The organism is Streptomyces sp. G7(2002) (assembly GCF_028870195.1).
Taxonomy (GTDB): Bacteria; Actinomycetota; Actinomycetes; order Streptomycetales; family Streptomycetaceae; genus Streptomyces; species Streptomyces nigrescens.
The window spans coordinates 1,490,198-1,605,540 of record NZ_CP102609.1 but is presented as its reverse complement, the minus strand read 5'-3'; the positions used below and the strand labels follow the sequence as shown (position 1 = coordinate 1,605,540).

At 71.2% G+C, this 115,343-nt stretch carries 30 protein-coding genes and 1 pseudogene (2 of these 31 running past the window's edge); 18 read left to right on the top strand and 13 right to left on the bottom strand.

Translation table 11 applies throughout. The features are described from left to right. The 3 genes from NUT86_RS06100 to NUT86_RS06090 all read left to right on the top strand — a co-directional run. Positions 1–560, top strand: partial view of an isochorismatase family protein gene (locus NUT86_RS06100; protein ID WP_266441750.1) — the 3' portion only. It extends 88 nt beyond the left edge of the window; only the last 560 of its 648 coding nucleotides appear in the window; its start codon lies off the left edge, out of view; it ends in the stop codon at positions 558–560. Between the two features lie 244 nt (positions 561–804). Continuing rightward, complete coding sequence (locus NUT86_RS06095) at positions 805–1,533, top strand: class I SAM-dependent methyltransferase (RefSeq protein WP_274733968.1); 729 nt, start codon at positions 805–807, stop codon at positions 1,531–1,533. Next, a complete protein-coding gene (locus NUT86_RS06090; RefSeq protein WP_109888021.1) occupies positions 1,530–2,051 on the top strand; it encodes a DedA family protein in 522 nt (173 codons plus the stop codon). Before NUT86_RS06095 ends, NUT86_RS06090 begins: the two co-directional genes overlap by 4 nt. A gap of 134 nt (positions 2,052–2,185) precedes the next feature. Here NUT86_RS06090 and NUT86_RS06085 read toward each other — a convergent pair whose 3' ends face one another. After that, complete coding sequence (locus NUT86_RS06085) at positions 2,186–3,202, bottom strand: ArsR/SmtB family transcription factor (RefSeq protein ID WP_274733965.1); 1,017 nt, start codon at positions 3,200–3,202, stop codon at positions 2,186–2,188. Positions 3,203–3,389: 187 nt separating this feature from the next. On the opposite strand from NUT86_RS06085, the gene NUT86_RS06080 reads away from it, so the two are divergent. Next, positions 3,390–3,644 carry a hypothetical protein gene (locus NUT86_RS06080; protein ID WP_159490753.1) on the top strand — a complete coding sequence of 85 codons (255 nt, stop codon included), beginning with the start codon at positions 3,390–3,392 and terminating at the stop codon, positions 3,642–3,644. 225 nt (positions 3,645–3,869) lie between these two features. Further along, a complete protein-coding gene (locus NUT86_RS06075) occupies positions 3,870–4,142 on the top strand; it encodes a hypothetical protein (RefSeq protein WP_274733961.1) in 273 nt (90 codons plus the stop codon). Positions 4,143–4,239: 97 nt separating this feature from the next. Here the strand turns inward: NUT86_RS06075 and NUT86_RS06070 are convergent, their stop codons facing one another. Continuing rightward, positions 4,240–5,202, bottom strand: a complete 963-nt coding sequence (locus NUT86_RS06070) for a helix-turn-helix transcriptional regulator (RefSeq protein WP_274733959.1) — start codon at positions 5,200–5,202, stop codon at positions 4,240–4,242. A gap of 95 nt (positions 5,203–5,297) precedes the next feature. On the opposite strand from NUT86_RS06070, the gene NUT86_RS06065 reads away from it, so the two are divergent. Further along, positions 5,298–6,050 (top strand): alpha/beta hydrolase, encoded by a 753-nt coding sequence (locus tag NUT86_RS06065; RefSeq protein WP_274733957.1) that lies wholly within the window; start codon positions 5,298–5,300, stop codon positions 6,048–6,050. Between the two features lie 148 nt (positions 6,051–6,198). After that, positions 6,199–6,843 carry a DNA alkylation repair protein gene (locus NUT86_RS06060; protein ID WP_274740388.1) on the top strand — a complete coding sequence of 215 codons (645 nt, stop codon included), beginning with the start codon at positions 6,199–6,201 and terminating at the stop codon, positions 6,841–6,843. Positions 6,844–6,960: 117 nt separating this feature from the next. Here NUT86_RS06060 and NUT86_RS06055 read toward each other — a convergent pair whose 3' ends face one another. From NUT86_RS06055 to NUT86_RS06025, 7 genes are all read right to left on the bottom strand, one after another. After that, positions 6,961–7,881 carry a trypsin-like serine peptidase gene (locus tag NUT86_RS06055; RefSeq protein ID WP_229838675.1) on the bottom strand — a complete coding sequence of 307 codons (921 nt, stop codon included), beginning with the start codon at positions 7,879–7,881 and terminating at the stop codon, positions 6,961–6,963. Positions 7,882–8,040: 159 nt separating this feature from the next. Beyond that, on the bottom strand, positions 8,041–11,190 hold the full coding sequence (locus tag NUT86_RS06050) for a BTAD domain-containing putative transcriptional regulator (protein ID WP_274733954.1): 3,150 nt from the start codon (positions 11,188–11,190) through the stop codon (positions 8,041–8,043). Between the two features lie 145 nt (positions 11,191–11,335). Beyond that, the gene (locus tag NUT86_RS06045; protein WP_148588052.1) at positions 11,336–12,562 is read right to left on the bottom strand and encodes a cytochrome P450; all 1,227 of its coding nucleotides are present in this window, start codon (positions 12,560–12,562) and stop codon (positions 11,336–11,338) included. A gap of 196 nt (positions 12,563–12,758) precedes the next feature. Next, positions 12,759–13,301: a Rieske (2Fe-2S) protein gene (locus NUT86_RS06040; RefSeq protein ID WP_018093239.1), complete on the bottom strand. Its 543-nt coding sequence runs from the start codon at positions 13,299–13,301 to the stop codon at positions 12,759–12,761. A gap of 263 nt (positions 13,302–13,564) precedes the next feature. Then, on the bottom strand, positions 13,565–15,697 hold the full coding sequence (locus NUT86_RS06035) for a S9 family peptidase (protein WP_274733951.1): 2,133 nt from the start codon (positions 15,695–15,697) through the stop codon (positions 13,565–13,567). Positions 15,698–16,081: 384 nt separating this feature from the next. Continuing rightward, entirely contained in the window at positions 16,082–16,876 is a 795-nt protein-coding gene (locus NUT86_RS06030) for a carbon-nitrogen hydrolase family protein (protein ID WP_159490767.1), read from the bottom strand. A 58-nt stretch (positions 16,877–16,934) separates the two neighbouring features. Then, the gene (locus tag NUT86_RS06025; protein WP_018093236.1) at positions 16,935–18,347 is read right to left on the bottom strand and encodes a class I adenylate-forming enzyme family protein; all 1,413 of its coding nucleotides are present in this window, start codon (positions 18,345–18,347) and stop codon (positions 16,935–16,937) included. 1,668 nt (positions 18,348–20,015) lie between these two features. Here NUT86_RS06025 and NUT86_RS06020 point away from each other — a divergent pair. Next, on the top strand, positions 20,016–22,868 hold the full coding sequence (locus tag NUT86_RS06020; protein ID WP_342456227.1) for an AAA family ATPase: 2,853 nt from the start codon (positions 20,016–20,018) through the stop codon (positions 22,866–22,868). Positions 22,869–22,951: 83 nt separating this feature from the next. On the opposite strand, the gene NUT86_RS06015 is transcribed toward NUT86_RS06020, so the two are convergent. Continuing rightward, the gene (locus tag NUT86_RS06015; protein WP_093641122.1) at positions 22,952–23,776 is read right to left on the bottom strand and encodes a hypothetical protein; all 825 of its coding nucleotides are present in this window, start codon (positions 23,774–23,776) and stop codon (positions 22,952–22,954) included. Positions 23,777–24,294: 518 nt separating this feature from the next. Between NUT86_RS06015 and NUT86_RS06010 the strand changes: the two genes are divergently transcribed. The 3 genes from NUT86_RS06010 (at position 24,295) to NUT86_RS06000 (ending at position 27,832) form a co-directional block, all read left to right on the top strand. After that, positions 24,295–26,193: a sensor histidine kinase gene (locus NUT86_RS06010; RefSeq protein ID WP_274733943.1), complete on the top strand. Its 1,899-nt coding sequence runs from the start codon at positions 24,295–24,297 to the stop codon at positions 26,191–26,193. After that, a complete protein-coding gene (locus tag NUT86_RS06005; RefSeq protein ID WP_018093232.1) occupies positions 26,175–26,831 on the top strand; it encodes a response regulator transcription factor in 657 nt (218 codons plus the stop codon). The genes NUT86_RS06010 and NUT86_RS06005 overlap by 19 nt, the downstream gene beginning before the upstream one ends. A 302-nt stretch (positions 26,832–27,133) precedes the next feature. Next, entirely contained in the window at positions 27,134–27,832 is a 699-nt protein-coding gene (locus NUT86_RS06000) for a tectonin domain-containing protein (protein ID WP_159490777.1), read from the top strand. Between the two features lie 20 nt (positions 27,833–27,852). Here the strand turns inward: NUT86_RS06000 and NUT86_RS05995 are convergent. The 3 genes and pseudogenes from NUT86_RS05995 to NUT86_RS05985 all read right to left on the bottom strand — a co-directional run. Then, positions 27,853–27,981, bottom strand: a pseudogene (locus tag NUT86_RS05995) (IS5/IS1182 family transposase); the annotation flags it as partial. 47 nt (positions 27,982–28,028) lie between these two features. Continuing rightward, positions 28,029–29,039: an ACP S-malonyltransferase gene (locus NUT86_RS05990; RefSeq protein ID WP_274733938.1), complete on the bottom strand. Its 1,011-nt coding sequence runs from the start codon at positions 29,037–29,039 to the stop codon at positions 28,029–28,031. 2 nt (positions 29,040–29,041) lie between these two features. Then, entirely contained in the window at positions 29,042–29,413 is a 372-nt protein-coding gene (locus NUT86_RS05985; RefSeq protein ID WP_274733935.1) for a hypothetical protein, read from the bottom strand. A gap of 815 nt (positions 29,414–30,228) precedes the next feature. Here NUT86_RS05985 and NUT86_RS05980 point away from each other — a divergent pair. The 7 genes in view from NUT86_RS05980 to NUT86_RS05945 are tightly spaced (at most 47 nt apart) and all read left to right on the top strand, a layout consistent with a single transcriptional unit that may run on beyond the window. Continuing rightward, entirely contained in the window at positions 30,229–41,028 is a 10,800-nt protein-coding gene (locus tag NUT86_RS05980; protein ID WP_274733933.1) for a type I polyketide synthase, read from the top strand. A gap of 46 nt (positions 41,029–41,074) precedes the next feature. Next, positions 41,075–62,239 (top strand): type I polyketide synthase, encoded by a 21,165-nt coding sequence (locus NUT86_RS05975; protein ID WP_342456226.1) that lies wholly within the window; start codon positions 41,075–41,077, stop codon positions 62,237–62,239. A 43-nt stretch (positions 62,240–62,282) separates the two neighbouring features. Further along, a complete protein-coding gene (locus NUT86_RS05970; protein WP_274733929.1) occupies positions 62,283–72,953 on the top strand; it encodes a type I polyketide synthase in 10,671 nt (3,556 codons plus the stop codon). A 46-nt stretch (positions 72,954–72,999) separates the two neighbouring features. Beyond that, positions 73,000–78,531 carry a type I polyketide synthase gene (locus NUT86_RS05960; RefSeq protein ID WP_446750752.1) on the top strand — a complete coding sequence of 1,844 codons (5,532 nt, stop codon included), beginning with the start codon at positions 73,000–73,002 and terminating at the stop codon, positions 78,529–78,531. Positions 78,532–78,538: 7 nt separating this feature from the next. Then, entirely contained in the window at positions 78,539–95,662 is a 17,124-nt protein-coding gene (locus tag NUT86_RS05955) for a type I polyketide synthase (protein ID WP_274733927.1), read from the top strand. A 47-nt stretch (positions 95,663–95,709) separates the two neighbouring features. Then, positions 95,710–106,677, top strand: a complete 10,968-nt coding sequence (locus NUT86_RS05950; protein WP_274733925.1) for a type I polyketide synthase — start codon at positions 95,710–95,712, stop codon at positions 106,675–106,677. Positions 106,678–106,713: 36 nt separating this feature from the next. Continuing rightward, on the top strand, positions 106,714–115,343 hold the 5' portion of the coding sequence (locus NUT86_RS05945; RefSeq protein WP_274733923.1) for a type I polyketide synthase. Its footprint extends 1,165 nt past the window's final position; 8,630 of the gene's 9,795 nt are visible here — the first part of the coding sequence; the start codon lies at positions 106,714–106,716; its stop codon lies off the right edge, out of view.

The following is a 115,343-nucleotide window of genomic DNA, read 5'->3' as shown; positions in this document are numbered from 1 at the left end:
GCCCGGAGAGCGCACTGCCCGAACTCGCCGACGCGGCCCGCACGTCGGGGGCGCTGGCGAACGTCGCCCGGCTGGTGGCGGCCGCCCATGACACCGGCGTCCAGGTGCTGCACGCGGTCGCCGAACGCCGTCCCGACGGCCGCGGCGCCAGCCACAACGCCCGCCTGTTCAAGGCGGCCGCGCGGCTGCCCGTCCAGCAGTTCACCGGGTCCACCGCGGTCCGTATCGCCGACCCGATACCCGTCTCCGACAACGACCTGGTGGTGCGCAGACTGCACGGTCTCTCGCCGATCGCCGGCACCGAGGTGGACGCGCTGCTGCGCAACTTCGGGTGCCGGACGCTGATCGTCACCGGGGTGTCGGCGAATGTGGCGATCCCCAATGCCGTCTTCGACGCGGTCAACCTCGGCTATACGGCCGTGGTGCCCGCGGACGCCATCGCGGGGGTGCCTGCCGACTACACCCCCGCGATGGTCCGCAACACCCTCGCGCTGGTCGCCACCGTCACCACCACCGATGACGTCCTGACCAGCTGGAAGCGGCCGCGCCGTGGCCGCTGACCCGGGTTGTCGGTACCGACGAAACCCCCTAGGTCCCAGGGCGGGTGGCCGTCCGTCCAGAGAATGACGCCGGGGCCCGTGGTGGCACTTCAGTACAGTCCGACTTTGGGTCCCTGTGGGGGAGGACGGCGCTGACCTGTGCATTCGAGGATGGGGAGAGGACCTGATCCCCTTCCCCTCGAAGTGCGGTCTGACGTGTGACGCACACGGCCGCTTCGCATCCTCCCAGGAATGTCTTTTCTTGATGAATGAGCACACTTCTCACCACCGTGCCCGGGCTCAGCGTACGACTGAAGGATGGACCTTCTTGGTGGAGTCGATACGGAACCATCGCACGGTCGGTTCCATCGCCCCCAGCAGCAAGTCGCTGGCCAACATGCTGGCTGACCCGTTGCTGAAGCGAGCGCCGCGGAATTCGAATGTCCTGGAAGTAGGCGCGGGTACCGGATCGGTCACACGAGTTCTGCTCCCTCAGATACCTCGGGGAAGCCGGCTGGACATCGTAGAAGCGAACCCCCATTTTGCCGCACATCTGCGTCGCCTGGTTCGCGGCAACCCGGACCTGCTGGAAAAGCAGGAGCACGTGCGCGTCCACAACACATTTGTCGAACAGCTCACCACTGACTGCCGCTATGACGTGATCGTCTCCGGCCTGCCGTTCTCCAACTTCGCCCCCCGGCAGGTCGAGGAAATCATGGGCCGCTACTTGGAACTGCTCCGCCCCGGGGGCACTCTCACCTACTTTTCCTATTGCGGCAGCCGCTGGGTCCGCGCCTTGCTGACATCCCGCCCAGAGGCCCGCCGTCAGCGCGACGTCAAAGATCTCCTGAATCAGTACCACAACCAGTACGCGGTCGGCTGTTGGACCGTGTGGGGAAATCTGCCACCCGCACAGGTGTGGCAACTGCGCCGACCCATCGATACGGTCAACGCCTCCGACTTGTTGACCGTCCGGTCGGACATATCGCGATGAGTGACCTCACCACTCTGCTCAGCCAGATTCCCCCTGCCACCGCCTATACGGTGCTGGCCGCGGCAATCATCGCGGAATCCATTTTGCTGGTGGGTGCCGTCGTCCCCACTCTCGCTCTCATGCTCACCGCGGGAGCCTTGGCCCGTGCCGGCAGCATGAACCTGTTGTGGGTCATCGGAGTCGCTGCCGGTGCTGTCGTGATCGGGGACGCTCTTGGCCATCGAACCGGTCACCTGCTGGGAAATCGCCTACGCACCGGGAAGCTTGGCCGCCGCATTCCTGCCTCGGCGTGGCAGCGGGCGGAAACCCTCATGAACAAGCGCGCCGGCCAAACCCTCCTGATCTTCCGCTTTGTGCCGGTCATGCGGACCCTTGCCCCGCACCTGGCCGGCGTCGTTGGCCTGCCGTACCGCCATATCGCCCCGTACAGTGCCCTGGCCTCGGTCACGTGGGCGAGTGTGGAAAGCGGTGCGGGCTACACAGCAGCCTTCTCCGCCCAGCACCTCTCCGCGATCTGAGGGCCGTAGCCGGTCAGAGCCGCATTGCTGGTCTTCCGACACCGCCTGCGCCCGAACTCCGGTGCCGGAGAAGGCAGGCCGCAGCCGTCCCGCGTGTGCAGCGGATAGGGGCCGGGGGGCTCAGGCTGTCGGGGTCAGGGTGTGGTGCTTGTCCCGTCGAGGAGGGCGCGTCCCTGTGGGGTGATGGTGTGGTGCACGGTGTTGCGGTGGCGGGTGGTGGAGACGAGTCCGGCCTGCCGGAGTACGCCGGTGTGCTGGCTTGCGCTGGACGGCGAGATGGACAGACGACGGGCGAGGTCGGTGGTGGTGTAGCTGTCGACGAGTGTGGCCAGGATGGCCGCGCGGGTGGTTCCCAGGAGGGCGGCGAGGGCCTTGTGCGAGGCTGCGGGCCGAGGCGGGGACCAGATGCTGCGGATCGTCGCGGGATCGCGCGGCGCGGGGTAGATGAGCAGGGCTTCGGCATCGGTCGCGGGTGCGAACAGCTGCGGTACGGGGCCGCAGAACAGTGAGGGAGCCAAGACCATGCCCCGGCCGCCCAAGTGGTACCCGTAGTCGTCCGGTCCCTGCCAGGGCCGGTAGTCCGGCAGTTCCAGCACGGGCGGCTTCCAGCGCAGATACGGCGCGAGGCTCTCCAGCGCGGCGCCTACTCCGTGGGCGGCCATCAGCTTGCCCACCAGGTGCGCATGGGCGCTCAGGTGCTGGTGGATGCGGTCCCAGTAGGGGGCCACGGATGCGGCGTGGTAGTCGGCAAGGCCGTTCGCCAGCCGCTCGACCACCACACCGTCGCCCGCACCCGGGTGGGACAGCCAGGACGGGCGGAGGCGATCCAGCCGGGCATCAGGAGACAGCTCGGCACGCAACTGCGCGCGGGGCGCACTCAGCAGGCGCTCGCGCCCTTCCTCGATCGAGGAAACCGGCCCCAGCAGCGTGAAGAGGTCGACCATCCACCCCTGCGGGCTTGCCACGAACGCCGCAAGCTGCCGCGCGTCCGGCGGCACTCGCGGACGCGTGCGTCTGCGCCACCCGTCGAACAGCACCTTCTCCTCGCGCCGCTGCAGCATCCGCAGGCTCAGCTGGGTCTCGGCCAGCGGCCCCAGTAGTGCCACCCGGGTACGGGCGAGATCCTCCAGCGTGAACCGGATACGCAGCACTGAATGCCCCTGACCCGAACAAGTCGAAACCCCCGGACCACGGTTATTCAGCTATGCCTGCACGTCGTTGTCGAGCCGGTTCCTGGCCAGGGATGCTCCTTGAGTCGCCAAACGGCAGTTCGCCGGTGGCGACCCGGTGCACAACGAGCACGCCAACAGACAACGCACTTCGACCGTGAGGGGAATCATGCGTACACGAATCTGGCTCACCAGCGTCGCCATAGGAACCGCTGTGTTGACCGGCGCCACTGCCACCGCCACCGCCCAGGCAGCACCCGCGCACTCCGAGACCGCAACGTCATCCAGCACGGCGCTGGGATGGATCTACGTCGGTACCTACATCAGCAAGTCGTCCTGCCAGGCGGATGGGGAGAACTCCGCCCAAGAGTGGAAGTGTGTGAAGGCGCCAAGCGGTAAGTGGCACCTGTACGTCTGGAGCTGATGAGTCACCGGTCCTCGTGGCGCGTGTCCCTCCAGGGCACGCGCCGCACTCCCAAGGGCGGCTCGCCGACGGGCTGTTCACTGAGGCCCGATCCCCAGCAGCCCGGACAGCGTCTCTGTGCCATCAACCGATGACCGATGACGCTCGCCCTAAGACACGCCAACAGACAGGCACCACAACAGACAGGCACCACAACAGACAGGCACTTCGACCGCGAGGGGAATCATGCGTACACGAATCTGGCTCACCGGTGTCGCCGTAGGAGCCGCCATGCTGACCGGCGCCACTGCCACTGCCGCCACCGCCCAGGCAGCACCCGCGCACTCCGAGACCGCGACGCCATCGACTGCCACGTCCTCCAGCACGGCAACGGGCTGGTACCCCATCCTCTATCCCTCCAAGTCGGCCTGCCAGGCGGCCGGGGAGGAATTCGGCGAACAGTGGACGTGCGTGCTGCTGCAGGGCAGCGGAAAGTGGCGCCTCTACATCTACAGCTGACTGCTTACCGGGTCCCTGACGGCGCGTATCTCTAGCAGCATGCTCGGCGTTCTGATTCTCCGGCCACTGCCAGTGGGTGCCGAGATGGAGCCGATGTCTACTTCGGAGTGTCCCCGAGGGGGCGTTCGGCGGCGGCCGTGAGCTGTCGGGCCAGGTCTTTGAGGGATTGGCGCAGTTGGTCGGGGCTGTGGATGGTGAAGGGCCATTCCAGGGAGGCGAGCAGGCGCGCCACGCTGTCCAGCTGGGCGGCCTGCGCGCGCATCAGTACGCCGGTGGGTGTGGCGGTGAGGGTGACGATCGTGCGGGGCAGCCGGCGCGCGATGTCCTCGATGGGGCCTTCGATCAGTACCTCGACCTGCCACGGCGCGGGTGTCCGGGCCAGGGATGCGGTGAGGTGGGTGACCGGGTCGAAGTCGTCGGGGGCGGTGAACGTTGCTGCGCCGGTCGTGGCGGAGGTGATCCGGTCGATGCGAAAGGTGCGCAGGCCGTCACGGAGGTGGTCGTGACCGACGAGGTACCAGCACCCGGAATGGAAGACCACCCCGTACGGGTCGACATCGCGCTCCGTGTGTTCCCGGTGCCAGGAGCGGTAGCGCAGCCCGACGGTGTGACCGGAGCGGCATGCCTGCGCCAGGGTCAGCAGGACGCCGGCTTCGGGGGCCTGCGCGAGCACCGTGTTGGTGGTGAAGGACAGGGTGTCCCGCATGGCGGCCAGCGGTGCGCGCAGAGGGTCCGGGAGCACTCGTTCGATCTTGGCAAGGGCGCCGGCGCCGGCGGGAGCGGTGGTGCCCATGCCCAGACGCTCCCCGGCGAGCAGGCCCAGCATGACCACGAGGGCTTCTTCGTTGGTGAGCATCAGCGGTGGCATCCGGTAGCCGCGGGCCAGCCGGTAGCCACCGAAGCGGCCCCGGTCTGATTCCACCGGGATGCCCAACTCGCGCAGGCGTGCCGCGTAGCGCCGCACCGTGCGCACATCGGTCCCCAGGCGGTCCGACAGCTGTGCACCGGTCAGCCCTGGGTGTGTCTGGAGGAGTTCCAGCAGGGCCAGTACGCGCGTCAAGGGGTATGACATGGATCACTCGGCATTTCAGGGCGGAAACTGTCCTGTATGGACTCTACTCTCGCCGCAACCCCTGAAATCCAAGGAGAAACCGCATGGCTACCTTCGTGCTCGTCCCCGGCGCCTGGCTCGGAGCCTGGGCATGGGAGGCCACCGCCCAAGCGCTGCGGGAGCGTGGGCACGTGGCGCTGCCGATGACGCTGACCGGCCTGGGCGAACGATCCGGCCTCGCCACCCCGGAGGTGGGCCTGGACACTCACATCGACGACATCACCGCGTTCGTCGTGGAGCGGGACCTGCACGAGGTCACCCTCGTGGCGCACAGCTACGCGGCGGTCCCCGTCACCGGCGCTGCGGGCCGCCTCGGGCCGCGGCTGGAACGTCTGGTCTATGTCGACAGCGCCCCTTTCGCCGAGGGCACATGCCTGCTCGACGTCATGTCGGACGACGTGGTGGACCAACTGCACCAGCAGGTTGCCGAGCACGGAGACGGATGGCGGCTGCCGTTGCCGCCCTTCGAGCTTCTCAGCGCGTTCAGCACCCTCGAAGGGCTCGACGAGGACCAGCTCGACCTCATGCGCACCCGGGCCACGCCCCAGCCCTTTCGCACCTTCGCACAGCGGCTGACCCGCCCTGATGATCTCGGCCCCGATGTCGACCACGTGGTGGTTGCCTGCCACGACGCCAAGGCCCTGCTGGATGCCGGGGTGCCGACGCTGGCCTTCCTCAACCAGCCACCGTGGCGGCGCTTCCATCTGCCCACCGGGCACTGGCCCATGCTGTCCACCCCCGTCGAACTCGCCACGACCCTCGACGCGGTCGCCTCTTCCGGAGGCTCCGGACGCTGACAGCGAGGGCCTGCTCCGCTGCGTGCCGTCTCATGGCCGGCGTGTACGACAGGAGGCCGATTTCCGTCGTAGGCTGAATTTCGCTGGTGAGGGACAGGAGGCTCAGGTGGCCGGGACGACGCCGACCGGGACGACGGTGGCCGAGGTGATGGCCGAGCTGGCCGGGCTCGAGGACCCGAAGACGCGCGCGGTGAACGAGAAGCACGGTGACGATCACGGGGTGAACCTCAGCAAGCTGCGCGCGCTCGCGAGGCGGCTGAAGACGCAGCAGGAACTCGCGTGCCGGCTCTGGGAGACGGGTGACACCGCGGCGAGACTGCTGGCGATCCTGATCTGCCGCCCGAAGGCGTTCGAGCGTGACGAGCTGGACGTCATGTTGCGGGAGGCACGGACACCCAAGGTGCACGACTGGCTCGTGAACTACGTGGTGAAGAAGAGCCCGCACGCCGAAGAGCTGCGTCGGGCCTGGTCCGCCGATCCGGATCCCGTGGTCGCGAGTGCCGGCTGGGCGCTGACGACCGAACGCGTGGCGAAGAAGCCCGAGGGTCTCGACCTCGCAGGGCTGCTCGACGTCATCGAGGCGGAGATGAAAGACGCCCCGGATCGCCTCCAGTGGGCGATGAACCACTGTCTGGCTCAGATCGGGATCGAGCACCCCGAGCACCGCGCCCGTGCCCTCGACATCGGTGAGCGCCTGGAGGTGCTCAAGGACTACCCGACTTCCCCGGGCTGCACTTCTCCGTTCGCGCCCATCTGGATCAGCGAGATGGTGCGCCGACAGCACGATAAGTAGGAGGTGCGCGTTCGGCAGGCGTCGCCTGGTGACGCCTGCCTGTGGTGCGACCGGTGGCCTGGCCTGGCCTGGGTGCCCGCGCCTCTGTGGCCGGGCCTGGGTGCCCGCGCCTCTGTGTCAGCCGTTCTGGGCCCGGTCGTACACCTTCTTGGCTGTGGCTCCCAGCACCTCTCCCTGCATCTCGGTCGGTGTCAGGGAGTCCAGTGCACTGTTGACCGAGACCAGGACGCCCTTGCCGGTGGTGGCGTTGAAGTCGGCCAGCCACGGGCCGCCGCTGGAGCCGCCGCTCATGTCGCAGGGGATGGCCTGCACGCCGCTCTTCTTCTTCGCCGTGCCGACGCAGCGGAGGAGTTCCTCGCCGAGCTGCGGGCGGGTGGCGGAGTAGCCGAAGGCGGAGATGGTGCCGCCAACGGGGCGGTTGAAGGCGATGTCCTGGCCGCCCACGACATCAGTGAGCTTGCGGCCGCTCTTGTCGGCGTCGACGACCAGCGTGGACAGGTCGTCGGTGGAGTCCTGCTCCCAGCTGCGCGGGGTCACGGCGTCGCGGACCGCGAACGCGCCGTAGGGCATCTTGCCCTTGCTGTATCCGGGGACGAACACCATCGCGATGTTGGTGTTGTAGGGAGAGGAGCCCCGGCGCACGCAGTGTGCCGCGGTCATCACGGCGGAGCGGTTGGCGCTCTTGACGGCAGTGGCCGTGCACCAGGTATCGGCACCGTTCGCGTTGACGAAGAAGAGCCGCCCGACGGTCTTCATGGCGGTGCCCTGCCACGGCTTGGCCTTCGGTCCGGTCGGACCGAGGTCCACGGACTTCCCGACAGCCTTGATGCGGGCGGGTGTCCAGTAGTCGAGGGCTTCCTTGCGTTCCTTGGCGGTGTACGTCAGGACGGAGACCGGGTCGGCCGAGGCGGGGCGGGCCTGGCCCGCTAAGGCCGTTGCCGGGGTCGGGGCAGAGAGGACGAGGGCCGTACCGGCCGCGGCGAGTCCCATGGAGCGGCCACGACGACGACGGATGACGGAAGTGGATGTCTTGGACATAGGGGATGTCTCCTTGGTCGGTGCAGGCAGCGGACAGGGGATGTCGGTCCGCTCTGCAAGAGAGGCGGACCCGCCTGTATCGGTTGCGTTTCCGGCGATTTGTGACACAAGCGCGCGGATGCCTGACGTGCGGTGCGACGGGCGGTGCGGGGCGAGCGGCTACCCGCCGGAAGCGAGCGTGACCTCGACCAGCTGGGACCAGCTGGTCCGTGTCCCCTGCCGAGTCGCCTCGGCGAACCGCGCGTCGCCGAGGCGGCGCCGTGCGGTCTGCTCTATCCGCGCCACGTCCGGGTGGGAGCGGTCCGGCAGTCCGCGCACTCCGGCGCTCGCCGCGAGCAGCCGCGCGGCCTGCTCGTGCTCGTCGCGGCGCAGTGCCAGATCCGCGACCCCGACGAGCACCTGCGCGATCAGCGGCGCGTGTCCCGCCTCGGACGCCGCCTCGCAGGCCGCCGCGCGGTGCGCCCGGGCTTCGCCGGGGTCGTCGGCGAGGTAGCCGAGCAGGTCGTGCGTCACCGCGCGGAGGCTCGCCTGCTCCGCCTCGTCGCCCAGTACGGCCGCCGCGACGCCGAGTTGCCTGTGCGCCTCCTCGGCGTCGCCGTCCCACCGGGCGAACTCCGCCTTCGCGAAGGCCAGGAAGGCCAGCGCACCCGGCCAGGTGACCCGCTCCGCGCACCGTTGTGCCTCGGCGATGGCGGCCGCAGCGGCGTCCTTGTCGCCCAGTAGCCAGTGCAGCCGCGCCTGTCGCGACCGCATGCGCATGACGTCCTCGGTGGCACCGATCTCGGTGACGACCGCGATCGCCTCCTCATAGTGTGCGCACGCACCGGCGAAATCTCCGCGCACGGCGATCCGTTCCGCCAGCTCGGTCAGGGCGAACGAGATCCCGAACCGCTCGCCGAGCGCCCGGAATTCGGCGAGCGCCTTCTCCAGGTAGGCGTCCGCGTCCTGTCCGTCATGACCGAGCACGATCCGCATCTTGCCCAGGTGCAGCCGGGCCAGCGCGCGCGCCCAGGGGTCCTCGTCGTCCAGCAGCGGTTCGAACGCGGGCAGGAACGCGTCCGGTGCCTGGAGCATGCGTTCCAGCGGGGCGACGAACCCGATCAGCGGGTGGCCGCCCGGACTGCGCCGGCTGAAGCGGTACGCCTTGTGGATCCACTCCGCGGCCTGGTGTTCGTCGCCCGGTCCGGAGGTCACGAACAGCACGACCAGGCCGTACACCGTGGCCCGGACGTCGTCGGTCACCTCGCCGGGCGTCCTGGTGGCCGCGGTGATCAGCTCCATGCCCTCGGTTTTGTGCCCGCTGAGCCACCAGTACCAGCCGGCGCCCGCCGCGAGCCGCATCGCCGCCTGCGCCTCGCCCGCCGCGAGCGCTCCACGCATCGCGGAAGCGATGTTGTCGTGCTCGGCCCCGAGCGTGGCCAGCCAGTCCAGCTGCTCGGCGCGGCGCAGATGCGGCTCCGCGGTCTCGGTGAGCTCGGTGAAGTAGGCCAGGTGCGCATGGCGCGCCAGGTCCGATTCCCCCGCCTCCGCCAGCCGGTGCCCGGCGTACTCCTTGATCGTGCCCAGCATGCGGTAGCGCGGGGCGCTGTCGCCCTCGGCGAGCAGCAGCGACTTCTCGGCCAGCGCGGTGAGCAGTTCGAGCACCTGCTCCTGCTCGACGGCGTCGCCCGCGCAGACCCGTTCGGCCGCTTCCAGGCTCGCCCCGCCGGAGAACACCGAGAGTCTGCGCAGAACCCTCCGCTCGGCGTCGGTGAGCAGCTCCCAGCTCCAGTCGACCGCGGCGCGCAGCGTCTTGTGCCGCGGCAGCGCGGTCCGGCTGCCGCCGGTCAGCAGGCGGAAGCGGTCGTCGAGCCGGCCCGCGAGCTGGTCGACGGACATGGTGCGCAACCGGGCCGCGGCCAGTTCGATCGCCAGCGGCATCCCGTCCAGCGCGCGGCAGACGCGGACCATCGTCGCCAGCGTGGGGGCGTCCACGGCGAGATCGCGGCGCACCGCCCCGGCCCGGTCCCGCAGCAGTTGGACGGCGGGTGAGGACTCGATCTCGCCCGGTCCCGCGTCCCCCTCCGGCAGGGCCAGCGGCTCGACCGGCCACAGCGCCTCCCCGGTGATACCGAGCGGTTCCCGGCTCGTCGCCAGGATCCGCAGCCCCCGGCACTCCCCGAGCACCCGGTGGGCGAACGACGCCGCGGACTCGATCACATGCTCGCAGTTGTCCAGGATCAGCAGCGCCTCCCGCTCGCGGATCGCGGCGACGATCCGGTCCGTCAGCTCCGCGTTCGGGGCCCCGCCGAGCAGCGCGTCCCGCAGGCCGAGCCCGGCGAGCGCCGCCTGCGCCACGTCGCCGTCCGCGCCGATGGCGGCGAGCTCCACCAGCCAGGCCCCGTCCGGCAGTTCGCCGAGCAGCGTGCGCGCGGTCTCCGTCGCCAGCCTGGTCTTCCCCGAGCCGCCCGGCCCGGTCACGGTGGTGAGCCGGTGCCCGGCGATGAGCTCACGGACCGCGGCGGTATCGGCGCCCCTGCCGACGAAGGTGGTCAGCTCGGCGCGCAGGTTGGTCCTGCGGCTCGTCTCCCGCCGCCCCAGCTCGCCCCGCAGCAGCGCGAGGTGGACAGCGGACAGTTCCGGCGAGGGGTCGGCGCCCAGCGCGTCGGCCAGGGCCTCCCTCGCGCGCTGGTACACCAGCAGCGCATCGCTGTCGCGACCTGCCGCGACCAGGGCGCGCATCAGCGCGGCGACGAACCGTTCCCGCAGCGGGTGCGCGGCCACCAGGTCGGTCAGCTCCGTGACCCTCTCCGCACCGCGTCCGAGGGTGATCTCCGCGTCGAACCGCTCCTCCGTGGCGGTCAGGCGCAACCCCTCGAACCGGCCGACCGCGGCGTCGAACGCGGCGCTGTCCTGCAGACCGACGTCCTGCATGGCCGCACCGCGCCACAGTTCGAGGGCCTCGCGCAGCAGCCGCACCCGCCGGGAAGCGTCCTCGGCGCAGGCCTGGCCCGCGATGACGAGGCGTTCGAACCGCACGGCGTCGACGGCGTCAGGCTCCACCGCCAGCCGGTAGCCGTCCGGCCGGCTCTCGACCACCCCGTCCGGCAGCGCCTTCCGCAGCCGGGAAACCAAGCGCTGCAGGGCGTTCGTCGCCCCGGCGGGCAGGTGCTCCCCCCAGATCCAGTCGACGAGCGACGCCTTCGGGACCACGTGCCCCGGCTTGAGCGCGAGGGCGATCAGCAGTCCGCGCAGCCGCGCGCCCGGCACGTCGGCCCATCCGCCGTCGTCCGTGCGAACCTCGAACGGACCCAGCATCCCGATCTGCACCCGCCGATTTTGCCATGGGCGTTCGGCAGCCAACCAATTTCTGGCGCTCTGCGGGAAGTTGCCGTGGTGAGGGCCCCTGTGCAGGCGGGTCCGCCGCGGCCCTGAAGGCGCGCTCCTGCACGGGTGACGCGCTCGGCCGGCGGTTTTACCGGGCCGTTTCCGTCCAGGTGACCGGCAGCTCGTGGACGCCGTAGATATTCATGTCGCTCTTGAGTTTCACCTCGTCGGCGGGGATGGCGAGCTGGAGGGTCGGGAAGCGGCGTAGCAGCCCCTCGAAACCGGCGCGCATCTCGATGCGGGCGAGTTGCTGGCCCAGGCACTGGTGGATGCCGTGACCGAAGGACAGGTGACCGCGGGCCTTGCGGTGGATGTCCAGGGTGTCGGGGTTGTCGAAGCGCTTCGGATCGCGGTTGGCCGCCAGCAGCGAGATGACGACGGTCGATCCCTCGGGGATGGTTTCACCGCAGAGTTCGATGTCCTCCGTGGCGTAGCGATAGAAGATGTCGGCAATGGACAGGTAGCGCATGAGTTCCTCGACGGCGCCGGGCATCAGGTCCGGGGTGGCGCGCAGTTCGGCCAGCTGCTCGGGGTGCTCCAAGAGCGCGAAGGTGCCCAGTGCCAGCACATTGGCGGTGGTCTCGTGACCCGCGAGCAGCAGCAGGAAGGCGATGCCCGTCAGCTCCTCGATGGTGAGGTCGTCATGGCGGGCCAGGTCGGACAGGATGTCTTCGCCGGGGGTGGCGCGTTTGCGCGTGACCAGTTCGGCCAGGTACGTGGTCAGCGCGGTGTACGCGGCTATCTTCTCGTCGAACGACTGGTCCTTGACCAGGAACTTGGCGGAGTTGACCTGGAAGGTCTCCCGGTCCGCGTAGGGGACACCGAGCAGTTCGCAGATCACCAGCGAGGGCACCGGCAGCGCGAACTCCTTGACCAGGTCGACCGGCGGGGCAAGGCGCGCCACCTCGTCCAGCTGCCGCTCGGCGATATCGATGATGTGCTCTTCGAGCTGCTTCATGCGTTTGACGGTGAAGGCGCCGGTGAGCTTGCGCCGCAGCCGGGTGTGGTCCGGCGGGTCCATGGCGACGAACAGGCCCGGCACCTGAGGGGACGGTTCGGTGGCGGCGGGCATGTTGGGGGTCTCGTACGGCATGTGGAGAATGCCGATGTCCTGACGGGAGCTGAACCGGGTGTCGGCCAGGAGCTGGCGGACCGCGTCGTAGCCGGTGACGATCCAGCCCTCGTGACCGTCGGGGAAGACCATGGGACTGACCGGGCGGGCCTCACGCAGCCGGGTGATTTGGCTGGGCGGGTCGAAGGGGCCCGCGTCGCGCTCCGTGGAAAGGCCGTGCGGGGTGGCGACCGTCTGACTCATCGGATGTCCTTTCGTGGCGGTTGTTGCGGCCACAAAAATCGCCGACGGCCCTGACATACGGCTGACACGGCTCTGACACCGACCATGCCGCCCGGCGCGACGTGGGTGGGTCCTGAACGGTGCCCGTGACACCCGCCCGCCGTGACACCCGCCCGCCGGGGTTGTGGCCCGGCGGGCGGCCGGGTGGCCGGGGGCGTCAGCCGAGGGTGACCGAGCCGCCCTTGACGGTCACCTTGGCGGGTGCCAGCGCCTTGGTGGCGGGGCCGGTCTTCACGCTGCCATCGGTGATGTCGAACTTGCTGCCGTGGCACATGCAGTTGATGGTGCCGCCGGCGACCTCGCCGACAACACAGCCCGCGTGGGTGCAGATCGCGGAGAAGGCCTTGATCTCGCCGTCCTGGGGCTGGGTGACGACGACCTTCTCGCCCTTGAAGATCTTGCCCCCGCCCTTGGGGATCTCCGACGTCTTGGCGAGGGTGGGGCCACCCTCCCCACCGGCGGCACCGTCGCCCCCGCTCCCTCCGGTGCCGCCCGAGCCGCTGTCGCCCCCGCCGCTCGTCCCCGGGGCGGCCTGCTCGTCACCCGCTGCCTTGGAGCTGCCGCTCCCCGCGTCCTCCATGCTGCCGCCGCAGGCCGCGAGCGCGGCCGTGAGCCCGGCCGCGCCGACCGCCGCGACGACGGCCCGCCGTCCCGCTCCGCGCCCCGCCGGCGCCGGGCCGGTCTCCTCCGTCGCCGTCATCGCTTCGGTCTCCGTCCGCTCCGACGCTGCCTGTCGAGCCATGGTGTGCCTCCGGTTCTTGGTGGTGCCTTCGGTGCGCGATGTGCTCCATGGACGTTGCACAAGGTCCATACGGAGCCGCCGCCCGGAGCGTTCAACGCGGCCCTGCGCCATCCGCCGGAGCGGGCTGTGGACGGCGGACGGCGGACAGCGATGGCCGGACGGCGGACGGCGGATGACGGATGGCGGATGGGTGCGACGGAGGCGGGCGCGAGCCGGCCGCGTCAGCCCTGGTCGGCGCGCTCTTCCAGCGCCTTCAGCAGGAAGTCCCGCTGGAAGTGCAGCAGCTGCGCATTGACCGCGTCGTCGGCCGGCAGATGCGTGGCACCGGGCAGCGGCAGCACACTGTGGGGCTTGCCCGCCGCGAGCAGCTCCGCCGAGAAGCGCAGGGTGTGCGCGGCCGCCACATTGTCGTCCGCGAGCCCGTGGACCAGCAGCAGCGGACGGCTCAGCAGATGGCCGTGGCCGGCCAGGGAGGAGCGCACATAGTTCTCCGGCTGTTCCTCGGGGTCGCCCAGGAACCGCTCCTTCCAGTGGGTGTCGTACATCCGCTGGTCGGTGGGCGGGGCGCCGGCGACCGCCGCGTGGAAGATCTCGGGGCGGTGCAGCACGGCGGCCGCGGCCAGGAACCCGCCGAACGACCAGCCGCGGATCGCCACCCGCGTCAGATCCAGGTCGGCGTAGCGCGCCGCGGCCGCCCGCAGCGCGTCCACCTGGTCCTCCAGGGCGGGCGTGAGCTGGTCGCCATGAATGGTCTTCTCCCAGGCCGGGCCCCGGTTCGGGGTCCCGCGCCCGTCGACCACCAGCACCGCGAACCCCTGCTCGGCGAACCACTGCGACACGTAGGTGAACCATCCGCGGGCCCGTCCCACGAGCTGTATGCCCGGTCCCCCGTACGGGTCGAGGAGCACCGGCAGCTTTCCGGTGCCCTCCTCGTGCCACGACGGCAGGTAGAGGGCGCCGCGCAACTCCCGTTCGCCGAGGGTGAGATGGACCGGGCGCGGGGTGACCGACGGCTCCTCGGCGAGCGAGGTGAGGACCTGGTACGGCGGGTCCCCGGCCGTCTCGTCGCCGCGCAGTACGCCCACCTCGCCGCCCCGCAACGTCTCGCCCGCCAGGACGACCGTGCCGCCCCGCGCCACGCCCGTGTACCTGCCGGGCTCCCGGCTCAGCCGGCGGTTGCCGCGGCCGGGCTCATGGCACCACACATGGGTCTCCAGCGGATCCTCGCTCGCCGTGAACAGCACCCGCTCGTCCTCGACCCCGAGGACCGCGCACAGCTGCATCCCCTCCGGGGTGACCCGCCGGCCCCCGACGGTCAGATACCGGGTGTCGCCCTCGTCCTCATGGAGCACCAAGGCGCCCGACGCCGTACGGGCCGGGGTGCCGTCGATGATCTCCACCCACGCCGGATCGGTCCGCTCGTGCAGCACTTCGGTGGCACCGGTCTCCGGATCGACCGCGAGCGTGCGCACCACGCGCTGGTCGCGGCTCTGCACGGTGATGAACGGACCGTGCGCGTCCCAGCCGGCCGCCACGACGTACTCGTACGCCTTACGGTCCCACTCCACCTCGACCCGCTCCCCCTCCAGCGAGAGGAGCTGCAGGGCGACCTCCGCATTGGGGGTGCCGGCCGCCGGATAACGGATCGCCTGCGGCGGCTTCGTCGGGTCGGCCGGATCGCTGACATAACGCCGTTCCACCGGGCCGGTGTCGACCCTGGCCACCAGGACGCGGCGGCTGTCCGGTGCCCACCAGTAGCCGCGCAGCCGGTGCATGGACTCGGCGGCCACGTACTCGGCGAGCCCGTAGGAGATCTCCGGACCCTCCGCACGGGCCAGCTGACGGTCGGCGCCGGCCAGGTCGACGACGTGGAAGCAGCGGCGGCTCACATAGGCGATGTACCGGCCGTCGGGGGAAGGACGGGGGTCGATCACCGGACCGGCCGCGGGGACCGAGAACGGGGTGCCGCCGTCGGTACGCACCGCCCACAGGGCCCCCGACAGCGCGAACGCCACCAGACGGGCGGCCTCGTCCGTCGCGTACGACACCACTCCCACCGTCCGCTCGCGGGCGCGCTCCCGGAGGAGTCTCTCCTCCTCGGGGACCGCGTTGGGACCCGCCTCTACCAGGAGTGCCGGATCGGCCAACAGCCGTTCCGTGCCGTCCTCGTACTGCCACAGCCGGCCCACGGGATCGGTGCCCGAGAGCGTACGGACGAAGAGCACTCGCCGGCCGTCGGGGGAGACGGTGAAATGCCGGGGTACCCCTAGGGAGAAGCGGCGGCTGCGGGCGAACTGCCAGGGAAAATCAGCGGAGTTCGTGGACTGCTCGGATGTCACGGTGCTGCTGGGCAAGATGCTGTCCTCCAGATGCTGAAAGCGTTCCGGTCTGCGGTGGTCCCGGGCACGGCGATCCCTGGAGGCAACCTAGGCACAGTCCGGATTCAGGCGAAAGGCCCGGCAGCTACCTATGGGTGCGCAGCACTGAGCGCCGGTACCTGACCGGGCACAACCGGTACCTGACCGGGCACAAAGGGAATCTCCAGCGACGGGACGAAGCCGTGGCCGATGGGGGAGCGGGCCGTAGCCATGAGCCGTACGGTCACGCCGTGCGTGAGGGCGGGCCGCTCCCGGGAATCGTCGGGAACGACGATCTCGGTACTTCCTATCACGGGGTCCCGCTGAGGATCACCTGGTTTGTGTCGGGCCTTTGGCAGGCCTTTGGCGGGACCGCCGGGGTCAGCTCCCGTACAGCTCCGGGCGGCGGTCCCTGAGGTAGGGCGTGGTCCGGCGCGCCGAGGCCAGCGTGGCGGGGTCGGCCTCGCCGAAGAGGAGCTGGTCGTTGCCGGATGCGGCGGGGCCGAGGCACTCCACCGTGCCGTCCGGGGCGGCGATCGTGGTCCGGCCGCAGAAGCGCAGGCCACCGTGTTCGCCGCTCCAGTTGGCGTAGGCGATGTAGAGCTGACTCTCGAAGGCGCGGGCGGGCACGATCGTTTGGGCGACGAAGTCCCATGGGCTCATCAAGCCCGTCGGCACCAGCAGCAGATCCGTGCCCGCGAGCGCGTGGGCCCGCACGGCCTCGGGGAACTCGACGTCGTAACAGATCAGCATGCCCACGGTCAGGCCGCCCAGGGACGCCTGCACCACGCCGCTCCCGCCGGGGGTGAACAGCTCCTGCTCGGCCCGGCCGTAGAGATGCGCCTTCCGGTAGACGGCCAGCGGCCGCCCGTCGCGGCCGACGAGCCGCACCGCGTTGTAGAGGTGCGTACCGTCCCGCTCGGGCCAGCCGTGCGCCACCGCGATCCCGGCCTCCCGTGCGATCTCGGAGACCGCGGCGCACTGCGGGCCTTCCGCGGGGCCGGCCGACTGCGCGAGGGCCGCGTACTGCAGGGGGTAGCCGCCGACCGTCATCTCCGGAGCGATCAGCAGCTCGGCGCCCTCGGCGGCCGCCTTCCCCGCGGCGTCCCGCAGCCTGTCGAGGGTCTGCTCGACATCCGTCGCGCCACAGGCGGTCTGAAGGCAGGCGATCTTCACTGCGTACGTCCTCCGGGGATGACACCCGCCGGCAGTGCCGAAGCCGCCGGCGGTGAGCTCACCGGCCGTGGGCCCGGGCGAGGTGCTCCAACTGCCGTTTGTCCGGCTTGCCGTTGCGGTTGAGCGGGAAGTGATCGAGCACGACGACTCGGTCGGGGTGCTCGTAGGCCGCCAGCATGCCACAGAGCCGCTCGCGCCAGTACGCGTCCTCCTGGCCCTGGTCGTCCTCGACGAAGAAGACGAGCTGAGCGCCACGCCGCTCGTCGGGCAGGGCGACGATCCTGGCCGAGCAGCCCTGGGCCGCCACGCTGCGTTCGATCAGCTCGGGATAGAGGGTGTAACCCATGCGGTGCACCGCGTACTTGCGGCCGAGGACGAAGAGATTGCCGTCCGCGTCGAGGCGGCCGAGGTCGCCGGTGCGCTGCCAGCCCTGTGGCGAGGGCTGCAGGGTGCCGTCCTCGGCGAGATAGCCCTCCAGCGCGTCGGGGGTGTTCACCTCCACCTCGCCGGGCTCGCCCGCGGGGACCGCCCGGCCCGCATCGTCGACGACGCGCACCTGGATACCGTCCATCGCCTGCCCGCACGCCACCGGGTTGTCCGGTGTCGCGAACGCGATATTGCCCAGCTCCGTGCTGCCGTAGCTGTCCAGCAGCGGCCGGCCGAATTCCGCCGCGTACTGGCCGACCAGCGGATCGTCCAGCGGCGCCGCGCCGACGCAGAACATCCGCGCCCGCTCCAGCCCGGGACGCAGACTCGGCTTCCGCGAGACGAGGTTGAGCATGCTGCGGTAGCTGGACGGCGGGGCGTCGATGACCGTGGCCCCCGACTCCTCCGCCATCAGCAGCGCGCGGTCCAGCCTCTTGTACGGGGCGATCACCAGCGAACACCGCTTCAGCCAGGCGATCAGCACCATGGAGAGGCCGTATTGGTGGGCGAACGGCAGCAGCGGCAGCAGGACATCGTCCTCCCGGTGCCCGACCTGCGCCGCGTTCCGTTCGAGGTTCTTGAGGAACTTGCGACCCGACTTGACCACACCCTTGGGCGTGCCGGTCGAACCGGACGTCCACATGATCAGGCCGTCGGGGAGCTCGCACCAGGCGTCGACGGTCAGCGGCTCGTCCGCGATCTGCCGGCCGGCGGCGGACACCAGCAACTCGTAGAGGTGCACGGCTTCCTGGCTGCTGTCGAGCGGTGAGTCCTCGTCGCTGAGGACGAGTTTCGTACCGGTGCGCAGGATGATCTTCCGGGTCTGCTCCGCATGCTCCTGCTGGTCGATCAGCACGATCGACGCGCCGATGTGCATCAGCCCGAGGAGCGTCGCCACCCAGGCGGCCGAGTTGCCCGCCTTGAGCATGACCCGGTCCCCGGGGCCGACGCCCCGCTCACCGAGCACCTGCGCGATACGGAGTGCGTCGTGCTCGAATTCGGACAGGGTCCGCACCGAGTCAGGGGCAAAGATCTTTGCGTTCACTGGTCGCACGCTTCCTTCCTCGTGGGCAGACCTCACATGCGGCATCACTACGGAAATCGAGCGGGAGCCGCCCAGCCGACAGGGCAGGGCACGTGCCTCACCTACGGCGAGTCTGGAAGCGGCGGCGCGGGGAGGGAACCCTTATCCGCACCCCTAAGGTCCCTTCTCTTGCCGCTCCGGCCTCGTGCCGTCCCCGGCCGGAATTCCGTCACGGGCCAGGTCCACCAGGGGCGTTGTGCCGAGCCGTGTGGCGGGTGCCGGCGCCACCCGGCCAAGGCCGTCGGCGCGGAGGGGATGGGGGTCCACGCGGCGGGGTTCGCACGGTGGTGTTCGCACGGCTGTGTTCGCCACGGACTGACCACCGTGACCGCGACATCCGACGGTGCCCTCGCTGAGGCCGTCACGCTCGATCTTGCTTTCCCGGAGCTATTCCGCCTGCCGGAATTCCGTCGGGTTCGCCTTCCTGCCCGGCGCCCGTGACAGGTCGCGCGGAGCCATGACTTGGTATTTCCGGGAGAGGTGGCCGGCGGCGGCCTCCCGCGGAGAGGTGACGGCAACGGAGGCCGTGGCGCGGCGCGCCTTCTCCGCACAGCGACGCGGTTCGCGATGGGTTACTCGAAAGTCAGCTCACGCACTCACTCTGGGTAGCGATACGTGCACACGAGTCAAGCCCGAGTCAAGGCCGGACATGCCAACTTCCCACCCCTCGCCGCTGATTGCGCGGATCGATGTGGTGGTCACGGTGCGACCGGCGGCGAGAAGTGCCCGCCGGTCACCGGTGTCATCGTCCTGCGGCTCATCGCCGGGACGTTGCGGGAGTTTCGGCCCATGGGCTCCCGTGGCGGTGTGCGATCCCCTATTGGTTGCTCCGGCACACTTTTACGTGACCCTTACTCAGGAGGCCTTGCGGAAGACGCCGAAGGGTGAGAAGCGCGGTCGGTGCGTCATGTGAACATCTGGCGGCGATGTGTGGTCGGCGATCGGTGGAAGCGGTTGTTCCGGTGGGCGAACGGGGCGCTCCGGATGGTGTGGTCGGCTCGTATTTGTGCAGGTAGCGCCAACGAAAACTGCGGAATCATGAATTCCGTGATGGTGCACCCGCTCCCGGAACCTTTAATTCCGCGCCGGTCGGGCCGGGTCCGGAATCCATAATTCGCGAGAATGTAACGTCGGTGGTTGGCGTACACTTAGAGGCCTTGGTGTGACTGCCGTCACACCTGCTCTGCTTGAACCCTAGGGGTGTGATCGTTCATATTATTGGTGGTAGTGCCTTTGCGGCATGAAAACGTGGCCTTTAACGTCTCTTGATCTTCCCTTGTCCGGGCTTCAAGTGTGCGTTCTCGGCCGCTCGGGGGCCGGACTTTCTCGCGGATATCTGTTTTCCCCAGGCGCTTTGAGCCTGAATTTCTGGCTCTGCGGCAACCTGAGGCGGTGTGGAACTGTATCTCCATACGCGATGTTATTGTCTTGCCTTTTGTTGCTTCTGAAATGCAATATTGACTCCTGAGTCAAATTTTATAACTGCGGTTGATTGGTGTTCGCCGAATTGCACTCGGCGGCCGGACTGTATGTGCGGCGGGGAAATGTTGGCGACGATACGCTTTCCGGTGACGGTCATGGTATTCACGTCGTCCGGCGCTGCAGTCGTTCAAGTAAATATTGTGGGGAATGTGCATTACCTCGGGTAGAAGAGGTGTGCCTGAGGTTCTTCTTTCGGGGAGGAAGAGCTGCATGGGGTTAGTGGAACGTGACGCGGTTGTTGCGGAGCTGCGCACAGCATTGAGTGACAGTGCCAAGGGGCGCGGCAAGGTAGCCGTGATACGAGGGGGAATCGCCAGCGGTAAAACTGCCCTGCTCAGAGCGTTCGAGGAACATGCGGTGGCCTCCGGTGCCACGCTGTTGCGGGCCTCGGGCGCGCCCAGCGAGCAATCGCTCCGCTTCGGTGTGATCGAGCAGTTCTTCAGCGGGGCGACCACCCCGCCGGAAGCCTCCGCGATGCTTTCGCACCTGACCGGCCTGGACGCGCCGCAGGTGGGAGGTGAGCTGTCGTCCGCTGCGCGGTCCGGGACCAGGGATGCGCACGACCTGTGCGTCGGCCTGCTCGAACTGAGCAGGAAGGGGCCGCTGGTGATCACCGTGGACGATCATCAGTTCGCCGACAGCGCCTCACTGCAAGTGCTGACCTACCTCCAGCACCGGATCGGGACGGCGCGGGTGATGCTGCTGCTCAGTCAGGGGACCGAACCACCGTCCGAGCTGGTCGCCGAGGCGCTGAGACAGCCGTACTCCCGGCAGTTCACGCTGTACCCGTTGTCCCCGGAAGGGGTCGGGCAGCTTCTCGCCCAGCGGCTGGACTCCTCGGCCGCCCTCCGGCAGGCACCCGGCAGTTACGCACTGACCGGCGGCAACCCCCTACTGACGCGCGCGCTGATCGACGACAGTCTGGCGCCGGGCCCGGAAGCGTCCGCCGGAGCGGCGGACGGACCGGTCACCGGGCAGGCCTTCACCAGGGCCGTGATGGCGTGCCTGCACCGCGGCGGCCCCCAACTGCTGCGGACCGCACGGGCGATCGCGGTGCTCGGCGAGTTCGCCGCCCCCGCGCTGCTGGCCAGATTCCTGGACGTCCGGCCGTCGGTGGTGGGCGGCGCGTTGGAGGCCCTGGAGCTGGCGGGACTGACCATCGACGCCCAGTTCCGTTACGAGGGCACCCGGGCAGCGGTACTGGACGAGCTGACGCCCGAGGAGCGTTCCGCACTGAACCGCCGCGCGGCCGAGCTGCTGCACCACGACGGAGTGGCGCCCTCGGACGTGGTGGGCTACCTCCTGGCCGCCGGTGAGGCCGACGAGCCCTGGGCCGCCCGGGTGTTGCATGCCGCCGCCGATCAGGCCCTGCCGCACGCGGAGCAGGCACTGGCGCTCGGAAAGGTGGCGGAGGCGGTGCAGTACCTGGAGTTCGCCAGTCGCTCCTGCGGCGACGAGCACAAGCGCGCCATGCTCACCGCCCGGCTCGCCTGGGTGCAGTGGACGAGCAGCCCGGCGGCCGCGACCAGACACCACGGACCCTTGCAGACGGCGCTGGAGAAGGAGCTGCTCAGCGGCCGTGAGGTGATGCGGCTGGTCCGTTCGCTGGCATGGCACGGCCGGCCCAAGGAAGCGGTGCGCGCGCTGGAAAGCCTGGGCGCCCCGCCCGAGGGCGACGGCTCCCGGGACCAGGCCGAACGGAAACTGACCCGCCAGTGGCTCTCCCGCTGGCATCCGCAGATCTTCGCCCAGGTCGAACGGCACGCCGCGATGTCCGAACCCCCGGGTTCCCCGGGCCCGGCGCGCAGACCGCAGACAGCCGTTCTTCCTCGTGGCACGGGAAACTCGTCGGCGGTCGAGGGGGCCGAGCAGGTGCTGCAGCGGGCCCGGGTCAGGGAAACGCCGCTGGCATCCGTGATCTCCGCACTGCATGAACTCCTGGCCGCCGAGCGGTTCGAGCGGGCGATGTACTGGTGCAACGAACTGCTCCAGAAGGCCGAGGGGCAGCACGCCGCCGCCTGGCGTGGCGTGCTGCTGGACACCAGGGCCGCGGTCAGCCTCCGGCTCGGTGATCTCGCCGATGCCGAACGGGACGCCTGCAGCGCCCTGACCGCCCTCTCCGCGCGGAGCTGGGGCGTGGCGATCGGTTCGCCGCTGTCCCACGCGGTGCACGCCGCGACGATGCGGGGCCACTTCGACAAGGCCGCGGAACTCCTCAACCAGATGATCCCGCAGGCCATGATGGACACCCGATACGGGCTGCAGTACCGCACAGCTCGTGGGCATTTCCATCTCGCGACGGACCGCCCGCACGCCGCGCTGGAGGATTTCGAGGCCGTGGGCGATCTCGTGGTCAAGTGGAAGCTCGACCATCCGATGACCCTGCCCTGGCGCGGGGACCTGGCCCAGGCCCTCGTCCGGGTCGGCCAGACCGACCGGGCCAGGGAACTCATCAAGGACCAACTACGCATGATCGGGCCGGACTCCACCCGGATGCGGGGTGTCTCGCTCGGAATTCTCGCCTCGGTCAGCGATCTCAAGCAACGGCTGCCCCTGCTCGGCGAGGTGGTCGATCTGCTGCAGGCCGGCGGGGACCGGTACGAACTGGCGCGGGCGTTCGTCGAACTCGGTCAGGTCTGGCAGATCCTCGGCAAACTGGACCGGGCCCAGCTGATCCGGCGCCGGGCGCTGCAACTGGCCAAGAGCTGCCATGCCGAGCAGCTGTACGACCAACTCGTCGCGACCAGGGAGCCGCTGAACAGTGAGGCCACCCCGAGCCAATGGGAGGACGCCGAGGGCATGGCCGTGCTGAGCGAGGCCGAACGCCGGGTCGCCGCGCTCGCCGCGCTGGGGCGGACGAACCGGGAGATCGGCCGGAAGCTGCACATCACCGTGAGCACCGTGGAACAGCATCTGACCAGGGTGTACCGGAAGCTGAACATCAAGCGCCGGGCGGATCTGCCGGTCGGACTTCCGGCGGACATCGCGGATATCGCCTGAGCGCAGGGCCCGTGAATGCCAATTGCCGGTGGTAGCACCGGAGTTGGTGTCCCAAGCCTTTGCGGTCGCGGTGGACGGATTCCTCAGCCGTCCGAGCGCAGACACACCGTGTCCAGCGGAACGTCCAGCGGCTTGAGCGTTCCGCAGGGCGGTGTGTCGGCGCCCCAGGCAGTCAGGCTCGGCATCGTCAGCGTGCCGTCCCCGTGGGGCCGGGCGAAGGTCACCCCGTGCGCGCCGACGGCGTCGGCCAGCTCGACCAGCCACCGGGTCGCCTCGTTCCCCGGCGGGGGCGGGATGACGCGGGTGTACAGCTGGGTGGGCAGCCCGGCGGCGACCGTGGCACGCGTACCGGAGACAAGGGATCTCAGACGCCGCTCCCGCTCGTCGGGTCCTAAGTGATGCCGTCCGGTGACCGCGCTGTCCACGCAGATGCGCAGTGCGTCGACGCAGTCGGCGAGCGCTTCCGCGTGGCGCTCGGCCGGACAGTGTTCGGTGGTGAGGCTGACCGTGCAGCCATCGTCGGTGAGATGGCCGGCGATGTCGGTGAGATCGGGAGTGGGCAGCGGCTCCACCTCGTGCAGGTCCACGGTCAGCAGCCCGGCGCAGGCCAGCGCGCGCGCCGCGCGGCGGTGAACGGAATCCGCGGGCACACACGTGGGCGACGGATCGCGCTGGACCACCGGGGACCAACGGACCCCGAGGGCCCCCGAACCGCCCAGTGCGATCGGGTCGGCCACGGGGTGCGTCGCGACCTCGCTCGCCCGCAGCATGGTGCGTCCCACCGTGATCAGCTGGTTCCGGTAGTGGGTCATACCGGTCAAGGGGTCATGTACGACGAGGCGACCGGCGCAGACGCCGACGCCGTAGACCCGGGGCGGTGTGACGGATGCGCCGCGCGACGACCGCATCGAATTACCTCCTGGCGATGAGGGAGGGGAGTCGGTATGGACCTTTGTCCATCGTGAATCGTCGTATGCAGAAAATATGCCGTGGCGGCACATTCCGTGAATCAAGCTACGGCCACACGACGGGTGGAGCTAGCTCTACCCCGGTTGACGGATATCTCATTCCTTACCCAGGAGGGGGAAGAGTCCGCGGGCGTGGTGCCGGTGACGGCTTCACCGGCCATCCTTGTAGGGGGCAATGCTCTTTTTCCAGCCATGTGCGGGGGCCGCTGGCGGAGAGCGGCGGTGAGCGGGGCGGCCGTGTGGAAGGTGCCGATCCGCTACGGGACGCGTCACTGATATGCGCCGCACCGCACACTCCCCTCAGGCACCGGGAATTGAGGATCGATTCCCGGCCAGCGCCTCCCTATTGAGGCCATGGGTGTCGGCCAAAGAAAACCGAGAACCCCCTACCCCCGGTCGGTATCGTGGCATCCGGCGATCGCTCCCGCCGGGGGCATCGGAAAGTACGGGGAGATTCGATGTTCGGACGGCACCTGTGGGCGCCCCTGCGCGGCCTTGCGCTGTTCGGGCTGGGACTCACCGCCGGCCCGATGCTGGCCGCCGTCGGCCTCGGCACGCTCTTCGGCATCCAGGCGCTCGCCCAGTGGTACCGCGATCCGCTCAATGTGTACCGCACCCTCGCGAGCCGGTGGTGCGGGGTGGACATCCCGGTGCCGTACCAGCCCCCGCCGCCGCCCCCCGAACCCGAACACGACGGCTGGTACCGCTACAAGAACCGGCTCTACCTGACCCCGAAGAAGCTCTCCTACGAACGGCGTTGGGACTGGCTGGTCAAGGACCCGGCCACCTCCCGGGACATCCTGTGGATGCTGATCAACCCCTTCGTCGGCAGCGTCACGGCGCTGCTGCCGCTCACGCTGGTCGTGGTGGGAACCACGTTCCCCTGGTCCTGGCCGGGACTTCCCGGGATCACCGTCCCGATCGCCGTGGCGACGGCACTGGCCGGCTTCGGCTTCGGGCCGGTCCTGCTCCATCTGCACGGCCGCTGGACCTGCCAACTGCTCGCGGCCGCAACCGACTCGGGGATACGCCGTGCGCTGATCTGGATCGGCCGCGGTGGGCTCGCCACCTGGCGGCTGGCCCTCACCGCCGGACTCGCGGTCGCCGAACTGGCCGCCGCACTCATGCATCTGCTGGCCATGGTGCCGATCCTGCTGTGGGCCTGGCCGACCGTGCTGGTCGCCGGCCGGCAGCTCACCTCCTGGCGCCGGCATCAGATCCAGGAGTGGACCGGCATCCGGATCGACCGGCCCTATCTGCCCGAACCGGCCCTGCCACCGCCCCGGCCCGACGGCACCTACCAGATCGGCCGCACGCTCCACCGCACCCCGGAGATGGCGCTGCGGTCCCTGCGGTACCGGCAGAACGCACGGGATCTGGCCACCTGGCGGGACCTGCTGTGGCTCCTGCTCGACCCCGTCGTCGGGGTGCTGCTCGCCGCGCTTCCCGTAGTGGTCACCGGGTACTGCTTCTTCGGCCTGATCTGGTCGTGGGCCTGGGCATCGCTGCTTCAGCCCTTCGTCGACTTCCACACGTTCGAGAGCTGGCCCCTGATCATCCATGTCATCCCGGTCATCGGCGACTACCCGATCGCCACCGCCCCGCTGATCGGCGTGATCGGCACCCTTATCGGGAGCCTGCTCGCCATCCCGCTGCTGCGGCTGCACGGCCTGTGGAGCTGGCTCCTCCTCGGGCCGACCAAGTCGGCCCTGCTCGGCCGCCGGGTGGACCAGCTCACCGAGACCCGGACGGAGGCCCGGGAGACCCTCTCCTCCGAGCTGCGCCGGATCGAACGGGACCTGCACGACGGAGCGCAGGCGCAGTGGGTGGCCATGGGGATGAAACTCGGCGCCATCGAGGCGCTCATCGAACGGGACCCGGCGTCCGCCAAGATGATGGTCGGGACCGCCAGGGAAGCCTCCGCGAAAGCCCTCATCGAGTTACGCCATCTGATCCGTGGCATCAACCCACCGGTGCTCGCCGAACGCGGTATCGCGGACGCCATCCGCGGACTGGCCCTGGACTCGCCGCTCTCGGTCGGTCTGCGGATCGACCTGCCCGGCCGCCCCGAGCGCCCGGTCGAGTCCGCCGCCTATTTCGCGGTGTCCGAACTGCTCACCAATGTTTCCAAACACGCCGACGCGGACCGTGTGCGCATCGACGTGCGCCACACGGCGCAGCATCTGCGGATCGCGATCACCGACAACGGGGCCGGTGGCGCCGATCCGGCGAAGGGCAGCGGGCTGCGCGGCGTCCAGCGGCGGCTCGCTACATTCGACGGAAGTCTCGCCGTGCACAGTCCACTTGGCGGTCCCACCACAGTCACTCTGGAGATTCCGTGCGTGTTGTCCTCGTAGAGGACCTCTACCTGCTGCGCGAAGGTCTGACCCATCTGCTCACCGCGCACGGCTTCGAGGTCGTCTCCGCAGTCGAGACCGGCCCGGAGCTGCTCACGGCGGTGGAGGAACACCGGCCCGATGTCGCGATCGTGGATGTCCGGCTACCGCCCACGTTCACCGATGAGGGGCTGCAGGCGGCGCACGAGGCCCGCCGGCGGATCCCCGGCCTGCCCGTCCTGGTGCTCTCCCAGCACGTCGAGCAGCTCTATGCGCGCGAGCTGCTGGCCGACGGTTCCGGTGCCATCGGATATCTGCTGAAGGACCGGGTGTTCAACGCCACGCAGTTCGTGGACGCGCTGCGCCGGGTCGCCGAGGGCGGTACCGCGATGGACCCGGAGGTCATCTCCAAGCTGGTGGAGAGCAATGCCCATCAGGAGCCGCTGGGCACCCTGACCGCCCGGGAGCGGGAGGTCCTGGAGCTGATGGCCGAGGGCTGTTCCAATGCCGCGGTCTCGCACCGCCTCTACATCAGCGAAGGCGCGGTGAGCAAGCACATCGCCAGCGTCTTCACCAAGCTGAACCTCACCAACTCCAATGACACCAACCGCCGGGTGCTCGCGGTCCTCGCCTACTTGAACAGCGCGAACCTGGACTGAGAAGCCGGTCTCGACGTGGAAGCCGAGTAGCCGCGAGCCACCGGGCCGCAGCACACCGAAGTCCGGTGCCTGACAGGCTTGTTGCCTCCCCCGGCCGTCGTTCTGAGCCTTGTGGGTTACGGGGTTTCCGGCCTCCTGATGGCGTGGCGGGAGGGCCGCTTCCCGGACGCACTGGGGGTGAAGGCAAACAAACAGCGATTTTTGGATGATCTCAGCAGTCAATCCGCATATCTGGTCGTTTGGGTGGACCTTCCGGGCGCCAGATTTCTCCTTGCAACGTTCGCGGCAGAGGGGACACGGACATGGCGGACTGGAAGCAGGTCTCTGGCGGTCTCACGACGATCTCGGTGGGGTCGAGGACGCATGTGTGGGGGGTGAATTCGCTGGGTCAGATGTATCGGTACACGGGGCATGACTCCAACCCGTGGGTCGGTATCCCGGGTAAGGCGGTGGACATCGGTGTGGCTGCCGACGGCACCGTCTGGCATGTGAACTCTGGCGGGGGGATCTATCGCTACACCGGGGATCAGGGTTCTACGGACTGGGTGGGTGTGTCCGGTGGTCTGACGCGTATCTCGGTGGGGTCGAGGACGCATGTGTGGGGGGTGAACTCGCTGGGTCAGATGTATCGGTACACCGGGCATGACTCCAACCCGTGGGTCGGTATCCCGGGTAAGGCGGTGGACATCGGCGTGGCCGCTGACGGCACCGTCTGGCATGTGAACTCCGACGGGGCGATTTACCGCTACACCGGGGATCAGGGTTCTACGGACTGGGTGGGTGTGTCCGGTGGTCTGACGCGTATCTCGGTGGGGTCGAGGACGCATGTGTGGGGGGTGAACTCGCTGGGTCAGATGTATCGGTACACAGGGCACGACTCCAACCCGTGGGTCGGTATCCCGGGTAAGGCGGTGGACATCGGTGTGGCTGCCGACGGCACCGTCTGGCATGTGAACTCCGACGGGGCGATCTACCGCTACACCGGAGACCAGCCGAGCTGACCCTGAGGCGGTGAAGGCGAGCGAGGAGGCATGACGAGTCCGGTGCCGGGACGGTAGCCGTCGGCGATGGTAAAGGTGTTGCCGACGGCGTCCTTGGCGCCGGATTCCTCTCCTGCCACGCAGCCGGCCCGATTGCCTGGGAGTGGCCGGCGGCCCGCCTCCGTCTGCCGTCCTCGCACCGGTTCGCCGCCCGCGTTCAGGCGGCCCGGGCCCGGAGTTTCGGTGGTCCCGGACGGAGGGCGTTCTTCGGGTTGACCGTGATGACGTCGAAATTGCGGACCGTGCAGTTCAGCCGGTGGAACATGTCATCGGCGCCGGTGACATAGAGGGATTCCACGCCGAGTCCGGTCATCGAGGTCACCATGTCCGGCCAGCGGATCGCCCGGTCGAAGGTGTCCAGCAGCATCGTCCGCATCGCCTCGGCGGAGTCCACCACCGTTCCGTCGGCGTCCGAGATCACGGGGAGCCGGGGCGCCCTGATCCGGTACTTGGCGATGACCTCCGCCTCCGCCTTGCGGCGCAGGGCACCGAACGCGCCGGCATGCACCGGCGGGCGCATGGTGTACATGGAGTATCCGCCGAGGTCCCGCACGGCCCGGATGAAATCCTCCAGCCGGGATTCGCGCAGGGACACCATGTAGAACCCGCGCTCCAGCACCCCGGAAATGTCGAACCACTCACCCCGGGCCCGCATGTCGTCCAGCAGGGCATGGAACTCTTCGTCCGGGACGCGGTAAACGGAGTGCGTCACCACGTCCGAGTGCTCGGTGGAGAAGTACTCCTTCTCGCAGCGCGCCAGCTCCGCCGTCATCCGTACGACATCGGAGAAATCGAGCGAACCGGCGTACGCGGCCGCCGCCTTCTGGCCGAAGCTGGCCCCGGCGCAGACGTCCGGCCGCATACCGAAGCGGTCCTCGGCCCGGTCAGCGGCGGCGAGCGAGGCGATCAGAAAGGCCAGCTGGGCGTACTCGGAGTAGTCGGCGCCGGCGTCGTGGAAGCGCTCCAGTACGGAGAAGCCGAGCACCTCGTCGGCGGTCGCGAGCCGGTCGCGTGCATACCGGTCGAGCACCAGGAACCGGCCGGCGCTCGCGAAATCGAACCGGCCCATGCCGGGGAACAGAACGGCGGTCCGCGGCTCCGCACCGGAGGCTCGCCCGACGGCCGGCGCGGTGGGGGAGTCCCACCCCTGCGCTTCAGTCCGACCCATGGTCAGGCACACACCTTTTTCAATGTTTTGATGTTGGTGACGGTCGCCTTGACCCACACCGCCACCCGGCCGAAGTCGCGTGCGGCCTCGACGCGTGCCATGCCATATTGATGGGCCACCTGGCGCATGGCCTTCGAGACCTCACGGTCACGCACGTCCTTCGCCAGGTCGCGTAATTCCTTGCCCTTTTTCTCGTAGTCTTCGGCCTTCTTCGGATCCGGCACCAGATCGACGATCCGGAGTGCCTTCACACAGGCGGAAGCCTTGCTCTTGAGCTCGGACGACTTATTGGAATTCCCCTTGTCCGTGCATCCCGCGGTCAGCAGTACCAGTGCTAACGCGAGGACACGGACACGGGCGGCCCCCCTGGGCATAGGATTCCTCCCCATGTCTTGTGCTGTGGTCGTCAACACCGTTCCGGATGACGGCCGTAGAGGGGTTCAGGGTATCCGGTTCGCTCCTCGCCTGTCACCGATGTGCGGAGCAATCGGGCCGGGCGCCGCATGGCGCAAATTAGGGGGTTCGCCGGTACCGGATAGGGGTAGCCGGCGCGGGATCGCCGCTCTAACCTGGCAGCCGCAAGAGAAGTGGGATTTCGCGCGCCCCGATCGTTTCGCGGGCCCGGGTGCCGGCGGGCTGCCCAGGTATGAATGGCTGCCGTGTGCAGGGGGAACGACCGGGCCGCCACGGACGGACGGGGCGGCCGTGGGGCTGTCGGCGGGCCTGCGGCACGCGAGGCCGCGGCCGGTGATTTCGCCACCCGGCCTTCCCCACGACCCGTATCCCCGTATCCCCGCGCGGAACTGTCCTGCTTCACACCCGTGCACCGGGTAATTCACCGCGACCGTCACCGGGAGCGCCCGCAGTACCCCCTGATCACCCCTCACCGCCCCACCCGTATCCCAGGGTTGCGCGATATCCCTTAGGGGAGGCTAGGGGTTGGAGTACCTGTCGGCGATTCCGTAGCGTGGCCCGCAGTGAGTCGAAGGGGGATCTGTCGGGCTTGGAATTCTTGGGAAGCCGACTGCGCGGACTAATTGCGCGCTCTCATCAGGGCGATTGATACGGCGGCCGGCGCGGCAGGGGATGCCGCTGCCGAGTGCGCCGCCGTACAGGTGTCGTGGCGTTCGGTGTCTTTCGGTGTCATCGACGTAAAGGTCCTCCGACCGATTCAGTGGAGTGGAATACGGTGGCGAACAACGAGGGAAAGCTGCTCGAGTACCTCAAGCGGACAACGGCCGAGCTTCGGGATACCCGTGCCCGGCTGACCGAAACCGAGCGGAAAGAGTCGGAGCCGATCGCCATCGTAGGAATGGCGTGCCGCTATCCCGGTGGGGTGTCCTCGCCGGAGGAACTGTGGGAAGCGGTGTCCGCCGGGACCGACGGTGTTTCGGAGTTCCCCGACGACCGTGGCTGGGACCTGGACTCGCTGTACCACCCGGACCCCGAGCACACCGGCACCTCGTACACCCGGGAGGGCGGATTCCTCCACCAGGCGGCGGAGTTCGACCCGGGGTTCTTCGGCATCTCCCCGCATGAGGCGGTGGCGATGGACCCACAGCAGCGGCTGCTGCTGGAGGTGTCCTGGGAGGCCATCGAACGTGCCGGGATCGACCCGGCCTCGCTGCGGGGCAGCAAGACCGGCGTGTTCACCGGCGTGATGTACCACGACTACGGTGCGGGCGTCTCCGGCGTCGCCGAGGACGTCGCGGCGTTCCAGGGCAACGGGGCCGACTCCAGCGTGGTCTCGGGCCGCGTGGCGTACCTCTTCGGCCTGGAAGGACAGGCCGTGACGGTGGACACCGCCTGTTCCTCCTCCCTGGTGGCGCTGCACTGGGCGATTCAGGCCCTGCGGGCCGGCGAATGCAGCATGGCGCTGGCCGGTGGTGTGACCGTCATGTTCACCCCCGAGACCTTCATCGACTTCTCGCGGCAGCGCGGTCTCGCGGCCGACGGCCGCTGCAAGTCCTTCGCGGCGGCCGCGGACGGCACCGGCTGGGGCGAGGGCGCCGGAGTGCTGCTGGTGGAGCGGCTGTCGGACGCCCAGCGCAACGGGCATCCGATCCTCGCCGTGGTGCGGGGCTCCGCGGTCAACCAGGACGGTGCGAGCAGCGGTCTGACCGCGCCGAACGGTCCGGCGCAGCAGCGGGTGATCCGGCAGGCGCTGGCCAACGCCCGGCTGTCCACGGGTGACGTGGACGCGGTGGAGGCGCACGGCACCGGCACGCGGCTGGGTGACCCGATCGAGGCGCAGGCGCTGCTGGCCACGTACGGGCAGGACCGGCAGCAGGGCCAGCCGCTCTGGCTGGGCTCGATCAAGTCGAACATCGGGCACACCCAGGCCGCCGCGGGCGTGGCCGGTGTGATGAAGATGGTCCTGGCCATGCGGCACGGGACGCTGCCGAAGACCCTGCACGTGGATGAGCCCTCGCCGCAGGTGGACTGGTCGGCCGGCGCGGTGGAGCTGCTCACCCGGGCACGCGAGTGGCCGGACTCCGGCCGCCCCCGCCGGGCGGGCGTGTCCTCCTTCGGGATCAGCGGCACCAACGCGCACGTCGTACTGGAGCAGGCGCCGGTTCCGGGTCCGGACGACGCCCAGCCGCCGGCCCCGGACGACGCACCTGCCGCCGCCCCGTCCGCGCCCGGGATCGTGCCGTGGATGCTGTCCGCACGGTCGCGGGAGGCACTGGCCGCACAGGCCGGGCGCCTGGCGTCCCACGTGGCGTCCCGGCCGGAACTGGACCCGGTCGACATCGGCTTCTCGCTGGTGACCACGCGGGCGGGGCTGGACTACCGCGCGGCGGTGACCGGTACCGACCGCGAAGAACTGCTCGCCGGTATACGGGCACTGGCCGAGGACACCGAGCAGCCGCGTGCCGTGAGCGAGGGCCGGCTCGCGATGCTCTTCACCGGCCAGGGGGCGCAGCGGCCGGGCATGGGCCGCGAACTCTACGAGGCCTACCCGGTGTTCGCACGGGCCTGGGACGAGGTGTGCGCGGAGTTCGACGGTCTGCTGCCGCGGCCGCTGACCGAGGTGGTCTGGGCCGCGTCCGGCGGTGGCGAGCAGGAGCTCCTCCACCAGACGCAGTATGCGCAGGCGGCGTTGTTCGCGCTGGAGGTCGCGCTCTTCCGGCTCGTCGAGTCCTACGGCGTGGTTCCGGACGTCCTGCTGGGCCACTCCATCGGCGAGGTCACGGCGGCCCATCTCGCCGGTGTCTGGTCGCTCGCGGACGCGGCGCAGCTGGTCGCGGCCCGTGGGCGGCTGATGCAGGCCCTGCCCGGTGGCGGCGTGATGGTGTCGGTGGCGGCGTCCGAGGACGAGGTGCGCGCGCTGCTGGAGGGCCGGGAGCAGGTCGGGATCGCGGCGGTGAACGGACCGGCATCGGTGGTGCTCTCCGGTGCCGCCGAGCCCGTGGAACAGGTGGTCGCGGCGCTGGAGTCCCGTGGCCGGAAGGTGAAGGGGCTGCGGGTGAGCCATGCCTTCCACTCGCCGCTCATGGAGCCGATGCTGGCCGAGTTCCGCACGGTCGTGTCCCAACTCACCTACTCCGACGCCCGGTTGCCCGTCGTGTCGAATGTGACCGGCCGGCTCGCCGAGCCCGCCGAACTCCGCGACCCGGAGTACTGGGTACGCCACGTCCGGGAAGCCGTCCGCTTCCACGACGGCATCCAGGCCGCCCACGCCGACGGCGTCACCACCTTCCTCGAACTCGGCCCCGGCGGAGTGCTCTCCGCCATGGGACGCGACTGCCTGCCCGATGACGACACCGTCACCTTCCAGCCCAGCCTGCGGTCACCGTTCGCCGACCCCGAGGCACTGCTGAAGGCGCTGACCGGACTGTGGACCCGGGGCGTCCGCCTGGACCGGGCCGCCCTGCTGCCCGGGGGCCGGCGGGTGGACCTGCCGACCTACGCCTTCCAGCGGCAGCGCTACTGGCTGGAGGGCGCCGCCGGAGGCGCGGACGTGACCTCCGCCGGACTCGGTGCGGGAAACCATCCGCTGCTCGGCGCGGTGCTGCCGCTGCCCGGCTCCGACGGATTCCTGCTGACCGGCCGGCTGTCCCTGGCCACCCACCCCTGGCTTGCCGACCATGTCGTCCTGGGCACCGTGGTGGTGCCGGGCTCCGCCCTCGTCGAGCTGGCCGTCCAAGCCGGTGACCAGGCCGGCTGCGAGCTCATCGAGGAACTGACGCCGCTCGATCCGCTGGTCCTGCCCGCACGGGGCGGGGTGCGGATCCAGATCACCGTGGACGCGCCGGACGAAAACGGCCGACGGGAACTGTCCGTGTTCTCCCAGGCCGAGGACGCCGACGACACCCGGCCCTGGACCCGGCACGCCACCGGTGTGCTTGCCGCCGGCCCCGCGCACGTACCGGCCTTCCCGGAGATCTCCTGGCCCCCGGCCGCCGCCGAACCCCTCACCGTGGACGGGCTCTACGACGAGCTGGCGGCGACCGGCTTCGGCTACGGGCCGGTCTTCCAAGGCGTACGCGCGGCCTGGCGACGCGGCGAGGACCTCTACGCCGAGGTCGCCCTCCCCGACGAACCGGCCGCCCAGGCGGACGGCTACGGGCTGCACCCCGCCCTGCTGGAAGCCGTCGTCCAGACCCTGAGCCGGGCCGAGTCCGGCACCGACGGCCCACGGCTGCCCTCCTCGTGGTCCGGCTTCCGGCTGCACGCCGTGGGCGCCACGACCTTGCGCGTCAAGATTTCCCCGGCCGGTGCGGACGGCTTCTCCGTACTGGCGGCCGACGCGGACAACGCCGTGGTCGCCTCCGTGGACCGGGTCGCCCGCCGCGCCGTGACGGCCGACGAGCTCACCACCGGCTCGCACACCCCGGACTCGCTGTACCGGCTGGACTGGACACCGGTCCCGGCCGCCGAACGGACCGGCGGCACCTGGGCGGTCCTCGGTGACGACCCCGCCCTCGCCGCCGCGCTGGGCGCCTCCGTGCTCGACCCGGAGGACACCGACGCCCCGGTACCGGACACCGTGGTGCTGCCGGTAACCGGGGCCACACCCGGCACCGTGCCCGACGCCGTACGGGAAACCTCTCATCAGCTCCTGGCCCGACTGCAGTGGTGGCTGGCCGAAGAGCGGTTCGCCGGCACCCGGCTGATGGTGCTCACCCGTGGCGCGGTCTCGGTCGCGGAGGAACCGGTCGACCTGGTGACGGCACCGGTCTGGGGCCTGGTGCACTCCACACAGTCGGAGCACCCCGACCGGCTCGTCCTGGTCGACATTGACGACGACACCCGGTCCCTGGACGCGCTGCCCGCGGCGGCCGGCGCAGGGGAACCGGAGCTGGCGATCCGCGGCGGTCGCCTCTCGGCGCCCCGCCTCGCCCAACTGCCCGCGCCCGAACGGGAACCCGACCCGGTGTGGACCGCGGACGGCACCGTACTGGTCACCGGCGGCACCGGCAGCCTCGGCGCGATCACCGCCCGCCACCTCGTGGCCGACCTCGGCGTCCGGCACCTGCTGCTGACCAGCCGCCGCGGTATGGCCGCCGAAGGCGCAGCGGAACTCCGCGACGAGCTGACCGCACTCGGCGCACAGGTGACCATCGCCGCATGCGACGCCGCGGACCGGGAAGCGCTGGCCGCCCTGCTGGCCACCGTCCCGGCGGACACCCCGCTGACCGGGGTTGTCCACACCGCGGGCGTGCTGGACGACGGCGTCCTCGCCTCGCTGAACCCGGAGCGCATGGACAAGGTGCTGCGGCCCAAGGTGGACGCGGCCTGGAACCTGCACGAGCTGACCCGCGACCTCGACCTGTCCGCGTTCATCCTGTTCTCCGCCGCGTGCAGCGTCTTCGACGCACCCGGACAGGCGAACTACGTGGCGGCCAACGCCTTCCTCGACGCGCTGGCCGAACACCGCCACGGCCTCGGTCTGCCGTGTGTCTCGCTGGCCTGGGGCCTGTGGGCGCAGGACGGCGGCGGTATGGCCGGCGGACTCGGCGAGAACGACCTGCGGCGCATGGCCCGCAAGGGCATCGTGGCGCAGGCCCCGGACGAGGGCATGCGCATGTTCGACGGCGCCGTCCGCTCCGGCGCGCCCCTGGTCGTACCGGTGCGCCTGGACATCAACGTCCTGGCCGTCACCGGTGACTTCCCGCCGATGCTGCACGGCCTGGTGCCGTTCCGCCGGCGCACCGCGGCGACGGCCGGTGCCGGAACCGGCGACTCCCTGCGGGAGAAGCTGGCCGGACTGCCACAGGCCGACCAGGACCGGGCTCTGCTCGACGTGGTCACCGCACAGATCGCCCTGGTCCTCGGCTACGCCGGCGGCGGCGCGGTGGAGACCTCCCGCGCGTTCCGGGACCTCGGCTTCGATTCACTGACCGCGGTGGAACTGCGCAACCGCCTGGACACGGTGACCGGCCTGAGCCTGTCCGCGACCCTGGTCTTCGACTACCCCACCCCCGTCGCCCTGGTCCGGCACCTGCGGGAGCAGCTGCTCGGCGAAGCGGCCGCACCCGTCGCCGTGCGGTCCACCGCGCCGGCGGCCGACGACGACGATCCCATCGTCATCGTCGGGATGGCCTGCCGGTTCCCCGGCCAGGTGACCTCCCCCGACGACCTGTGGAACCTGCTGGTCTCCGGCGGCGACGCCATCGGCGACTTCCCGGAGAACCGCGGCTGGGACGTCGAAGGCATCTACGATCCGGACCCCGGCCGCAGCGGAAAGACCTACACCCGCGAAGGCGGATTCCTCCACGACGTCGCCGACTTCGACGCGAGCTTCTTCGAGATCAACCCCCGTGAAGCGCTGGCCACCGATCCCCAGCAGCGGATCCTGCTGGAGACCGTCTGGGAGGCCTTCGAGAACGCGGGCATCGACCCGACCACCTTGCGCGGCAGCAAAACCGGTGTGTTCGCCGGAGTGAGCTACCACGACTACGCCCCGCCGAGCGGCCAGATCCCCGAGGACCTCGAAGGCTATGTCGGGACCGGCAGCGCGGGCAGCGTCCTGTCCGGCCGGGTCTCCTACACCTTCGGCCTCGAAGGCCCCGCGGTGACCGTGGACACGGCCTGCTCCTCCTCCCTGGTCGCCCTGCACTGGGCCATCCAGGCGCTGCGCACCGGGGAGTGCACCCTGGCCCTGGCCGGCGGTGTCTCCGTGATGTCCACCCCGGACACCTTCGTCGACTTCTCCCGGCAGCGCGGCCTGTCCGCGGACGGCCGCTGCAAGGCCTTCGCCGCCGCGGCGGACGGCACCGGCTGGGGCGAGGGCGTCGGCATGGTCCTGGTCGAGCGCCTTTCGGACGCCCGGCGCAACGGCCACACGGTCCTTGCGGTCGTCCGGGGTTCGGCCGTGAACCAGGACGGCGCGTCCAACGGTCTGACCGCCCCCAACGGCCCCTCGCAGCAGCGCGTCATCGAACAGGCCCTGGCCAACGCGGGGGTGACCGCCGATCAGGTCGACGCGGTCGAGGCCCACGGCACCGGTACGCGGCTGGGTGACCCCATCGAGGCCCAGGCGTTGATAGCGACCTACGGCCGGGACCGGACGGCCGACCGGCCCCTGTGGCTGGGCTCGATCAAGTCCAACATCGGGCACACCCAGGCCGCCGCCGGTATGGCCGGCGTGATGAAGATGGTGCTGGCCATGCGGCACGGGCTGTTGCCGAAGACCCTGCATGTCGATGCGCCCACCCCGCACGTGGACTGGTCCGCCGGCAGCGTCGAGCTGCTGACCGATCTCCGGCAGTGGCCGAAGACCGGCGAACCCTGGCGGGCGGGTGTCTCGTCCTTCGGGATCAGCGGGACGAACGCGCATGTGGTGCTGGAGCAGGCGCCTGCCTCCGACCCGGTGGCTGTGGAGCCGGTTCAGGGCGAACCGGCTGAGGCGGTTGCGGCGGCGGCGCGGGCCGGTGTGGTGCCGTGGGTGCTGTCGGCGCGTTCGGAGGAGGCGTTGGCGGCTCAGGCGGAGCGGTTGGTGTCCTTCGTGGAGGGGCGTCCGGAGCTGGGTCTGGCTGATGTCGGGTTCTCTCTGCTGAGCACGCGGGCGGAGCTGGAGCACCGGGCTGTGGTGGTCGGCGCTGAGAAGGATCAGTTGCTGAGTGGTTTGCGTGGTCTCGCCGGCGGCCTGGAGGGGCCGGGTGTGGTGCGCGGCAGTGTGGCGGCTACGGCGGCTTCCGGTGCGGTGCTGGTGTTCCCTGGCCAGGGTTCGCAGTGGCTGGGCATGGCGGATGAACTGCTCGCCAATTCCCCGGTGTTCGCGGGTCGGATGGCTGAGTGTGGTGAGGCGCTGTCGGAGTTTGTGTCCTGGAAGTTGGATGAGGTTCTGTCCGACGAGGACATGCTGGCGCGGGTTGATGTGGTTCAGCCTGTGTTGTGGGCGGTGATGGTGTCGCTGGCTGCGGTCTGGGAGGACTGTGGCGTGGTGCCTGCTGCTGTGGTGGGGCATTCGCAGGGGGAGATTGCCGCGGCCTGTGTGGCGGGGATTTTGTCGCTGCATGATGGTGCCCGGGTGGTGGCGTTGCGCAGTCAGGCCATCGGCAGGGTTCTTGCCGGGCGTGGTGGCATGGTCTCCGTCGCCGGTTCGCGTGAGGCGGTGCAGGACCGCATCGCCAAGTGGGGCGAGCGGCTGTCCGTGGCTGCTATCAACGGCCCGTCGTCGACGGTGGTTTCAGGCGAACCGGAGGCCTTGCAGGAGCTGCTGGCGGAGTGTGCTGAGCAGGAGGTGCGGGCTCGGCAGGTTCCGGTGGATTACGCCTCGCACGGTGCGCAGGTCGAGGAGCTGCGCGAGGAGCTTGCGACGGTCCTGGCCGAGGTGCGCCCTGGCCAGGGTCGGGTTCCGTTCTACTCCGCGGTGAATGCCTCGGTCGTCTCCGGTGAGGAGCTGGGCGCCGGGTACTGGTTCGAGAATCTGCGTAACACGGTGCGGTTCGAGGAAGCCATCCAGGCGCTGCTGGCGGACGGGCACGGCGTTTTCGTCGAATGCAGTGCGCACCCCGTCCTGACGCCGGGAATCGAGGACACCGCGCAGGAGGCGGGCAGCCCCGTCGTGGTGACGGGATCTCTCCGCCGCGACGAGGGCGGCTGGTCCCGTTTCGCGCAGTCGCTCGGCCAGCTCTGGGCGTATGGCGTCCCGCTGGAATGGATTTCCCTGCTCCCGTCCGGGCAGCGGGTCCAGCTTCCGACCTACGCCTTCCAGCGGCAGCGCTACTGGCTGGAGACCTCGTCCGGTGCCGGGGACGTGTCCTCGGTGGGGCTGGGCGCGGCGGATCATCCGCTGCTCGGTGCCGCGGTGGCGTTGCCGGACTCCGACGGCTTCTTGTTCACCGGGCGGCTGTCGCTGGCCACGCACCGTTGGCTGGCCGATCACACCGTGCTGGACACGGTGTTGGTGCCGGGTACCGGGCTGGTCGAGATGGCCATCCGGGCCGGGGACCAGGTGGGTTGTGACCTGCTGGAGGAACTCACGCTGGAGACACCGCTGATCCTCGCGCCGACCGGTGGTGTGCAGCTGCGGGTCACCGTCGGTGAGTCCGATGAGAACGGGCGCCGGAACCTCGCGGTGTTCTCCCGCGACGAGAACGCAGCGGCCGAACAGCGGTGGACCCGGCACGCGACCGGTGTGCTCGCCGTCGGAAGCGGAACTCCGGGCGTGCTCGGCGAGGAGGCCTGGCCGCCTGCCGGTGCCGAAGTCGTTTCGGTGGACGGGTTCTACGGGGAACTCGCCGAGGCGGGCTACGAGTACGGCCCGGTGTTCCAGGGGCTGCGCGCGGCCTGGCGACGCGGTGACGAGGTGTTCGCCGAGGTCGCCCTGCCCGAGGAAGCCGTCGGAGAGGCGGGCCGGTTCGGTCTGCACCCGGCACTCCTCGACGCGGTTCTGCACACGGTGGGTCTTGGCGAGGCCCACGGCGACGAGGGGCCGGGGCTGCCGTTCGCCTGGACCGGGGTCCAGCTGCATGCGGTGGGCGCCACCGCGCTGCGCGCCAGGCTGAGCAAGGCCGGCGAGAACGGTGTGCGGGTCGTGGTGAGCGATGCCGACGGTGCCCCTGTGGCGACCGTCGAGTCGCTGGTCATGCGTGAGGTCTCGGCCGACCAGATGCGGGTCGCCGGCAGCGGCCAGGACTCGGTCTTCCGGCTCGACTGGACGGAACTGCCCCACTTCTCCGGCCGAGGCAACGGGAAGTCCCTGGCCGTGGTCGGGCCCGAGGCCGACGTGTTCGCGGGTGTCCTGCGGGCCGCCGGTATCGAGGCGGGTACCGCGGCGGATCTGGCGGTGCTCGGCACGCAGGACCCGGTGCCGGAGTATGTGCTGCTGCCGGTGCCCGCGGCCGGTCCCGGCGCTGTGCCGGATGCCGTGCGCTCGGCCGTGTACCAGGTGCTGGGCACGGTGCAGACCTGGCTGGCCGAGAGCCGGTTCGCCGACGCGAAACTGGTGGTCCTCACCCGGGGTGCGGTCGCCGTGAACGGTGAGCAGAGCCCGGATCTCGCGCTGGCTCCCGTCTGGGGCCTGGTGCGGTCGGCCCAGTCCGAGAACCCGGGCCGGATCGTGCTCGCCGACCTCGATGGCGAGGAGTCGTCGCTGCGGGCCCTGCCCGCCCTGCTTGCCGAGGCGGAACCGCAACTGGCGGTGCGCGGCGGGGTCGCCTCCGCGGCCCGGCTGGCCCGTTCCGGGCCGGTGGATCCGGACCGGAAGCCCGTATGGGCCGGTCAAGGAACGGTGCTGATCACCGGTGGCACCGGCATGCTGGCCGGTCTGGTAGCGCGGCACCTGGTCGCCGAGCATGGTGCGAAGCGGCTGATTCTGGCCGGCCGCCGGGGCCTGGCCGCCGACGGGGCCCCGCGGCTCCGGGACGAGCTGACCGAGCTGGGTGCCCACGTGGAGGTGGTCGCCTGTGACGCGGCCGACCGGAACGCGCTGGGTGAACTGCTCGCCGGGATACCGGCGGAGGCGCCGCTGACCGGGGTGGTGCACACCGCCGGGGTGCTGGACGACGGACTGATCGGCGCGCTGACCCCGGAGCGGACCGAGACCGTGCTGCGGCCCAAGGTCGACGCGGCCTGGAATCTGCACGAGCTGACCCAGGACCTGAACCTGTCGGCGTTCGTGCTGTTCTCCTCGGCCTCCGGGGTGCTCGGCGCGCCCGGCCAGGCCAACTACGCGGCGGCGAGCACCTTCCTCGACGCGCTGGCCGAGCACCGGCACGCCCACGGCCTCCCTGCGTTGTCACTGGCCTGGGGGCTCTGGTCGGAGCGCAGCGACCTCACCAGGAAGCTCACGGAGACCGATCTGCGGCGGATGAGCCGGGAGGGGCTGCCGCCGATGTCCTCGGAGGAGGGCGTGGCACTGTTCGACGTGGTGGGCGCCGCCGGAACCCCGGTGGTGATTCCCGTGGCGCTGGACGCCAAGAAGGTCGCGGCAGCCGGGGAGGTGCCCGCGATCCTGCGCGGCATCGTCCGCACTCCCGCGCGCCGTACGGTGAGCGCCGGGCCCGCCGTGGCGAAGTCCCTGCGCGAACGGCTGGCGGGGGTGCCGGCCGCCGAACGCGCCGGTGTGGTCCTGGACTTGGTGCGTACGCACACCGCCATGGTGCTGGGGCACTCCGGTGCCGGCATGGTCAACGCGGATCAGAGCTTCAGTGAGCTGGGCTTCGACTCACTGACCGCGGTGGAGCTGCGCAACGGCCTGCATGCGGAGACCGGGCTGCGGTTGCCGGCCACCTTGGTCTTCGACTACCCGACCTCCGCGGCACTGGCGAACCACATTCTCGCCGGCCTCGTCGATGACGAACCCGATGCCGTCGCCACGGCGCTGGCGACCATCACCAAGCTGGAAAACGCTCTTTTGACGCTGGAAACGGAAAGCCGTGAACGAACGACCATCACGAAACGCCTTGAGCGGGCCTTGAGCAGGTATCGCGACGGCGGCTCGGCAACGGATAAACGCGACACGAACAGCGATATCCGGGATGCCTCCGCCGATGAACTACTCGACTTCTTCGACCAGGAGTTCGGGAAGTCCTGACCGCGATTCTGTCCACATTCTTTCCAGCCTGAGGGGGCCGGTGCAGGTGACGAACAACGAGAAGCTTGTCGAGTATCTGAAGCAGGCGGCGATCGACCTGCGAGAGAGCCGCCGTCGCGTCTGGGAGCTCGAATCCGAGCCGATCGCGATCGTCGGAATGGCCTGCCGGTACCCGGGCGGGGTGTCGTCGCCGGAGGATCTCTGGGACCTGGTCTCCCAGGGCGAGAACGGCATCACCGACTTCCCCGCCGACCGTGGCTGGGATATCGATTCGCTCTACAACCCGGACCCCGGGAACCGCGGTACCTCTTACGTCCGCCAGGGCGGATTCCTGCACGAGGCCGCGGAGTTCGATCCGGCATTCTTCGGAATCTCCCCGCGCGAAGCGCTGGCCATGGACCCGCAGCAGCGGCTGATGCTGGAGGTGTCCTGGGAAGCCATCGAACGCGCCGGGATCGACCCCCTCTCGCTGAAGGGGAGCAAAACCGGGGTCTTCGCCGGAGTCATGTACCACGACTACGGCACCGGGGTTTCCGGCGCGTCGGAGGAAGTGGCTGCCTTTCTCGGTAGCGGTTCCGACGGCAGCATTTTCTCCGGCCGGGTTGCCTATCTGTTCGGACTTGAAGGTCCGGCCGTATCGGTGGACACCGCCTGTTCCTCCTCGCTGGTCGCCCTCCACCTCGCGATCCAGGCGCTGCGGTCCGGCGAATGCTCGATGGCGCTGGCCGGCGGGGTCACCGTGATGTCCACCCCGGTCACCTTCGTCGACTTCAGCCGGCAGCAGAACCTGGCGCGCAGCGGTGAGGTCAGGGCATTCGGAACGGGTGCCGATGGCACGGTGCTCTCCGAAGGCGCCGGCATTCTGCTGGTGGAGCGGCTCTCGGACGCCGAGCGCAACGGTCATCCGATCCTTGCGGTGGTGCGGGGTTCGGCGGTGAACCAGGACGGTGCGTCCAACGGCATGACCGCGCCGAACGGCCCCTCGCAGCAGCGCGTCATCGACCAGGCGCTCGCCAACGCAGGCGTGACCGCCGGCCAGGTGGACGCGGTGGAGGCGCACGGCACCGGTACGACGCTCGGCGACCCCATCGAGGCCCAGGCGCTGCTCGCCACGTATGGCCAGGACCGCCCGGAAGACCGGCCCCTGTGGCTGGGTACGGTCAAGTCCAATATCGGACACAGCCAGGCCGCGGCCGGTGCGGCCGGTGTCATCAAGATGGTCATGGCGCTTCGGAACGGTGTGCTGCCCAAGAGCCTGCACATCGACGAGCCGTCGTCACATGTGGACTGGTCCGCGGGCGCGGTGGAGCTGCTGACGGAGGCCAGGCAATGGCCCGAGAGCGATCAGCCCCGTCGGGCGGGTGTGTCGTCGTTCGGCATCAGTGGGACGAACGCGCATGTGGTGTTGGAGCAGGCGCCTGAGGTGGAGCGGGCGGAGTCGGTTGCTGCGGTGGTGGCGGGGCCGGTGCCGTGGGTGCTGTCTGCTCGTTCTCCGCAGGCGTTGGTGGGTCAGGCGGAGCGTCTTGCGGCGTGGGCGTCGGGGCGTGCGGAGCTGGGGCTTGCTGACGTCGGGTTTTCTCTTGCGACCAGTCGTGCGGGGCTGGAATACCGTGCCGTGGTCTCGGGTGCGGACCGGGAGTCGCTGCTTGCGGCTCTGGGGAATCTGTCTGCGGTGACTGGTCCTGTGGCTGGTCCGGTGGCTGGTGAGGGCCGGGTCGGTGTGTTGTTCACCGGTCAGGGTGCGCAGCGGCTGGGGATGGGCCGGGAGCTGTATGAGACCTATCCGGTGTTTGCGCGGGCCTGGGATGAGGTGTGTGCGGAGCTGGATGGTCTGCTGCCCGTGCCCTTGGCAGAGGTGGTGTGGGGAGAGGGAGACCTGCTCGACCAGACGCAGTACGCCCAGGCGGCACTGTTCGCACTGGAGGTCGCGCTTTACCGTCTCGTCGAGTCCCATGGTGTGACGCCGGATGTGCTGCTGGGTCACTCGATTGGTGAGGTGACGGCTGCCTATCTGGCGGGTGTGTGGTCGCTGGCGGATGCGGCGAAGCTGGTCGCGGCGCGTGGGCGGTTGATGCAGGCGCTGCCGGCCGGCGGTGTGATGGTGTCGGTGCGGGCGTCGGAGGACGAGGTCGCACCGCTGCTGGAGGGCCGGGAGCAGGTCGGGATCGCTGCAGTCAACGGTCCCGAGTCCGTCGTGCTCTCGGGCGCCGAGGTCGAGGTCGAGCAGGTCGTTGCTGCCCTGGAGGCCGAGGGCCGCAAGGTCAAGCGGCTCCGCGTGAGCCACGCCTTCCACTCGCCGCTCATGGAGCCGATGCTGGCGGACTTCCGTGCGGTCGTGGAGCAACTCACCTTCGCCGACGCCCACTTGCCGGTGGTGTCGAATGTGTCCGGCCGTCTAGCCGAGCCCGCTGAGCTCCGCGACCCGGAGTACTGGGTGCGGCATGTCCGCGAGGCCGTCCGTTTCCATGACGGTATCCAGGCCGCGTACGCCGACGGCGTGACCACCTTCCTCGAACTGGGCCCGGACGGCGTGCTCTCCGCCATGGGACAGGACTGCCTTCGTGAGGTCGAGGGCACCCCCGCGGCCTTCCTTCCCGGTCTGCGCAAGGACCGGTCCGAGCCGGAGTCCGTCCTCCAGGCGCTGGGCGCTGCCTATGCCCGGGGCGTCGTGGTGGACTGGGCGACGTTCTTCCCCGGCGCGCGGCGGGTGGCGCTGCCGACCTATGCCTTCCAGCGCCAGCGGTACTGGCTGGACCGCAGCGGCGTGGGCACCGGCGATATGACCTCTGCCGGTCTGGGCCCCGCGGATCACCCGCTGCTCAGCGCCGCCGTCGCCCTGCCGGATTCGGACGGCTTCCTCTTCACCGGCCGGCTGTCCCTGGCCACCCACCCCTGGCTGGCCGACCACGCCGTACTCGGCGCCGCCGTGCTGCCGGGCTCGGCCCTGGTCGAACTCGCCATCCGGGCCGGGGACCAGGTCGGCTGCGACCTGCTGGAGGAACTCACCGTACGGGCGCCGCTGATCCTGCCCGAACGCGGCGGAGTGCAGCTCCGGGTCGCGCTCGGCCAGTCCGGAGTGGACGGTCGCCGTGAGGTTGCGGTGTTCGCCCGCGATGAGGAAGCGGTGGACGAGGCCTGGACCCGGCATGCCGACGGAGTGCTGGCCGCCGGTTCACCCGCCGGAAGCTTCGACGCGCCGGTATGGCCACCGGCCGACGCGGAGGCCGTCTCCGTGGAGGGGCTCTACGGGGAGCTGGCGGCGGCCGGCTTCGGGCACGGGCCGGTGTTCGGCGGCGTGCGCGCGATGTGGCGTCGTGGCGATGAAGTCTTCGCCGAGGTTGCGCTTCCCGAAGAAACAGCCGATCAGGCGGGCGAGTTCGGGTTGCATCCGGGATTGCTGGACGCTGCCCTGCAGCCGGTGACCGGCGAGCTGCGGTTGCCGGTTTCCTGGTCCGGGGTGCGGCTGCATGCGGTCGGCGCGGTGTCGTTGCGGGTGCGGCTGACCAAGGCCGGTGCCGGCTATGCGCTGACCGCGACGGACGAGGCCGGCGGCCTGGTGGCCTCGGCGGACGCGGTGGCATGGGAGGCGGTCTCCGCCGAGCAGTTCGCGCACACCGATGTGCGACACCGGGATTCGCTCTTCGGGGTGGAGTGGTCGGTGTTGCCGCTCGGGTCTGGTCCGGTGGCGGGTTCGTGGGCGGTGCTGGGCGATGACGTGGCGTTGGGTGCGTCGACTGCGGACGTGCTGAGTGAGCTGGTGGAGGTGCCGGAGTGTGTGGTGCTTGCGGTGCCTGGCGCGGAGGGTGCGGATGGCTCGGATGGCGCGGAGGGTGCGCTGGACGTGCCGGCGGCGGTGCGTGCCGTGGTGGGCCGGGTGCTGGAGAGCGTCCAGTCCTGGCTGGCCGATGAGCGTTGCACTCGTTCGAAGCTGATAGTGGCGACTCGCGGTGCCGTTTCGGTGGCGGGGGAGCCGCTGGACGCGGTGGGTGCCGCGGTATGGGGTCTGCTGCGCTCCGCACAGACCGAGAACCCGGACCAGTTCGTACTCCTCGACCTTGATGAGCGTCAGACCTCGGTGGAGGCCATTGCCGCGGCGGTTGCTTCGGGTGAGCCGCAGTTGGCGGTCCGGGACGGGGCTGTTTCCGTGCCGCGGCTGGTTCGGGCTGTTCCGTCCGAGGCCGAGCGTGCGCCGGTGTGGGACACCGACGGCACGGTGCTGATCACCGGTGGTACGGGAACGCTGGGTGCGCTGTTCGCCCGGCATCTGATCGCTGAACACGGGGTCCGCAGCCTGGTGTTGACCAGCCGTCGCGGCCTGGAGGCTGACGGCGCCCGTGAGCTGCAGTCCGAGCTGACCGAGCTGGGTGCCCGGGTAGATGTGGTCGCCTGCGACGCCGCTGACCGAGAGGCACTGGCGGCGCTGCTGGCCGGCATCCCGACCGACATGCCGCTGACCGGCGTGGTGCACACGGCCGGTGTCCTGGACGACGGCGTGATCGGGTCGCTGACCCCCGAGCGCCTCGACACCGTTCTGCGGCCGAAGGTCGACGCGGCCTGGAACCTGCATGAGCTGACCCAGGACCTGGACCTGACGGCGTTCGTCCTGTTCTCGTCGGCTGCTGCTGTGCTCGGCAGCGCGGGACAGGGCAACTACGCCGCGGCCAACTCCTTCCTCGACGCGCTCGCTCAGCACCGCCGTGCTGCGGGGCTGCCGGGTACCTCCCTGGCCTGGGGCCTGTGGGCGGACGCCAGCGGCATGACCGGGCAGCTGAGCGACACCGACCTGCGGCGTATGGCGGCCGACGGTGTGCTGCCGGTCTCCACGGCCGACGGCGTGGCCCTGTTCGACGCGGCGGTCGGCGCGGAACCGTCGCTGGCCGTACCGATCCACCTCGACTTCCGGGCGCTTGCCGCCGCGCCCTCGGTGCCGGCGATCCTGCACGGCCTCGTACCGATGAGGCGGCGCACCGCCGCGGCCGGCGGCGGTGCCGGTCACACCTTGCGGGACCGTCTCGCCGGGCTGACGAAGGCAGATCAGGACCGTGCTCTGCTGGACCTCGTCACCGCCCAGGTAGCCCTGGTGCTGGGCTACTCCGGCAGCAGTGGGCTCGACGCGTCCCGGGCGTTCAAGGACCTCGGGTTCGATTCACTCACCGCGGTGGAACTGCGCAACCGGATGGACAACGCCACCGGTCTGCGGCTTCCGGCCACGCTGATCTTCGACTACCCCACCCCGGGCGCGATGGTGCGCCATCTCCGGGAGGAACTGCTCGGAGGGCAGACCGCCCTCCCCGCGGTACGGCCCACGGCGGCCGTGGACGACGAGCCCATCGCCATCGTCGGAATGGCCTGCCGGTTCCCCGGCGGGATCGACAGCCCCGAGGCGCTGTGGGACCTGCTGGCACGTGGCGGCGATGCGATCGGTGACTTCCCTGCCGACCGTGGCTGGGACGTGGAGCGGCTGTATCACCCGGACCCGGAGCACAAGGGCACCTCGTATGTGCGCGAGGGCGGCTTCCTCGGCAGCGCCGGGGAATTCGACGCCGGCTTCTTCGGGGTCTCGCCGCGTGAGGCGACCGCGATGGATCCGCAGCAGCGGCTCCTGCTGGAGACCTCCTGGGAGACCCTGGAGAACGCGGGCATCGACCCGACCACCCTGCGCGGCAGCGACGCCGGAGTCTTTGTCGGCACCAACGGCCAGGACTACGGCACGGTCCTCGCCAAGGGTGCGGACAACGCGGACGGCTACCTGATCACCGGAACCTCGGCCAGTGTGGTGTCGGGCCGGGTCTCGTACGTGTTCGGCTTCGAGGGTCCCGCGGTCACCGTGGACACGGCGTGCTCGGCCTCGCTGGTGGCATTGCACTGGGCGATGCAGGCGCTGCGGTCCGGGGAGTGCTCGATGGCCCTGGCCGGCGGTGTCTCGGTGATGTCCACTCCCGACACCTTCGTCGACTTCTCCCGGCAGCGCGGTCTCGCGGCGGACGGCCGCTGCAAGCCGTTCGCCGCGGCCGCGGACGGTACCGGCTGGGGCGAGGGCGTCGGCATGCTGCTCGTGGAGCGGCTCTCCGATGCCCGCCGTAACGGCCATACGGTCCTGGCGGTGGTGCGGGGTTCGGCGGTGAACCAGGACGGTGCGTCCAACGGTCTGACCGCGCCGAACGGACCCTCGCAGCAGCGGGTGATCCGACAGGCGCTGGCGGGTGCGGGGCTGTCCCCGTCCGAGGTGGACGCGGTGGAGGCGCACGGCACCGGTACGCGGCTGGGCGACCCGATCGAGGCCCAGGCGCTGCTCGCCACGTACGGACAGAACCGGCCCGCCGGCCAGCCACTGTGGCTCGGTGCGATCAAGTCCAACCTCGGACACACCCAGGCCGCGGCCGGTGTCGCGGGCGTGATGAAGATGATCCTCGCCATGCGACAGGGGGTCCTGCCCAAGACCCTGCACGTGGACGAGCCCACCCCGCATGTCGACTGGTCCGCGGGCGCTGTCGAGCTGCTCGCGGAAGCACAGGAGTGGCCGGACACCGGCCGTCCCCGTCGGGCGGGTGTGTCGTCGTTCGGCATCAGCGGGACGAATGCGCATGTGGTGTTGGAGCAGGCGCCTGAGGTGGAGCCGGCGGAGTCGGTTGCTGCGGTGGTGGCGGGGCCGGTGCCGTGGGTGCTTTCTGCTCGTTCTCCGCAGGCGTTGGTGGGTCAGGCGGAGCGGCTTGCGGCGTGGGCGTCGGGGCGTGCGGAGCTGGGGCTGGCTGACGTCGGGTTTTCTCTTGCGACGAGTCGTGCGGGGCTGGAATACCGTGCCGTGGTCTCGGGTGCGGACCGGGAGTCGCTGCTTGCGGCTCTGGGGAATCTGTCTGCGGTGACTGGGCCTGTGGCTGGTCCGGTGGCTGGTGAGGGCCGGGTCGGTGTGTTGTTCACGGGTCAGGGTGCGCAGCGGCTGGGGATGGGTCGTGAGTTGTATGAGACCTATCCGGTGTTTGCTCGGGCCTGGGATGAGGTGTGTGCGGAGCTGGATGGTCTGCTGCCGCGGCCGCTGAGTGAGGTGGTCTGGGCGGCAGCCGACGATGGGCAGGAGGGGCTTCTCGACCAGACGCAGTACGCCCAGTCGGCGCTGTTCGCACTGGAGGTCGCCCTCTTCCGTCTCGTCGAGTCCCATGGTGTGACGCCGGATGTGTTGCTGGGGCACTCGATTGGTGAGGTGACGGCTGCCTACGTGGCCGGCGTCTGGTCCCTGGCGGATGCGGCGAAGCTGGTCGCGGCGCGTGGGCGGCTGATGCAGGCGCTGCCGTCCGGTGGCGTCATGGTGTCGGTGCGGGCGTCGGAGGGCGAGGTCGTACCGCTGCTGGAGGGCCGGGAGCGGGTCGGGATCGCTGCTGTCAACGGCCCCGAGTCCGTCGTGCTTTCGGGTGCCGAGGCCGAGGTGGAGACGGTCATCGCCGCTCTGGAGGCCGAGGGCCGCAAGGTCAAGCGGCTCCGCGTGAGCCACGCCTTCCACTCGCCGCTCATGGAGCCGATGCTGGCGGACTTCCGTACGGTCCTGGAGCAACTCACGTACTCCGAGGCTCAGTTGCCGGTGGTCTCCAATGTCACCGGTCGTCTCGCCGAGCCCGCTGAGCTCCGCGACCCGGAGTACTGGGTACGCCACGTCCGCGAGGCCGTCCGTTTCCACGACGGTATTCAGGCCGCGCACGCCGACGGCGTGACCACCTTCCTTGAACTCGGCCCCGACGGCGTGCTGTCCGCTATGGGTCAGGACACTCTGCCGGAGACCGCCACCCTGCAGCCGAGCCTGCGCAAGAACCGGTCCGAGCCGGAAGCAGTTCTCCAGGCGCTGGGCGCCGTCTACGCCCGGGGTGTCGTGGTGGACTGGGCGACGTTCTTCCCCGGCGCCCGTCGGGTGGCGCTGCCCACCTACGCGTTCCAGCGGCAGCGGTACTGGCTGGACCGCGGCGGCGTGGTCGCGGGCGATATGACCTCCGCCGGTCTGGGGGCGGCGGACCACCCGCTGCTGAGTGCCGCGGTGCCGCTGCCCGGGTCCGACGGTTTCCTCTTCACCGGCCGGCTGTCTCTGGCCACCCACCCCTGGCTGGCCGACCACGCCGTCATGGACACCGTCCTGGTGCCCGGAACCGCGCTGGTCGAGCTCGCCATCCGGGCCGGGGACCAGGTCGGTTGCGATCTGCTGGAGGAACTGACCCTTCAGGCGCCCATGATCATCCCGTCGCACGGCGGGATCCAGATCCAGATCACCGTGGGTGGCCCGGACGCTCACGGCCGACGTGAGCTGGCCATGTTCTCCCGTGGCGAGGACAGCGAGGAGCCGTGGACCCAGCACGCGCTGGGGACGCTGACCACTGCGGGTGCCGCCCCGGTTCCTGACCTCGGTGAAGCGTCCTGGCCTCCGGCCGGAGCCGAGACCGTCTCCGTGGACGGCTTCTACGCGGAACTCGTCGCCGCCGGATTCGGCTACGGCCCGGTGTTCCAAGGGGTACGGGCTGCCTGGCGACGCGGCGGGGAGGTGTTCGTCGAGGTCGCGCTGCCTGAGGACGCGGCCGAGGAGGCGGCGGAGTTCGGGCTGCACCCGGCCCTGCTCGATGCCGTACTGCAGACCTTCGGCCTGAGCGAGGAACTCGGCACGGACGGTCCCGGTCTGCCGTTCGCCTGGGCAGGAGTGCGTCTGCACGCCGTTGGCGCGGCCTCCTTGCGCGCCAGGCTGACGCCGACGGGTGACGGTGGGATACGGATCCTGGCGGCCGATGACACCGGCGCCCCGGTGGCCACCATCGACTCCCTGACCACCCGGCCGGTGCCCGCCGCCGGGCAGCTCGTGCGTGCTGGTGGCACACACCAGGATGCGTTGTTCGGCGTGGAGTGGGCGCAGGTCGCCTTGCCCGCGGGGGACGTTGACGGCTCGTGGGCGGTGGCCGACGAGGATGTGGTGCTGGCGGCTGGTCTGGGTGTGGGGGTCCTGGATCCGGCTGCGGAGGTTGTGCCCGGTCATGTGGCTTGGTCCCCGGAAGTGGAGACGGGCGCGAGCGCGGGGGTTCCGGGCTCGGTGCGCGGGGCCACGACCGGGGTGTTGCAGCGGGTGCAGCAGTGGTTGGCGGATGAGCGGTCCGACGGTTCGACGCTGGTGGTGGTGACCCGGGGCGCTGTCTCGGTGGCCGGCGAGCCGGTCGATGTGGCGTCGGCCGCCGTGTGGGGGCTGGTGCGGTCGGCGCAGTCGGAGAATCCGGGCCGGTTCGTTCTGGTCGATGTGGACGGTGCGGCGGGTTCGCTGGAGGCCGTCCGTGCGGGCGTGGCCTCGGGTGAGCCGCAGTTGGCGGTCCGGGACGGGGTTGTCTCCGTGCCGCGGCTGGCGCGGACCGTGTCGTCCGGGGCGGACGGTGCGCCGGTGTGGGACACCGAGGGCACGGTGCTGATCACCGGTGGCACCGGGAACCTGGGTGCCCTGTTCGCCCGGCACCTGGTGGCCGAACACGGCGTTCGCAGCCTGGTGTTGACCAGCCGTCGCGGGCTGGAGGCTGACGGCGCCAGGGAGTTGCAGTCCGAACTGTCCGAGCTGGGTGCCCGGGTCGAGGTCGTGGTGTGTGACGCGGCTGACCGGGAGGCGCTCGGCGAGGTGCTGGCCGGCATCCCGGCGGAGGCGCCGCTGACCGGCGTGGTGCACACGGCAGGTGTCTTGGACGACGGCGTGATCGGGTCGCTGACCCCGGAGCGCGTCCATGCCGTTCTGCGGCCGAAGGTGGATGCGGCCTGGAATCTGCATGAGCTGACCCAGGACCTGGACCTGACGGCGTTCGTCCTGTTCTCGTCCGCTGCCGCTGTGCTCGGCAGCGCCGGACAGGGCAACTACGCCGCGGCCAACTCCTTCCTCGACGCGCTCGCCCAGCACCGCCACGCTGCGGGGCTGACGGCTGTGTCCCTGGCCTGGGGGCCGTGGGCGGACACCAGCGGCATGACCGGCCAGGTCGACGACACCCATCTGCGGCGGATGGCCGCGGACGGGTTCCTGCCGATCGCCGCGGCCGACGGCACCGCGCTGTTCGACGCGGCCGTCGGCGCCGGTGAGGCCGTGGTCGTACCGATCCGACTGGACGCGCGGGCGCTCGCCGCCTCCGGCGCGGTGCCGGCGATCCTGCGCGGAGTGGTGCGGGCTCCCGTACGTCGCACCGCCGCCGAGGCCACCTCGGCCGGTTCGCTGGGCGACCGCCTGCTCGGCCTGCCCGTCGAGGAACGCGAGGAGCTGCTGCTCGACCTGGTGACCACGCAGGTGGCGGCCGTACTGGGCTACGAGAACTCCGGTGCGGTCCGTATCGACCAGGTATTCAAGGACCTCGGATTCGACTCGCTGACCGCGGTCGAACTGCGGAACCGGCTCAACTCGGCCACCGGCCTCCGGCTTCCCGCCACCTTGGTGTTCGACTACCCGACCCCGGCAGCGCTGCTGGACCATCTGCGCGACGAGCTGGTCGGGGACCGGGATCAGCAGGCGGTCACCAGCGTCGCCACCGGCACGACGGTGGACGAACCCATCGCCATCATCGGTATGGCCTGCCACCTCCCCGGGAACGTCCACAGCCCCGAGGATCTCTGGCGCATGCTGGAATCCGGGCAGGACGGCATCTCCGCCTTCCCCGGCGACCGCGGCTGGAACCTCGACGCCCTGTATCACCCGGACCCCGACCACCAGGGCACCTCGTACACACGCGAGGGAGGTTTCCTGGACGGCGCCGCGGACTTCGATCCCACCTTCTTCGGGATCAGCCCGAACGAGGCCCTGGCCATGGACCCGCAGCAGCGCCTCCTGCTGGAAACGTCCTGGGAGGCCCTGGAGAGCGCGGGCATCGACCCGACCACCCTGCGCGGCACCCCGACCGGCGTGTACGCCGGGCTCATGTACCACGACTACGTCCACCAGCTGCAGTCCGTGGGCGAGGGCGTCGAAGGCTTCATGGGCACCGGCAACTCAGGCAGCGTGACGTCCGGCCGGCTGGCCTACTCCTTCGGCTTCGAAGGACCCGCGGTCACCGTGGACACGGCCTGCTCCTCCTCCTTGGTGGCCCTGCACTTCGCGGTGCAGGCGCTGCGGTCCGGGGAGTGCTCGCTGGCTCTGGCCGGCGGGGTGACCGTGATGGCCACCCCGGATACGTTCATCGACTTCTCCCGGCAGCGCGGCCTGTCCGCGGACGGCCGCTGCAAGCCGTTCGCCGCGGCCGCGGACGGTACGGGCTGGGGCGAGGGCGTCGGCATGCTGCTCGTGGAGCGCCTCTCGGACGCCCGGCGCAACGGCCATCGTGTCCTGGCGGTCGTCCGGGGCTCGGCGGTGAACCAGGACGGTGCGTCCAACGGTCTGACCGCCCCCAACGGCCCCTCGCAGCAGCGGGTGATCCGGCAGGCCCTCGCCGGTGCACGGCTGTCCCCGTCCGAGGTGGACGCGGTGGAGGCGCACGGCACCGGTACGCGGCTCGGTGACCCGATCGAGGCCCAGGCGCTGCTGGCCACCTATGGCCAGGACCGCCCGGAGGACCGGCCGCTGTGGCTGGGCTCCATCAAGTCCAACATCGGGCACACCCAGGCCGCGGCCGGCGCCGCCGGCGTGATGAAGATGATCCTTGCGATGCAGCGGGGCGTCCTGCCCAAGTCGCTGCACGTGGACGAGCCCTCCCCGCATGTGGACTGGGCTTCCGGCGCGGTCGAACTGCTCGCCGAGGCGCGCGAGTGGCCGGACACCGGCCGTCCCCGCCGAGCGGGTGTGTCGTCGTTCGGCATCAGCGGGACGAACGCCCACGTGGTGCTGGAGCAGGCACCTGACGAGACGCCGGCGGAGTCGGTTCAGGGTGAGCCTGCTGGGGTCGTGGTTCCGTGGGTGCTGTCGGCGCGTTCGGAGGAGGCGTTGGCGGCTCAGGCGGGCCGGTTGGTGTCCTTTGTGGAAGACCGCCCGGAGCTGGGTCTGGCTGATGTCGGGTTCTCTCTGCTGAGCACGCGGGCGGAGTTGGAGCACCGGGCTGTGGTGGTCGGTGCTGAGAAGGATCAGTTGCTGAGTGGTTTGCGTGGTCTCGCCGGTGGCCTGGAGGGGCCGGGTGTGGTGCGCGGCAGTGTGGCGGCTACGGCGGCTTCTGGTGCGGTGCTGGTGTTCCCTGGTCAGGGTTCGCAGTGGCTGGGCATGGCGGATGAACTGCTCGCCAATTCCCCGGTGTTCGCGGGTCGGATGGCTGAGTGTGGTGAGGCGCTGTCGGAGTTCGCGTCCTGGGATCTGATGGCTGTGCTGTCGGATTCGGATGAGGACATGCTGGCGCGGGTTGATGTGGTTCAGCCTGTGTTGTGGGCGGTGATGGTCTCGCTGGCTGCGGTCTGGGAGGACTGCGGTGTGGTGCCTGCTGCTGTGGTGGGTCACTCTCAGGGTGAGATTGCCGCGGCTTGCGTGGCGGGGATTTTGTCGCTGCGTGATGGTGCCCGGGTGGTGGCACTGCGCAGTCAGGCCATCGGACGGGTTCTCGCCGGGCGCGGTGGCATGGTGTCGGTTGCCGGCTCGCGTGAGGCGGTACAGGATCGCATCGCCAAGTGGGGCGAGCGGCTGTCCGTGGCTGCTATCAACGGCCCGTCGTCGACTGTGGTTTCAGGTGAACCTGAGGCACTTCAGGAGTTGTTGGCGGAGTGCGCTGAGCAGGAGGTACGGGCCCGGCAGATCCCGGTGGATTACGCCTCGCACGGTGACCAGGTCGAGGAGCTGCGTGAGGAGCTCGCCACCGTCCTGGCCGAGGTGAGCCCTGGTGAAGGCCGGATTCCGTTCTACTCTGCAGTGAACGCCGCACTCATCTCTGACGAGGAGCTGGACGCCGGCTACTGGTTCGAGAATCTCCGTAACACGGTGCGGTTCGAGGAAGCGATTCAGGCGCTGCTGGCCGATGGGCACGGCGTATTCGTGGAGTGCAGTGCGCACCCCGTCCTGACGCCGGGAATCGAAGACACCGCGCAAAAGGGAGGCAGCCCCGTCGTGGTGACGGGAACTCTGCGTCGTGAGGAGGGTGGCTGGTCCCGTTTCGCGCAGTCGCTCGGCCAACTCTGGGCGCACGGCGTCCCGGTGGACTGGAGCACCCTGCTGCCGGCCGGACGTCGGGTCGACCTGCCCACCTACGCCTTCCAGCACAAGCGCTACTGGCCCGCCACGGTGGTCGCGGCCGGTGACGCCTCGGGCCTCGGCCAGGCGGACTCTCAGCATCCGCTGCTGGGCGCCGCTGTGGCCCTGCCCGAGTCCGATGGCTACCTGTTCACCGGGCGGCTGTCGCTGGCCACGCACCCCTGGCTTGCCGATCACTCCGTACTCGGCGCCGTGGTGCTGCCGAGTTCGGCGCTGGTCGAGCTGGCCATTCGGGCCGGGGACCAGGTCGGCTGCGACCGTCTGGAAGAACTCACCGTCCTCGTTCCGCCCCTTCTGCCGGAAGGCGGTGGGATCCAGCTCCGTGTCACCGTCGGCGAGTCCGATGCGGGCGGGCGCCGGGAGCTGGCGGTGTTCTCCCGCAATGAGGACGCCGAAGCCGATCTGCCGTGGACCCGGCACGCCACCGGTGTACTGGCAGCGGGAGCTGCACCGGTCGCTTTCGATGAAGCTGCCTGGCCCCCGGCGGGAGCCGACACCCTGACGGTGGATGGGCTCTACGACGATCTCGCCGCCGCAGGTATCACCCATGGCCCAGTATTCGAGAACGTGCGGGCGGCCTGGCGTCGCGGCACGGACCTGTTCGCCGAGGTTGCCCTGACGGAGGAGAACGAGGGCGAGGCGGGCCGATTTGGTCTGCACCCTGCTCTGTTCGACGCCGCGCTGCACCCGGTCACCCACCAGGAAGCCGTGGACGGGACAAAACTCGCCACTCAGTGGACCGGTGTGACGCTGTTCGCCGAGGGCGCGACCTCACTGCGGGTCAAGCTCTCAAGCGTTGGGGACGGTTACGCCCTCGTCGCAGCCGACCACGAGGGCGAGGTGGTCGCCGCGGCCGAATCCATCACCTGGACTGCGGTCTCCGAGGAGGAAGTTGCTGTTGCCGGCCCGAGTCACCGGGATTCGCTCTTCGGGGTGGAGTGGTCGGTGTTGCCGCTCGGGTCCGGGCCGGTGGCGGGTTCGTGGGCGGTGCTGGGCGATGACGTGGCGTTGGCTGCGGCGTTGGGCGCGTCGACTGCGGACGTGCTGGGTGAGCTTGTGGAGGTGCCGGAGTGTGTGGTGCTTGCGGTGCCTGGCGCGGAGGGTGCGGATGGTGCGCTGGAGGTTCCGGCTGCGGTGCGTGCCGTGGTGGGCCGGGTGCTGGAGACGGTTCAGTCCTGGCTGGCCGATGAGCGTTGCACTCGTTGGAAGCTGATAGTGGCGACTCGCGGTGCGGTTTCGGTGGCGGGGGAGCCGTTGGACGCGGTGGGTGCCGCGGTATGGGGCCTGCTGCGTTCCGCGCAGACCGAGAACCCGGACCAGTTCATCCTCCTCGACCTTGATGAGCGTCAGACCTCGGTGGAGGCCATTGCCGCGGCGGTTGCTTCGGGTGAGCCGCAGTTGGCGGTGCGCGACGGGGTTGTTTCCGTGCCGAGGCTGGCGCGGTCGGCGTCGTCGGATGCGGTCAGTGCGCCGGTGTGGGACCCCGAGGGCACGGTATTGATCACCGGTGGTACGGGAACGCTGGGTGCGCTGTTCGCCCGGCATCTGATCGCTGAACACGGCGTCCGCAGCCTGGTGTTGACCAGCCGTCGCGGCCTGGAGGCTGACGGCGCCCGTGAGCTGCAGTCCGAGCTGACGGATCTGGGTGCCCGGGTTGAGATCGCGGCCTGTGACGCCGCTGACCGGGAGGCATTGGCGGCGCTGCTGGCCGGCATCCCCGCCGACATGCCGCTGACCGGTGTGGTGCACACGGCCGGTGTCCTGGACGACGGCGTGATCGGGTCGCTGACCCCTGAACGTGTCGACACCGTTCTGCGGCCGAAGGTCGACGCGGCCTGGAACCTGCACGAGCTGACCCAGGATCTGAACCTGACGGCGTTCGTCCTCTTCTCGTCGGCTGCCGGTGTGCTCGGCAGCGCCGGACAGGGCAGTTATGCGGCGGCGAACACGTTCCTGGATGCGCTTGCTCAGCAGCGTCGCCTCAGTGGACAGCCGGGTACCTCCCTGGCCTGGGGGCTGTGGGCGGACGCCAGCGGCATGACCGGGCAGTTGAGCGACACCGACCTGCGGCGTATGGCCCGGGGCGGGCTCATCCCGCTCGGCCAGGCCGAAGGCACCGCGCTGTTCGACGCGGTCATGGCCACGGGGCAGACGGTTGCGCTGTCCGCACACCTCGACCTGAACACCATCGCCGCCACCGGAGAGGTCCCGTCGCTCCTGCGCAGCCTTGTACGGGTCCGGCGCCGTGCCGTGGCCACCGGCAGCGCAACGGCCGACACCCTCGCCGAGCGACTGCGCCCGATGACCGAGGCGGAGCGCGAGCGGACCTTGGTGGACCTGGTCCGCCGACAGGCCTCCGCCGTACTCGGCTACGACGGCGGCGACGCCGTGGGGACCACCCGGGCCTTCAAGGAACTCGGCTTCGATTCGCTCACCGCGGTCGAACTGCGGAACCGGCTGAACGCGGCCACCGGGCTGACCCTGCCGGCCACGCTGATCTTCGACTACCCGAACCCGGAATCCCTCGCCCGCTATGTGCGCGAGGAACTGCTGGGCACAGTGGCCGCACCGGTCGCCACGGTCCCGGTGGCCCGGCCGGTCGACGACGACCCCGTCGTGATCGTCGGCATGGCCTGCCGCTACCCCGGCGGGGTGGCATCCCCGGACGACCTGTGGCAGCTCGTGACCAGCGGTGGGGACGCCATCTCCGGCTTCCCCGTCAACCGCGGCTGGGACCTGGACAACCTGTTCGGCAGCGATTCCGCCGAAACCGGGAAGAGCATCACCCAGCAGGGCGGATTCCTTTACGACGCGGGCGAGTTCGATGCCGGCTTCTTCGGGATCAGCCCCAGGGAGGCCCTGGCTGCCGACCCGCAGCAGCGGATCCTGCTGGAGGCCGCCTGGGAGACGTTCGAGCACGCGGGCATCGACCCGCTGGCCCTGAGCGGTAGCCAGACAGGGGTGTTCACCGGGATCAACTACCACGACTATGCGCCCGCCGACGGAAACGTACCCGAGGACATCGAGGGCTACCTGACCACCGGTGGCGCGGGCAGCGTGCTCTCCGGCCGCATCTCCTACTCACTTGGCCTCGAAGGGCCCGCGGTGACCGTGGACACGGCCTGCTCCTCGTCACTGGTGGCACTGCACCTGGCGATCCAGGCGCTGCGCTCCGGGGAGTGCTCGATGGCCCTGGCCGGCGGCGTCTGCGTCATGGCCACCCCGGGCAACTTCGTGGAGTTCTCCCGCCAGCGCGGTCTCGCGTCGGACGGCCGTTGCAAGCCGTTCGCCGCCGCCGCGGACGGCACCGGCTGGGCCGAAGGCGCCGGCATGGTGCTGGTGGAGCGGCTGTCGGACGCCCGGCGCAACGGTCATCCGATCCTGGCGGTGGTGCGGGGTTCGGCGGTGAACCAGGACGGTGCGTCCAACGGTCTCACCGCCCCCAACGGGCCCTCGCAGCAGCGGGTGATCCGGAAGGCACTCGCCAACGCCGGACTCGAACCGTCCGAGGTGGACGCGGTGGAGGCCCACGGCACCGGCACGACGCTGGGCGACCCGATCGAAGCCCAGGCGCTGCTCGCCACGTACGGGCAGAACCGGCCCGCCGACCAGCCACTGTTGCTCGGCGCGGTCAAGTCCAACATCGGTCACACCCAGGCCGCCGCCGGTGCGGCCGGCATCATCAAGATGGTCTTCGCGCTGCAGCAGGGGCTGCTGCCCAAGACCCTGCACGTGGACGAGCCCACCCCGCACGTCGACTGGTCCGCGGGCGCGGTGGAGCTGCTCACCGAGACACGGAAGTGGCCGGAGACCGGCCGCCCGCGCCGGACCGGTATCTCCGCGTTCGGGATCAGCGGCACCAACGCCCACGTCATCCTTGAGCAGGCTCCCGTGGACGAACCCGCCAAGACCCAAACCGCCAAGACCGAACCCGCGCCGACCGCCCCGACCGAAACCGTCGAGGCCGAAAACGTCGAGGCCGAATCCCCCGAGACCGGGACGGCCGGTGCGCTGTCCTGGGTGCTCTCCGCACGTACGCAGGACGCCCTGTACGCGCAGGCGGAGCGGCTGGTGGACTTTGCAGCCGACCACCCGGAACTCGCCCCGGCCGACATCGGGTTCTCGCTGGCCACCACCCGAGCGGCTCTGGAGCACCGTGCGGTGATCACCGGACCCGACCGGGATGCCCTGCTGGGCGCGGCCGGACGACTGGCCGCGGGTGAGCACCCCACAGTGCTCGCCGGCGATGGCCGGGTCGGTGTGCTGTTCACGGGTCAGGGTGCGCAGCGGCTGGGGATGGGTCGTGAGTTGTATGAGACCTATCCGGTGTTTGCGCGGGCCTGGGATGAGGTGTGTGCGGAGCTGGATGGTCTGCTGCCGCGGCCGCTGGGCGAGGTGGTCTGGGGCGAGGGAGACCTGCTCGATCAGACGCAGTACGCCCAGGCGGCACTGTTCGCACTGGAGGTCTCCCTCTTCCGTCTCGTCGAGTCCCATGGTGTGACTCCCGCAGTGCTGCTGGGCCACTCCATCGGTGAGGTCACGGCGGCTCATCTCGCGGGTGTCTGGTCCCTGGCGGATGCGGCGAAGCTGGTCGCGGCCCGTGGTCGGCTGATGCAGGCCCTGCCGGCCGGCGGTGTCATGGTGTCGGTGCGCGCCTCCGAGGACGACGTAACACCGCTGCTGGAAGGCCGGGAGCAGGTCGGCATCGCTGCCGTCAACGGCCCCGAGTCCGTCGTCCTCTCGGGCGCCGAGGCCGAAGTGGAAGAGGTCATCACCGCCCTGGAGGCCGAGGGCCGCAAGGTCAAGCGGCTTCGCGTGAGCCACGCCTTCCACTCACCCCTCATGGAGCCGATGCTGGCGGACTTCCGTACGGTCCTGGAGCAACTCACGTACTCCGACGCGCAGTTGCCGGTGGTCTCCAATGTCACCGGTCGTCTCGCCGAGCCCGTCGAGCTCCGCGACCCGGAGTACTGGGTGCGGCATGTCCGTGAGGCCGTCCGTTTCCACGACGGTATTCAGGCCGCGTACGACGACGGCGTGACCACTTTCCTCGAACTGGGCCCGGACGGTGTGCTCTCCGCCATGGGGCAGGACACTCTGCCGGAGACCGTCACCCTCCAGCCGAGCCTGCGCAAGGACCGCCCCGAACCCGGAGCGCTGATCGACGCACTGGGCGGGCTGTGGGCCCGTGGCGCCGCGGTGGACTGGGTCCCGCTGTTCCCGGGCGCGCGTCGGGTGGCGCTGCCCACCTACGCCTTCCAGCGGCAGAACTACTGGCTGCAGGCCACCACGGGGAGCGGAAATGTGTCCTCGATCGGGCTGGGCGCCGCGGACCATCCGCTGCTCGGTGCGGCGGTCACTCTGCCAGATGCCGTGGTCCTCACCGGGCGGCTCTCCCTGACCACGCACCCCTGGCTGGCCGATCACGCCATCATGGACACCGTCCTGCTGCCGGGAACCGCGCTGGTCGAACTCGCCATCCAGGCGGGGGACCAGGTCGGCTGCGATCTCCTGGACGAACTCACCCTGCACGCCCCGCTGATTCTCCCGCCGCACGGCGGAATGCAGCTTCGTGTGACGGTGGGCGAGGAGTCGGCCGAGGACGGCCGCCGCGAACTCGCGGTGCTCTCCCGGAACGAGAACGAGCCCGACCAGGAGTGGACCCGCAACGCCAGCGGCACATTGACCGCTGCCACGGATACACCGGTGCGCTTCGACGAGACCGTCTGGCCGCCTGCGGATGCCGAGAGCATTCCGGTGGACGGGTTCTACGAGGAACTGGTCACCGTCGGCTTCGCGTACGGGCCGGCGTTCCAGGGGCTGCGTGCGGCCTGGCGACGCGGTGACGAGGTGTTCGCCGAGGTGGCCCTCCCTGAGGACACGGCCGCCGAGGCGGCGAAGTTCGCGCTGCACCCGGCCCTGCTCGATGCCGCGCTGCAGACCGTCGGACTGCTCGACGACGCCGCATCGGGGCTGCCGTTCGCCTGGACCGGGGTGCGGCTGCACGCCGTCGGTGCGACCGCACTGCGGGTGCGGCTCTCCCCGGCCGGGGACGGCGGGGTGCGGGTCCTGGTGGCCGACGAGACCGGTGCGCCGGTGGCCACCATCGATTCTCTGGTGACCCGACCGGTGCCGGCCGAACAGCTCGGCACCACCACGCGGCGCGGATCGCTGTACGAACTCGGCTGGAACGTCGTCGAGGAAGCCGCCGAACCCGTATCCGGTAGCTGGACCGTGGTCGGCCCGGACGCCGGGAAGATCGCCGAACCCTTGCGGCGGGCGGGTGTGGACGTCAGCACCTGCCCGGAGCCGGCGAAGGCCGCGGGCCAGGACCCGGCACCGGACGTGGTGGTGCTGCCGGTATCGGTGCCGGTGTCCGGGGCCGACGCGACGCCGGCCGCCGCCCGCGCGGCGGTGCACCGTGTCCTCGGCGCGGTCCAGGCCTGGCTGGCCGAGGAACGCCTCGAAGGCGCCCGGCTGGTCGTCCTCACCCGGGGAGCGGTCTCACCCGACCGGGCACCGGCTGACCTGGCGACCACGCCGGTCTGGGGCCTCATCCGTTCCGCGCAGTCGGAGCATCCGGACCGGATCGTGCTGGCCGACCTCGACGACGAGGACGCCTCGCTGGCGAAGCTGCCCGCGCTGATCGCCGCCGGTGAACCGCAGGCCGCGATCCGCCGGGGAGTCCTCTCGGTGCCCCGCCTCTCGGCGCTCGAACCGGCCGGGCAGGACGGCGCGCCCGTGTGGAACACCGCGGGCACCGTGCTGATCACCGGCGGTACCGGTGTACTGGGCGCCGAGGTCGCGCGGCACCTGGTGACCGCACACGGCGTACGGAACCTGCTGCTGACCAGCCGCAGCGGCCCGACGGCCGCGGGCGCCGGGGAACTGCGGGCCCAACTCACCGAAGCCGGTGCCCGGGTGGAGATCCTCGCCTGCGATGCGGCCGACCGGGACGCCCTCGCCGGAGTGCTGGCCGGTATTCCTGAGGAGGCTCCGCTGACCGCGGTGGTGCACACCGCCGGAGTCACGGACGACGGGGTGATCACCTCGCTGACCCCCGACCGGGTGGACCGTGTGCTGAGCCCCAAGATCGACGCGGCCTGGAACCTGCACGAGCTCACCCGGGAACACGACCTGTCCGCGTTCGTCCTGTTCTCCTCGGTCGCCGGCATCCTCGGCGCCCCGGGACAGGGCAACTACGCCGCCGCCAACACCTTCCTGGACGCGCTCGCCGCGCACCGGAGGGCGGAGGGGCTCCCCGCGGTCTCGTTGCCCTGGGGCCTGTGGGCGCAGAGCAGCGGGATGACCGGAAAGCTCGGCGAGGCCGATCTGCGGCGCATCGGGAGCGGCGGGCTCGTACCGCTGTCCTCCGAAGCGGGCGTGGCACTGCTCGACGCGGCCACCGTGGCCGGTCCGGCCGTGGTGCTCCCGATGGACCTGGACCCGCGGAAACTGGCGGCCTCGGGGGACATCCCCGCGGTGCTGCGCGGTGTGGTGCGGGCACCCGCACGGCGGGCGGCGGCAGCCGGTCCGGCCGTGGCGGAGGTATCGCTGGGCGAGCGGCTGGGGTCGGTACCGCCGGCCGAACGGTCCGGCATGGTGCTCGATCTGGTGCGCACCCATGTCGCCGCGGTCCTCGGACATGCGGAGACCGCGAAGATGAAGGCGGAGCAGCAGTTCACCGAGCTGGGCTTCGACTCGCTGACCGCGGTGGAACTGCGCAACCGGTTGCACACCGCCACCGGTCTGCGGCTGCCGGCCACCCTGATCTTCGACTATCCGACCTCCGCCGCGCTCGCGGGCCACATCCTCGACGAGGTGGTGGCGCATGAACCCGACCCGGTCGCGACGGTGCTGGCCACCATCGAAAAGCTGGAAGCCGGTCTCTCGATGCTGCACACGGAGAGCGGTGACCGAAGGGAAATCACCAAGCGGCTGGAGCGTGCGCTGAGCCAGTACCGCGACGGCGATGCGGCGGAATACGGCGACGACACGGACAGCGATATCCGCGACGCCTCCACCGATGAACTACTGGACGTCTTTGACCGGGAGTTCGGTAACTCATGATCTTCCAGAACATTTTTCGTGCCGGTCGAAGGGGCGGAACCAGGTGACGAACGACAAGAAACTTGTCGAGTATCTCAAGCAGGCCACGATTGATCTCCGGCAGAGTCGCCGCCGGATATGGGAACTCGAATCGGAACCGATCGCGATCGTCGGCATGGCCTGCCGCTATCCCGGCGGGGTCGCCTCACCGGAAGAGCTGTGGACGCTGCTGTCCGAGGGCCGCGACGGAATGTCCGCCTTCCCGGCGGACCGGGGCTGGGATGTGGAAGGGCTGTATCACCCCGACCCCGAAAACCCCGGCACTTCCTATGTCCGTGAGGGCGGATTCCTGCAGAATGCCGCGGAGTTCGACCCGGGGTTCTTCGGGATATCCCCGCACGAGGCACTGGCGATGGACCCGCAGCAGCGGCTGCTCCTGGAAACGGCGTGGGAGACCTTTGAACGCGCCGGTATCGACCCGGGCACCCTGCGGGGAAGCAAGACCGGGGTGTACGCCGGGCTGATGTACCACAACTACGCCGCGCGGGTCGTCGACGTCCCCGACGAAATCGCCAGCTTTATGAGCACCGGCGCGGTGAGCAGTGTGGTCTCCGGCCGGATCTCCTATCTGTTCGGCTTCGAAGGTCCCGCGATCACCGTCGACACCGCCTGTTCCTCCTCGCTGGTGGCGCTGCACCAGGCGGTACTGGCGCTGCGGGCGGGGGAGTGCGACCTCGCGCTGGCCGGCGGGGTGACCGTCATGGCCACCGCGGACACGTTCATCGACTTCTCCTACCAGCGCGGTCTCGCGGCGGACGGCCGCTGCAAGCCGTTCGCCGCCGCCGCGGACGGCACGGGCTGGGGCGAGGGCGTCGGACTGCTGCTGGTGGAGCGGCTGTCGGACGCCCAGCGCAACGGCCACCCGGTGCTCGCGGTGGTGCGGGGTTCGGCGGTGAACCAGGACGGTGCGTCCAACGGTCTGACCGCTCCCAACGGTCCGTCGCAGCAGCGGGTGATCCGGCAGGCGCTCGCCAACGCCCATCTGTCGCCGTCGGATGTGGACGCGGTGGAGGCCCACGGCACCGGTACGACGCTCGGCGACCCCATCGAGGCCCAGGCGCTGCTCGCGACCTACGGGCAGGACCGCCCGGCGGACCGACCGCTCTGGCTGGGCGGCATCAAGTCCAACCTCGGACACACCCAGGCCGCCGCCGGTGTCGCCGGCATCATCAAGATGGTGCTCGCCATGCGGCATGGCGTGCTGCCCAAGACCCTGCACCTGGACTCCCCTTCACCGCATGTGGACTGGTCGGCCGGCGCGGTGGAACTCCTCGCCGAAGCCAGGGACTGGCCGGAGACCGAACGGCCCCGCCGGGCCGGGGTGTCCTCCTTCGGCATCAGCGGCACCAACGCCCACGTGGTCCTCGAACAGGCCCCGGAACCGGCGCCGGAAAAGGCTTCGGGACAGGCCCCCGCCGAGGAGCAGGCCGCCGAGGCCGGTCGAGCCCCCGTGGCCCCCGACCCCTCCGGTCTGGTGCCCTGGGTGCTGTCCGCCCGTTCCCGGCAGGCGCTCACCGCACAGGCCGCCAAGCTCGCCGCCTTCGTGGACGACCAGCCGGCGCCGAACCCCGTGGACACCGGCTTCTCGCTGGTCACCACACGCGCCGGCCTCGACCACCGCGCGGTCGCACTGGCCACCGACCGGGACGGCCTGCGCACCGCGGTGGCCGCCCTGGCCACCGATGACGCCGCGCCCGGCCTCATCACAGGACTGGTCAGCGACGGCAAACTCGGTGCGCTGTTCACGGGCCAGGGCGCGCAGCGGCTGGGAATGGGCCGTGAACTGTACGACGCCTCTCCGGCGTTTGCGCGGGCCTGGGATGAGGTGTGTGCGGAGCTGGATGGTCTGCTGCCCGTGCCCTTGGCGGATGTGGTCTGGGGCGGGGGAGAGCTCCTCGATCAGACGCAGTATGCGCAGGCGGCGTTGTTCGCGTTGGAGGTCGCGCTCTACCGGTGGGTGGAGTCGCGTGGTGTGACGCCCGAGGTGTTGCTGGGTCACTCCATCGGCGAGGTGACGGCTGCCTATCTGGCGGGTGTGTGGTCGCTGGCGGATGCGGCGAAGCTGGTCGCGGCGCGTGGGCGGCTGATGCAGGCGCTGCCGTCCGGTGGCGTCATGGTGTCGGTGCGGGCGCCGGAGGGCGAGGTCGTACCACTGCTGGAGGGCCGGGAGCAGGTCGGGATCGCTGCGGTCAACGGCCCCGAGTCCGTGGTCCTCTCGGGAGCTGAGGCCGAGGTCGAGCAGGTCATCGCCGCTCTGGAGGCCGAGGGCCGCAAGGTCAAGCGGCTGCGGGTGAGCCATGCCTTCCACTCGCCGCTCATGGAGCCGATGCTGGCCGAGTTCCGTGCGGTCGTGGAGCAACTCACCTTCGCCGACGCCCACTTGCCGGTGGTGTCGAATGTGTCCGGCCGTCTCGCCGAACCCGCTGAGCTCCGCGAGCCGGAGTACTGGGTGCGGCATGTCCGTGAGGCCGTCCGCTTCCACGACGGCATTCAGGCCGCGTACGACGACGGCGTGACCACTTTCCTCGAACTGGGCCCGGACGGCGTGCTCTCCGCCATGGGACAGGACTGTCTGGCGGAGGACGCGGGCTTCGTGCCCACGCTGCGCAAGGACCGCCCCGAACCCGAGGTGTCGACCGAGGCGCTCGCCGGGCTGTGGGTCCGTGGGATCCCTGTCGACTGGCACCCGATGCTCACCGGCGGCCGCCGGGTGGAGCTGCCGACGTACGCCTTCCAGCGACAGCACTTCTGGCTGGAAGGTGACACCGGGGTCGGCGATGTGACCGCCGCGGGGCTGGGCGCTGCCGATCATCCGCTGCTCGGTGCCACCGTGACCCTGCCGGATGCCGTGGTCCTGGCCGGGCGGCTGTCCCTGGCCACCCACCCCTGGCTGGCCGACCACTCCGTACTCGGGGCTGCCGTGCTGCCGGGCTCGGCCCTGGTCGAACTCGCCGTCCGGGCCGGGGACCAGGTCGGCTGCGACCTGCTCGAAGAGCTCACCGTGCAGCAGCCACTGGTTCTTCCGGAGCGTGGCGGAGTGCAGCTGCGCGTCGTCGTCGCGGAGCCCGATGAGGACGGCCGTCGCGAACTGGCGGTGTACTCCCGGCTCGAGGAGTCCTCCGAACAGTCCTGGACCGCGCACGCCATGGGTGTGCTGGCGGCGGGCACCGGGACGGCGCCCTTCGACGAACCGGTCTGGCCGCCGGCCGGCGCCGAGGCCCTCTCTGTGGACGGCTGCTACGACGCACTCGGCGCCGCCGGATTCCAGCACGGCCCCCTGTTCCAGGGTGTTCAGGCCATCTGGCGGCGCGGCGACGAGCTCTACGCCGAGGTCACCCTGCCGGACGAAGCGGCCGCCGAGGCGGCGAAGTTCGGACTGCACCCGGCCCTGCTCGATGCCGCGCTGCAACCGGCACTCGACGGGCTGCGGCTCCCCGCGTCCTGGACCGGGGTGCGCCTGTACGCGGTGGGCGCCACCGCGCTCCGGGTGAAGCTCACCACGTCCGGTGACGGGTACGCGCTCCTCGTCGCCGACGAGGCCGGGGGCGTGGTCGCCTCCGTCGATGTGGTGCGCTGGGAGCCCGTGGTTCCCGAGCAGCTGACCATCACGACCGTCCCGGGCGACCGCGACTCGCTGTTCGCGGTGGAGTGGGTGGCCCTTCCGGAGCTGCCCGAGACCTCCGAAGGCGAGGGCGACGAGCTCGTACTCCTGCATCCGTCGGCGGAGGCGGGGACGACCGTTCCGGACGGCGTGCGTGCGGTGACCCACCAGGTTCTGGAGCGGCTGCAGAGCTGGGCCGCCGATGACGGGAACGCCGCTTCGCGGCTTGTGGTGGTGACCCGGGGCGCCGTCTCGGTCAGCGGCGAGCCGGTGGACCTGGCCACGGCGCCGCTCTGGGGGCTGGTGCGCTCGGCGCAGTCGGAGCACCCGGGCCGTTTCGTCCTGGTCGACACCGATGACCACGAGAAGTCCGCCGCCGCGATCCGTTCCGCCGTGGCCACCGGCGAAACCGAACTGGCCCTCCGGGAAGGCGTGTTGTCGGTACCCCGGCTCGCCAGGCTGGAGCCGTCCGGCAAGGACACGGTCTGGAACCCCGAGGGCACGGTACTGATCACCGGTGGCACCGGAACCCTGGGCACCCTGATCGCCCGGCACCTGGTGACCACCCACGGCATCCGCAGCCTCCTGCTGACGAGCCGACGCGGCCCGGACGCCGAAGGCGCGGCCGAACTCCGGGAGGAGCTCACCGCGCTGGGCGCCCAGGTGGAGATCGCCGCCTGTGACGCGGCGGATCGCGACGCCCTCGCCGAGCTGCTGGCGGGGATCCCGACGGACGCCCCGTTGACCGGAGTCGTGCACACCGCAGGGGTCACCTCCGACGGGACCCTCGGCTCCCTCACCGCGGAAAGCCTGGATACCGTTCTGCGGCCCAAGATGGACGCCGCCTGGAATCTGCACGAGCTCACCCGGGACGCCGGTCTCTCCGCGTTCGTGCTGTTCTCCTCGGCCGCGGCGGTCCTCGGCGCGGCTGGACAGGGCAATTACGCCACCGCCAACACCTTCCTGGACACGCTCGCCCGCCACCGCCGGAACAACGGCCTGCCGGGCACCTCCCTGGCCTGGGGGCTCTGGGCCGAGACCAGCGAGATCACCAAGCAGCTCAGCGACACCGATCTGCGACGGATGGCCCGCGGCGGACTCGTCCCGCTCACCGCCGAGGAAGGCGTGGCCCTGTTCGACGCCGCGGTCACCGCGGACACCGCGCTGTCCGTCCCCATACGGCTGGACCTGCGGGCTCTCGCCGCCTCCGGGGAGGTCGCGCCCGTCCTGCGCGGACTGGTGCCGCTGCGCCGGCGTGCCGCCACGTCCGGCGCCGGTGCGGGCAACGCGTTGCGCGACCGTCTGGCCGGCCTCCCGCAGGCCGACCAGGACCGGGCGCTGAGGGAACTGGTCACGGCCCAGGTCGCCCTGGTCCTCGGCTACGCCGGTGGCGGCGCGGTGGAGACCTCCCGCGCGTTCCGGGACCTCGGGTTCGATTCGCTGACCGCGGTGGAGCTGCGCAACCGCCTGGACACCGCGACGGGACTCAGCCTCCCGGCGACCCTGGTCTTCGACCATCCGACCCCGGCCGCTCTCGTGCGGTACCTGCGGGAAGAGCTGCTCGGCGGGCAGACCGCCGCCACCGTGGTGCGGGCCCGAGGGGCCGTGGACGACGAGCCCATCGCCATCGTCGGTATGGCCTGCCGTTTTCCCGGCGGCGTCGCCTCTCCGGCGGAACTCTGGGACCTGCTGGCCCGCGGCGAGGACGCCGTCGGGGACTTCCCCGGGGACCGCGGCTGGGACATCGAACGTCTCTACCACCCGGACCCCGACCACCACGGCACCTCCTACGTCCGCGAGGGCGGCTTCCTGCGGGACGTGGCCGACTTCGACCCCGGGTTCTTCGGCATCTCGCCGCGTGAGGCGACCGCCATGGACCCGCAGCAGCGGCTCCTGCTGGAAACCTCCTGGGAGGCCCTGGAGGACGCGGGGATCGACCCGACTACGCTGCGCGGCGCCGACACCGGTGTCTTCGTCGGCACCAACGGCCAGGACTACGGCTCCTTCCTGGCCCAGAGTTCCGCCGATGTGGACGGCCACCTGGCCACCGGCACCGCGGGCAGCGTGGTCTCCGGCCGGATCTCCTACACCTTCGGCTTCGAGGGCCCCGCGGTCACCGTGGACACCGCGTGCTCGTCCTCCCTGGTGGCCCTGCACTGGGCGAGCCAGGCGCTGCGGTCCGGCGAGTGCTCGCTGGCCCTGGCCGGCGGTGTGACGATCATGTCCACACCGATGGAGTTCATCGAGTTCTCCCGCCAGCGCGCCCTCGCTCCGAACGGCCGCAGCAAGGCCTTCGCGGAGAGCGCGGACGGCGCGGGCTGGGGTGAGGGCGTCGGCCTGCTCCTGGTCGAGCGCCTCTCGGACGCCCGCCGCAACGGCCATCGCGTCCTTGCGGTGGTGCGGGGTTCGGCGGTGAACCAGGACGGTGCCTCGAATGGTCTGACCGCGCCGAACGGTCCCTCGCAGCAGCGGGTGATCCGTCAGGCACTGGCCAACGCGGGAGTGGCCGCTGGTCAGGTCGACGCGGTGGAGGCCCACGGCACCGGCACGACGCTGGGCGACCCCATCGAGGCGCAGGCGCTGCTGGCCACCTACGGGCAAGGGCGGCAGGAGGACCGGCCGCTGTGGCTGGGCTCGGTCAAGTCCAACATCGGGCACGCCCAGGCCGCGGCCGGGGTCGCCGGTGTGATGAAGATGGTGCTGGCCATGCAGCATGGTGTGCTGCCGAAGACGCTGCATGTCGATGAGCCGTCGTCCCATGTGGACTGGTCCGCGGGTGCGGTGGAGTTGCTGACCGAGGCCAGGGACTGGCCGGAGAGTGGTCAGCCGCGTCGTGCGGGTGTGTCGTCGTTCGGCATCAGCGGAACGAACGCGCATGTGGTGCTGGAGCAGGCACCTGACGAGACGCCGGCGGAGCCGGTTGAGGAGGAGACGCGGCCCGGCGTTCTCCCGTGGGTGCTGTCGGCGCGCTCCGAGCGTGCGTTGGTCGCGCAGGCGGAACGGTTGGCGTCCTTCGTGGAGGGGCGTCTGGAAGGCCGTCCGGAGGGCGGTTCGGACGTCCGTCCGGAGCTTGATCCTGCTGATGTGGGGTTCTCGCTGCTGAGTTCGCGGGCGGGGTTGGAGTACCGGTCCGTGGTGCTCGGTGCTGATGGTGCGGAACTCCTTGCCGGGTTGAGGGGTGTGGCTGGGGGTCTGGATCCGGCGGGTGTGGTGCGGGGTTCGACCGGCACCGGAGCCGGGACGCGCGTGGCGCTGGTGTTCCCTGGTCAGGGGTCGCAGTGGCTGGGCATGGCGGATGAACTCCGCGAGTCCTCCCCGGTGTTCGCGCAACGGATGGCTGACTGTGCTGAGGCGCTGTCGGAGTTTGTGTCCTGGAAGTTGGACGAGGTTCTGTCCGACGAGGACATGCTGGCCCGCGTTGATGTGGTGCAGCCTGTCCTGTGGGCGGTGATGGTGTCGCTGGCCGCGGTCTGGGAGGACTGTGGCGTGGTGCCGTCCGCTGTGGTGGGTCACTCTCAGGGTGAGATTGCCGCGGCCTGCGTCGCCGGGATCTTGTCTCTGCGTGATGGTGCCCGGGTGGTGGCGTTGCGCAGTCAGGCCATCGGGCGAGTGCTGGCCGGACGTGGCGGCATGGTCTCCGTCGCCGGTTCGCGTGAGGCGGTGCAGGACCGCATCGCCAAGTGGGGCGAGCGGATATCTATCGCTGCCATCAACGGCCCGACATCGACCGTCGTTTCAGGAGAACCCGAGGCCTTGCAGGAGCTGCTGGCGGAGTGCGCTGGGCAGGAGGTGCGGGCCCGCCAGATCCCGGTGGATTACGCCTCGCACGGCGCTCAGGTCGAGGAGCTGCGCGAGGAGCTCGCCACCGTCCTGGCCGAGGTCCGCCCTGGCCAGGGTCGGATCCCGTTCTACTCCGCGGTGAGTGCTTCGGCCATCTCGGGCGAGGAGTTGGACGCCGGATACTGGTTCGAGAATCTCCGTAACACCGTGCGGTTCGAGGAAGCGATTCAGGCCCTCCTGGCCGACGGGCACGGCGTATTCGTCGAATGCAGTGCGCACCCCGTCCTGACCCCGGGAATCGAGGACACCGCGCAGGAGGCGGACAGCCCTGTCGTGGTGACGGGATCTCTCCGCCGCGACGAGGGCGGCTGGTCCCGGTTCGCGCAATCGCTCGCCCAGCTCTGGGCGCATGGCGTCCCGGTGGACTGGAGCACCCTGCTCCCCACCGGACGACGGATCGGACTGCCCACCTACGCCTTCCAACGGCAGCGCTACTGGCTGTCGGCCTCCGCGGCCACTCAGGACGCCACCGGGCTCGGGCTGCAACCGGTCGAGCATCCGCTCGTCCCGGCCGCCGTTTCGATGGCCGGCAGCGACACGGTCGTCCTCACCGGGCGGATCAGTGCGGCCACCCACCCGTGGATCGCCGACCACACCGTCCGGGGTGTCACCATCCTTCCCGGCACCGGTTTTGTGGACCTCGCCATCAGGGCGGGTGACCAGGTCGGCTGCCCGAGGATCGAGGAACTCGTGCTGGAGGCCCCGCTGATCCTCCCGGATCAGGGCGGGCTACAGCTCCAGGTCACCGTCGGCGACCCCGATGATCAGGGCCGTCGGCCGGTCAATGTGCACTCGCGTGCCGATGACGCGCTCGACGGTGAGCCGTGGACCGGGCACGCCACCGGGCTTCTCGGCCCGGACACCGCCGCCGGCGGCTCCGGCCTAGAGGTCTGGCCCCCTAAGGGAGCCACCCCGGTGGACGTGGACGGCATCTACGAGCAGCTCGCCGCGGCCGGAGTCGACTACGGCCCCGTCTTCCAAGGGCTGAGGGAAGTCTGGCGCCAGGGTGACGACCTCTATGCGGAGGTGACCCTGCCGCAGGACCAGCGGGACGAGGCCGAGCGGTTTGGGCTGCATCCGGCCCTGCTCGACTCCGTACTGCACGCCCTGTCCTGGACTCCGCTCGCGGAGCAGGACGGCGGCCCCTGGATGCCGTTCACCTGGAACGGGGTCTCGCTCTTCGCGACCGGGGCCACCACTCTGCGGGCCCGGCTGACCACCGCGCCCACCGGAGCGGTGACGCTGGACATCGCCGACGGCCTCGGCGATCCCATCGCCTCCGTCGACGCGCTGCGGCTCCGGGCCGTCACCGCCACCGCGCTGAGCGGCTCCGCACCGCGCGACACCCTCTTCCGCCCCGAGTGGACGGTGCTCAACGGGCCGAAGTTCAGCGGTTCCTGGGCCGTGCTCGGTGCGCACCGCGCGGGCCTGACGGCGGAGTTCGCGGGGAACGGCGAAACCTACGCCGATCTCGGCGCGCTCACCGCGGCGATCGAGGCGGGCGCACCCGTCCCCGAGGCCGTGCTGATCGCCGCACCCCGTAGTGATGAGGGCGGATCCCTCCCGTCGGCGGTACACGGCACGGTGCGCGAGGCGCTGGAACTCATCCAGGGCTGGCTGGCCGACGACCGGTTCGCCGCCTCCCGGCTGGTCCTGGTGACCAGCGGCGCCATGGCGGCCGAGGCCACCGACCCGGTGACCGATCTGCCGCACGCGTCGAGCTGGGGGCTGTTCCGGTCCGCCCAGTCCGAGCATCCCGGGCGGTTCGTCCTCGTCGATCTGGACGAGCAGGACTCCTCGGCTTCCGCTCTGCCGGAGGTGATCGGCTCCGGCGAACCCCAGGCCGTGGTCCGGTCCGGCACGCCACGCGCCGTACGGCTCGCCCGGGTCCACCTGACCGGCGAGGCCCCGGCCTTCGATGCGCAGGGCACGGTGCTGATCACCGGCGGCACGGGAATGATCGGCACTCTGGTGGCCCGCCATCTGGTGACCCAGCACGGGATACGTCACCTCGTGCTCACCAGCCGCCGTGGCCCGGCGAGCCCGGGTGCCACGGAACTGCGGGACGAGCTGGCCGCACTCGGGGCGGAGGTCACCCTCGCCGCCTGCGACGCCGCCGACCGGACCGCGTTGGCGGAACTGCTGGCAGCGCTCCCGCAGGCCCATCCGCTGACCGCGGTCGTGCACGCGGCCGGGGTGGTCGAGGACAGTGTGGTCACGTCACTCACCCCGGGACACCTGGACACCGTGCTGCGGCCCAAGGTGGACGCGGCCTGGAACCTGCACGAGCTGACCCGCGACCTCGATCTGTCCGCGTTCATCCTGTTCTCCTCGGCGGCCGCGCACTTCGGCAACGCCGGGCAGGGCAACTACGCCGCGGCCAACGCCTTCTTGGACGCACTGGCGCACCACCGCCGAGCCGAGGGCCTGCCGGCCGTCTCGATGGCGTGGAGCGTCTGGGCCGAGCGGGTCGAGGCCGCGGACCAGAGCGAGGAGATGCGAGCGGAACGGATCTCGGCGGGAGCGATGACCGCGGAACTCGGCATGGTCCTCTTCGACCAGGCCCGCCGGGCCGGTGAACCGGCGCTGGTCCCGATCCCGCTGGACATTCCGGCGATCCGGGCCCTGCCGAAGGACCGGATACCGATCCTGCTGCACGGTCTGATGCCGAGCGGCACCCGGCGGTCGGCGGGCGCCGAGGGACCGGGTGAGAAGGGCTGGGCGGACCGGCTGATCGCCATGCCGCCGGACAAGCAGCGGGAGACCGTGCTGGCCCTGGTGCGTACCCAAGTCGCGTCGGTACTCGCCTACGAGTCCGCCGACCAGGTCGAGGACCACCGGCCGTTCAAGGACCTGGGGTTCGACTCGCTGACCGCCGTGAAACTGCGCAATCAGCTCGCCGCGGTCGGCGGCCTGACCCTGCCCGCCACCCTGGTCTTCGACCATCCGACCCCGGTCGCGCTCGCCGAGTTCCTGCGGGCGGAACTGGTGCCGGCCGAAGAGGAACCCTCGGCCCGGCTGCTCGCCGAACTCGACCGGATCGCCGCCGGACTGCCGGAGATCGCCCCCGACGCCGCCGGTCGCGACAAGATCACCGCCCGGCTGCGCAGCATCTTGTGGCAGTGGGACGAGAGCGGGAACGGCGAGAGTCCGGAGCACTCCGACGAGGACTTCGACTCAGCCACCGACGACGAACTCTTCGATGCTCTCGACAACGAACTCGGAATGTCCTAACGCGTGCGGATCAAGCGCCTGACAGTGTTTTGGGGGAAGGTACCGGATGGAGAATGAAGCCAAACTCCGGGATTATCTCAAGCGAGCAACGGCTGATCTCCGCCGCACGCGCCAGAGGTTGCGCGAGGTCGAGGAGAAACAGCACGAGCCCATCGCCATCATCGGCATGGCCTGCCGGTACCCGGGAGGAGTGAGCTCACCCGAGGAACTCTGGCAGCTGGTGGCCGACGGCCGGGACGCCGTCACCACCTTCCCGGACGACCGGGGCTGGGACCTGGAATCCCTGCACGACCCGGATTCCGGACGCCCCTACACCTCTTATGTCCGCGAGGGCGGATTCCTGCACGACGCCCTCGAATTCGACCCCGAGATGTTCGGCATCTCACCGCATGAGGCCTCCGCCATGGACCCCCAGCAGCGGCTGCTGCTGGAAGCCTCCTGGGAGGCGTTCGAGCACGCGGGAATCGACCCGATGGCCTTGCGCGGCAGCCCCACCGGGGTGTTCGCCGGGCTGATGTACCACGAGTACGCGTCGCGGCTGAACAATGTCGCCCCCGAAGCCGCGGGATTCCTCGGCACCGGGAGCATCGGCAGCGTGCTGTCCGGCCGGATCTCGTACTCCTTCGGCCTGGAGGGCCCGGCGGTGACCGTGGACACCGCCTGCTCCTCCTCCCTGGTGACGCTGCATCTGGCGGTGCAGGCGCTGCGGACCGGGGAGTGCTCGCTGGCCCTGGCCGGCGGCGTGACCGTGATGTCCACCCCCGACACGTTCATCGACTTCTCCCGGCAGCAGAACCTGGCACGCAACGGGCGGTGCAAGGCCTTCGCCTCGGGCGCGGACGGCACCACCCTCGCCGAGGGCGCCGGGATGCTGCTGGTGGAGCGCCTGTCGGACGCCGAGCGCAACGGTCATCCGGTGCTCGCGGTGGTGCGGGGTTCGGCGGTGAACCAGGACGGTGCCTCGAATGGTCTGACCGCGCCGAACGGTCCCTCGCAGCAGCGGGTCGTGGAGCAGGCGCTGGCGAATGCCCGCCTCTCCGCCGATCAGGTCGACGCGGTGGAGGCCCACGGCACCGGCACCGCCCTCGGCGACCCGATCGAGGCGCAGGCGCTGCTGGCCACCTACGGGCAGGGCCGGCAGGAGGACCGGCCGCTGTGGCTGGGGTCGGTGAAGTCCAACCTCGGACATACCCAGGCCGCGGCCGGGGTCGCCGGTGTGATGAAGATGGTCCTGGCCATGCGGCACGGTGTGCTGCCGAAGACGCTGCACGTCGATGAGCCGTCGTCCCATGTGAATTGGTCCGCGGGCGCGGTGGAGCTGCTGACGGAGGCCAGGGACTGGCCCGAGAGCGATCAGCCGCGTCGGGCGGGAGTGTCATCGTTCGGCATCAGCGGGACGAATGCCCATGTGGTGCTGGAGCAGGCGCCTCCCGTGCCTGAGCCGGAGGCCCTGGAAACGGCTGATGACGAGCCGGTTGAGGCGGCTGCGCGGGCCGGGGTGGTTCCGTGGGTGCTGTCGGCGCGTTCGGAGCAGGCGTTGGCGGCTCAGGCGGAGCGGTTGGCGTCGTTCGTGGCGGAGAACCCGGAGCTGGACGCTACTGACCTGGGATTCTCCCTGCTGAGCACACGGGCGGGGTTGGAGTACCGGTCCGTGGTTCTCGGCGCTGACCGGGAGGAGTCGCTCTCCGGAGTACGTGGACTGGCTGGGGGCCTGGACCCGGCGGGTGTGGTGCGGGGTTCGACCGGCACCGGAGCCGGGACGCGTGTGGCGCTGGTGTTCCCTGGTCAGGGGTCGCAGTGGTTGGGGATGGCGGATGAACTCCGCGAGTCCTCCCCGGTGTTCGCGGGTCGGATGGCTGAGTGTGGTGAGGCGCTGTCGGAGTTTGTGTCCTGGAAGTTGGATGAGGTTCTGTCCGACGAGGACATGCTGGCGCGGGTTGATGTGGTTCAGCCTGTCCTGTGGGCGGTGATGGTGTCGCTCGCTGCGGTCTGGGAGGACTGTGGCGTGGTGCCGTCCGCTGTGGTGGGTCACTCTCAGGGTGAGATTGCCGCGGCCTGTGTCGCTGGGATCTTGTCTCTGCGTGATGGTGCCCGGGTGGTGGCGTTGCGCAGTCAGGCCATCGGGCGAGTGCTTGCCGGGCGCGGTGGCATGGTCTCCGTCGCCGGTTCGCGTGAGGCGGTGCAGGACCGCATCGCCAAGTGGGGCGAGCGGATATCTATCGCTGCCATCAACGGCCCGACATCGACCGTCGTTTCAGGAGAACCCGAGGCCTTGCAGGAGCTGCTGGCGGAGTGCGCTGGGCAGGAGGTGCGGGCCCGCCAGATCCCGGTGGATTACGCCTCGCACGGCGCTCAGGTCGAGGAGCTGCGTGAGGAACTCGCCACCGTCCTGGCCGAAGTGCGCCCTGGCCAGGGGCGGATCCCGTTCTACTCCGCGGTGAATGCCGCACTCATCTCCGGCGAGGAGTTGGACGCCGGCTACTGGTTCGAGAATCTCCGTAACACCGTGCGGTTCGAGGAAGCGATTCAGGCGCTCCTTGCCGACGGGCACGGCGTATTCGTCGAATGCAGTGCGCACCCCGTCCTGACTCCGGGAATCGAGGACACCGCGCAGGAGGCGGGCAGCCCCGTCGTGGTGACGGGATCGCTCCGTCGCGACGAGGGCGGCTGGTCCCGGTTCGCGCAATCGCTCGCCCAACTCTGGGCGCACGGCGTCCCGGTGGACTGGAGCACCCTGCTCCCCACCGGACGACGGATCGGCCTGCCCACCTACGCCTTCCAACGGCAGCGCTACTGGCTGGAGGACACCGGCACGGTCGGCGATGTCACCGCCGCCGGGCTGAGCAGTGCCGAACACCCCCTGCTCGGTGCGGCCGTCTCGATGCCCGGTACTCAGGTGCTCACCGGGCGGCTGTCCCTGGCCACCCACCCCTGGCTGGCCGAGCGGATCGTCCTCAACACCACGGTGGTGCCCGAGACGGCGTGGGTCGACCTCGCCCTCCGGGCCGGGGACCAGGTCGGCTGCGACCTCGTACGCGAACTCACTGTGCACACGCCGCTGGTGCTCCCTGACCGTGGTGCCGTGCTGCTGCGGGTGCTGGTCGCGGAGCCCGGCGCGGACGACGCGCGGGAGCTCACCTTCTACTCCCGGTCCGAGGACGCCCCGGACGAGCAGGCCTGGACCCGGCACGCGACCGGTGTCCTCACCCGCGGCGCCGAGCCGGCCGCCTTTGACGCACGGACCTGGCCTCCCGCGGAAGCCGAGCGCGTCGAGCTGGAGGACTTCTACCGCGAACGGGCCGATCTGGGGCTGGGATACGGCCCCGTCTTCCAAGGGCTGCGTGCGGTCTGGCGGCGCGGTGGCGAGCTGTTCGCCGAAGTGGCCCTTCCTGAGGGGGACACGGGCGACATGGCCGGCTTCGGGCTGCACCCCGCACTGCTCGATGCGGCGCTGCAGTTCGCCGGGCCGGCGGGGGCGCATCTGCCGCTCGCCTGGGCCGGGGTGAGCCTGCACGCCGTCGGAGCGACCGCACTGCGGGTGGCCCTGACCCCGGCCGGAGACGGGTACTCCGTACGGCTCGCGGACACCGAGGGTGACCCGGTCGCCTCCATCGCCGCCGTGACCTGGGACGAGGTGCCGGCGGAGCGGCTGGCCGAAGCAGCCGGCCGCCGCGAATCGCTGTACGGGGTGGACTGGGTGGCCGCGTCCACGACCCGGGTGGACCCCGAGGGGAGTGCCCTGGTGGTGCTCGGGGACGACGACGGTCTAGGGGTCGGCGCCGCGCTGGGTGCCGATGTCATGGACCTGGACGCCGTGAAAGCGCTCGACCCGACCCCGGAAGTAGTGGTTCTCCCCGTGCCGGACTCAGGGGTTGTCGGGGTTTCTGGTGGGGTTCGGGAGGTCGCATATGGGGTGTTGGAGACGCTGCGGGCCTGGTTGGCTGAAGAACGGTTCGCCGGGTCACGGTTGGTGGTTCTGACCCGAAGTGCGGTGTCTGTGACGGGGGAGGAAGTAGATCTGGTGACGGCACCGGTATGGGGGTTGGTGCGTTCGGCACAGTCGGAGAACCCGGATCATTTCTTGCTGGTGGACAGCGATGAGCTGCAGGCCTCGCGCAGCGCGCTGTCCGCGGCCGTCGCCCTGGGCGAGCCCCAAGTGGCAATTCGCAACGGGGAGTTGTCGGTGCCGCGGCTCACCACTCTGGAACCGTCGGAGAAGGACGGCGGGCCGGTGTGGAAGCCGGAGGGCACCGTGCTGATCACCGGTGGTACCGGAACCCTGGGCACACTGGTCGCCCGGCATCTGGTCACCGAGCACGGGGTACGGAACCTGCTGCTGACCAGCCGCCGCGGTCCGGACGCCGAGGGCGCCGCCGGACTCCGGGACGAACTCACCGCTCTGGGCGCCCGGGTGACCCTCGCCGGCTGTGACACCGCCGACCGGGACGCGCTGGCCGGACTGCTCGCCGGGATCCCGGCGGAGGCCCCGCTGACCGGTGTCGTCCACACCGCGGGCGTGCTGGACGACGGAGTCCTCGGGTCCCTGACCCCGGACCGTATCGACGCGGTACTGCGGCCGAAGGTGGACGCGGCCTGGAACCTGCACGAGCTCACCAAGGACCTCGACCTGTCCGCCTTCGTGCTGTTCTCCTCGGCCGCCGGTGTGTTCGGCGCACCGGGACAGGGCAACTACGCCACCGCGAACGCGTTCCTGGACGCGCTCGCCGCCTACCGTCGCGCCCACACGCTGCCCGCCGAATCCCTGGCCTGGGGGCTGTGGGAGGAGAGCAGCGGGCTGACCGGCACGCTCAGCGAGGCCGACCGGCAGCGCAAGGCCCGGGACGGGCTGCGTCCGATGTCCTCGGCGGAAGCCCTGGCACTGTTCGACGCCTCGGTCGCGGGGGGACGGGCGCTCACCGTGCCGGTCCGGCTCGATCTCACGGCGCTCGGCGCCGGTCTGCGTACCGACGAGGTCCCGCCGCTCCTGCGCAACCTGGTCCGCGGGACCCGGCGCAGTGCCGCGGCCGGCCAGGGCGGCGCGGACGGACTGCCGGAGCGACTGCGGACCGCCTCCCCGGCACAGCGGGCGCGCCTGCTGCTGAACCTGGTGCGCGGCCATGTGGTCGCCGTACTGGGCTACGCCGATGCGGACGCGGTGGAAGCGGGCCGGGCCTTCAAGGACCTGGGATTCGATTCGCTGACCGCCGTGGAGCTGCGGAACCGGCTCAACCGGGACACCGGGCTGAAACTCCCGGCGACCACGATCTTCGACTACCCCAACTCGCGGGTGCTCGCCGAATACCTCGGCACGCACTTCGCGCCGTACGGGGACACCGGCACCGGTGCCGCCGATGACGAGGAGACCATCCGCCGGATGCTGACCTCGATTCCGCTGAACCGTCTTGCCGAGGCCGGGCTGATGAGCTCCCTGCTGGAACTGGCCGGGATCACCGAGGAAGCGTCCGAGACCACCGAAGACGACGACCGCGAATCACTCGACACGATGGACATGGAAGCCATGATCCAGCTCGCGCTCGACGGTTCCGGCGCCGAAGACGACATGACGCGAGGACTGTGAGTTCACGATGGCCGTGCAGAAAGACCGCGTCGCTGAGGCTCTGCGAGCATCGCTCAAGGAGACCGAACGGTTGCGTGAACAGAACCGCAAGCTCGCGGGCGCGATGCGGGAGCCGATCGCGATCGTCGCGATGGCATGCCGGTTCCCCGGCGCGAACTCTCCCGAGGAACTCTGGCGCATCCTGGCCTCCGGCACCGACGCCATGACAGCCTTCCCGGCCGACCGCGGCTGGGATGTGGAGAGCCTGTACCACCCGGACCCCGACCACCGCGGCACCTCCTACGTCCGCGAGGGCGGCTTCCTGGACGGCGTCGGCGAGTTCGATGCCGGCTTCTTCGGGATCTCGCCGCGTGAGGCGACCGCGATGGACCCGCAACAGCGGCTGCTGCTCGAAGCCTCCTGGGAGACCTTCGAGCGGGCGGGTATCGACGGGCTCTCGCTGCGCGGCAGCCGGACCGGCGTGTTCGTCGGCGTGAACTACCAGGACTACGCCTCGCAGCTGCGGGTGGCGCCCGAGGTCGCCGAGGGCTACGGCGTCACCGGCGCCTCGGCGAGTGTGCTGTCCGGCCGCATCGCCTACACCTTCGGCCTCGAAGGTCCCGCGATCACCGTGGACACCGCCTGTTCCTCCTCGCTGGTGGCGCTGCACTGGGCGATGCAGGCCCTGCGCGCCGGGGAGTGCTCGCTGGCCGTGGCCGGCGGTGTGTCGGTGATGTCGACCCCCGATCTGTTCGTGGAGTTCTCCCGGCAGCGCGGGCTCGCCGAGGACGGCCGGTGCAAGGCCTTCGCCGGTGCCGCGGACGGCACGGGCTGGGGCGAGGGCGCCGGACTGCTGCTGGTGGAGCGGCTGTCGGACGCCCAGCGCAACGGCCACCCGGTGCTCGCGGTGGTGCGGGGTTCGGCGGTGAACCAGGACGGTGCGTCCAACGGTCTCACCGCCCCCAACGGCCCCGCACAGCAGCGCGTGATCCTGCAGGCCCTGGCCAGCAGCCGGCTGGCGGCCGACCAGATCGACGCCGTGGAGGCGCACGGCACCGGCACGACCCTCGGCGACCCCATCGAGGCCCAGGCCCTGCTGGCGACCTACGGGCAGGACCGGCCCGCCGACCAGCCGCTCTGGCTCGGCTCGGTGAAGTCCAACATCGGGCACACCCAGGCCGCCGCGGGAGCTGCCGGGGTCATCAAGATGGTCATGGCCCTGCAACACGGCGTGCTGCCCAAGACGCTGTACGTGGACGAGCCCACCCCGCACGTCGACTGGTCGGCCGGTGAGGTGCGCCTGCTCACCGAGGCACGCGACTGGCCGGAGACCGGCCGCCCCCGCAGGTCGGGGGTGTCGTCCTTCGGGATCAGCGGCACCAACGCCCATGTCATCCTCGAACAGGCCCCGGAGCCGGCCCCGGAACTCGAACCGGCCCCGGAAGAAGGCCCGGTGGTGTCCGCCGCCCCGGTGGCACCCGCGGTGCTGCCCTGGGTACTGTCCGCCCGTTCCCGGCAGGCCCTTGCCGCACAGGCCCGTGCACTGATGTCCTTCGTGGCCGACCGGCCGGACCTGGACCCGGCCGACATCGGGTTCTCCCTGGCGACCGGCCGCGCCGCGCTGGAGCACCGCGCGGTCGTCTTCGGTACCGGACGGGATGAACTCCTCGCCTGTGTCGAGGAGTTGGCCGAGCGTGGTGCCGATGCCGCCGGTGCGCTGTGCGGTGTCGCGGGCGACGGCCGGGTCGGTGTGCTGTTCACCGGCCAGGGATCGCAGCGGCTGGGTATGGGCCGTGAGCTGTACGAGACGTATCCGGTCTTCGCGCTGGCCTGGGACGAGGTGTGCGCGGAACTCGACCCGCACCTGCCCCGGCCCTTGCGGGAGGTCGTCTGGGGAGAAGAGCAGCAACTCCTCCACCAGACCCAGTACGCCCAGGCCGCCCTGTTCACCGTCGAGGTCGCGCTCTACCGGCTCATGCGGTCCTGGGGCCTGACCCCGGACGTCCTGCTGGGCCACTCCATCGGTGAGGTCACGGCGGCCTATCTGGCGGGCGTCTGGTCGCTGGCGGATGCGGCGAAGCTGGTCGCGGCGCGTGGGCGGCTGATGCAGGCCCTGCCGTCCGGTGGCGTCATGGTGTCGGTGCGGGCGTCGGAGGACGAGGTCGCACCGCTGCTGGAGGGCCGGGAGCAGGTCGGGATCGCTGCCGTCAACGGCCCCGAGTCCGTCGTGCTCTCGGGCGCCGAGGCCGAGGTGGAGACGGTCGTCGCCGCTCTGGAGGCCGAGGGCCGTAAGGTCAAGCGGCTGCGGGTGAGCCATGCCTTCCACTCGCCGCTCATGGAGCCGATGCTGGCCGAGTTCCGCTCGGTCGCCGAGCAGCTCACCTACCAGGAACCGCAGCTCGCGGTGGTGTCCAATGTGACCGGACGCCTTGCCGAGCCCGAGGAACTGCGCGATCCGTCGTACTGGGTGCGCCATGTCCGGGAGGCCGTGCGCTTCCACGACGGCATCCGTGCCGCGCACCGCGAAGGCGTGGACCTCTTCGTGGAGCTCGGCCCCGGTGGGGTGCTCTCCGCCATGGGCCAGGACTGTCTGCCGGAGACCGTCGCGTTCCAGCCGAGTCTGCGCGAGGACCGCCCTGAACCCCAGGCCCTGCGCGAAACCCTCGCCGGCGCCCACGTCCGCGGTGCCACCGTGGACTGGACCGCACAGCTCCAGGGCGGCCGGCGGACAGCCCTGCCCACCTACGCCTTCCAGCGCGAGCGGTACTGGCTCGAAGGATCCGCCGGTGCCGGAGATGTGACGGCCGCCGGACTCGGTCCGGCCGGACACCCCCTCCTCGGCGCGGCCGTGGCGCTGCCCGACTCCGACGGATTCCTCTTCACCGGCCGGCTGGCGCTGGCCACCCACCCCTGGCTCGCCGACCACGCGGTCTCCGGCACCGTACTGGTACCGGGCACCGCGCTGGTCGAACTCGCCATCCGCGCCGGGGACCAGGTCGGCTGCGACCTCCTGGAGGAACTCACCCTCCAGACGCCCCTGACCCTCCCCGACCGGGGCGCGGTGCAGACGCGCGTCACCGTCGGTGAGGCCGCCGCGGACGGCCGCCGGGAGATCTCGGTGTTCTCCCGCCACGAGGACGCCGAAAGCGATGAGCCCTGGACCCAGCACGCCACCGGGTTCCTCACCACGGCCGCCGGCACACCCCCCGTATTCGAGGAGTCCTGGCCGCCCGCCGCGGCCGAGCCCGTCGCCGTGGACGGCTTCTACGAGGAGCTGTCCGCCGCCGGGTTCGCGTACGGCCCGGTGTTCCAGGGCGTGCGGGCCGCATGGCGGCGCGGTGACGAGGTGTTCGCCGAGGTCGCCCTGCCCGCGGACGCGGCCGAACAGGCCGGCCGGTTCGGTCTGCATCCGGCCCTGCTCGACGCCGCCGTACAGACCGTGAGCCTCGGCGCGGCCCTCACCAAGGGCGGGCCCGGCCTGCCGTTCTCCTGGACCGGGGTCCGGCTGCACGCCGTCGGCGCGGCCACCCTGCGTGCCCGGCTCTCCCCGTCGCCGGACGGCGGGGTCGCGGTCCTCGTCGCCGACGACACCGGAGCGCCCGTCGCCACCGTCGACTCCCTGGCGATCCGGCCCGTCTCCGGCACTCTCACGGCCCCCGCCCGCGACCGCTGGTCCTCCCTCTTCCACCTCGACTGGATCACACTGCCCGAAGCCGCCGCCCCCGCCCCGGCCACCTGGGCGGCCGTCGGCAGCGGCACCGAGACCCTGGCCGCAACGCTGCGCGCCGGCGGCGCCGAGGTGGTGACGGCCGAGGACTTCGCGGCCCTCGCCGCGCGGGACACCGTGCCGGCCACCGTGCTCTGGGCCCTTCCGGAGACCACCCCCGGCGAACTGCCGGACCAGGTGCGGGAGACCACCACCCGGACCCTGGCCGCCCTGCGCGACTGGCTGGCCGAGGAGCGGTTCGCCGCGTCCCGGCTCGTCATCCTCACCCGGGGCGCGGTCTCCGTCACCGACGAGCGCGGCCCGGACCTCGCACCCGCCCCGGTGTGGGGGCTCGTCCGCTCGGCGCAGACCGAGAACCCGGACCGCTTCCTGCTCATCGACCTCGACGACGAGGACGCGTCCCGCCGCGCCCTGCCCGCCGCCGTCGCCTCCGGCGAACCGCAGCTCGCGCTGCGCGCCGGCACGCCGCACGCCACCCGTCTGGTCAAGGCCGCCTCCACCGCCCCGCTGACCCCGCCGGACGGCCCGGCCTGGCAGCTCGCCAGCACCGCCAAGGGCAACCTGGACGCCCTCGCGCTCGTGGACAGCGACCGGGCCTGTGGGCCACTCGCCGGGCACCACGTCCGGATCGAGGTGCGCGCCGCCGGCCTCAACTTCCGCGATGTCCTCAGCGCCCTGGACATGTACCCCGGCGACGCCGGACCGATGGGCCTGGAAGGGGCCGGCGTGATCGTCGAGGTCGGCTCCGGCGTGACCGGCCTCGCCCCCGGCGACCGTGTGATGGGGACGTTCACCGAGGCCTTTGGGCCCCTCGCCGTCGCCGACCACCGCGCCATCGTCCGCATCCCGGAGGGCTGGTCCTTCGCCGAGGCCGCGGCCACCCCGATCGTCTTCCTCACCGCCTACTACGCCCTGGTCGATCTGGCCGGGGTGCAGCCGGGGGACACCGTGCTGGTGAACTCCGCCGCAGGTGGCGTGGGCATGGCCGCGGTCCAGCTGGCCACCCACCTCGGCGCCGAGGTGTACGGCACCGCCAGCCCCGCGAAGTGGGACGCCCTGCGCCAACTCGGCCTGGACGACGACCACATCGCCTCCTCCCGGACCCTGGACTTCGAGAACGAGTTCCTCGCCGCCACCGGAGGCCGCGGCATGGATGTCGTCCTCGACTCCCTGGTCGGTGAGTACGTGGACGCCTCCCTGCGTCTGCTGCCCTCGGGCGGCCGGTTCATCGAGATGGGCAAGGCCGATGTCCGGGACGCGGACGAGGTCGCCGCCGCCTATCCCGGCGTCCGCTACCGCGCCTTCGACCTCCCCGAGGCCGGGCCGGCACGCACCCGCGAGATGTTCGCCGACCTCCTCTCCCTCTTCGAACGCGGTGTGCTGCGCCCGCTGCCCCTCACCACCTGGGATGTGCGCCGCGCCCCGGAGGCCTTCCGGTACATCAGCCAGGCCCGCCAGGTCGGCAAGGTCGTCCTCACCATCCCGCCGGCGCCGCACCCGGACGGCACGGTGCTGATCACCGGGGCCAGTGGCACCCTCGCCGCGGTCATCGCCCGCCACCTGGTGGCCGAGCACCGTGTGCGCCACCTGCTGCTGGTCAGCCGACGCGGCGCCGAGGCGCCCGGCGCGGCCGGTCTGAGCGCCGAACTCACCGCGCTCGGCGCCGAGGTCACCCTGGCCGCCTGCGACATCGCCGACCGGGACGCCGTGGCCACGCTGCTCGCCGGTATTCCCGCGGAGACCCCGCTGACCGGTGTGGTGCACACCGCCGGGGTGCTCTCCGACGGAGTGATCGACTCGCTCACCCCGGAACGGCTCGACGACGTCCTGCGGCCGAAGGTGGACGGTGCCTGGCACCTCCACGAGCTCACCAAGGACCTCGACCTCTCCGCCTTCGTCCTGTTCTCCTCGGTGTCCGGGGTGTTCGGCGGTCCGGGGCAGGGCAACTACGCCGCCGCGAACACCTTCCTGGACTCCCTGGCCGCACACCGCCGCGCGCTCGGCCTGCCCGCGCTCTCCCTGCCGTGGGGCCTGTGGGCCGAGGCCAGCGCCATGACCGGGAAGCTGGCCGAGCACGATGTGCGGCGCGCCGCCTCCGGTGGTGTCCTGCCGATGACCTCGGAGGAGGGCGTCGCACTGTACGACGCGGCCGCCACCGTCGCCCGCGCGGTGGTCGCGCCCGCCAAGCTGGACCTCAAGGGGCTCGCCGCGGCGGAACTGCCGCCCGTGCTCAGCGGTCTGGTGCGCACCCCGTCCCGGCGCGCCGCCTCGGCCGTCACCGGAACGGAATCCGGCAACACCCTCGTCCAGCGGCTCACCGCACTGTCCACGGCCGACCAGGACCGGGCCCTGCTGGACCTGGTACGTACGCAGGTGGCCGCGGTGCTCGGCTATCCGGGCCCGGAGGCCGTGGAGGCCGAGCGCGCCTTCTCCGAACTCGGCTTCGACTCGCTGACCGCGGTGGAGCTGCGCAACCGGATCAACAGCGGCACCGCACTGCGGCTGCCCGCGACCCTCGTCTTCGACTATCCGAACTCGCTCGCCCTCATGCACCACTTGCGCGGCGAGCTGCTCGGCCGGCAGGACGACACCCTGGCGCCCGTGCGGGCCGCCGGTGCCGCCGACGACGAGCCGATCGCCATCGTCGGCATGGCCTGCCGCTACCCCGGCGGGGTGGAGTCGCCCGAGGACCTCTGGCGGCTGCTCACCGACGGCACCGACGCGCTGTCCGGCTTCCCCGCGGACCGGGGCTGGAACCTCGACGAGCTGTACCACCCGGACCCCGACCACCGTGGCACCTCCTATGCGCGCGCTGGCGGCTTCCTCGCGGATGTCACCGGCTTCGACCCCGCCTTCTTCGGGATCTCACCGCGCGAGGCCCTGGCCATGGACCCGCAGCAGCGACTGTTGCTGGAAACCTCCTGGGAGGCCTTCGAGAGCGCCGGTATCGACCCCCAGTCGGTCCGCGGCACCAAGACCGGAGTGTTCGCCGGCGCGACCTCCGATGACTACTCGACCCAGCTGGCCCCGGTGTTCGACCAGACCGAGGGCTACGCAAGCACCGGCACCGCGGGCAGCGTCGTCTCCGGCCGTATCTCCTACTCCTTCGGCCTCGAAGGCCCGGCGCTGACCGTGGACACGGCCTGCTCGTCCTCCTTGGTGGCCCTGCATCTGGCCATCCAGGCGCTGCGCTCCGGCGAGTGCTCGCTGGCCCTGGCCGGTGGTGTCACGGTGCTGGCCACCCCGGACGTGTTCATCGAGTTCTCCCGCCAGCGCGGCCTCGCCGCGGACGGCCGCTGCAAGCCCTTCGCGGACGCCGCCGACGGCACGGGCTGGGGCGAGGGCGCCGGAATGCTGCTGGTGGAGCGACTGTCCGACGCTCAGCGCAACGGCCACCGCGTCCTTGCGGTGGTGCGGGGCTCGGCGGTGAACCAGGACGGTGCCTCGAATGGTCTGACCGCGCCGAACGGTCCCTCGCAGCAGCGGGTGATCCGTCAGGCCCTCGCCAACGCGGGAGTGGCCGCTGGTCAGGTCGACGCGGTGGAGGCCCACGGCACCGGCACGACGCTGGGCGACCCGATCGAGGCCCAGGCGCTGCTGGCCACCTACGGCCAGGACCGCCCCGAGGACCGGCCGCTGTGGCTCGGGTCCATCAAGTCCAACATCGGACACACCCAGTCCGCGGCCGGTGCGGCCGGTGTCATCAAGATGGTCATGGCGCTGCGGCACGGTGTGCTGCCGAAGACGCTGCATGTCGATGAGCCGTCGTCGCATGTGGACTGGTCCGCGGGCGCGGTGGAACTGCTGACGGAGGCCAGGGACTGGCCCGAGAGCGGTCAGCCGCGTCGGGCCGGAGTGTCGTCGTTCGGCATCAGCGGAACGAACGCCCATGTCGTGCTGGAGCAGGCACCTGCCTCTGAGCCCGTGGCTGTGGAACCGGTGGCTGTGGAGCCGGTTCAGGGCGAGGCGGCTGAGGCTGCTGAGGCGGCGGCGCGGGCCGGGGTGGTGCCGTGGGTGCTGTCGGCGCGTTCGGAGCAGGCGTTGGCGGCTCAGGCGGAGCGGTTGGCGTCGTTCGTGGAGGGCCGTTTGGAAGGCCGTCCGGAGGGCGGTTCGGACGTCCGTCCGGAGCTGGTTCCTGCTGATGTGGGGTTCTCGCTGCTGAGTTCGCGGGCGGGGTTGGAGTACCGGTCCGTGGTGCTCGGTGCTGATGGTGCGGAACTCCTTGCCGGGTTGAGGGGTGTGGCTGGGGGTCTGGATCCGGCGGGTGTGGTGCGGGGTTCGACCGGCACCGGAGCCGGGACGCGTGTGGCGCTGGTGTTCCCTGGTCAGGGGTCGCAGTGGTTGGGCATGGCGGATGAACTCCGCGATTCCTCCCCGGTGTTCGCGCAGCAGATGGCTGAGTGTGGTGAGGCGCTGTCGGAGTTTGTGTCCTGGAAGTTGGATGAGGTTCTGTCCGACGAGGACATGCTGGCGCGGGTTGATGTGGTGCAGCCGGTGTTGTGGGCGGTGATGGTGTCGCTGGCTGCGGTCTGGGAGGACTGCGGTGTGGTGCCGTCCGCTGTGGTGGGGCACTCTCAGGGGGAGATTGCCGCGGCCTGCGTCGCCGGGATCTTGTCGCTGCGTGATGGTGCCCGGGTGGTGGCACTGCGTAGTCAGGCCATTGGGCGAGTGCTTGCCGGGCGCGGTGGCATGGTCTCCGTCGCCGGTTCGCGTGAGGCGGTGCAGGACCGCATCGCCAAGTGGGGTGAGCGGATATCTATCGCCGCGATCAACGGCCCGTCGTCGACGGTGGTTTCAGGAGAACCGGAGGCCTTGCAGGAGTTGCTGGCGGAGTGTGCTGGGCAGGAGGTGCGGGCTCGGCAGATCCCGGTGGATTACGCCTCACACGGCGCTCAGGTCGAGGAGCTGCGCGAGGAGCTTGCGACGGTCCTGGCCGAGGTGAGCCCTGCTGAAGGCCGGATCCCGTTCTACTCCGCGGTGAATGCCACGGTCGTCTCCGGCGAGGAGCTGGACGCCGGGTACTGGTTCGAGAACCTGCGCAATACGGTGCGGTTCGAGGAAGCAATTCAGGCGCTGCTGGCCGATGGGCACGGCGTATTCGTGGAGTGCAGTGCGCACCCCGTCCTGACTCCGGGAATCGAGGACACCGCGCAGGAGGCCAGCAGCCCCGTCGTGGTGACGGGATCTCTCCGCCGCGACGAGGGCGGCTGGTCCCGTTTCGCGCAGTCGCTCGGCCAGCTCTGGGCGCATGGCGTTCCGGTGGACTGGAGCACCCTGCTGCCGGCCGGACGTCGGGTCGACCTGCCCACCTACGCCTTCCAACGGCAGCGCTACTGGCCTTCCGGTGTGTTCTTCGGCGGAGACGCCTCGGGGCTCGGACTCGATGCGGCCGATCATCCGCTGCTCGGTGCTGCGATGGCGCTGCCGGACTCCGACGGCTTCCTGTTCAGTGGCCGGCTGTCGCTGACCACGCACCCCTGGCTGGCCGATCACTCCGTACTGGACACTGTGCTGCTCCCCGGGACCGGGCTGGTGGAACTGGCCATCCGGGCCGGGGACCAGGTCGGCTGCGATCTGCTGGAGGAGCTCACCCTTGAGGCCCCGCTGATCGTCCCGGCGACCGGAGGTCTCCAACTCCGGGTCACCGTCGCCGAGTCCGATGCGGACGGCCGCCGTGAGGTCGGCGTGTTCTCGCGTGTCGAGGAGGCTCCGGCAGACCAACAGTGGACCCGGCACGCCACCGGCATCCTCTCCGTGGGTGCCGAACCGGTGGACTTCGGTGAGGAGAGCTGGCCTCCCCTCGGCGCCGAGCCGGTCTCCGTGACCGGCGTATACGACGAGTTCGCCGCGGTGGGTATGAGTTACGGCCCGGTGTTCCAGGGCCTGGGCGCCGCCTGGCAGCGTGGCGAGGAGATCTTCGCCGAGGTCGCGCTGCCCGAGGACGTGGCGGCGGACGCGGCGAAGTACGGGCTGCATCCGGCCCTGCTCGACTCGGCGCTGCATGCGATCGGCCTCCACCCGGCCACCGCGGCCGGGGGACAGGCCCAGCTGCCGTTCGTCTGGAACACGGTCCGCCTGCACGCCGTAGGAGCGGCCGCACTGCGGGTGAAGCTGACCCCGGCCGGCGGCGGTTTCTCGGTCCTGGTCGCCGATGGCACCGGCACCGTGGTCGCCTCTGTGGACTCCCTGGTGACCAGGCCGGTGACAGCCGGCCAGCTCAGCGAAGGCACGGGCAGCGATGCCCTGTTCACCGTCGAGTGGTCGGTGTTGCCGCTCGGGTCCGGGCCGGTGGCGGGTTCGTGGGCGGTGCTGGGCGATGACGTGGCGTTGGCTGCGGCGTTGGGCGCGTCGACTGCGGACGTGCTGAGTGAGCTTGTGGAGGTGCCGGAGTGTGTCGTGCTTGCGGTGCCTGGCGCGGAGGGTGCGGATGGTGCGCTGGAGGTTCCGGCGGCGGTGCGTGCCACGGTGGGCCGGGTGCTGGAGAGCGTTCAGTCCTGGCTGGCCGATGAGCGTTGCACTCGTTCGAAGCTGATAGTGGCGACTCGCGGTGCCGTTTCGGTGGCGGGAGAGCCGCTGGACGCGGTGGGTGCCGCGGTATGGGGCCTGCTGCGCTCCGCGCAGACCGAGAACCCGGACCAGTTCATCCTCCTCGACCTTGATGAGCGTCAGACCTCGGTGGAGGCCATTGCCGCGGCGGTTGCTTCGGGTGAGCCGCAGTTGGCGGTGCGCGACGGGGTTGTTTCCGTGCCGCGGCTGGTTCGGGCTGTTCCGTCCGAGGCCGAGCGTGCGCCGGTGTGGGATGCCACGGGTACGGTGCTGATCACCGGTGGCACGGGAACGCTGGGTGCGCTGTTCGCCCGGCATCTGATCGCTGAACACGGCGTCCGCAGCCTGGTGTTGACCAGCCGTCGCGGCCTGGAGGCTGACGGCGCCCGTGAGCTGCGGTCCGAGCTGACCGAGCTTGGTGCCCGGGTAGATGTGGTCGCCTGCGACGCCGCTGACCGAGAGGCACTGGCGGCGCTGCTGGCCGGCATCCCGACCGATATGCCGCTGACCGGTGTGGTGCACACGGCCGGTGTCCTGGACGACGGCGTCATCGGGTCGCTGACCCCCGAGCGCCTCGACACCGTGCTCCGGCCGAAGGTCGACGCGGCCTGGAACCTGCACGAGCTGACCCAGGACCTGGACCTGACAGCGTTCGTGGTGTTCTCGTCGGCCGCCGGTGTGCTCGGCAGCGCCGGACAGGGCAACTACGCCGCGGCGAATACGTTCCTCGACGCGCTTGCTCAGCACCGTCGCCTCAGCGGTCAGCCGGGTACCTCCCTGGCCTGGGGATTCTGGGCAGAACGCAGTGCGATGACCCGCGAGGTCGGCTCCGACGATGTCCGGCGAATGGCCCGCGGCGGTGCGCTCGCGCTCGACCAGGCCGAAGGTGTGGCCCTGTTCGACCTCGCCTGTGCCGCGCCTGGCTCCGGTCTGCTCGTACCGATCCGGCTCGACCTGCGGGGGCTGGCCGCCTCCGGTGCGGTGCCGGCGGTGCTGCGGAACGTCGTACGGGTTCCGGTGCGGCGCGCGACAGCAGTGGCCGGGGAGGCCGCGTCCCTGCGGGAGAGGCTGGCCGGACTCCCGGCCGAGGACCGCGAGGAGCTGCTGCTCGGCCTGGTGACCACGCAGGTCGCGGCCGTACTGGGCTACGACAACTCCGGTGCGGTCCGTACCGACCAGGTATTCAAGGACCTCGGATTCGATTCACTCACCGCCGTGGAACTGCGGAACCGGCTGACCGGGGCCACTGGACTGCGGCTGCCCGCCACTTTGGTGTTCGACTACCCGACACCACGCGCGCTCACCGATTACCTGCGTCGCGAGCTGCTGGAGGAAGAGGCAGCGGTCGTCCCCGTCGCGCGGCCCGGCGCCACGGACGAGGAGGCCATCGCGATCGTCGGTATGGCCTGCCGATACCCCGGTGGTGTCACCTCGCCCGAGGAGCTCTGGCAGCTGCTGGCCGCCGGTACCGACGCCATCGGAGAGTTCCCCACCGACCGTGGCTGGGACATGGACCGGCTCTACGATCCCGAGCCCGGTCTGCCCGGCAAGACCTACACCCGTGACGGCGGATTCCTTTACGACGCGGGTGAGTTCGACCCCGCTTTCTTCGGGATCTCCCCGCGCGAGGCGCTGGCGATGGACCCGCAGCAGCGGCTCCTGCTGGAGATCTCCTGGGAGGCCGTCGAGCGGGCCGGGATCGCCCCGGCCTCCCTGCACGGCAGCCGGACCAGTGTCTTCGCCGGCATCATGTACCACGATTACGGCCTGCAGACCGACTCCATACCGGAGGAGGTCGAAGGACACCTCGGCACGGGAACGTCCGGCAGTGTGGCCTCCGGCCGGGTGGCGTACACCTTCGGTCTCGAAGGGGCCGCGGTCACCGTGGACACGGCCTGTTCGTCTTCGCTGGTGGCGCTGCATCAGGCGATGCAGGCGCTGCGGGCGGGGGAGTGCGAGCTCGCACTGGCGGGGGGCGCCTCGGTGATGGCGACCCCGGGCACCTTCGTCGACTTCTCGCGGCAGCGGAACCTCGCGAGCGACGGCCGGGTCAAGGCGTTCGCCTCCTCGGCCGACGGCACCACCCTCGCCGAGGGCGCCGGGATGCTCCTCGTCGAGCGGCTCTCCGACGCGGTACGTAACGGGCATCCGGTCCTTGCGGTGGTGCGGGGTTCGGCGGTGAACCAGGACGGTGCGTCCAACGGTCTGACCGCGCCGAACGGACCCTCGCAGCAGCGGGTGATCCGGCAGGCGCTGGCGGGTGCGGGGCTGTCGCCGTCCGAGGTGGACGCCGTGGAGGCGCACGGCACCGGTACGACGCTCGGTGACCCCATCGAGGCCCAGGCGCTGCTCGCGACCTACGGGCAGGACCGGGAAGAGCCGCTGTGGCTGGGCACGGTCAAGTCGAACATCGGGCACACTCAGGCCGCGGCCGGTGTCGCCGGTGTGATGAAGATGGTCCTTGCCATGCGGCGCGGTGTCCTTCCGCGGACCCTGCATGTCGATGAGCCCTCCTCGCACGTCGACTGGTCGGCCGGCGCGGTCGAACTGCTCACCGAGGCCCGCGACTGGCCGACCACCGGCCGGCCGCGCCGGGCGGGCGTGTCCTCCTTCGGCATCAGCGGCACCAACGCGCATGTCGTGCTGGAAGAGGCGCCCCGACCGGCAGCCGAGGAGCCCACAGCGACCGGCTCCGGCACCGGCTCCGGTGCGGACACCGCCTCCGACACTGACACCGGCACTGACACCGGCACCGGTGTCGTGCCCTGGGTGCTCTCCGCCCGCTCCGCGGAGTCCCTCGCCGCACAGGCCGAACGGCTGGCGTCCTATGTGGAAGCACAACCGGAGCTGAGCCCCGTCGACATCGGGTACTCGCTGGTCACCACCCGCACCCCCTTGGACCACCGCGCCGTTGTGCTGGGCACCGACCGTGAGGAATTCCTCGCCGCCCTCCGGAAGGTGACCCCGGACGCAGACGTCATCGGAGACCCACGACTCGGTGTGCTCTTCACGGGTCAGGGTGCGCAGCGGCTGGGGATGGGTCGTGAGTTGTATGAGACCTATCCGGTGTTTGCGCGGGTCTGGGATGAGGTGTGTGCGGAGCTGGATGGTCTGCTGCCGCGGCCGCTGGGCGAGGTGGTCTGGGGCGAGGGAGACCTGCTCGATCAGACGCAGTACGCCCAGGCGGCACTGTTCGCACTGGAGGTCGCGCTCTACCGTCTCGTCGAATCCCATGGTGTGACCCCCGCAGTGCTGCTGGGCCACTCCATCGGTGAGGTCACGGCTGCCTATCTGGCGGGTGTGTGGTCGCTGGCGGATGCGGCGAAGCTCGTCGCGGCCCGTGGTCGGCTGATGCAGGCCCTCCCGGCCGGCGGTGTCATGGTGTCGGTGCGCGCCTCCGAGGACGACGTAACACCGCTGCTGGAAGGCCGGGAGCAGGTCGGCATCGCTGCCGTCAACGGCCCCGAGTCCGTCGTCCTCTCGGGCGCCGAGGTCGACGTGGAAGAGGTCATCACCGCCCTGGAGGCCGAGGGCCGCAAGGTCAAGCGGCTCCGCGTGAGCCACGCCTTCCACTCACCCCTCATGGAGCCGATGCTGGCGAACTTCCGCACGGTCCTGGAGCAACTCACCTACTCCGAGGCCAAGTTGCCGGTGGTCTCCAATGTCACCGGCCGTCTCGCCGAGCCCGTCGAACTCCGAGACCCGGAGTACTGGGTACGCCACGTCCGCGAAGCAGTCCGCTTCCACGACGGCATCCAGGCCGCCCACGCCGACGGCGTCACCACCTTCCTCGAACTCGGCCCCGACGGTGTGCTCTCCGCCATGGGGCAGGACACTCTGCCGGAGACCGTCACCCTCCAGCCGAGCCTGCGCAAGGACCGCCCCGAACCCGTCAGCCTGCTGCATGGCCTCGGCGTCGTCCACGCCCGGGGCGTCCCGGTGGACTGGACTCCGCTGTTCCGTGGTGCCCGCACCGTGGAGCTGCCGACATACGCCTTCCAGCGTCGGCGTTACTGGTTGGAGGGCGCCACCGGGGCCGGCGATATGACGGCCGCGGGTCTGGGGAATGCCGATCACCCGCTGCTCGGCGCCACCGTGACCCTGCCGGATGCCGTCGTCCTGACGGGGCGGCTCTCCCTGACCACGCACCCCTGGCTGGCCGATCACGCCGTCATGGACACCGTCCTGCTGCCGGGAACCGCCCTTGTCGAACTGGCCCTCCAGGCCGGAGACCAGCTCGACTGTGACCTCATCGAGGAACTGACACTCCAGGAACCGCTGGTTCTGCCGGAGCGGGGCGGAGTGCAGCTGCGCATCGTCGTCGCGGAGCCCGATGAGGACGATCGCCGGCAACTGACTGTGTATTCCCGGCTGGAGGAGCAAGCGGAGGAGGAGAACTGGACCCGGCACGCCGTCGGTGTCCTGGCCGCCGGGAGCGCCGCGACGGTCGGTGACGGTGGGGAGAGCTGGCCGCCGGCCGGCGCCGAGCCCGTCGCCGTGGACGGCTTCTACGACGAACTGGCCGCCGCCGGATTCGGCTACGGCCCCATGTTCCAAGGCGTCCAGGCTGCCTGGCGGCGCGGGGACGAGGTCTACGCCGAGGTCACGCTGCCCGAGGAAGCGACCGCGGAGGCGGCGAAGTTCGCGCTGCACCCGGCCCTGCTCGATGCCGCGCTGCAGACCGTCGGACTGCTCGACGACGCCGTATCGGGGCTGCCGTTCGCCTGGCGCGGGATCCGGCTGCACGCGGTGGGCGCCCGCTCGCTGCGCACCACGCTGACCCGGGCCGGCGACGGAGTACGGGTCATGGTCTCCGACGACGCCGGTGAGCTCGTGGCCACCGTCGACTCGCTGACCGTCCGGCCGGTGCGTACCGAGCAACTGGCCGGTGGCCGCAGTGACTCGATGCTGCAGCTGCGCTGGACCGCGCTGCCGGTGCCGGACATGCCGGTGGTGCCGGACACCACGACGGTCGCGGCCGAGGGCTGGGCCGTGCTGGACGAGAACGAGATCGGTCTGAAGGCCCTCCTCGACGCGGCCGCGCTCGACTGGCCCGCGTTCAACTGCCCCGCGCTCGACTGGCCCTCGCTCGCCGAACAGGACGATGTCCCGGGCGTGGTGCTGTGGTCCGTACCGGAGACCACGCGGGAGGGCCTGGCCGACGGTGCGCATGACCTCGCGCGTCGGGTGCTGGAGCGGCTGCAGAGCTGGCTCGCCGAGGAGCGGTATCAGGACTCGCGGTTGGTGATCCTCACCCGTGGTGCGGTCCTGCTCGACGGCGAAACGGTCTCCCCGGCCGCAGCGGCGGTCTGGGGGCTCGTCCGGTCGGCGCAGTCGGAGCACCCGGAACGGATCGTGCTGATCGACGTCGATGCCCCTGTCGACGCAGACAGCGATGCCGAGGCCGACGGTGGCGACGAGGCCGCCCGTGCGCTGCGTGCCGCTGTCGCCTCCGGTGAACCGCAGGTGGCGCTGCGCGGCGGGAGCGTCTTCGTGCCGAGGCTGGCCCGGTTCGCCGCGTCCGGACAGGAGGGTGCGCCGAGGTGGAATGCCGAGGGCACCGTGCTGATCACCGGGGGCACCGGCGCCCTGGGTGCCCTGGTGGCGCGGCATCTGGCCACCGAACACGGGGTGCGCAAGCTGCTGCTGATCAGCCGTCAGGGACCGGCCGCCGAGGGCGCCGGGGAGCTGCGCGCGGAACTCGCCGGGCTCGGTGCGAGCGCGGAGATCGTCGCCTGCGACGCGGCCGACCGGGACGCCCTGGCCCGGGTCCTCGCCGACCTGCCCACCGAAGCGCCGCTCACCGGAGTGGTGCACACGGCAGGCGTCCTGGACGACGGGGTGATCGGCTCGCTGACCCCGGACCGTCTCGACGCGGTGCTGTCGCCCAAGGTGGACGCCGCGGTGAATCTGCACGAACTCACCGAGGGCCGCGAGCTCTCCGCGTTCGTGCTGTTCTCCTCCGCGGCCGGGGTGCTCGGCGCCCCCGGGCAGGCCAACTACGCGGCGGCCAACAGCTTCCTGGACGCCCTTGCCGGGTACCGGCGTTCACTGGGTCTGCCCGCGGTCTCCCTCGCCTGGGGACGCTGGGCCGACACCAGTGAGATGACCGGCGGTCTCGACGAGGCCGACCTCCGGCGGATGAGCAGCGGCGGCATCGACGCGCTGACCTCCGCCGAGGGGCTCGCCCTGTTCGACACCGCGACCGCGTCGGCGGAGAGCCTGCTGATCCCGGTACGGCTGAACACCGCCGCGCTGCACGCCCGTGCCGCCGAAGGGATGCTGCCGCCGGTCATGCGGGACCTGGTCCGGACGCGCGTCCGCCGCTCCGCCGCCGGCGGGAGGGCCATGGCCGAGGATCTGGGCCGTCGTCTCGCCGGGCTCACCGACGTCGAGCAGCAGCAGCTGCTGCTCACCGTGGTGCGTACGCAGGTGGCCGCGGTCCTGGGCTACGCCGGGCCGGAAGAGGTCCCCGGCGGGCGGCCGTTCAGCGAACTCGGCTTCGATTCGCTGACCGCCGTGGAGCTGCGCAACATCCTGACCACGGTCACCGGGCTGCGGCTGCCGGCCACCCTGGTCTTCGACTATCCGACCTCGGAAGTCCTCGCCGAGAAGCTCCGTGCGGAACTGCTCGGCGAACGGGAAGAACAGTCCGGCCTCCTCTCCGTCTTCGCCGGTCTCGACCGGCTGGAACTCTCGCTGCCCGAGATCGCCACGGACGAGGTCGCCCGGGACCGGCTGGCCGTCCGGCTGCAGAGCATTCTGGCGGGGCTGGGCGGTGCGCAGGACGACGGGGCAGGGACGGTCGCCGCGACCTTGGACGCGGCGAGCGACGACGAGGTCTTCGACTTCATTGAGCGAGAGTTCGGGAGTTCCTGATATGGCACGTGCACACGTCGCGGGCGTCACCTGGAGGGCCGCAGCAGATGGCGAATGAGGAGAAGCTCCGCGAGTACCTCAAGCGGATGACGGCCGATCTCTACGAGACGCGTCAACGCCTGCAGGACGCCCAGGAGAAGAGCCATGAACCGCTCGCCATCGTGGGGATGAGCTGCCGGTACCCGGGCGGGGTGGCCTCGCCCGAGGACCTGTGGCGGCTGCTCGACTCCGGTGGCGAGGGAATCACCGGATTCCCCGTCGACCGCGGCTGGGACACGGAGGGTCTGTACGACCCGACGGGCCGGGCCGAGGGCACGTCCTATGCGAAGGAAGGCGGCTTCCTCCACGAGGCGGCCGACTTCGACCCCGCCTTCTTCGGGATCAGCCCCAAGGACGCGCCCGCGGTGGACCCGCAGCAGCGGCTGCTCCTGGAGACGTCCTGGGAGGTCCTGGAGCGGGCCGGGATCGATCCGGCGAGCCTGCGCGGCAGCCGGACCGGGGTGTTCGCCGGGCTCATGTACCACGACTACTTCGGCAGCACGAGTTCCGGGTCCGCGCTCTCCGGCCGGGTCGCCTACAGCTTCGGCTTCGAGGGCCCCGCGATCACCGTGGACACCGCGTGCTCCTCGTCGCTGGTGGCACTGCACCTGGCCGGGCACGCACTCCGTAAGGGCGATTGCTCGCTGGCCCTGGTCGGCGGGGTGACCGTGATGTCCACCCCGTGGACCTTCATCGAGTTCTCCCGGCAGCGCGGTCTGGCCGCGGACGGCCGGTGCAAGTCCTTCGCGGACGCGGCCGACGGCACCGGCTGGGCCGAGGGCGCCGGTGTGCTGCTGGTGGAGAAGCTCTCCGACGCCCGGCGGAACGGGCACCCCGTCCTGGCCGTGGTGCGCGGTACCGCGGTGAACTCCGACGGCGCCTCGAACGGGCTGAGCGCCCCGAACGGCCCCGCCCAGCAACGGGTCATCGAACAGGCCCTGGTCAACGCGGGACTGGCCCCCGGCCAGATCGACGCGGTCGAGGCACATGGCACCGGCACCACCCTCGGTGACCCCATCGAGGCCCAGGCGCTGCTGGCGTCGTACGGACAGGACCGGGAGCGGCCGCTGTGGCTCGGCTCGGTCAAGTCGAACATCGGGCACACCCAGGCCGCCGCCGGGGTCGCCGGCATCATGAAGATGGTCCTGGCCATGCGCCACGGTGTCCTTCCCAAGACGCTGCACGTGGACCGGCCCTCCACCCATGTGGACTGGACCGAGGGCGCGGTGGAGCTGCTCACCGAGGCGCAGGAGTGGCCGCAGACCGGGCAGCCGCGCCGTGCCGCGGTGTCCTCCTTCGGGTTCAGCGGCACCAACGCGCATGTGGTGCTGGAAGAGGCCGAAGAGGAAGCCGCCGTCGGGACCGGGGCCGCGGTGGAGCCCGTGCCGGCCGCCGGACCGGTGCCGTGGGTGCTGTCAGCCCGTTCCGAAGAGGCGCTCGCCGCCCAGGCCGGCCGGCTCGCGTCCTTCGCCGAGGGCCGGCCGGAGACCGCGCCGGCGGACATCGGCTGGTCGCTGGTGAACACCCGCTCCGCACTGGAACACCGCGCGGTGGTGCTCGGCGCCGGCCGGGACGGTCTGCTGTCCGGTGCCCGGGGGCTGGCCGCCGGACGGCGCCCGGCCGGGGTGGTCGCCGATGTCGTCGCCGACGGCAAGCTCGGCGTGCTGTTCACGGGGCAGGGCTCCCAACGGCCCGGGATGGGCCGGGAACTGTATGCGGCGTACCCGGTGTTCGCCCGCGCCTTCGACGAGGTCTGTGCCGCCTTCGACGGCCGGCTGCCGAAGCCGCTGCGCGAGGTCGTGCACGGTGCGGGCGACCTCCTCGACCAGACGCAGTACACCCAGGCCGCCCTGTTCGCCCTCGAGGTCGCGTTGTACCGGCTCACCGAATCCTGGGGCCTGGCGCCGGACCTCCTGCTGGGCCACTCCATCGGTGAGCTCACCGCCGCCCATGTGGCCGGAGTGTGGTCCCTGGCGGACGCCGCCACCCTGGTCGCGGCCCGTGGCCGGCTGATGCAGGAACTCCCGGCCGGCGGCGCCATGGTGTCCGTACGGGCCACCGAGGACGAGGTCCTTCCCCTGCTGGCGGACCAGGACCAGGTCGGTCTCGCGGCCGTCAACGGGCCCGAGTCCGTGGTGCTTTCCGGAGCCGGGGACGCGGTCGCGCGGATCGCCGCCGAGCTGTCGTCGCGCGGCCGCAAGGTGAAGCAGCTGCGGGTCAGCCATGCCTTCCACTCGCCGCTGATGGAACCCGTGCTCGACGCCTTCCGCGCGGTCGCGGAGCAGATCACCTACGCCGAGCCCCGGATGCCCGTGGTGTCCAACGTGACCGGACGGCTCGCCACCGCTCAGGAACTGTGCGACCCGGAGTACTGGGTGCGGCACATCCGCGAGGCGGTGCGCTTCCACGACGGCCTCCTCGCCGGGCACGCCGAGGGCGTGACCACCTTCCTCGAACTCGGGCCCGGCGGGGTGCTCTCCGCCATGGGCCAGGACTGCCTGCCCGGTCACGACACCGTCCGGTTCCTGCCCGCCCTGCGCGAGAACCGCACCGAACCCGTGGCACTGCTGGAGGCGGTGGGCGGGGCCTACGCCCGTGGCGCCACCGTGGACTGGAACCCGCTGCTCACCGGCTCCCGGCGGGTCGACCTGCCCACCTACCCCTTCCAGCGGCGGCGGTACTGGCTGGACGAGACGGCCGTCACCGGCGAGCAGGACCGTCCGGCCGCCGCGGACGACGCCCGCTTCTGGGACCTGGTCGCCCGCGAGGACCTCCCCGAACTGCTGCACACCCTGGAGCTGGACGAGGACCAGCCGCTCGGCGCGATCCTGCCGGCGCTGTCCGCCTGGCGCCGGCGCCGGGAGCACGAGTCCACGGTGGACAAGTGGGCCTACCGGATCTCCTGGAAGCCGGTGCCGTCCGGCGCCGCCGCGCTCACCGGCACCTGGATCCTCGCCGGACCGGACGAGGACGACCACCTCGCGGACGCACTCACCGCGCACGGCGCCCAGGTGGTGCGTCTCGCCCTCGGCGGCAGCCGCGAGGAACTCGCCGCCGGCCTGGCGGCACTCGACGGTGAGATCGCCGGAGTACTGGCCCGGCCCACGGTCACCGAGGCACTGGCCCTGGTCCAGGCGCTGGGCGACGCGGACATCAGCGCACCCCTGTGGTGCGTCACCAGCGGCGCGGTGTCGACCGGTGCGGCGGACCCGCTGCGGGAGCCGGAACTCGCCCAGGTGTGGGGGCTCGGCCGCACCGTCGCCCTGGAGCAGTCCGACCGCTGGGGCGGGCTCATCGACCTGCCCGCGGAGTGGGACCGGACCGCGGCGGCCCGGCTCTGCGCCCTGCTCACCGGAGCCGGGGACGAGGACCAGCTCGCCATCAGGCCGGCCGGGGTGTTCGCCCGCCGGCTGGTACGCGCCCGCCTCGACCGGGACGCCGCGCCCTGGAAGCCCCGCGGCACCGTGCTGATCACCGGTGGCATCGGCGCGCTGGGCGCCGCCTGCGCCCGCTGGCTCGCCGCCAACGGGGCCGGGCACCTGGTGCTCACCAGCCGCCGTGGCCCGGACGCCCCCGGCAGCGCCGAACTCACCGCGGAACTCACCGCGCTCGGCGCCGAAGTCACCCTCGCCGCCTGCGACGTGGCCGACCGGGGAAGCCTCGCCCGGCTGCTCGACGGCCTGCCCGAACCGCCCACCGCCGTGCTGCACATCGCCGGCACCGGCGGGCCGGTCGGGCCGGTCACCGAACTCGGCGGGGCGGACCTCGACGCGGTCCTCTCCTCCAAGGTCGCCGGCGCGGCCCACCTCGACGCCCTCCTCGGGGACCGGGAGCTGGACGCGTTCGTGCTGTTCTCCTCGGTCGCCGGGGTCTGGGGCAGCGGCGGCCAGGCCGGTTACGGCGCGGCCAACGCCTACCTCGACGCCCTCGCCGAACAGCGCCGGGCCCGCGGACTCACCGCCACCTCGGTGGCCTGGGCCCCCTGGGGCGGGGGAGGCCTCGCGGAGGACGCCGCCGTACAGGACCAGCTCCGTCAGCGCGGACTGCCCGCGATGGCGCCGGAACTGGCCATCGCCGCGCTGGCCGCGGCCCTCGGCCAGGACGAGACCTGTCTGACCGTCGCCGACGTGGACTGGGACCGCTTCATCCCCGGCTTCACCTTCCACCGGCCGAGCCCGCTGTTCGCCGGGGTGCCCGAGGCACGGGACCTGCTGAGCGGGGGCGACGGTCCGGCGGTCACTGACTCGGCGCTGCGCCGGGAACTCGCCGGGCTGACCGACGCCGACCGCGACAAGGCACTGCTGGACTTCGTCCGCACCCAGATAGCGGATGTCCTCGGCTACGACAGCCCCGAACTCGTCGATCCCGCCCGGGCGTTCAAGGACCTGGGCTTCGACTCGCTGAGCGCGGTGGAGTTCCGCAACCGGCTCACCACCGCGTCGGGGCTGACCCTGCCGGCCACGATGATCTTCGACTACCCGACCCCGACGGTCCTCGTCCGCCATCTGCGGGACGAGATCACAGAGTCCGCCGGCACCCCGTCGGCCACCCGGACCGCCGTCGCGGCGTCCGACGAACCGATCGCCATCGTCGGGATGGGCTGCCGGCTGCCCGGCGGCGTACGGAACCCGGAGCAGCTGTGGGAGCTCCTGGCCGAAGGGCGGGACGGGATCACCCCGTTCCCCGCCGACCGGGGCTGGGACACCGAGGGGATGTACGACAGCGACCCCGACCAGGCCGGTGCCAGCTATGTGCGGCACGGCGGTTTCATCGACGGCCTGGCCGAATTCGACGCCGATTTCTTCGAGATCAGCCCGCGTGAGGCGATCTCGATGGACCCGCAGCAGCGGCTGCTGCTCGAAGTGGCCTGGGAGGCCATCGAGGCCGCCGGGATCGACCCGGCGACCGTGCACGGCACCGACACCGGCGTGTTCGTGGGCGCCAACGGCAACGACTACATGAGCGTCCTGGCCGGCGCCGGACAGGGCCCCGACGGGTTCCTGGGCACCGGCACCAGCTACAGCGTGATGTCCGGCCGGGTCGCCTACGCGCTGGGCCTCGAAGGCCCCACGATGACCATCGACAGCGCCTGCTCCTCCTCGCTGGTGGCACTGCATCTCGCGGCCGCCGCACTGCGGTCGGGGGAGTGCTCACTGGCACTGGCCGGCGGGGTGACGCTGATGACCACCCCCGGTTCCTTCATCGAGTTCAGCCGGCTGCGCGGACTGGCCCCCGACGGCAAGTGCAAGGCCTTCGCCGAGGGCGCCGACGGCACCAACTGGGGCGAGGGCGTCGGTGTCCTGCTCGTCGAGCGGCTCTCCGACGCGGTGCGCAACGGCCATCCGGTGCTCGCCGTGGTGCGGGGTTCCGCGATCAACCAGGACGGTGCCTCGAACGGACTGACCGCGCCCAACGGGCCCTCCCAGGCCCGGGTGATCCGGCAGGCCCTCGCCTCCGCCGGTCTCGGAGCGTCCGACGTGGACGCCGTCGAAGCACACGGCACCGGAACCCGCCTCGGCGACCCCATCGAGGCACAGGCACTGCTCAGCACGTACGGGGCGGAGCGCGCCGACGACCGGCCGCTGTGGCTCGGTTCGGTGAAGTCGAACATCGGGCACACCCAGGCCGCCGCCGGGGTCGCCGGCGTGATCAAGATGGTCCTCGCCATGCGGCACGGACTGCTGCCGAAGACCCTGCACGTGGACGCGCCCTCCACCCATGTGGACTGGTCCAGCGGCGCGGTGGAACTGGTGACCGCGGCCCGGGCATGGCCCGCACTCGACCGGCCCCGCCGGGCCGGGGTGTCCTCCTTCGGCTTCAGCGGCACCAACGCCCATCTGATCCTGGAGCAGGCCCCGGACCTCCCGGCACCCCCCGCGGACGACGCGGTGGCGGACGGACCGCTGCCCTGGGTGCTCTCCGGCAAGACCCCGCAGGCACTGGCCGCGCAGGCCGCACGGCTGGCGGAATACCTCACGGACGCCCCCGACACCGGGCCCGCCGACCTCGCCTGGTCGCTGCTCACCTCCCGGTCGGCGTTCGAGCACCGGGCCGCGGTGATCGGCACCGACCAGGACGACCTGCGGCGCGGGCTGGCGGCGCTCGCCTCCGGTGCCGCGGGAGTAGAGGTGGTGACCGGCACGGCCGCCACCGGTTCGCTCGCGGTGATGTTCACCGGCCAGGGCGCCCAGCGGGTCGGCATGGGTGCCGGACTCCACCGTCGCCACCCGGTCTTCGCGCAGGCCTTCGACGAGGCCGCCGCCGAACTGGACCGGTGGCTGCCCCGGCCGCTCCGGGAGATCATCTGGGCCGAACCCGGCTCCCCGGACGCCGCGTTACTGGACCACACGCAGTACACCCAGGCCGCCCTCTTCGCGGTCGAGGTCGCCCTGTACCGGCTGCTGGAGTCGTGGGGCGTCCGCCCCGACCGGCTGGTCGGCCACTCCATCGGTGAAGTGGTCGCGGCCCATGTGGCCGGGGTGTGGTCCCTGCCCGACGCCTGCGCCCTGGTCGCCGCGCGCGGCCGGCTGATGCAGGAACTGCCCGCCGACGGCGCGATGGTGTCGGTACGCACCACCGAGGCCGAGGTCACCGCCCTGCTCGCCGGGCGCGAGCACGAGGTCGGTATCGCGGCCGTCAACGGCCCTGCCTCCGTGGTCCTCTCGGGAGCAGAGAAGGCCGTACTGGAGGTCGCGGAAGCCCTGTCCGCCACGGGGGTCACCACCAAGCGCCTGGCCGTCAGCCACGCCTTCCACTCCCCGCTGATGGAACCGATGCTGGACGACTTCCGGCAGGCCGTGGCCGGGCTGACCTTCCGACCGCCTCACATGGAGATCGTGTCCAATGTGACCGGCCGGCCCCTCACCGAGGAGGAGGCCTGCTCGCCGGACTACTGGGTGGGGCATGTCCGCGGCGCGGTGCGGTTCTGCGACGGGGTGCGCGCCCTGGAGGACGCCGGGGTGCGGACCTTCCTGGAAATCGGCCCGGACGGTGTGCTGTCCGGAATGGGCCAGGAGTGTGTGACCGGCGAGGACACCGTGCTGGTGCCCACGCTGCGCCGGGACCGCGCCGAGGACGGCGCCGCGGTGACCGCGCTGGCCCGGCTGCATCTGCGCGGCGTCCCGGTCGACTGGCCGGCCTTCTTCTCCGGACGCGGGGCGCGGCGGGTGGACCTGCCCACCTACGCCTTCCAGGGGGAGCGGTACTGGCCGCGGCCCTCCGGTACGGCCGGTGATGTCGCCGCCGCCGGACTGGGCGCGGCCGGTCATCCGCTGCTCGGCGCCGCCGTCGCGGTGGCCGGCTCCGACGAGGTCCTGTTCACCGGTCGGATCGGCACCCACAGCCACCCCTGGCTCGCCGACCACGCCATCGGCGACCTGGTCCTGCTGCCCGGCACCGCGTTCGTCGAGATGGCCGTACGGGCCGGTGACGAGGTCGGATGCGGGCTGCTGGAGGAACTGACGCTGGCGGCACCACTGGCGCTCCCCGCGCGGGGCGCGGTCCGGCTGCAGGTGGTGGTCGGTGCCGCGGACGACGACGGCCGCCGCTCGCTGAGCGTGCACTCCCAGCCGGAGTCGGACGCCGCCGAGCAGGGCTGGACCCAGCACGCCACCGGCGTACTGGCCCCCGCCGGCGCCACCGGCGCGTTCGCCGAAACGGCCTGGCCCCCGGCCGGCGCCGAGCCCGTCGACACCGCGGACTACTACCCGCAGCTCGCCGGGGCCGGGATGAACTACGGCCCGGTCTTCCAGGGGCTGCGTGCGGCCTGGCGGCGTGGCGAGGAGGTCTTCGCCGAGGTCGCGCTGCCCGAGGCCGCGGCCGAGGACGCCGGTTCCTTCGCTCTCCATCCCGCCCTGCTGGACGCCGCGCTGCACGCGGCCGGACTGGGCTCCTTCTTCGCCGACGAAGGGGGCGCACGGCTCCCGTTCGCCTGGAGCGGTCTGACGCTGCACGCGGCCGGCGCCGCCACCTTGCGGGTGCGGATCGCACCGGCCGGCACGGACGCCGTCTCGGTGGCCGCAGCGGACGAGACGAACACCCCGGTCGCCACCGTGGAGTCCCTGGTCCTGCGCCGCCAGGACACCGCCGCCACGGCCACCGCGCCGCCCCTGCCCGACTCGCTGTACCGGATCGACTGGCCGTCGGTCACCGCCGAACCCGTGGACACCGCGGCCTGGGCGCTCCTCGGCGAGCTCGACGGGGCGCCGGAGACGGCCACGCGGTACGCCGACCTGGCCGCGCTGACCAGCGCGCTCGACAGCGGCACCCCGGTGCCGGAAGTCGTGCTAGTCCCGTGTGCCGCCGACACTGATTCCGCTGAACTGCCCGTTGCCATACGGGAGTTGACCGGTCGGATGCTGTCACTGGCACGGGACTGGCTGGCCGACGACCGCCTGGAGAACACGACCCTGGCCGTGGTCACCCGCGGCGCGGTCGCGGTGCACGCCGACGAGGGCATCGCGGATCTCGCCGCCGCCCCGGTCTGGGGTCTGCTCCGGTCCGCGCAGTCGGAGAACCCGGAACGGATCGTCCTGATCGACTCGGACGGTTCGGGCGGCCCGGACGTGCTCGCCGCCGCGCTCGGCTCCGGAGAACCACAGCTCGCCGTGCGCGCGGGCGCACTGCGGACCCCGCGGCTGGCGTCGCTCGCCTCCGGCGGCACCCTGGTGCCACCGGCCCGCGGCCCGGCCTGGAAGCTCGACGTCACCAGCGCCGGTACGTTCGACAACCTCGCGCTGGTGCCCTCGGACGCGGACCGCGCACTGGTCCCCGGCGAGGTCCGGATCGGGGTGCGCGCGGCCGGGCTGAACTTCCGCGACGTCATGATCGCGCTCGGGATGTACCCGGAAAAGGCGGAGATGGGCATCGAGGCCGCCGGTGTCGTCCTCGAAGTCGGCCCGGAGGTCACCGACTTCGCCCCCGGCGACCGCGTGATCGGCATGTTCGCCGGCGCGTTCGGACCGGTGGCCGTCACCGACCACCGCATGCTGGCGCGGTTCCCCGACGACTGGTCCTACGTCCAGGCCGCCTCGGTACCGATCGTCTTCTCCACCGCCTACTACGGCCTGGTGGAACTCGGCAGGCTGCAGGCAGGGGAGTCGGTGCTGGTGCACAACGCGGCCGGCGGTGTCGGCATGGCCGCCGTGCAACTGGCCCGGCACCTCGGTGCGGAGGTCTTCGGCACGGCCAGCACCGGGAAATGGGACACTCTGCGCGAGAGCGGCCTCGACGAGGAGCACATCGCCTCCTCCCGTGACCTCGACTTCGAGGAGAAGTTCCGCCGCACCACCGGCGGCCGCGGGATGGACGTCGTCCTGGACGCACTGGCCCGTGAGTTCGTGGACGCCTCGCTGCGGCTGCTGCCCCGTGGCGGCCGCTTCCTGGAGATGGGCAAGACCGATGTGCGTACCCCCGAGGACGTCGCGGCCGCCTACCCCGGTGTGGAGTACCAGGCCTTCGACCTGATGATCGGCGCCGGTCCGCAGCGGGTCGGCGAGGTACTCCGGGAGGTGGTGCGCCTGCTCGACTCCGGTGCGCTGCGGCCGATCCCGGTCACCACATGGGATGTCCGCCGGGCCCCCGAGGCCTTCCGGTACATCGCGAAGGCCCGGCACACCGGGAAGATCGTGCTGACCATGCCGGAGACCCTGGACGAACGGGGCACGGTCCTCGTCACCGGCGGCACCGGCACCCTCGGCGGACTGGCCGCCCGGCGCCTGGTGCGCGAACACGGCGTCCGGCACCTCCTGTTGACCAGCCGCACCGGCCGGGCGGCGGACGGCGCACCGGAGCTGGAGCGCGAACTGCGGGAACTCGGCGCCGAGGTGGAGATCGCCGCCTGTGACGCGGCCGACCGCGCGGCGCTGCGGGAACTGCTGGCCGCCGTCCCCGCCGACCGTCCGCTGACCGCGGTGGTGCACACCGCCGGCGTCCTGGACGACGGGGTGATCGGCTCCCTGACCCCGGAGCGGCTCGACACGGTGCTGCGGCCCAAGGTGGACGCCGCGGTGAACCTGCACGAGCTCACCGCCGGCCAGGACCTCGCCGCCTTCGTGCTGTACTCCGCCGCCGCCGGCACCTTCGGCGGCGCCGGGCAGGGCAACTACGCGGCGGCGAATGTGTTCCTGGACGCGCTGGCCGCGCACCGGCGGGCCCACGGACTGCCCGCCACCGCGCTGTCCTGGGGCCTGTGGACCGAGACCAGCGGCATCACCCGGCACCTCGGCGAGGCCGATGTCCGGCGGATGAGCCGGGCCGGAATGCCCCCGCTGTCCACGGAGGAGGGCATGACGCTCTTCGACGCGGCACTGCGGGCCGACGAACCGGCGATGATGCCGGCCCGGCTGGACGTCTCGGTGTTCCGCGGCGCACCCGCCGAGGCCGTACCCCCACTGCTGCGGGGGCTGGTCAAGGCACCGGCCCGGCGCACGGTGGCGGCGGCCACCCGCTCGGCGGACGACTTCGCCCAGCGGCTGACGGGCCTGACGGCCGAGGAGATCGACCGGGTCCTGCTGGACTTCGTCCGGGAACAGGCCGCGGCCGTCCTCGGCCACGGCTCGCCGGACGCGGTGGAACCGGGCCGGGCGTTCAACGAGATGGGCTTCGACTCGCTGACCGCGGTCGAGTTCCGCAACCGGCTGAACGGGGCCGCCGGGCTCCGGCTGCCCGCCACGCTGGTGTTCGACTACCCCAACGCGGAGGTCCTGGCGGCGCACCTCAAGGAGACGCTGGCCCCCGAGGCCGCCGATCCGGCCGCCGTGGTGCTCGGCGAACTCGAACGGCTGGAGAGCGCCCTGGCCGCGGTCTCCCCGGACGAGGGCGCCGGGGCCTCCATCACCAGCCGGCTGCAGGCCCTCACCAAAGCGTGGGAGGACCGGCGGTCCACGGCCGGCACGACCGATGTCAAGGACAGGCTCCAAGCGGCGAGCACCGATGAGGTCTTCGCGTTCATCAACGACGAACTCGGACTCTCCTGATGCGCACGCTGGGGACCGACAAGGAAGGCGCGCCTGATGGCGGATGAAGAGAAGCTGGTCGACTATCTCAAGCGGGTCGCGGCTGATCTGCACGACACCCGGCAGCGCCTGCGCGAGGCCGAGGAGAAGGGCCGGCAGCCGCTCGCGATCATCGGCATGAACTGCCGCTACCCGGGGGCCGGTACACCGGAGCAGCTCTGGGACCTGGTCGCCGCCGGCGGCGACCCGATCTCCGACTTCCCCGCCGACCGCGGCTGGGACACCGACGAGCTGTTCGACGCCGACCCGGAGAAATCCGGCAAGAGCTATGTGAAACAAGGCGGATTCGTCTACGACGCGATCGACTTCGATGCCGCGTTCTTCGGCATCAGCCCGCGTGAGGCGCTCGCGATGGACCCCCAGCAGCGGGTGGTCCTGGAGGCCGCCTGGGCGGCCTTCGAAGACGCGAGGATCGACCCGTCGAGTGTGCGGGGCAGCGACACCGGGGTCTTCTTCGGTGCCAGCGGCGCCGAGTACGTCCCGGTGATCCAGCAGCTCCCGGACGCGTCCGAGGGGTACACGATGACGGGTGTGGCCAGCAGTGTGCTGTCCGGCCGGGTGTCGTACTCCTTCGGCTTCGAGGGCCCCGCGGTGACCGTGGACACCGCCTGTTCGTCCTCGCTGGTCGCCCTGCACATGGCGGCCCAGGCGCTGCGGCAGGGGGAGTGCTCCCTGGCGCTGGCCGGCGGGGTGACCGTGATGGGCACCCCCGGTGTGTTCACCAGCTTCTCCCGGCAGCGCGGGCTGTCCCCGGACGGGCGGTGCAAGGCGTTCGCGGCCGGGGCCGACGGCACCGGCTGGGCGGAGGGCGTCGGGGTGGTGCTGGTCGAGCGGCTTTCCGACGCGCTCCGCAACGGGCACCCGGTGCTCGCGGTGCTGCGCGGTTCCGCGGTGAACCAGGACGGCGCCTCGAACGGCCTGACCGCCCCCAACGGGCCGTCCCAGATACGGGTCATCCGCCGCGCCCTGGAGAACGCGGGGATCACCGCGGGCCAGGTCGACGCGGTCGAGGCGCACGGCACCGGCACCACCCTCGGTGACCCGATCGAGGCGCAGGCGCTGCTCGCCACGTACGGCAAGGCACGGACCGCCGAACGGCCGCTGTGGCTCGGATCGGTCAAGTCCAACATCGGGCACGCCCAGCAGGCCGCTGGTATCGCCGGCGTGATCAAAATGGTCATGGCCCTGCGCCACCGGATGCTGCCCAAGACCCTGCACGTGGACGCGCCCACCCCGCACGTGGACTGGGAGTCCGGCGCGGTGGAGCTGCTCACCGAGGCGAAGCCGTGGGAGAGCGCCGACCATCCGCGCCGCGCCGGTGTCTCCTCGTTCGGCATCAGCGGCACCAATGTGCACCTCATCCTGGAGGAAGCCCCCACTGCCGAGGCCGTCCCCCCGGCCGCCGAGGAGGCCCCGGCCCGGGCCCCGGGCCTCGCCGCGACCGGCACGGTGCCCTGGGTCCTGTCCGGTGCGACCGCCGGGGCGCTGCGGGCGCAGGCCGCCCGGCTCGCGTCCTTCGTGGCGGACCGGCCGGAGCTGGACCCGGCCACCGTCGGACATTCGCTGGCCACCACCCGGGCCGCCCTGGAGCACCGGGCGCTGGTGGTCGGCGCGGACCGTGCGGAGCTGCTGAGCGGGCTGACCGCGCTGGAACACGGTGAACCCGCCGGGAACCTGGTGGAGGGCGTCGTGGGCAACCGCGGCAAGGTGGCCTTCCTCTTCCCCGGCCAGGGATCGCAGTGGGCCGGGATGGCGGTGGAACTGCTCGACTCCTCACCGGTGTTCGCCGACCGGATCCGGGAGTGCGAGCGCGCCCTGTCGGAGTTCACCGACTGGTCGCTGACCGAGGTCCTTCGGGGCGCCGAGGGCGCACCGGGCTTCGACCGGGTGGACGTGGTGCAGCCGGCGCTCTGGGCGGTGATGGTCTCCCTGGCCGCGCTGTGGCAGTCCTGCGGTATCACCCCCTCCGCCGTGGTCGGGCACAGCCAGGGCGAGATCGCCGCCGCCTGTGTGGCCGGGGCGCTGTCCCTCCAGGACGCGGCCCGGGTGGTCGCCCTGCGCAGCAAGACCCTGATCGAACTGGCCGGACACGGCGGGATGGTGTCCGTCGCGCTGCCGCTGGAGCAGGTCGAGGAGCGGCTGGGGGCCTGGGGCGAGCGGCTGTCCGTCGCCGCGGTCAACGGGCCGTCCTCGGTGGTCGTCTCCGGTGAACCGCGGGCCCTACAGGAGCTGTTGGACGGCTGCGAGGCCGACGGGGTGCGCGCCCGCCGGATCGAGGTGGACTACGCCTCGCACTCGGCCCAGGTGGAACAGATCCGGGAACGGCTGCTGGAGGTGCTCGCACCCGTCAGCCCGCGCGCCGCCGACATCCCGGTGTACTCCACGCTCACCGGCGACTGGCTGGACACCGCGGCCATGGACGCGGACTACTGGTACCGCAGCCTGCGGCAGACCGTGCTCTTCGAGCCGGCCGTCCGCGGTCTGCTCGACGCCGGCTTCAGCACCCTGATCGAGGTCAGCGCGCATCCCGTGCTCGCGCTCGGGGTGCAGGACACCGTCGAGTCGGCCGGCCGGTCCGCGCTGGTCACCGGTTCGCTGCGGCGCGACGAGGGCGGGGTGGCCCGGTTCCTCACCTCCCTCGGCCAGGTGCACGCCCACGGGCAGAGCCCCGACTGGGCCGCCGTGTTCGCCGGTGCCGCGGACGGGACGGTCGCCCTGCCGACCTACGCCTTCGAACGGCAGCGGTACTGGCCGAAGGGCACCATGACCGCGGCCGGTGACGCCGCCGGCTTCGGGCTGAGCGCCGCCCGGCACCCGCTGCTCGGCGCCGTGGTGACCCTCGCCGATGACGAAGGAGTGCTGTTCACCGGGCGGTTGTCGCTGTCCACCCACGCCTGGCTGGCCGACCATGTGGTCGCCGGGCGGGCGGTCCTGCCCGGCACCGCGTTCGTGGAACTGGCCGTGCGCGCCGGTGACGAGGTCGGCTGCGAGGTCCTGGAGGAACTCACCCTGGCGGCCCCGCTGGTGCTGCCCGACCGCGGCGGGATCCGGCTGCAGCTCGCCGTCGGCGGGCCCGACGACTCCGGCCGCCGTCAGCTGAGCGTGCGCTCCCGGCCGGAGGACGCTCCCGACGAGGAACCCTGGACCACCCACGCCACCGGCACCCTCACTGCCGGCACGGGGACCGCCGGCCCCCGCGAGGAGGCCTGGCCGCCCGAGGGGGCCGAACCCGTCGCCTTCGACGGGCTCTACGAACGCTTCACGGGGACCGGTCTGTCCTACGGCCCGGTCTTCCGGGGCCTGCGCTCGGTATGGCGACGCGGCACCGAGCTGTTCGCCGAGGTCGCGCTGCCCGAGGCGGCCGAGGACGAGGGCGCGGCGTTCGGGCTGCACCCCGCGCTGCTGGACGCGGCACTGCATCCGCTGGCCCTCGGCGGGTTCGTCGAGGACGAGGGCGGGGACCGGCCGTGGCTGCCGTTCGCCTGGTCCGGGGTGAGCCTGCACGCCGCGGGCGCCGGCACGGTGCGGGTGCGGCTGTCCCCGACGGGGACGAACGCGCTCTCGGTGAGCGTCGCGGACGCCACCGGAGCCCCGGTCGCCTCGGTGGCCTCCCTGATGCTGCGCCAACTGACCACCGACGCCCTGGACGGGACCGGCCCCACCTTCCACGACGCGCTCTTCCGCGTGGACTGGACCCCGGCACCGGCCCCCGCGCAGGCCCCCGCCGGCACGGTCGCCCTGCTCGGCGCGGCCGGACAGGACCACCGCGCGGCACTCGAAGCGTCCGGCGCCCGGGTCGACGAGTACCCGGAACTGGCCGCGCTGCTCCGCGCCATGGACGCCGGAGCGCCGGTGCCCGACGTCGTGATGGTGTCCTGCGTCCCGCCGGAGGCGCCCGACGTCCCCGCGGCGGTCCGGGAGGCGAGCGGCCGGCTGCTCGGCCTCGCCCAGGACTGGCTGGCCGAGGAACGGTTCGCCGACGCCCGGCTGGTGATCGCCACCCAGGGCGCGGTGGCCACCGAACCCGGCGCGGCCCTCACGGATCTGGTGCACGCCCCGGTCTGGGGCCTGCTGCGCACCGCCCAGTCCGAACACCCCGGCCGGTTCGTCCTCCTGGACTCCGACGGGCTGGAGACCTCGGCCCGTGCCCTGCCCGCCGCACTGGCCCTCGGCGCGGCGCAGCTCGCCCTGCGGGCCGGTGAGATCCGGCTCCCGCGGCTGGCCAGAATGGGCGTATCCGCCGCCACGGCACCCGAGTTCACCCCCGGCGGCACCGTACTGATCACCGGCGGCACCGGAACCCTGGGCGCGCTGTTCGCCCGGCACCTGGTGACCGAGCACGGCGTCCGGCACCTCCTGCTGACCAGCCGCAGCGGCCGCACGGCCAAGGGCGCGGCCGCGCTGGAGGCCGAACTGCGGGAACTCGGTGCCGAGGTGGAGATCGCCGCCTGTGACGCCGCCAACCGGGAGGCGCTGCGGGAACTGCTCGCCGCCGTCCCCGCCGACCGTCCGCTGACCGCAGTGATCAGCGCCGCCGGCACCCTGGACGACGGAGTGCTGGAGTCGCTGACCCAGGAGCGCCTGGACGCGGTGATGCGGCCCAAGGTGGACGCCGCCTGGCATCTGCACGAGCTCACCCAGGACCTCGACCTGGCGGCCTTCGTGGTGTTCTCCTCCGCCGCCGGAGTCCTCGGCGGATCCGGGCAGGCGAACTACGCCGCCGCCAACGCCTTCGTCGACGCCCTCGCCGCGCACCGGCGGGCCGCCGGACTTCCCGCGCTCTCCCTGGCCTGGGGCCGCTGGACGGAGGCGAGCGGGCTGACCGAGGCACTGGACGAGGCCGCGCTCGCCCGGATGTCGCGCTCCGGCATGACCGGGCTGTCCTCGGCACAGGGCGTGGAGCTGTTCGACGCGGCACGCGCCGCGGAGGACGCGCTGCTGGTCCCCGCCCGGCTCGACCTCGCCGCGCTGCGGCAGCAGGCCGGTGCCGGGATGGTGCCCGAATTGCTGCGCGGCCTGGTCCGTACGTCCGGCCGACGGCAGGTGGACAGTGGCGGCGCCGCCACCTCCGAACTGCGTGAGCGCCTGACCGGGATGTCCGCCGCGGAACGGGACCGCACCCTGCTCGATCTGGTGCGCGCCCAGGTCGCGGCCGTGCTCGGCTACGCCGGTCCGCACGCCGTGGAATCCTCCCGGCCGTTCAAGGAGATCGGCTTCGACTCGCTGACCGCGGTCGAGCTGCGCAACCGGCTCGGCGCGGCGGTCGGCCTCCGGCTGCCCGCGACCCTGGTGTTCGACTATCCGACCCCGCTGGATCTCGCCGGTTTCGTCCGCGACGAACTGCTGGGCGCGGCCGTCGGCACCACGGCCGGTGCACCGGCCGCGGTCCGCACCGATGAGCCGATCGCCATCATCGGGATGAGCTGCCGCTACCCCGGTGGCGTCGACTCACCCGAGAAGCTGTGGCAGCTGCTGACCAGCGGCACGGACGCGGTCTCGGCCTTCCCCGCGGACCGGGGCTGGGACATGGAGCGCCTCTTCGACCCGGACCCGGACCACCCGGGCACCAGCTACTGCACCGAGGGCGGATTCCTCTACGACGCGGCGCGGTTCGACGCCGGCTTCTTCGGGGTCAGCCCGAAGGAGGCACTGGCGATGGACCCGCAGCAGCGGCTGCTGCTGGAAACCTCCTGGGAGACCTTCGAGCGCGCCGGGATCGACCCGGCGGCACTGAAGGGCAGCGGCACCGGAGTGTTCGCCGGAGTGATGTACAACGACTACGGCATGCTGACCGCCGCGGCCGAACAGCTCGACGGCTATGTGGGCGTGGGCGTCGCCGGCGGCGCCGTCTCCGGCCGGATCTCCTACACCTTCGGGCTGGAGGGCCCCGCGGTCACCGTGGACACGGCCTGTTCGTCCTCGCTGGTCGCCCTGCATCTCGCGGTGCAGGCCCTCCGGCAGGGGGAGTGCTCCCTCGCCCTGGCCGGCGGCGTGTCGGTGATGGCGACCCCGGGCACGTTCATCGACTTCTCCCGCCAGCGCGGGCTCGCCCCCGACGGACGGTGCAAGTCCTTCGCGGACGCGGCCGACGGCGCGGGCTGGGCCGAGGGTGTGGGCGTCCTGCTCGTCGAGCGGCTGTCCGACGCGGTGCGCAACGGGCACCCGGTCCTCGCCGTGGTGCGGGGTTCGGCGGTGAACCAGGACGGCGCCTCCAACGGGATGACCGCGCCGAACGGCCCGTCCCAGCAGCGGCTGATCCGACAGGCCCTGGCCAACGCCCGTCTGAACGCCGACCAGATCGACGCGGTCGAGGCACACGGCACCGGCACCACCCTCGGTGACCCCATCGAGGCCCAGGCCCTGCTGGCGACCTACGGGCAGGACCGGCCCGAGGACCACCCCCTGTGGCTCGGTTCGATCAAATCCAACATCGGGCACACCCAGGCCGCGGCCGGTGTGGCCGGTGTGATGAAGATGGTCCTCGCCATGCAGCACGGCGAGCTGCCCCGGACACTGCATGTGGACCGGCCCTCCACCCACGTGGACTGGGCGTCCGGCGCGGTCGAGCTGCTCACCGAGGCACGCGAGTGGCCGGAGACCGGACAGCCCAGGCGGGCCGCGGTCTCCTCCTTCGGGATCAGCGGCACCAACGCGCACCTGATCCTGGAACAGCCCTCGGCGGCCGGCACCCCGGCCGACTCCGGGCCCGGGACGGCTCCCGCGGTGCTGCCGTGGGTGCTCTCCGCGCACTCGGCCCAGGCCCTGCGGGCGCAGGCCGCGCGGCTGGCCACCCTCGCCGAGGGCGAGGCGGACCCGGTGGATGTGGGCTTCTCCCTGGTGTCGACCCGGTCCGCGCTACGGCATCGCGCCGTGGTGACCGGGGACCGGGACGCCCTGCTCACCGGCATCCGGGCACTGGCCGTGGGGACGACCCCGGCGGGCGTGGTCTCCGGTGTCGCGGGGGAGGGCCGGATCGGTGTGCTCTTCACCGGCCAGGGTGCACAGCGCATCGGGATGGGCCGCGAACTCCACGAGCACTACCCGGCGTTCGCACGGGCCTGGGACGAGGTGTGCGCGGAACTCGACGCACTGCTGCCCCGGCCGCTGCGCGAGGTGGTGTGGGCCGAACCGGGCTCTCCCGAGGCGGCCCTGCTGGACCGGACCCAGTACGCCCAGGCCGCGCTGTTCGCCGTCGAGGTCGCACTGTTCCGGCTGGTCGAATCCCTCGGCGTGGTCCCGGACGCCCTGCTGGGCCACTCCATCGGTGAGGTCACCGCGGCCCATCTCGCGGGCGTCTGGTCGGTGGCCGACGCGGCGAAACTGGTGGTGGCCCGCGGCAGGCTCATGCAGAGCCTGCCCGCCGGCGGCGTGATGGTCGCCGTACAGGCCCCTGAGGACGTGGTCCTTCCGCTGCTCTCCGGCCAGGTGAGCATCGCCGCGGTGAACGGGCCGGAGGCCGTGGTGCTTTCCGGCGCCGAGACCACGGTGACCGAACTCGTCAGGACGCTGGAGGCCAAGGGGTACCGGACCAAGCAGCTCCGCGTCAGCCATGCGTTCCACTCGCCGCTGATGGACCCCGTGCTGGACGAGTTCCGTACCGTCGCCGAAAGCCTGACCTACGCCGAGCCCAGCCTCCCCGTGGTGTCCAACCTGACCGGCCGGCTCGCCGAGCCGGACCAGCTGCGCGACCCCGGCTACTGGGTGCGGCACGTCAGGGAGGCCGTCCGCTTCCACGACGGCATGCAGGCGCTGCACACCGAGGGGCTGGACACCTTCCTCGAACTCGGCCCCGGCGGAGTGCTCAGCGCCATGGGCCAGGAGAGCCTGCCCGGCGGGGAGTTCCTGCCCGCGCTGCGCAAGGACCGGCCGGAGAACGAGGCGCTGCTGCAGGCCCTGTCCGGCGCCCATGTCCGCGGCGCCACCGTGGACTGGCTCCCGCTGTTCGGCGGCGGCCGCCGGGTCGCGCTGCCCACCTACGCCTTCCAGCGGCAGCGGTACTGGCCCGAGGCCGACCCGGCCGGTGAGAGCCGGCCGGACACGGCGGACCCGGTCGAGTCCCGCTTCTGGGAGCTGGTGGAACGGGAGGACCTGGGCGCCCTGCTGCGCACCCTGGACCTCGACGAGAACCAGCCGATCGGCGCGCTGCTGCCGGCCCTGTCCGCCCTCCGCCGCGGGGAGTCGGCGATGGACGGCACGCGTTACCGGGCCGACTGGCACGCCGTGACCGAACGCCCCACCGCCGAACTGTCCGGAACCTGGGCGCTGCTCGTCCCGGAGGAGCACCTGGAGGGGGACTGCGCACGGTCGGTCGCCGAGGCGCTGCGGGCGCACGGCGCCGACGTACGGCACACCGCCGTGACCGGCGCGGACGCCGACCGGGCACGTCTGACCGAGCTGCTCGCCGGACTCCCGGCGGAAGTTGCCGGGGTGGTCTCCCTGTGGTCGCTGGACGAACAGCCGCATCCGGAGCACCCCTCGGTACCGACCGGCGTGGCCGGAACCCTGTTGCTGGCCCAGGTGCTCGACGAGGCGGAGCCGGGCGCACCGCTGTGGTCGCTGACCCGGGGCGCGGTCTCCCTGACCCGTACGGGCAGCACGGCCGGCACCCCGGCGGCGCTGCTCCGGGG

What these genes read in the sequence shown, in the direction of transcription:
- NUT86_RS06065 (WP_274733957.1), top strand. Translation starts at nt 5,298, where the DNA reads ATGGCTACCTTCGTGCTCGTCCCCGGCGCCTGGCTCGGAGCCTGGGCA.
- NUT86_RS06020 (WP_342456227.1), top strand. Translation starts at nt 20,016, where the DNA reads ATGTGCATTACCTCGGGTAGAAGAGGTGTGCCTGAGGTTCTTCTTTCG.
- NUT86_RS06080 (WP_159490753.1), top strand. Translation starts at nt 3,390, where the DNA reads ATGCGTACACGAATCTGGCTCACCAGCGTCGCCATAGGAACCGCTGTG.
- NUT86_RS06055 (WP_229838675.1), bottom strand. Translation starts at nt 7,881, where the DNA reads ATGTCCAAGACATCCACTTCCGTCATCCGTCGTCGTCGTGGCCGCTCC.
- NUT86_RS06045 (WP_148588052.1), bottom strand. Translation starts at nt 12,562, where the DNA reads ATGAGTCAGACGGTCGCCACCCCGCACGGCCTTTCCACGGAGCGCGAC.
- NUT86_RS06040 (WP_018093239.1), bottom strand. Translation starts at nt 13,301, where the DNA reads ATGACGGCGACGGAGGAGACCGGCCCGGCGCCGGCGGGGCGCGGAGCG.
- NUT86_RS05950 (WP_274733925.1), top strand. Translation starts at nt 95,710, where the DNA reads ATGGCGAATGAGGAGAAGCTCCGCGAGTACCTCAAGCGGATGACGGCC.
- NUT86_RS06015 (WP_093641122.1), bottom strand. Translation starts at nt 23,776, where the DNA reads ATGCGGTCGTCGCGCGGCGCATCCGTCACACCGCCCCGGGTCTACGGC.
- NUT86_RS06090 (WP_109888021.1), top strand. Translation starts at nt 1,530, where the DNA reads ATGAGTGACCTCACCACTCTGCTCAGCCAGATTCCCCCTGCCACCGCC.
- NUT86_RS05985 (WP_274733935.1), bottom strand. Translation starts at nt 29,413, where the DNA reads ATGCCCAGGGGGGCCGCCCGTGTCCGTGTCCTCGCGTTAGCACTGGTA.
- NUT86_RS06075 (WP_274733961.1), top strand. Translation starts at nt 3,870, where the DNA reads ATGCGTACACGAATCTGGCTCACCGGTGTCGCCGTAGGAGCCGCCATG.
- NUT86_RS05960 (WP_446750752.1), top strand. Translation starts at nt 73,000, where the DNA reads ATGGAGAATGAAGCCAAACTCCGGGATTATCTCAAGCGAGCAACGGCT.
- NUT86_RS06095 (WP_274733968.1), top strand. Translation starts at nt 805, where the DNA reads ATGAATGAGCACACTTCTCACCACCGTGCCCGGGCTCAGCGTACGACT.
- NUT86_RS06060 (WP_274740388.1), top strand. Translation starts at nt 6,199, where the DNA reads ATGGCCGAGCTGGCCGGGCTCGAGGACCCGAAGACGCGCGCGGTGAAC.
- NUT86_RS06000 (WP_159490777.1), top strand. Translation starts at nt 27,134, where the DNA reads ATGGCGGACTGGAAGCAGGTCTCTGGCGGTCTCACGACGATCTCGGTG.
- NUT86_RS06010 (WP_274733943.1), top strand. Translation starts at nt 24,295, where the DNA reads ATGTTCGGACGGCACCTGTGGGCGCCCCTGCGCGGCCTTGCGCTGTTC.
- NUT86_RS05955 (WP_274733927.1), top strand. Translation starts at nt 78,539, where the DNA reads ATGGCCGTGCAGAAAGACCGCGTCGCTGAGGCTCTGCGAGCATCGCTC.
- NUT86_RS05990 (WP_274733938.1), bottom strand. Translation starts at nt 29,039, where the DNA reads ATGGGTCGGACTGAAGCGCAGGGGTGGGACTCCCCCACCGCGCCGGCC.